The sequence below is a fragment of the Amycolatopsis sp. ATCC 39116 genome (assembly GCF_000231075.2).
GTDB classification, from domain to species: Bacteria; Actinomycetota; Actinomycetes; order Mycobacteriales; family Pseudonocardiaceae; genus Amycolatopsis_E; species Amycolatopsis_E tucumanensis.
On sequence record NZ_AFWY03000010.1, the window covers coordinates 1 to 109,660 of the forward strand.

The 109,660-nt window shown below is 70.3% G+C and carries 115 protein-coding genes, 5 tRNA genes, 1 other RNA gene and 2 pseudogenes (1 of these 123 cut by a window edge); 56 read left to right on the forward strand and 67 right to left on the reverse strand.

What is annotated here, in order from left to right; translation table 11 throughout:
- On the reverse strand, positions 1–1,272 hold a 1,272-nt coding region (locus AMY39116_RS0313890), incomplete at its 3' end, for a DNA polymerase III subunit gamma and tau (RefSeq protein ID WP_020418247.1).
- 50 nt (positions 1,273–1,322) lie between these two features.
- On the opposite strand from AMY39116_RS0313890, the gene AMY39116_RS0313895 reads away from it, so the two are divergent.
- Entirely contained in the window at positions 1,323–2,033 is a 711-nt protein-coding gene (locus AMY39116_RS0313895; protein WP_020418248.1) for a class I SAM-dependent methyltransferase, read from the forward strand.
- A gap of 125 nt (positions 2,034–2,158) precedes the next feature.
- Here AMY39116_RS0313895 and ffs read toward each other — a convergent pair.
- From ffs to AMY39116_RS0313915, 5 genes are all read right to left on the reverse strand, one after another.
- Positions 2,159–2,255, reverse strand: an RNA gene (gene ffs / locus AMY39116_RS45000) — signal recognition particle sRNA small type.
- Between the two features lie 8 nt (positions 2,256–2,263).
- Positions 2,264–4,111 carry a glycosyltransferase family 39 protein gene (locus tag AMY39116_RS0313900; RefSeq protein WP_020418249.1) on the reverse strand — a complete coding sequence of 616 codons (1,848 nt, stop codon included), beginning with the start codon at positions 4,109–4,111 and terminating at the stop codon, positions 2,264–2,266.
- Positions 4,112–4,126: 15 nt separating this feature from the next.
- Positions 4,127–5,359: a bifunctional glycosyltransferase family 2/GtrA family protein gene (locus tag AMY39116_RS0313905; protein WP_027935902.1), complete on the reverse strand. Its 1,233-nt coding sequence runs from the start codon at positions 5,357–5,359 to the stop codon at positions 4,127–4,129.
- Positions 5,360–5,437: 78 nt separating this feature from the next.
- On the reverse strand, positions 5,438–6,934 hold the full coding sequence (locus AMY39116_RS0313910) for a HAMP domain-containing sensor histidine kinase (protein ID WP_020418251.1): 1,497 nt from the start codon (positions 6,932–6,934) through the stop codon (positions 5,438–5,440).
- On the reverse strand, positions 6,912–7,661 hold the full coding sequence (locus AMY39116_RS0313915) for a response regulator transcription factor (RefSeq protein WP_020418252.1): 750 nt from the start codon (positions 7,659–7,661) through the stop codon (positions 6,912–6,914). The genes AMY39116_RS0313910 and AMY39116_RS0313915 overlap by 23 nt, the downstream gene beginning before the upstream one ends.
- Before the next feature lie 177 nt (positions 7,662–7,838).
- On the opposite strand from AMY39116_RS0313915, the gene AMY39116_RS0313920 reads away from it, so the two are divergent.
- Complete coding sequence (locus AMY39116_RS0313920; protein ID WP_020418253.1) at positions 7,839–8,426, forward strand: hypothetical protein; 588 nt, start codon at positions 7,839–7,841, stop codon at positions 8,424–8,426.
- Positions 8,427–8,515: 89 nt separating this feature from the next.
- Here AMY39116_RS0313920 and AMY39116_RS0313925 read toward each other — a convergent pair whose 3' ends face one another.
- Positions 8,516–8,767, reverse strand: coding sequence for a DUF397 domain-containing protein (locus AMY39116_RS0313925; RefSeq protein WP_020418254.1), 252 nt, complete (start codon positions 8,765–8,767; stop codon positions 8,516–8,518).
- A 203-nt stretch (positions 8,768–8,970) separates the two neighbouring features.
- Between AMY39116_RS0313925 and AMY39116_RS44700 the strand changes: the two genes are divergently transcribed.
- Both AMY39116_RS44700 and AMY39116_RS46815 read left to right on the forward strand, forming a co-directional pair.
- Positions 8,971–9,414 carry a hypothetical protein gene (locus AMY39116_RS44700; RefSeq protein WP_027935904.1) on the forward strand — a complete coding sequence of 148 codons (444 nt, stop codon included), beginning with the start codon at positions 8,971–8,973 and terminating at the stop codon, positions 9,412–9,414.
- Positions 9,411–9,575, forward strand: a complete 165-nt coding sequence (locus AMY39116_RS46815) for a hypothetical protein (RefSeq protein WP_020418256.1) — start codon at positions 9,411–9,413, stop codon at positions 9,573–9,575. Before AMY39116_RS44700 ends, AMY39116_RS46815 begins: the two co-directional genes overlap by 4 nt.
- Positions 9,576–9,676: 101 nt before the next feature.
- Here the strand turns inward: AMY39116_RS46815 and AMY39116_RS0313940 are convergent, their stop codons facing one another.
- Both AMY39116_RS0313940 and AMY39116_RS0313945 read right to left on the reverse strand, forming a co-directional pair.
- Positions 9,677–10,522, reverse strand: coding sequence for an SAM-dependent methyltransferase (locus tag AMY39116_RS0313940; protein WP_027935905.1), 846 nt, complete (start codon positions 10,520–10,522; stop codon positions 9,677–9,679).
- A 34-nt stretch (positions 10,523–10,556) separates the two neighbouring features.
- Positions 10,557–11,414 (reverse strand): helix-turn-helix transcriptional regulator, encoded by an 858-nt coding sequence (locus tag AMY39116_RS0313945; RefSeq protein WP_027935906.1) that lies wholly within the window; start codon positions 11,412–11,414, stop codon positions 10,557–10,559.
- 219 nt (positions 11,415–11,633) lie between these two features.
- Here AMY39116_RS0313945 and gndA point away from each other — a divergent pair, with 219 nt between their 5' ends.
- Entirely contained in the window at positions 11,634–13,073 is a 1,440-nt protein-coding gene (gene gndA / locus AMY39116_RS0313950) for an NADP-dependent phosphogluconate dehydrogenase (protein ID WP_020418259.1), read from the forward strand.
- 81 nt (positions 13,074–13,154) lie between these two features.
- Here gndA and AMY39116_RS0313955 read toward each other — a convergent pair whose 3' ends face one another.
- The 3 genes from AMY39116_RS0313955 to AMY39116_RS0313965 all read right to left on the reverse strand — a co-directional run bounded on the left by AMY39116_RS0313955 (position 13,155) and on the right by AMY39116_RS0313965 (position 16,081).
- The gene (locus AMY39116_RS0313955) at positions 13,155–13,871 is read right to left on the reverse strand and encodes a Clp protease N-terminal domain-containing protein (protein WP_020418260.1); all 717 of its coding nucleotides are present in this window, start codon (positions 13,869–13,871) and stop codon (positions 13,155–13,157) included.
- Between the two features lie 198 nt (positions 13,872–14,069).
- Positions 14,070–15,251: a 4-hydroxybenzoate 3-monooxygenase gene (pobA, locus tag AMY39116_RS0313960; RefSeq protein WP_020418261.1), complete on the reverse strand. Its 1,182-nt coding sequence runs from the start codon at positions 15,249–15,251 to the stop codon at positions 14,070–14,072.
- Positions 15,252–15,337: 86 nt separating this feature from the next.
- On the reverse strand, positions 15,338–16,081 hold the full coding sequence (locus tag AMY39116_RS0313965; RefSeq protein WP_020418262.1) for an SDR family oxidoreductase: 744 nt from the start codon (positions 16,079–16,081) through the stop codon (positions 15,338–15,340).
- A 56-nt stretch (positions 16,082–16,137) separates the two neighbouring features.
- Here AMY39116_RS0313965 and AMY39116_RS0313970 point away from each other — a divergent pair, with 56 nt between their 5' ends.
- Positions 16,138–16,629 (forward strand): Rrf2 family transcriptional regulator, encoded by a 492-nt coding sequence (locus AMY39116_RS0313970; protein ID WP_020418263.1) that lies wholly within the window; start codon positions 16,138–16,140, stop codon positions 16,627–16,629.
- 133 nt (positions 16,630–16,762) lie between these two features.
- On the opposite strand, the gene AMY39116_RS0313975 is transcribed toward AMY39116_RS0313970, so the two are convergent.
- From AMY39116_RS0313975 to AMY39116_RS0313985, 3 genes are all read right to left on the reverse strand, one after another.
- Positions 16,763–17,539, reverse strand: a complete 777-nt coding sequence (locus tag AMY39116_RS0313975; protein ID WP_020418264.1) for an IclR family transcriptional regulator — start codon at positions 17,537–17,539, stop codon at positions 16,763–16,765.
- A 9-nt stretch (positions 17,540–17,548) separates the two neighbouring features.
- On the reverse strand, positions 17,549–18,673 hold the full coding sequence (locus tag AMY39116_RS0313980) for a 5-methyltetrahydropteroyltriglutamate--homocysteine S-methyltransferase (protein ID WP_020418265.1): 1,125 nt from the start codon (positions 18,671–18,673) through the stop codon (positions 17,549–17,551).
- A 90-nt stretch (positions 18,674–18,763) separates the two neighbouring features.
- Positions 18,764–19,924, reverse strand: coding sequence for a beta-ketoacyl synthase N-terminal-like domain-containing protein (locus AMY39116_RS0313985; protein WP_027935907.1), 1,161 nt, complete (start codon positions 19,922–19,924; stop codon positions 18,764–18,766).
- Between the two features lie 193 nt (positions 19,925–20,117).
- On the opposite strand from AMY39116_RS0313985, the gene AMY39116_RS0313990 reads away from it, so the two are divergent.
- Positions 20,118–22,850: an EAL domain-containing protein gene (locus AMY39116_RS0313990; RefSeq protein ID WP_027935908.1), complete on the forward strand. Its 2,733-nt coding sequence runs from the start codon at positions 20,118–20,120 to the stop codon at positions 22,848–22,850.
- Here the strand turns inward: AMY39116_RS0313990 and AMY39116_RS0313995 are convergent.
- Complete coding sequence (locus AMY39116_RS0313995) at positions 22,808–23,839, reverse strand: helix-turn-helix domain-containing protein (RefSeq protein ID WP_020418268.1); 1,032 nt, start codon at positions 23,837–23,839, stop codon at positions 22,808–22,810. The two genes, AMY39116_RS0313990 and AMY39116_RS0313995, sit on opposite strands and share 43 nt — an antisense overlap.
- Before the next feature lie 70 nt (positions 23,840–23,909).
- On the opposite strand from AMY39116_RS0313995, the gene AMY39116_RS0314000 reads away from it, so the two are divergent.
- Complete coding sequence (locus tag AMY39116_RS0314000) at positions 23,910–24,677, forward strand: NAD(P)H-dependent oxidoreductase (RefSeq protein WP_027935909.1); 768 nt, start codon at positions 23,910–23,912, stop codon at positions 24,675–24,677.
- Here AMY39116_RS0314000 and AMY39116_RS0314005 read toward each other — a convergent pair.
- The 4 genes from AMY39116_RS0314005 to AMY39116_RS0314020 form a co-directional block, all read right to left on the reverse strand.
- On the reverse strand, positions 24,621–25,763 hold the full coding sequence (locus AMY39116_RS0314005; RefSeq protein ID WP_020418270.1) for a Cmx/CmrA family chloramphenicol efflux MFS transporter: 1,143 nt from the start codon (positions 25,761–25,763) through the stop codon (positions 24,621–24,623). The two genes, AMY39116_RS0314000 and AMY39116_RS0314005, sit on opposite strands and share 57 nt — an antisense overlap.
- A 113-nt stretch (positions 25,764–25,876) precedes the next feature.
- Positions 25,877–26,815 carry a winged helix DNA-binding domain-containing protein gene (locus AMY39116_RS42815; protein ID WP_020418271.1) on the reverse strand — a complete coding sequence of 313 codons (939 nt, stop codon included), beginning with the start codon at positions 26,813–26,815 and terminating at the stop codon, positions 25,877–25,879.
- Between the two features lie 9 nt (positions 26,816–26,824).
- Positions 26,825–27,247, reverse strand: coding sequence for a DUF6194 family protein (locus AMY39116_RS0314015; RefSeq protein ID WP_020418272.1), 423 nt, complete (start codon positions 27,245–27,247; stop codon positions 26,825–26,827).
- A gap of 359 nt (positions 27,248–27,606) precedes the next feature.
- Entirely contained in the window at positions 27,607–28,605 is a 999-nt protein-coding gene (locus tag AMY39116_RS0314020; protein WP_020418273.1) for a cation diffusion facilitator family transporter, read from the reverse strand.
- Between the two features lie 14 nt (positions 28,606–28,619).
- On the opposite strand from AMY39116_RS0314020, the gene AMY39116_RS42820 reads away from it, so the two are divergent.
- Both AMY39116_RS42820 and AMY39116_RS0314030 read left to right on the forward strand, forming a co-directional pair.
- A complete protein-coding gene (locus tag AMY39116_RS42820) occupies positions 28,620–28,985 on the forward strand; it encodes a helix-turn-helix transcriptional regulator (RefSeq protein ID WP_051123531.1) in 366 nt (121 codons plus the stop codon).
- 5 nt (positions 28,986–28,990) lie between these two features.
- Positions 28,991–29,785: a bifunctional 2-polyprenyl-6-hydroxyphenol methylase/3-demethylubiquinol 3-O-methyltransferase UbiG gene (locus AMY39116_RS0314030; protein ID WP_020418275.1), complete on the forward strand. Its 795-nt coding sequence runs from the start codon at positions 28,991–28,993 to the stop codon at positions 29,783–29,785.
- On the opposite strand, the gene AMY39116_RS0314035 is transcribed toward AMY39116_RS0314030, so the two are convergent.
- Entirely contained in the window at positions 29,761–30,399 is a 639-nt protein-coding gene (locus tag AMY39116_RS0314035; RefSeq protein WP_039791518.1) for a DUF2306 domain-containing protein, read from the reverse strand. The genes AMY39116_RS0314030 and AMY39116_RS0314035 overlap by 25 nt on opposite strands.
- 148 nt (positions 30,400–30,547) lie before the next feature.
- Between AMY39116_RS0314035 and AMY39116_RS0314040 the strand changes: the two genes are divergently transcribed.
- Positions 30,548–31,300 carry a TetR/AcrR family transcriptional regulator gene (locus AMY39116_RS0314040; protein ID WP_020418277.1) on the forward strand — a complete coding sequence of 251 codons (753 nt, stop codon included), beginning with the start codon at positions 30,548–30,550 and terminating at the stop codon, positions 31,298–31,300.
- 4 nt (positions 31,301–31,304) lie between these two features.
- Here the strand turns inward: AMY39116_RS0314040 and AMY39116_RS42825 are convergent, their stop codons facing one another.
- The 7 genes from AMY39116_RS42825 to AMY39116_RS0314075 form a co-directional block, all read right to left on the reverse strand.
- Positions 31,305–32,213, reverse strand: a complete 909-nt coding sequence (locus tag AMY39116_RS42825; RefSeq protein ID WP_020418278.1) for a hypothetical protein — start codon at positions 32,211–32,213, stop codon at positions 31,305–31,307.
- A gap of 89 nt (positions 32,214–32,302) precedes the next feature.
- Positions 32,303–32,629, reverse strand: coding sequence for a DUF5959 family protein (locus tag AMY39116_RS47815; protein ID WP_255346847.1), 327 nt, complete (start codon positions 32,627–32,629; stop codon positions 32,303–32,305).
- A 101-nt stretch (positions 32,630–32,730) separates the two neighbouring features.
- Positions 32,731–32,804, reverse strand: a tRNA-Phe gene (locus AMY39116_RS0314055).
- A gap of 30 nt (positions 32,805–32,834) precedes the next feature.
- Positions 32,835–32,908: transfer RNA gene (locus AMY39116_RS0314060), tRNA-Asp, on the reverse strand.
- Between the two features lie 18 nt (positions 32,909–32,926).
- Positions 32,927–32,999 (reverse strand) — tRNA-Glu (locus AMY39116_RS0314065).
- A 194-nt stretch (positions 33,000–33,193) separates the two neighbouring features.
- Positions 33,194–33,934 (reverse strand): hypothetical protein, encoded by a 741-nt coding sequence (locus AMY39116_RS0314070; protein ID WP_020418280.1) that lies wholly within the window; start codon positions 33,932–33,934, stop codon positions 33,194–33,196.
- A gap of 194 nt (positions 33,935–34,128) precedes the next feature.
- A complete protein-coding gene (locus AMY39116_RS0314075) occupies positions 34,129–34,365 on the reverse strand; it encodes a hypothetical protein (protein ID WP_020418281.1) in 237 nt (78 codons plus the stop codon).
- 473 nt (positions 34,366–34,838) lie between these two features.
- Between AMY39116_RS0314075 and AMY39116_RS0314080 the strand changes: the two genes are divergently transcribed.
- The gene (locus tag AMY39116_RS0314080; protein WP_020418282.1) at positions 34,839–35,273 is read left to right on the forward strand and encodes a hypothetical protein; all 435 of its coding nucleotides are present in this window, start codon (positions 34,839–34,841) and stop codon (positions 35,271–35,273) included.
- Positions 35,274–35,339: 66 nt separating this feature from the next.
- Here AMY39116_RS0314080 and AMY39116_RS0314085 read toward each other — a convergent pair whose 3' ends face one another.
- A complete protein-coding gene (locus AMY39116_RS0314085) occupies positions 35,340–35,543 on the reverse strand; it encodes a cold-shock protein (protein WP_017985566.1) in 204 nt (67 codons plus the stop codon).
- A 370-nt stretch (positions 35,544–35,913) separates the two neighbouring features.
- Here AMY39116_RS0314085 and AMY39116_RS0314090 point away from each other — a divergent pair, with 370 nt between their 5' ends.
- Complete coding sequence (locus AMY39116_RS0314090; RefSeq protein ID WP_020418283.1) at positions 35,914–37,116, forward strand: Ig-like domain-containing protein; 1,203 nt, start codon at positions 35,914–35,916, stop codon at positions 37,114–37,116.
- 52 nt (positions 37,117–37,168) lie between these two features.
- Here the strand turns inward: AMY39116_RS0314090 and AMY39116_RS46080 are convergent, their stop codons facing one another.
- A complete protein-coding gene (locus tag AMY39116_RS46080; protein ID WP_157358550.1) occupies positions 37,169–37,330 on the reverse strand; it encodes a hypothetical protein in 162 nt (53 codons plus the stop codon).
- 197 nt (positions 37,331–37,527) lie between these two features.
- On the opposite strand from AMY39116_RS46080, the gene AMY39116_RS47820 reads away from it, so the two are divergent.
- Positions 37,528–37,650 carry a hypothetical protein gene (locus tag AMY39116_RS47820; RefSeq protein ID WP_020418285.1) on the forward strand — a complete coding sequence of 41 codons (123 nt, stop codon included), beginning with the start codon at positions 37,528–37,530 and terminating at the stop codon, positions 37,648–37,650.
- A 52-nt stretch (positions 37,651–37,702) separates the two neighbouring features.
- Here the strand turns inward: AMY39116_RS47820 and AMY39116_RS0314105 are convergent, their stop codons facing one another.
- A complete protein-coding gene (locus tag AMY39116_RS0314105; protein WP_020418286.1) occupies positions 37,703–39,064 on the reverse strand; it encodes an MFS transporter in 1,362 nt (453 codons plus the stop codon).
- A 256-nt stretch (positions 39,065–39,320) separates the two neighbouring features.
- Between AMY39116_RS0314105 and AMY39116_RS0314110 the strand changes: the two genes are divergently transcribed.
- Positions 39,321–39,806, forward strand: coding sequence for a PaaI family thioesterase (locus tag AMY39116_RS0314110; protein ID WP_020418287.1), 486 nt, complete (start codon positions 39,321–39,323; stop codon positions 39,804–39,806).
- Positions 39,807–40,223: 417 nt separating this feature from the next.
- On the opposite strand, the gene AMY39116_RS0314115 is transcribed toward AMY39116_RS0314110, so the two are convergent.
- The 5 genes from AMY39116_RS0314115 to AMY39116_RS0314135 form a co-directional block, all read right to left on the reverse strand.
- Positions 40,224–42,734 (reverse strand): serine/threonine-protein kinase, encoded by a 2,511-nt coding sequence (locus tag AMY39116_RS0314115; protein ID WP_020418288.1) that lies wholly within the window; start codon positions 42,732–42,734, stop codon positions 40,224–40,226.
- Positions 42,735–42,747: 13 nt separating this feature from the next.
- Positions 42,748–43,704 carry a glutamate ABC transporter substrate-binding protein gene (locus AMY39116_RS0314120; RefSeq protein WP_020418289.1) on the reverse strand — a complete coding sequence of 319 codons (957 nt, stop codon included), beginning with the start codon at positions 43,702–43,704 and terminating at the stop codon, positions 42,748–42,750.
- Entirely contained in the window at positions 43,704–45,095 is a 1,392-nt protein-coding gene (locus AMY39116_RS0314125) for a hypothetical protein (RefSeq protein ID WP_027935911.1), read from the reverse strand. Before AMY39116_RS0314125 ends, AMY39116_RS0314120 begins: the two co-directional genes overlap by 1 nt.
- Before the next feature lie 161 nt (positions 45,096–45,256).
- Entirely contained in the window at positions 45,257–45,460 is a 204-nt protein-coding gene (locus AMY39116_RS0314130) for a cold-shock protein (RefSeq protein ID WP_017985575.1), read from the reverse strand.
- A gap of 183 nt (positions 45,461–45,643) precedes the next feature.
- Positions 45,644–47,275, reverse strand: a complete 1,632-nt coding sequence (locus tag AMY39116_RS0314135) for a thiamine pyrophosphate-dependent enzyme (protein ID WP_039791521.1) — start codon at positions 47,273–47,275, stop codon at positions 45,644–45,646.
- A gap of 132 nt (positions 47,276–47,407) precedes the next feature.
- Here AMY39116_RS0314135 and AMY39116_RS0314140 point away from each other — a divergent pair, with 132 nt between their 5' ends.
- From AMY39116_RS0314140 to AMY39116_RS0314150, 3 genes are all read left to right on the forward strand, one after another.
- Positions 47,408–47,815: a thioesterase family protein gene (locus tag AMY39116_RS0314140; RefSeq protein ID WP_020418292.1), complete on the forward strand. Its 408-nt coding sequence runs from the start codon at positions 47,408–47,410 to the stop codon at positions 47,813–47,815.
- Between the two features lie 463 nt (positions 47,816–48,278).
- The gene (locus tag AMY39116_RS0314145) at positions 48,279–48,644 is read left to right on the forward strand and encodes a hypothetical protein (protein ID WP_017985578.1); all 366 of its coding nucleotides are present in this window, start codon (positions 48,279–48,281) and stop codon (positions 48,642–48,644) included.
- Positions 48,637–49,053 (forward strand): hypothetical protein, encoded by a 417-nt coding sequence (locus tag AMY39116_RS0314150; RefSeq protein WP_039791501.1) that lies wholly within the window; start codon positions 48,637–48,639, stop codon positions 49,051–49,053. The genes AMY39116_RS0314145 and AMY39116_RS0314150 overlap by 8 nt, the downstream gene beginning before the upstream one ends.
- Here the strand turns inward: AMY39116_RS0314150 and AMY39116_RS0314155 are convergent.
- The gene (locus tag AMY39116_RS0314155; protein ID WP_020418294.1) at positions 49,050–49,388 is read right to left on the reverse strand and encodes a P-II family nitrogen regulator; all 339 of its coding nucleotides are present in this window, start codon (positions 49,386–49,388) and stop codon (positions 49,050–49,052) included. The genes AMY39116_RS0314150 and AMY39116_RS0314155 overlap by 4 nt on opposite strands.
- Positions 49,389–49,500: 112 nt before the next feature.
- On the opposite strand from AMY39116_RS0314155, the gene AMY39116_RS0314160 reads away from it, so the two are divergent.
- A tRNA-Lys gene (locus AMY39116_RS0314160) sits at positions 49,501–49,573 on the forward strand.
- 44 nt (positions 49,574–49,617) lie between these two features.
- Here AMY39116_RS0314160 and AMY39116_RS0314165 read toward each other — a convergent pair.
- From AMY39116_RS0314165 to AMY39116_RS46090, 3 genes are all read right to left on the reverse strand, one after another.
- Positions 49,618–50,439, reverse strand: coding sequence for a site-specific integrase (locus AMY39116_RS0314165; protein ID WP_235716131.1), 822 nt, complete (start codon positions 50,437–50,439; stop codon positions 49,618–49,620).
- Between the two features lie 219 nt (positions 50,440–50,658).
- Positions 50,659–51,885 (reverse strand): hypothetical protein, encoded by a 1,227-nt coding sequence (locus tag AMY39116_RS46085; protein ID WP_157358552.1) that lies wholly within the window; start codon positions 51,883–51,885, stop codon positions 50,659–50,661.
- A 216-nt stretch (positions 51,886–52,101) separates the two neighbouring features.
- Positions 52,102–52,581, reverse strand: a complete 480-nt coding sequence (locus tag AMY39116_RS46090; protein WP_157358553.1) for a hypothetical protein — start codon at positions 52,579–52,581, stop codon at positions 52,102–52,104.
- Positions 52,582–52,914: 333 nt separating this feature from the next.
- Between AMY39116_RS46090 and AMY39116_RS0314170 the strand changes: the two genes are divergently transcribed.
- From AMY39116_RS0314170 to AMY39116_RS0314180, 3 genes are all read left to right on the forward strand, one after another.
- Positions 52,915–53,109, forward strand: coding sequence for a hypothetical protein (locus AMY39116_RS0314170; RefSeq protein ID WP_020418296.1), 195 nt, complete (start codon positions 52,915–52,917; stop codon positions 53,107–53,109).
- A 374-nt stretch (positions 53,110–53,483) separates the two neighbouring features.
- Positions 53,484–53,789, forward strand: coding sequence for a hypothetical protein (locus AMY39116_RS0314175; RefSeq protein ID WP_020418297.1), 306 nt, complete (start codon positions 53,484–53,486; stop codon positions 53,787–53,789).
- Positions 53,790–53,985: 196 nt separating this feature from the next.
- Complete coding sequence (locus AMY39116_RS0314180; RefSeq protein ID WP_020418298.1) at positions 53,986–54,372, forward strand: hypothetical protein; 387 nt, start codon at positions 53,986–53,988, stop codon at positions 54,370–54,372.
- Positions 54,373–54,401: 29 nt separating this feature from the next.
- On the opposite strand, the gene AMY39116_RS0314185 is transcribed toward AMY39116_RS0314180, so the two are convergent.
- Together AMY39116_RS0314185 and AMY39116_RS0314190 are read right to left on the reverse strand one after the other, a co-directional pair.
- Positions 54,402–55,049: an enoyl-CoA hydratase-related protein gene (locus tag AMY39116_RS0314185; protein ID WP_020418299.1), complete on the reverse strand. Its 648-nt coding sequence runs from the start codon at positions 55,047–55,049 to the stop codon at positions 54,402–54,404.
- Positions 55,046–55,636 (reverse strand): TetR/AcrR family transcriptional regulator, encoded by a 591-nt coding sequence (locus tag AMY39116_RS0314190; RefSeq protein ID WP_027935913.1) that lies wholly within the window; start codon positions 55,634–55,636, stop codon positions 55,046–55,048. The genes AMY39116_RS0314185 and AMY39116_RS0314190 overlap by 4 nt, the downstream gene beginning before the upstream one ends.
- Positions 55,637–56,035: 399 nt before the next feature.
- Between AMY39116_RS0314190 and AMY39116_RS0314195 the strand changes: the two genes are divergently transcribed.
- The 4 genes from AMY39116_RS0314195 to AMY39116_RS0314210 all read left to right on the forward strand — a co-directional run bounded on the left by AMY39116_RS0314195 (position 56,036) and on the right by AMY39116_RS0314210 (position 58,879).
- A complete protein-coding gene (locus AMY39116_RS0314195; protein WP_272882124.1) occupies positions 56,036–56,248 on the forward strand; it encodes a type IV toxin-antitoxin system AbiEi family antitoxin domain-containing protein in 213 nt (70 codons plus the stop codon).
- A gap of 105 nt (positions 56,249–56,353) precedes the next feature.
- Positions 56,354–57,106, forward strand: coding sequence for a ZIP family metal transporter (locus tag AMY39116_RS0314200; RefSeq protein WP_020418302.1), 753 nt, complete (start codon positions 56,354–56,356; stop codon positions 57,104–57,106).
- 18 nt (positions 57,107–57,124) lie between these two features.
- Positions 57,125–57,427, forward strand: coding sequence for a hypothetical protein (locus tag AMY39116_RS0314205; protein WP_020418303.1), 303 nt, complete (start codon positions 57,125–57,127; stop codon positions 57,425–57,427).
- 210 nt (positions 57,428–57,637) lie between these two features.
- Positions 57,638–58,879, forward strand: coding sequence for an MFS transporter (locus AMY39116_RS0314210; RefSeq protein WP_027935914.1), 1,242 nt, complete (start codon positions 57,638–57,640; stop codon positions 58,877–58,879).
- Here the strand turns inward: AMY39116_RS0314210 and AMY39116_RS0314215 are convergent.
- Entirely contained in the window at positions 58,868–60,223 is a 1,356-nt protein-coding gene (locus AMY39116_RS0314215) for an MFS transporter (RefSeq protein WP_027935915.1), read from the reverse strand. The two genes, AMY39116_RS0314210 and AMY39116_RS0314215, sit on opposite strands and share 12 nt — an antisense overlap.
- 197 nt (positions 60,224–60,420) lie before the next feature.
- Here AMY39116_RS0314215 and AMY39116_RS0314220 point away from each other — a divergent pair, with 197 nt between their 5' ends.
- Positions 60,421–60,684, forward strand: coding sequence for a DUF3040 domain-containing protein (locus AMY39116_RS0314220; protein ID WP_020418306.1), 264 nt, complete (start codon positions 60,421–60,423; stop codon positions 60,682–60,684).
- 34 nt (positions 60,685–60,718) lie between these two features.
- Here the strand turns inward: AMY39116_RS0314220 and AMY39116_RS0314225 are convergent, their stop codons facing one another.
- Positions 60,719–61,270, reverse strand: a complete 552-nt coding sequence (locus AMY39116_RS0314225) for a DUF305 domain-containing protein (RefSeq protein WP_020418307.1) — start codon at positions 61,268–61,270, stop codon at positions 60,719–60,721.
- A 55-nt stretch (positions 61,271–61,325) separates the two neighbouring features.
- A complete protein-coding gene (locus tag AMY39116_RS0314230; RefSeq protein WP_235716125.1) occupies positions 61,326–61,673 on the reverse strand; it encodes a hypothetical protein in 348 nt (115 codons plus the stop codon).
- A 270-nt stretch (positions 61,674–61,943) separates the two neighbouring features.
- Here AMY39116_RS0314230 and AMY39116_RS42835 point away from each other — a divergent pair, with 270 nt between their 5' ends.
- From AMY39116_RS42835 to AMY39116_RS0314260, 6 genes are all read left to right on the forward strand, one after another.
- Positions 61,944–62,195, forward strand: coding sequence for a PASTA domain-containing protein (locus tag AMY39116_RS42835; protein WP_020418309.1), 252 nt, complete (start codon positions 61,944–61,946; stop codon positions 62,193–62,195).
- A gap of 141 nt (positions 62,196–62,336) precedes the next feature.
- The gene (locus AMY39116_RS0314240) at positions 62,337–63,485 is read left to right on the forward strand and encodes a beta-1,3-glucanase family protein (RefSeq protein WP_020418310.1); all 1,149 of its coding nucleotides are present in this window, start codon (positions 62,337–62,339) and stop codon (positions 63,483–63,485) included.
- A 13-nt stretch (positions 63,486–63,498) separates the two neighbouring features.
- Positions 63,499–64,461, forward strand: a complete 963-nt coding sequence (locus AMY39116_RS0314245; protein WP_020418311.1) for a chitinase — start codon at positions 63,499–63,501, stop codon at positions 64,459–64,461.
- Positions 64,462–64,634: 173 nt separating this feature from the next.
- Complete coding sequence (locus tag AMY39116_RS0314250; RefSeq protein WP_020418312.1) at positions 64,635–66,473, forward strand: hypothetical protein; 1,839 nt, start codon at positions 64,635–64,637, stop codon at positions 66,471–66,473.
- Positions 66,474–66,533: 60 nt separating this feature from the next.
- Positions 66,534–68,195, forward strand: a complete 1,662-nt coding sequence (locus tag AMY39116_RS0314255; RefSeq protein ID WP_020418313.1) for a hypothetical protein — start codon at positions 66,534–66,536, stop codon at positions 68,193–68,195.
- 28 nt (positions 68,196–68,223) lie between these two features.
- Entirely contained in the window at positions 68,224–68,430 is a 207-nt protein-coding gene (locus tag AMY39116_RS0314260; protein ID WP_039791504.1) for a hypothetical protein, read from the forward strand.
- Between the two features lie 321 nt (positions 68,431–68,751).
- Here AMY39116_RS0314260 and AMY39116_RS0314265 read toward each other — a convergent pair whose 3' ends face one another.
- The 6 genes from AMY39116_RS0314265 to crcB (AMY39116_RS0314290) form a co-directional block, all read right to left on the reverse strand.
- Entirely contained in the window at positions 68,752–68,988 is a 237-nt protein-coding gene (locus tag AMY39116_RS0314265) for a hypothetical protein (RefSeq protein ID WP_020418315.1), read from the reverse strand.
- Between the two features lie 95 nt (positions 68,989–69,083).
- On the reverse strand, positions 69,084–70,355 hold the full coding sequence (locus tag AMY39116_RS0314270; RefSeq protein WP_020418316.1) for a YeeE/YedE family protein: 1,272 nt from the start codon (positions 70,353–70,355) through the stop codon (positions 69,084–69,086).
- A 235-nt stretch (positions 70,356–70,590) separates the two neighbouring features.
- Positions 70,591–70,869 carry a DUF6295 family protein gene (locus AMY39116_RS0314275; RefSeq protein WP_020418317.1) on the reverse strand — a complete coding sequence of 93 codons (279 nt, stop codon included), beginning with the start codon at positions 70,867–70,869 and terminating at the stop codon, positions 70,591–70,593.
- Positions 70,870–70,880: 11 nt separating this feature from the next.
- On the reverse strand, positions 70,881–71,618 hold the full coding sequence (locus tag AMY39116_RS0314280) for a dienelactone hydrolase family protein (protein ID WP_020418318.1): 738 nt from the start codon (positions 71,616–71,618) through the stop codon (positions 70,881–70,883).
- A gap of 31 nt (positions 71,619–71,649) precedes the next feature.
- On the reverse strand, positions 71,650–72,021 hold the full coding sequence (gene crcB, locus AMY39116_RS0314285) for a fluoride efflux transporter CrcB (protein WP_020418319.1): 372 nt from the start codon (positions 72,019–72,021) through the stop codon (positions 71,650–71,652).
- Positions 72,018–72,389, reverse strand: a complete 372-nt coding sequence (gene crcB / locus AMY39116_RS0314290) for a fluoride efflux transporter CrcB (RefSeq protein WP_020418320.1) — start codon at positions 72,387–72,389, stop codon at positions 72,018–72,020. The genes crcB (AMY39116_RS0314285) and crcB (AMY39116_RS0314290) overlap by 4 nt, the downstream gene beginning before the upstream one ends.
- Positions 72,390–72,806: 417 nt before the next feature.
- Here crcB (AMY39116_RS0314290) and AMY39116_RS0314300 point away from each other — a divergent pair, with 417 nt between their 5' ends.
- Positions 72,807–73,091: a DUF3040 domain-containing protein gene (locus AMY39116_RS0314300; RefSeq protein ID WP_037324126.1), complete on the forward strand. Its 285-nt coding sequence runs from the start codon at positions 72,807–72,809 to the stop codon at positions 73,089–73,091.
- Positions 73,092–73,094: 3 nt separating this feature from the next.
- Here the strand turns inward: AMY39116_RS0314300 and AMY39116_RS0314305 are convergent, their stop codons facing one another.
- Positions 73,095–73,610 (reverse strand): DUF6328 family protein, encoded by a 516-nt coding sequence (locus tag AMY39116_RS0314305; protein ID WP_020418322.1) that lies wholly within the window; start codon positions 73,608–73,610, stop codon positions 73,095–73,097.
- A gap of 58 nt (positions 73,611–73,668) precedes the next feature.
- Here AMY39116_RS0314305 and AMY39116_RS0314310 point away from each other — a divergent pair, with 58 nt between their 5' ends.
- Together AMY39116_RS0314310 and AMY39116_RS0314315 are read left to right on the forward strand one after the other, a co-directional pair.
- Complete coding sequence (locus AMY39116_RS0314310; RefSeq protein WP_027935917.1) at positions 73,669–74,202, forward strand: superoxide dismutase family protein; 534 nt, start codon at positions 73,669–73,671, stop codon at positions 74,200–74,202.
- Between the two features lie 80 nt (positions 74,203–74,282).
- On the forward strand, positions 74,283–74,534 hold the full coding sequence (locus tag AMY39116_RS0314315; protein WP_020418324.1) for a hypothetical protein: 252 nt from the start codon (positions 74,283–74,285) through the stop codon (positions 74,532–74,534).
- Between the two features lie 62 nt (positions 74,535–74,596).
- Here the strand turns inward: AMY39116_RS0314315 and AMY39116_RS0314320 are convergent, their stop codons facing one another.
- Positions 74,597–75,598 carry a LacI family DNA-binding transcriptional regulator gene (locus AMY39116_RS0314320; RefSeq protein ID WP_020418325.1) on the reverse strand — a complete coding sequence of 334 codons (1,002 nt, stop codon included), beginning with the start codon at positions 75,596–75,598 and terminating at the stop codon, positions 74,597–74,599.
- A 153-nt stretch (positions 75,599–75,751) separates the two neighbouring features.
- Between AMY39116_RS0314320 and AMY39116_RS0314325 the strand changes: the two genes are divergently transcribed.
- From AMY39116_RS0314325 to dusB, 5 genes are all read left to right on the forward strand, one after another.
- A complete protein-coding gene (locus AMY39116_RS0314325; RefSeq protein ID WP_020418326.1) occupies positions 75,752–77,041 on the forward strand; it encodes an MFS transporter in 1,290 nt (429 codons plus the stop codon).
- Positions 77,038–80,589 carry a hypothetical protein gene (locus tag AMY39116_RS0314330; RefSeq protein ID WP_020418327.1) on the forward strand — a complete coding sequence of 1,184 codons (3,552 nt, stop codon included), beginning with the start codon at positions 77,038–77,040 and terminating at the stop codon, positions 80,587–80,589. Before AMY39116_RS0314325 ends, AMY39116_RS0314330 begins: the two co-directional genes overlap by 4 nt.
- A complete protein-coding gene (locus AMY39116_RS0314335) occupies positions 80,586–83,291 on the forward strand; it encodes a family 78 glycoside hydrolase catalytic domain (protein ID WP_020418328.1) in 2,706 nt (901 codons plus the stop codon). Before AMY39116_RS0314330 ends, AMY39116_RS0314335 begins: the two co-directional genes overlap by 4 nt.
- 66 nt (positions 83,292–83,357) lie before the next feature.
- Complete coding sequence (locus tag AMY39116_RS0314340; RefSeq protein WP_017985613.1) at positions 83,358–83,753, forward strand: hypothetical protein; 396 nt, start codon at positions 83,358–83,360, stop codon at positions 83,751–83,753.
- A 28-nt stretch (positions 83,754–83,781) separates the two neighbouring features.
- Positions 83,782–84,927 carry a tRNA dihydrouridine synthase DusB gene (gene dusB / locus AMY39116_RS0314345; RefSeq protein ID WP_020418329.1) on the forward strand — a complete coding sequence of 382 codons (1,146 nt, stop codon included), beginning with the start codon at positions 83,782–83,784 and terminating at the stop codon, positions 84,925–84,927.
- Here dusB and AMY39116_RS42840 read toward each other — a convergent pair.
- Together AMY39116_RS42840 and AMY39116_RS0314355 are read right to left on the reverse strand one after the other, a co-directional pair.
- Complete coding sequence (locus tag AMY39116_RS42840) at positions 84,924–85,253, reverse strand: contact-dependent growth inhibition system immunity protein (RefSeq protein WP_020418330.1); 330 nt, start codon at positions 85,251–85,253, stop codon at positions 84,924–84,926. The two genes, dusB and AMY39116_RS42840, sit on opposite strands and share 4 nt — an antisense overlap.
- A complete protein-coding gene (locus AMY39116_RS0314355; protein ID WP_020418331.1) occupies positions 85,250–86,020 on the reverse strand; it encodes a potassium channel family protein in 771 nt (256 codons plus the stop codon). The genes AMY39116_RS42840 and AMY39116_RS0314355 overlap by 4 nt, the downstream gene beginning before the upstream one ends.
- 43 nt (positions 86,021–86,063) lie before the next feature.
- Here AMY39116_RS0314355 and AMY39116_RS0314360 point away from each other — a divergent pair, with 43 nt between their 5' ends.
- Both AMY39116_RS0314360 and AMY39116_RS0314365 read left to right on the forward strand, forming a co-directional pair.
- Positions 86,064–87,296: a hypothetical protein gene (locus AMY39116_RS0314360; protein ID WP_020418332.1), complete on the forward strand. Its 1,233-nt coding sequence runs from the start codon at positions 86,064–86,066 to the stop codon at positions 87,294–87,296.
- Positions 87,283–88,005: a hypothetical protein gene (locus AMY39116_RS0314365; RefSeq protein WP_020418333.1), complete on the forward strand. Its 723-nt coding sequence runs from the start codon at positions 87,283–87,285 to the stop codon at positions 88,003–88,005. Before AMY39116_RS0314360 ends, AMY39116_RS0314365 begins: the two co-directional genes overlap by 14 nt.
- Here AMY39116_RS0314365 and AMY39116_RS0314370 read toward each other — a convergent pair.
- The 4 genes from AMY39116_RS0314370 to AMY39116_RS47430 all read right to left on the reverse strand — a co-directional run bounded on the left by AMY39116_RS0314370 (position 87,998) and on the right by AMY39116_RS47430 (position 89,619).
- Positions 87,998–88,414 (reverse strand): hypothetical protein, encoded by a 417-nt coding sequence (locus tag AMY39116_RS0314370; protein WP_157358554.1) that lies wholly within the window; start codon positions 88,412–88,414, stop codon positions 87,998–88,000. The genes AMY39116_RS0314365 and AMY39116_RS0314370 overlap by 8 nt on opposite strands.
- Before the next feature lie 63 nt (positions 88,415–88,477).
- Positions 88,478–88,756, reverse strand: coding sequence for a hypothetical protein (locus AMY39116_RS42845; protein WP_020418335.1), 279 nt, complete (start codon positions 88,754–88,756; stop codon positions 88,478–88,480).
- Between the two features lie 65 nt (positions 88,757–88,821).
- Positions 88,822–89,079, reverse strand: a complete 258-nt coding sequence (locus AMY39116_RS47425; protein ID WP_020418336.1) for a hypothetical protein — start codon at positions 89,077–89,079, stop codon at positions 88,822–88,824.
- A 54-nt stretch (positions 89,080–89,133) separates the two neighbouring features.
- Entirely contained in the window at positions 89,134–89,619 is a 486-nt protein-coding gene (locus AMY39116_RS47430; RefSeq protein ID WP_020418337.1) for a nucleotidyltransferase domain-containing protein, read from the reverse strand.
- A 2,076-nt stretch (positions 89,620–91,695) separates the two neighbouring features.
- Between AMY39116_RS47430 and AMY39116_RS48110 the strand changes: the two are divergent.
- Positions 91,696–91,840: pseudogene (locus tag AMY39116_RS48110) on the forward strand (sigma factor-like helix-turn-helix DNA-binding protein); the annotation flags it as partial.
- Positions 91,841–92,383: 543 nt separating this feature from the next.
- Positions 92,384–92,743, forward strand: coding sequence for a hypothetical protein (locus AMY39116_RS0314395; RefSeq protein ID WP_157358555.1), 360 nt, complete (start codon positions 92,384–92,386; stop codon positions 92,741–92,743).
- A gap of 106 nt (positions 92,744–92,849) precedes the next feature.
- On the opposite strand, the gene AMY39116_RS45435 is transcribed toward AMY39116_RS0314395, so the two are convergent.
- The 4 genes from AMY39116_RS45435 to AMY39116_RS0314410 all read right to left on the reverse strand — a co-directional run bounded on the left by AMY39116_RS45435 (position 92,850) and on the right by AMY39116_RS0314410 (position 95,997).
- On the reverse strand, positions 92,850–93,632 hold the full coding sequence (locus tag AMY39116_RS45435; RefSeq protein WP_084506099.1) for a DUF1883 domain-containing protein: 783 nt from the start codon (positions 93,630–93,632) through the stop codon (positions 92,850–92,852).
- Positions 93,633–93,719: 87 nt separating this feature from the next.
- The gene (locus AMY39116_RS0314400; RefSeq protein WP_063710153.1) at positions 93,720–94,529 is read right to left on the reverse strand and encodes an aminoglycoside phosphotransferase family protein; all 810 of its coding nucleotides are present in this window, start codon (positions 94,527–94,529) and stop codon (positions 93,720–93,722) included.
- Positions 94,526–95,194, reverse strand: coding sequence for an HAD family hydrolase (locus AMY39116_RS0314405; RefSeq protein WP_020418341.1), 669 nt, complete (start codon positions 95,192–95,194; stop codon positions 94,526–94,528). Before AMY39116_RS0314405 ends, AMY39116_RS0314400 begins: the two co-directional genes overlap by 4 nt.
- Positions 95,191–95,997, reverse strand: a complete 807-nt coding sequence (locus tag AMY39116_RS0314410; RefSeq protein ID WP_020418342.1) for a GntR family transcriptional regulator — start codon at positions 95,995–95,997, stop codon at positions 95,191–95,193. Before AMY39116_RS0314410 ends, AMY39116_RS0314405 begins: the two co-directional genes overlap by 4 nt.
- Positions 95,998–96,277: 280 nt before the next feature.
- On the opposite strand from AMY39116_RS0314410, the gene AMY39116_RS0314415 reads away from it, so the two are divergent.
- The 7 genes from AMY39116_RS0314415 (at position 96,278) to AMY39116_RS0314445 (ending at position 102,706) form a co-directional block, all read left to right on the forward strand.
- The gene (locus tag AMY39116_RS0314415) at positions 96,278–96,745 is read left to right on the forward strand and encodes a hypothetical protein (RefSeq protein ID WP_020418343.1); all 468 of its coding nucleotides are present in this window, start codon (positions 96,278–96,280) and stop codon (positions 96,743–96,745) included.
- 296 nt (positions 96,746–97,041) lie between these two features.
- Positions 97,042–97,290 carry a winged helix-turn-helix domain-containing protein gene (locus AMY39116_RS0314420; protein ID WP_027935919.1) on the forward strand — a complete coding sequence of 83 codons (249 nt, stop codon included), beginning with the start codon at positions 97,042–97,044 and terminating at the stop codon, positions 97,288–97,290.
- A gap of 484 nt (positions 97,291–97,774) precedes the next feature.
- A complete protein-coding gene (locus AMY39116_RS0314425) occupies positions 97,775–99,322 on the forward strand; it encodes an FtsK/SpoIIIE domain-containing protein (RefSeq protein ID WP_020418345.1) in 1,548 nt (515 codons plus the stop codon).
- The gene (locus AMY39116_RS0314430) at positions 99,319–99,723 is read left to right on the forward strand and encodes a hypothetical protein (protein WP_235716127.1); all 405 of its coding nucleotides are present in this window, start codon (positions 99,319–99,321) and stop codon (positions 99,721–99,723) included. The genes AMY39116_RS0314425 and AMY39116_RS0314430 overlap by 4 nt, the downstream gene beginning before the upstream one ends.
- A gap of 17 nt (positions 99,724–99,740) precedes the next feature.
- Positions 99,741–101,321: a replication initiator gene (locus tag AMY39116_RS0314435; protein WP_020418347.1), complete on the forward strand. Its 1,581-nt coding sequence runs from the start codon at positions 99,741–99,743 to the stop codon at positions 101,319–101,321.
- 22 nt (positions 101,322–101,343) lie between these two features.
- Positions 101,344–101,562 carry a helix-turn-helix domain-containing protein gene (locus AMY39116_RS0314440; protein WP_020418348.1) on the forward strand — a complete coding sequence of 73 codons (219 nt, stop codon included), beginning with the start codon at positions 101,344–101,346 and terminating at the stop codon, positions 101,560–101,562.
- A gap of 145 nt (positions 101,563–101,707) precedes the next feature.
- Positions 101,708–102,706: a site-specific integrase gene (locus tag AMY39116_RS0314445; RefSeq protein ID WP_020418349.1), complete on the forward strand. Its 999-nt coding sequence runs from the start codon at positions 101,708–101,710 to the stop codon at positions 102,704–102,706.
- A gap of 94 nt (positions 102,707–102,800) precedes the next feature.
- Here AMY39116_RS0314445 and AMY39116_RS0314450 read toward each other — a convergent pair.
- Positions 102,801–102,871: transfer RNA gene (locus AMY39116_RS0314450), tRNA-Gly, on the reverse strand.
- 102 nt (positions 102,872–102,973) lie between these two features.
- On the opposite strand from AMY39116_RS0314450, the gene AMY39116_RS0314455 reads away from it, so the two are divergent.
- The 4 genes and pseudogenes from AMY39116_RS0314455 to AMY39116_RS0314465 all read left to right on the forward strand — a co-directional run bounded on the left by AMY39116_RS0314455 (position 102,974) and on the right by AMY39116_RS0314465 (position 106,652).
- Positions 102,974–104,191 (forward strand): oxygenase MpaB family protein, encoded by a 1,218-nt coding sequence (locus AMY39116_RS0314455; protein ID WP_020418350.1) that lies wholly within the window; start codon positions 102,974–102,976, stop codon positions 104,189–104,191.
- Positions 104,192–104,204: 13 nt separating this feature from the next.
- Entirely contained in the window at positions 104,205–104,786 is a 582-nt protein-coding gene (gene dcd / locus AMY39116_RS0314460; RefSeq protein WP_020418351.1) for a dCTP deaminase, read from the forward strand.
- Positions 104,787–104,838: 52 nt separating this feature from the next.
- A pseudogene (locus tag AMY39116_RS47435) lies at positions 104,839–105,024 on the forward strand (nucleotidyltransferase domain-containing protein); the annotation flags it as partial.
- A 206-nt stretch (positions 105,025–105,230) separates the two neighbouring features.
- Positions 105,231–106,652 carry a sugar porter family MFS transporter gene (locus tag AMY39116_RS0314465; RefSeq protein WP_202961425.1) on the forward strand — a complete coding sequence of 474 codons (1,422 nt, stop codon included), beginning with the start codon at positions 105,231–105,233 and terminating at the stop codon, positions 106,650–106,652.
- Here AMY39116_RS0314465 and AMY39116_RS0314470 read toward each other — a convergent pair.
- The 3 genes in view from AMY39116_RS0314470 to AMY39116_RS0314480 are tightly spaced (at most 29 nt apart) and all read right to left on the reverse strand, a layout consistent with a single transcriptional unit that may run on beyond the window.
- The gene (locus AMY39116_RS0314470) at positions 106,645–108,258 is read right to left on the reverse strand and encodes an acyl-CoA dehydrogenase family protein (protein ID WP_020418353.1); all 1,614 of its coding nucleotides are present in this window, start codon (positions 108,256–108,258) and stop codon (positions 106,645–106,647) included. The two genes, AMY39116_RS0314465 and AMY39116_RS0314470, sit on opposite strands and share 8 nt — an antisense overlap.
- Complete coding sequence (locus tag AMY39116_RS0314475) at positions 108,251–108,847, reverse strand: TetR/AcrR family transcriptional regulator (protein ID WP_020418354.1); 597 nt, start codon at positions 108,845–108,847, stop codon at positions 108,251–108,253. The genes AMY39116_RS0314470 and AMY39116_RS0314475 overlap by 8 nt, the downstream gene beginning before the upstream one ends.
- A gap of 29 nt (positions 108,848–108,876) precedes the next feature.
- Positions 108,877–109,660, reverse strand: partial view of a hypothetical protein gene (locus AMY39116_RS0314480; protein WP_235716128.1) — the 3' portion only. It continues 86 nt past the right edge of the window; only the last 784 of its 870 coding nucleotides appear in the window; its start codon lies off the right edge, out of view; the stop codon is at positions 108,877–108,879.

The following is a 109,660-nucleotide window of genomic DNA, read 5'->3' on the forward strand; positions in this document are numbered from 1 at the left end:
AGCCTCGGCGGCGGCCGCCGGAGCCGCCGCGCGTTGCGACGGCCGCTGGAACCGCTCGGGTGCGGCAGCGGCGACCTGCCCATCAGCGGCGGGCAGGCTTCCGCCGCCGCTCACGGTGACCCGCCGTTCCAGGCGCTCCAACCGCTGCAGCACCGCCGCTTCGCTTTCCGACGCCGACGGCAGCAGCATCCGGGCGCACAACAGCTCCAGCAGCAGCCGCGGCGCGGTGGCGCCCCGCATCTCCAGCAGGCCGTTGTGCACGATCTCCGCGTACCGGGTCAGCGTCGCCAGGCCGGCGCGCTCGGCCTGCGCCGTCATGCGGTCCAGCTCGTCCGCGGGCGCCGACACCAGGTTGCGCGCTGCCGCGTCCGGGACCGACCGCAGCAGCACCAGGTCGCGCAGCCGGTCGAGCAGGTCGCTGGCGAAGCGGCGCGGCTCGTGCCCGGCCTCGACCAGGCGCTCGACCGTGCCGAACACCGCAGCCGAGTCGTCCGCGGCGAGGCCGTCGATCATGTCGTCGATCAGCGCCGAGTCGGTGACGCCGAGCAGCGAGATGGCCCTGTCGTACGTCACGCCGTCCGGGCCCGCGCCGGCAAGCAGCTGGTCCAGCACCGACTGGGTGTCACGCGCCGAGCCGCCGCCCGCGCGGATCACCAGCGGGTACACGGCCGGGTCGACGTGGATGCCCTCGGCCGCGACGTTGCGCTCCAGCAGGTCACGCATCGCGCTCGGCGGGATCAGCCGGAAGGGGTAGTGGTGCGTCCGCGACCGGATGGTGGGCAGCACCTTGTCCGGTTCGGTGGTCGCGAAGATGAAGATCAGGTGCTCCGGCGGCTCCTCGACGATCTTCAGCAGGGCGTTGAAACCCTGCGTCGTGACCATGTGGGCCTCGTCGATGATGAACACCCGGTACCGCGACTCGGCGGGCGCGTAGAAGGCGCGGTCGCGCAGCTCGCGGGCGTCGTCGACACCACCGTGGCTGGCCGCGTCGAGCTCGGTGACGTCGATGCTGCCCGGCCCCTCGGGCGCCAGCGCGCGGCACGAATCGCACTTGCCGCACGGGTCCGGGGTGGGGCCTTCGACGCAGTTCAGCGAGCGGGCCATGATGCGCGCGCTGGACGTCTTGCCGCAGCCGCGCGGCCCGCTGAACAGGTACGCGTGGTTGATGCGGCCCGCGGTGAGGGCGGCGCGCAGCGGTTCGGTGACGTGCTCCTGCCCGACGACCTCGGCGAAGGTCGCCGGACGGTACTTGCGGTAGAGAGCCAGGGCCACGAGGCGAGAGTACCGGCCGCCACCGACAAGCTCGGACTAGCCTGCTGGGCGTGACCCGCCGCTTCTACGACCGGCTGGCCGCGGACTACCACCGCATCTACGCGGACTGGCCGTCGAGCGTCCGCCGTCAGGGCGAAGCGCTGCACCGGCTGCTGGGCGGCTCCCCGCGGCGGGTGCTGGACTGCGCGTGCGGCATCGGCACCCAGGCCGTCGGCCTGGCCGCGCAGGGCCACGAGGTGGTGGGCACCGATCTCAGCCCCGCCGCGCTCGCGCGGGTCACCGGCATCCCGGTCGCCGCCGCCGACATGCGCGCCCTGCCGTTCCCAGCCGCGACCTTCGACGCGGTGGTGTGCGCCGACAACTCACTCCCACACCTGCTGACGCCCGAGGACGTGCGACGGGCGCTCACCGAAATGCACCGCGTCCTGCGCGAACCCGGCCGGCTGATCCTGAGCACCCGCGACTACGACGAGGCAAGACGCACCCACCCCGCCGCCACACCCCCATCAGTGCACGAGGCCCCGGACGGCCGCACGATCACTTTCCAACTCTGGCACTGGCACCCAGACGGCGAGCGCTACGACGTCGAACTGTTCCAGGTACTCCCGAACTTGACGACGAAGGTCCACACGACGACGTACTGGGCGATCACCCGCGCCGAGCTGCAGGGTTTCGCCGAAGCGACAGGCTTCTCCACCCCAACATGGCACGAACCTGAGGAGAGCGGCTTCTTCCAGCCGATCCTGACGGCCGAAACCTGAGCTGGTCCAAACCCAACGCGCCCAGCGCCCGCCAGACCGAGGAGCTCGCACCGTGGGGGTCCGGGGGGTCGCCCCCCGAAAAAACACAGTGGACGAAGTCCCCTTTCAAGAAGGGCGAGGCCTTCATGAAAGGGGACCCCCGCACCCGTCAGAGCCTGCTTATCCTTGCTGCCTTCCGGCCCTGGGGAGGTTCACAGGATGGACGCCGCGGGGGTCCGCCTTCAGTGTACTCAACCGGTCGTCGCACCTGTCGTCAGGTCGTAGACCATGCTGCCGCCCACCGTCTGAGCTGTGAAGTTCTCCGCCACCCACTGCGCGATCTCGCCGGAGCCGCCGCGGCCCATGCCGCCGGAGACGTAGTACGTGATCTCGCCCCGGGCGACGTACTGCTGGAACTCCGCCAGCGTCGGTGCGGGGTCGCCGCCGTTGAAGCCACCGATGGCGATCACCGCGGTGTCGGAGTTCAGCGCGAGGCCGGCCGCGGACTGGGAGCCGTTGGTCGCCGCGGACCACTTGGTGGTGGTCTGCCGGAGCAGCGCGATCAGTTCGGCCGACTCGGCTCCTGCCCGGTCGCCGAAGCCCATCGAGTTGCCGGACGGCCCGGACGTCGGGATGGACCCGGTGTGCCCCTGGCTCGCGGTGACCACGGCGTACGCCCCTGGCGCGAGCAGCCCGGTGATCACCCCGGCGATGGCGAGCACGATCCCCGCGCGCCGGATCCGGTCGAGCCCGAACAGCAGCCCGGCCACCACCAGCGCGGTCAGCACCAGCAGCACCCACCTCAGCCACGGCTGCCAGTCCGGCGTGCGGGCCAGCAGGATGAAGTCCCACACACCGGTCGCCGCGAGCATCAGCGCCAGCACGATCCGCGCGGCGAAGTTGTGCCGTCCGCGCCACAGTTCCACCGCACCGATGCCGACCAGCCCGGCGATGCCCGGGGCGAGCGCCACCGTGTAGTACGGGTGGATCGTGCCGCTCATGAAGCTGAACACCAGCGCGGTGACGACCGTCCAGCCGCCCCACAGCAGCAGCGCGGCACGCGTCCGGTCCAGGCGCGGCGCGAACCGGGTGAACCACAGCCCGGCGGCCAGCGCGATCAGCGCGGCGGGCAGCAGCCACGAGATCTCCACCCCGAACGCGGCGCCGAACATGCGGAACAGGCCGGTCTCGCCGCCGAACATGGTATTGCCGCCCATGCCGCCACCACCGCCACCGTTGCCGTCGCCGCCGAAGATGCGGCCGAGGCCGTTGTAGCCGAAGGCCAGCTCCAAGGGCGTGTTGTCGGTGGACCCGCCGATGTAGGGCCGGGACTCGGTGGGCCACAGCGCGACGGCGACGATCCACCACCCGGTCGCGACGACGAGCGCGACCGCGGCGTAAACCAGCTGAAGCAGCCGCCTGCCCAGCCCGGTCGGCGCGGCGACCAGGTACACCAGCGCGAACGCGGGCAGCACAAGGAACGCCTGCAGCATCTTGGTGAGGAACCCGAACCCGAGCGCGGCGCCGGCGAGCATCAGCCAGACGGTGCTCGCCCGGTCCAGCGCCCGGACGGTGCAGTACGCGCCGGCCACCATCAGCAGCACCAGCAGCGCGTCCGGGTTGTTGAACTTGAACATCAGCGCCGCGACCGGCGTCAGCGCGAGCGCCGCCCCGGCGATCAGCCCGGCCAGCGGACCCGACGTGCGCCGCACCGCGGCGTACAGCAGCGCCACCGAACCCACGCCGCACAACGCGTTGGGCAGCAGCATGCTGAAGCTGGAGAAGCCGAGCAGCCGCCCGGACAGCGCCATCAGCCACAGCGACGCGGGTGGTTTGTCGACGGTGATGACGTTGCCCGGGTCCAGCGACCCGAAGAACAGCGCCTCCCAGTTCTTCGTGCCCGCCTGCACGGCCATGGCGTAGAAGTCGTTGGCGTACCCGGACGCGCTCAGGTTCCACAGGTACAGCGCGGCGGTCGCGACCAGCAGGACGGCGACCGACGGCCGGACCCACGGCGGACGGCCCGCGGTCCGCGTTCGCGCCGCGGCGGGGACCGGCCCGAGGCGGGCCGGATCGGAGGAAACAGCCGCAGTCGACATGTCGAGTCGGTTCTCCTATCGGTTCTTTCGGAAGACCCAGTTGCGGAACAGCAGGAACCGCAGGACGGTCGCGGCCAGGTTGGCCAGCACGAGCACCACCAGCTCGGCGAACCGGCCCGGTTCGGCGCCGGCGTGCAGGAGCGCGAGTGATCCGCTGGTCAGCGCCAGCCCGAGCCCGAAGACGATCAGGCCTTCGAACTGGTGCCGCCCCGCGCCCTTCGACCCGCGCACGCCGAAGGTGAACCGCCGGTTGGCCGCGGTGTTGGCGACCGCGGTGACCAGCAACGCGATCAGGTTCGCGGCCTGCGCGCCGACGCCGGTGCGGAGCAGGACGTAGAGCACCAGGTAGGCCAGGGTGCTGCCGACGCCGATCGCGGCGAACCGGACGAGCTGCCTGGCCAGTTTCGGCGGGACGCCGGGTTCGGTGACGGCGATCGGGTGCCTCCCCAGCTGGGCGCGGATCTGGCTGATGGGCAGGGTGCCGCGGGCGAAGCCGCGGATCATCCTGGCGACGCCCTTGAGGTCCGCGGTGGCGGTGGCGACGATGTCGACCGACGAGTTCGGGTCGTCCACCCAGTCCACCGGCACCTCGTGGATGCGCAGGCCGGAGCGCTGCGCGAGGACGAGCAGCTCGGTGTCGAAGAACCAGCCGGTGTCCTCGACCAGCGGCAACAGCTCGCGGGCGACCTCGGCGCGGATCGCCTTGAAGCCGCACTGCGCGTCGGTGAACCGGGCGGCCAGCGCGCCGCGCAGGATCAGGTTGTAGCAGCGCGAGATGAACTCGCGCTTGGGCCCGCGCACGACCCGGGCGCCGCGGGCCAGCCGGGAGCCGATCGCCAGGTCGGAGTGCCCCGAGATGAGCGGCGCGACCAGTGGGAACAGCGCGGCGAGGTCGGTGGACAGGTCGACGTCCATGTAGGCCAGCACTTGGGCGTCGGAGGCGGACCAGACGGCGTTGAGCGCGCGGCCGCGGCCCTTCTGATCCAGGTGGCGCACCTCGACCTCGGGCAGCTCGGCGGCGAGCGCCCGCGCGATCGACAGCGTCGAGTCGGTGCTCGCGTTGTCGGCGACGGTGATGCGGAACGGGTAGGGCAGCGCGTCGGAGAGGTAGGTGTGCAGGCGGCGCACGCAGGGCGCGAGGTCGGTCTCCTCGTTGTACACGGGGACGACGACGTCGAGGACCGGGGACGTGCTCCGTTGCGGGTCGGCCGGCCGAGGTGCGGGAGAGGCGTCGGCGGAGGTCGTCATGAGCTCGACGGTGGCCCGCCGCGTTGTGGCGATCATGTGCCCGAGCTGTGCGGAGCCTGTGAGCGGCTCCCGAACGGGCTACCTGGGGAAACGCACCGTGAATTTGGTGTGACCCGGCTTGCTTTCGACGCCGACGCGGCCGCGGTGGGCGGCGACGACGGCGGCCACGATCGCCAGCCCGAGCCCGGTGCTGCCGGCCGCGCGGGACCGGGACGTGTCGCCTCGGGCAAACCGCTCGAACACGGTCGGCAGGACCTCCGGCGCGATGCCGGGTCCGTTGTCGGTCACCCGCAGCACGACCTCGTCGCCCTCGACGGCCAGCTTGGTGGTGACCACCGTGTCCGGCGGGGTGTGGGTGCGGGCGTTGTTGAGCAGGTTGAGCACGACCTGGTGCAGCTGGTCGGCGTCGCCGACGACGGTGATCGGGTCGGCAGGCACGTCCAACTGCCACCGGTGGTCCGGCCCGGCGACGTGCGCGTCGGACACCGCGTCGGCGACGATGCGGGACAAGTCGACCGGCTCGTAGACGCGGTGCCGCCCGGAGTCCAGGCGCGCGAGCAGCAGCAGGTCCTCGACCAGGGTGGTCATCCGGGCCGATTCGGACTCGACCCGGCCCATCGCGAACGCGATGTCCGGCGGTACCTGATCACCGCTGCGCCGGGCCAGCTCGGCGTACCCGCGGATGGCCGCGAGCGGCGTGCGCAGCTCGTGGCTCGCGTCGGCGACGAACTGGCGCACCCGGCTTTCGCTGGCCTGCCGCGCGTTCAGCGCCGCGCCGACATGCCCGAGCATCTGGTTGAACGCCGCGCCGACCTTGCCGACCTCGGTGCGGGTGTCGGTGTCCACCGGCGGCACCCGGATCGACAACGCCACCTCACCGCGGTCGAGCTGCAGCTGGGACACCTTCGACGCGGTGTCCGCGAGCCGGTCCAGCGGGCGCATGGTGCGGCGGATGGTGATCGCGCCGAGCCCGCCCGCGATGAGCAGGCCGCCGAGCGCGACCCCGCCGAAGATGAAGCCGAGCCGCCACAGCGTCTCGTTCACCTCCGCCAGCGGCAGACCGGTGATCAGCAGCGCGCCGTCGTGCGCGCGCACCGACACGACCCGGTAGTCGCCCAGGTCGCCGAGGTCGACACTGCGCCGCTTGCCGTCGGCGGGCAGCGCGAGCAGGGTGCGCAGCTCCGCGGACGGCACCGGGTCGCTGGGGAACGGGTTGTCCGAGGAAGTCGAACCCCCGCGCAGCACCCCGGCCCGCACGGCGCCGTCCGGGAACACGACGACGGCCAGCGTGCCGATGCCCTGCCCGGGGACCCGGAGCGAGTCCGGCGGCGGCTGGTTGGGCGAGCCGTTCCAGGAGCCCGGCGGCGGCTGGCGGGTGCCGCGCTCGCTCGCGGCGGCCAGGCGGTCGTCGAGCTGGTGGTAGAGGAAGCTGCGCAGCGCGATTTCGGTGACCAGGCCGACGACCAGGCACACGAGCGCGAGCAGCGCGATGACCTGCGCGATCAGCTTGCCGCGCAGGGAGGAGGGCAGGAGCCGCCGCGGGCGGGCGTGCTCAGCCTGCCGGTTTGAGGACATACCCCGCGCCGCGCATGGTGTGGATCATCGGCTCCCTGCCCGCGTCGATCTTCTTCCGCAGGTAGGAAATGTAGAGCTCCACGATGTTGGCCTGGCCGCCGAAGTCGTAACTCCACACCCGGTCCAGGATCTGGGCCTTGGACAGCACCCGCTTCGGGTTGCGCATCAGGAAGCGGAGCAGCTCGAACTCGGTCGCGGTCAGCGAGACCGGGTCGCCGCCGCGGAACACCTCGCGGCTGTCCTCGTCCAGGGTCAGGTCGCCGACCGTCAGCGTCGAGCCCTCGTTGGCGGACACCACCCGCGAGCGGCGCAGCAGCGCACGCAGCCGCAGCACGACCTCTTCCAGGCTGAACGGCTTGGTCACGTAGTCGTCGCCGCCCGCGGTCAGGCCGGCGATGCGGTCCTCGACCGCGTCCCGCGCGGTGAGGAACAGCACGGGCAGGTGCGGCGCCTCGGCACGCAGCTTGCTCAGCACTTCCAGGCCGCTGAAGTCGGGCAGCATCACGTCGAGGACGACGGCGTCCGGGCGGAAGTCGCGGGCCACGCGGACCGCCTCGGTGCCGGTGCCCGCGCTGCGGGTCTCCCAGCCCTCCATGCGCAGGGCCATCGACACCAGCTCGGCCAGGGTCTCCTCGTCGTCGACCACGAGGACGCGCACCGCCGAGCCGTCTGGGTGCTTGAGATCGGCCTTGCCCACACCGGACGTCGCGGCGTTCATGCTGGTCATGGTCCCATCTTCGACCGCTCCGGTGGGTCTTCCCTGTGACCCGTCTGTGTGTTCCCTGTGAGCGGTGGACGCGCACAGGGTCCGCCCACCTCGCACACAGCCTCCGCACAGCCGGGCCGCCGAACCTGTGGGGTGGCAGGGGCGGACCCTGCCGCGACCGAACGCGAAAGGGACACGATGAGCACGGAGCCGACGACCACCGAGGCACCTGCCGCCGCGTGGGGCGACCCGCAACCGCCCGCGCCGAAGTGGTCCGGCAGGAAGACCGCGATCGCCGCGGCCGTCGCGGTCGTCATCGCCGCCGTCGGCGGAGTCGCGATCTACGCGGGCACCTCGTCCGAGGCGAACCAGCAGGGCGGGATGGGTGGCTTCCCCGGCGGCGGACGCATGATGGGTGGCGCCGGCGGCACCGCGTCGATCCTGCGCGAGGCGCTGCACGGCGACTTCACGGTGTCGGCCGACGGCGGCTACGCCATCGAGCGGTTCCAGACCGGAGAGGTCAGCGCGCTGAGCGCCACCTCGATCACGGTCAAGAGCAAGGACGGCTACACCCAGACCTACGTGATCGACTCGTCGACGGAGAAGGCGGGCAACCTGGCGACCGGCTCGACGGTCACGGTGCTGGCGAAGGTCTCCGGCGACACCGCCACCGCCACGTCGATCACGGACGGCTCGGCCCAGCAGGGCTTCCCCGGTGGACAGCAGGGCGGCTTTCCTGGTGGTCAGGGCGGGTTTCCGGGCGGCGGCAGCAGGCCGTCCAACTGATCCGGCAGGCGCTTCCGGGTCGTCCGGCGACCCGGAAGCGCCACTCGCCCGGATGTGGTCAATAACACACGAGTTTCGATAATCCCGGATCAGCGCAGGTCGAACTGGCCCGCCTTGACCCCTTCGAGGAAGGCCGCCCACTCGCCGGCGTCGAACACGAACACCGGGCTGCTCGCCAGCTTGGTGTCGCGGACCCCGACCAGCCCCGGCGCGGCCATGTTGACCTCCACGCAGTTCCCGCCGTTGGGCTCGCTGGCGAAGGACTTCTGCCACTTCGACTCGTCGAACAGGTGCGCCGCCGTCTGCGGGTCGTAATCCACCGGTCGCGGGTATTCCGGCATCAGTCCCTACCTCCGTGCCTGAGGTCCCGTCCCGCCGCGTGGCGAAGCGGGGCGATCCCTGGTCCTTTCGTTGGAACCACGTGGGTCCAGTCGGGTGATGCAAACTTTGACCACTCGACACTGGGATTATTCCAGGAGTAGGATTATTCCCGCCGGTCGGGTCGATCACAGACCCGAGTCGCGTGTTCTGGGGGAGGTCGACGGTGCTCGGAGTGGATGTCGCGGAGCGGCCCGCGGCCCCGTGCCGGCCGGACCCGTTCGTGGTCGTCGGCAAGGTCAACGGCCGGGACGAGGCCGCTCGCGTGGGCAGCCCGGCGGAAGCGCTTTCCCGGATGCTCGGCTGGCTCGCGGCGGACGCCGACGCCTCGGCGGTCTGGTACCTGCGCGAGGACTGGCCGGGCCCGGTCACCGTGATCGGCAGGCCGGCCCCCGGCACCGTGCGCGAGACCCGGCGCTGCGCGCACCTGTTCCCGCTCGAACCCGGCACGGTCCTGCGCGGCGCGCTGACCGCCGGCTGCGGCGCGCGCCTCCGGCTGCCGGAGATCGAATGGCTGCCCATCGGCGCCGGCATGCCGTGCGAGCACTGCCTCGCCGCGGCGGGCGTCTGCCGGAATCCCCGGCCGCTACTGGAAGGGGGACGGAGATGACCGTCCGGATCCTGACCGACTCGACGGCTCCGCACCGGAGCGAGCCCGCGGTGCACACGCCCGGCCGCCGCCGGTGGACGCTGCTGCCGCGCTCGTTCCGGCGGCACTGGCACGCGTGGCGGCACAACGCGGAACTGGCGCTGCCCCGGCCCCGCGGCTGACGGCTACTGCCCCGCCGCGCAACCGCAGCACCGCGTCGCCGAACCGGTACTCGTAGCGGCACTCCTCGCCGACCGCGGGCGGTTTCGGCAGATCCTGGCGGTCATCCCCGCTTCCGGCCCACTCCGCACCACCCGATCGACATCGACGGGTTCGCCACGAAGTTCTGCGTCACCGGGGACGGCGCCTCGTCCAGCCGCCACTGCGGCAGCCACACCACGCCCGGCTCCACCATCTCGAAGTCGCCGAAGAACGACACGATCTCGTCGTGCCGCCGGGAGAACGCGGGCGTGCCGGACTTCTCGTACAGCTCGAACGCCGCCCGGATGCTCGCCGCGTACTCCGCTGGCACGTCCAGGTCGTCGAACGTCGCGTGGGAGATCACCAGGTACGAGCCGGCGGGCAGGCGCGCGCGGTAACGGGCCAGCATTTCGCCTGCCGGCTCGGCGTTCGGGATGAAGTGCAGCGCCGCGCAGAAGATCAACGCGATCGGCCGGGTCCGGTCGAGCACTCCGGCGCCCATCGCGGCCTGCCACACGGCGTCCGGGTCGCGCTGGTCCGCGCGGACGATCGCGTGCCGCTCGGGGTCGCCCTCGCGCTCCAGCAGCAGCTGCCCGTGTGCGACGGCGACCTGTTCGCGATCCACGTACACGCACCGGCTGCGCGGGTCGAGCGCGTCGGCGATCCGGTGCACGGTGCCGACCGTCGGCCCGCCGGAGCCGACGTCGAGGAACTGGTCGATCCCGTTGCGCACGCAGTACCGCAGGACCCGTTCCAGGAACTCCAGGTTGGCGCGCGCGATCAGGGGCGCGAACGGGACCTCGGCCAGGACCTTGTCCCCGAGGACGCGGTCCATCGCCCAGTTCCCCGTGCCGCCCAGGTAGTAGTCGTACATCCGGACGGCGTTGGGACGGTCCAGGTCCACGTTGTCCTGATCCGGTTCAGCCACGCCCAACCCCCGACAAGTTGATCTTGGTCGAAGCCTAGGCTCCCATGGCCACGCGGTACTGATCGGCCATGTTCTTCAGGAACTCGCGCGTCTCCTGCCGTTCCAGCGCCGCGCCGCGCAGGCGGTCCCACGCGTCGACGAACAGCTGGAAGTCCTTCTGGTCGTCCAGGTAGATCCCGCCCGCCGAGTGTTCGATGTAGACGAAGTCACGGGTGCGGTCGGGGAAGCGCATGATCGTGAAGTCGTTGGGCACCGCGGCCAGCCTGGCCCCGAACGGCAGCACGTGGATGTACACCCGCTGGCGCCGGTCCAGCTCCAGCAGGTGCTCGATCTGGTCCAGCATCACGGCGGGCGCACGACCGCCGGGCGCGCGGTGCAGCGCGGCCTCGCTGATGATGAACCGGTAGTACGGCGGCTGCGGCTGGTCGAAGACGGCCTTGCGGTCCAGCCGGTTGCGCACCAGCGACGTCACGTCGGTGGCGCCGAACTCGGTGAACTGCTTGAGCATGTAGTGCTCGGACTGCAGCGGGCCGGGGATGCGCTCGCCGTGCCACGTCATGATCTCGACGGCGGCCGGCTCGAGGTCGGTGAACGTCCGGAACCAGTGCGGCACGACGGACCGGTAGCCGGACCAGGCGCCCCGCTGCCCGGCCGCGGCGCGCGCCAGGCTCATGAGCGCCTCCGACTCGTCGCCGTTGATGCCGAACGCCTCCAGCATGGTGCGCACGTCGCCGAGCTTGACGCCCACCGCGCCGGACTCGATCTTGTTGACCTTGCCCTGCGTGCACCCGAGCACTTCGGCGACCTGCTGCTGGGTCATCTTCGCGGCCAGTCGCGCGTGCCGGAGCTCGTTGCCGAGTTGCTTGCGACGGGAAGTAACGGTGCTAGCCATTGCCTATTTCCGCGCCCTCACCCGCTCCACGGCACCTCGTCCCGCCTCGTCCCCTCGTAGTGGAACCCATGACCGTACTCCATGCCGCACCGTAGCGCGGCGATGACTGGATGGAGTTTGGCAGGAAAAGTGGTTGAACGCTAGTTACTCACGCGTTCACCTGCGGGAACAGGGCTTCGCGCTAGGGTGCGGAGAGAGCTTCGAGAGGGAAGGCTGCGCATGAGCAAGAAGGCGAGCATCGGCGTCACGGGCCTGGCCGTCATGGGCCGGAACCTGGCGCGCAACCTGGCGCGGCACGGGCACACCGTCGCCCTGCACAACCGCTCGGAACAGCGCACACGCGACCTGGTGGAGCAGTTCGGCGACGAAGGCGAATTCATCCCCACCTACTCCGCGCAGGAGTTCGTGAACGCGCTCGAGCGGCCGCGCAAGCTGGTGATCATGGTCAAGGCCGGCGCCCCGACGGACGCGGTCATCGAGGAGTTCGCGCCGCTGCTGGAAGAGGGCGACGTGATCGTCGACGCGGGCAACGCGCACTTCGCCGACACCCGGCGGCGCGAGGCCGCCCTGCGCGAGCGCGGGCTGCACTTCGTCGGCACCGGCGTCTCCGGCGGCGAGGAGGGCGCGCTGCACGGGCCGAGCATCATGCCCGGCGGTTCGAAGGAGTCCTACGAGTCGCTCGGCCCGCTGTTCGAGAGCATCTCGGCCAAGGTCGACGGCGACCCGTGCTGCACCCACATCGGCCCGGACGGCGCCGGGCACTTCGTGAAGATGGTGCACAACGGCATCGAGTACTCCGACATGCAGCTGATCGCGGAGTCGTTCGACCTGCTGCGCGGCGCGCTCGGGTACGAGCCAGCGCAGATCGCGGAGGTGTTCCGCACCTGGAACACCGGCAGGCTGGACTCGTACCTGATCGAGATCACCGCCGAGGTGCTGGCGCACACCGACGCCGCGACCGGCAAGCCGTTCGTCGACGTGGTCACCGACCAGGCCGAGCAGAAGGGCACCGGCCGCTGGACCGTGCAGATCGGCCTGGACCTCGGTGTGCCGATCAGCGGCATCGCGGAGGCGGTGTTCGCGCGGTCGCTGTCCGGCAGCGCGGACCTGCGCGCGGCCAGCCGTGGCCTGCCCGGCCCGTCGCGCGCCCCGCTGACCGGCGCGGCGGCGGAGACCTTCGCCGACGACGTCGAGCGCGCGCTGTACGCGTCGAAGATCGTCGCCTACGCGCAGGGCTTCAACCAGATCCAGGCGGGCGGCGCGGAGTACGGCTGGGACATCGACCTCGGCGCGCTGGCCGCGATCTGGCGCGGCGGCTGCATCATCCGGGCGAAGTTCCTGGACGACATCCGCTCCGCCTACGCGGCCGAGCCGGGCCTGCCGACGTTGCTCACGGCGGGCGACTTCCGCAAGGCCGTGGAGGACGCGCAGGACTCGTGGCGGTCGGTGATCTCCACCGCGGTCCGGCTGGGCATCCCGACGCCGGGCTTCTCGACCGCGCTGGCCTACTACGACGGCCTGCGCGCCGAGCGTCTCCCGGCCGCCCTGGTGCAGGGGCAGCGCGACTTCTTCGGCGCGCACACCTACCGCCGGGTCGACCGGGAGGGCTCGTTCCACACCCGCTGGGCCGAGGACGGCCGCCCCGAGGTCGGGGCATAGCTGGACGCGAAGCGTCGCCGTCGAGGGTGGTGACGGGGAGCCGGCCTGATCGGCGCGTGACGGGCGTCCGCGCGGCGCCCGTCACGCGTCCGGGAACATGCCCCGCAGCATCTCGCGGATCTGCCCCTCGACGGCGTCCTTCGTGATGCCGAGTTCGGTGAGCACCTCGTAGGCGGGCCCCTCGGCCTGGTCGAGCAGGGCGAGCAGCATGTGCTCGGTGCCGACGTAGTTGTGCCCCAGCCGCAGGGCTTCGCGCACGGTGAGCTGGATGACCTTGCGGCCGTCCTGGCTGAACGGGATGTGCGCGGGCAGCTCGCCGTCCACCGGCGGCGGGAGGGTCGCGTTGACCCGTTCGCCGACCGATTCCGGTGTGACGCCGAGGTTTTCCACCGCCTTCGCGGCGAGGCCGTCCCGCTCGCCGATCACGCCGATCAGGATGTGCGTGGTCTCGATCTGCTCGTTGCCCGCGCCGCGGGCCACCTTCTCGGCGTTCACGACCGCCCGGCGGGCGCGCTCGGTGAAGCGGCTGAAGGCCTCCATGCCGGCGCCGGGGGAATCCTTCGGCACGAACCGCTTCTGCGCCGCCTGCTTGGAAACGCCCATGCTGGCGCCGATCTCCGTCCACGACGCGCCGCTCCGCCGTGCCTGGTCGACGAAGTGGCCGATCAGGTGGTCGGCGACGTCGCCGAGGTGCTCACCGAGGAGCACCGCGTCGGAGAGCTGCTGGAGGGGATCGGAGTCCGGGTGCTGCCGCTTGATGGCCTCGATCAAGTCGTCGAGGCGAACTGAACTGGTCATGCGTCAACCCTAGGTTGACGGTGTTGGAGTCGTCAACCCGGGGTTGACGTTTTCGCCTGAGGCGAACTGAGATCAACCGCCTCGTCGGCGCTTCCCGTCCGTTTCTCTGGCGTGACCGGGAGGGCACCTCTGTTTCCCGGCCCACGCCGTGCCAATCGGCCCGATTTCGACGCACGCGCGGAAAACACGTGGCGCCGCCTAGGCGAACGGCAGCCCCACGTAGTTCTCCGCCACGCTGGTCGCCGCGGCGCGGGAGGACGCCGTGTACCGCAGTTGCGACAGCTGGAGCCGCCGGGTGAAGTCGTCCGCCGAGGGGTCAACGTGCAGCATCGAGGTCATGTACCAGGAGAAGTGCTCGGCCCGCCACACGCGCCGCAGACAGGTGTCCGAGTAGGACTCCGCCAGCTCGCTCCGCTTGTGCTGCAACAGTTCCACCAGCGCACGGGACAGCACGCGCACGTCGGCGACGGCCAGGTTCATGCCCTTCGCCCCGGTCGGCGGCACGATGTGCGCCGCGTCGCCGGCGAGGAAGAGCCGTCCGTACTGCATGGGCTCGGTGACGAAGCTGCGCATCGGCGTGATGCCCTTGTCCAGGATCGGCCCCTCACGCAGCACGAAGTCGTGCGCGTTCGTGGTGAGCCGGACGTCCAGCTCGGACCAGATGCGATCGTCGGACCAGTTCTCGATCTTCTCGTCGCTGGGCACCTGCAGGTAGAGCCGCGTGATCTCCGGCGAGCGCATGCTGTGCAGGGCGAACCCGCGCTCGTGGTGGGTGTAGATCAGCTCCTCGTGCGACGGCGGGGTCTGCGCCAGCACCCCCAGCCACGCGAACGGGTACTCGCGGTCGAAGGTCTTGACCTTGTCCGCGGGGATCGTCGGGCGGCTGACGCCGTGGAAGCCGTCGCACCCGGCGATCACGTCGCACGCCAGGGTCTGCGCCGCGCCGTCGGAGTCCCGGTAGGTGATGCGCGGGTTGTCGGTGTCCACGTCGTGCAGTTCGACGTCGCTGACCTCGAACCGGATCGGGTAGCCCTTGGCCTCGTGCGCGGCGATCAGGTCCTTGACGATCTCCTGCTGCCCGTACACCGTGATCGACTTGCCGGTCAGCTCGGTGAGCGCGATTCGGTGGTCCTGCCCGTCGAACCGCAGCGAAAACCCGTGGTGCGGCAGGCCTTCGGCGTCCAACCGCGTGCCGACGCCGATCTCCCGCAGCAGCTCGACCGTCGGGTGCTCGCAGACCCCGGCGCGCACCCGCTTCTCCACGTAGGCGCGGCTGCGCGTCTCGAGGACCACGGCGTCGACACCCTCGGCGTGCAGCAGGTACGACAAGAGCAGACCAGCCGGCCCGGCGCCGATGATCCCGACCTGTGTGCGCGTCACTGCGTCCTCCAAACTCCGCTGTTCCGGCACCCAGCATGCGGGTCGGCCCGGGCCGTGGGCCAGCAGGGCTTCCACTCAGTGGGAGCTCAGTGCTGCTCGGCGAGCCAGTCGTCGAACGTCGTCGGCGCGAGCCGGGCGCCCTCGCCGGGCAGCATCACCTCACCGGCCATCTCCGGCCCGAACAGGCCGGACCAGGTCGGCACGAACTTCGCCGACCGGCCGCGCGCCGCATACGTGCGGCGCGCCATGTCGACGAGGTCCTGCGGCTCCGGACCGGCGAGATCGAGGCGGTCGCGGAGCGGTTCGCCGGTGGCGACCTCGGCGAGCACGGCGGCCACGTCCCCTGGGGCGATCGGCTGCACCAGCAGCGGCGCGATGGTCACGACCCCGTCCTGCTCACCCCAGCCCGCGGCCATCTCGGCGAAGTCGTGGAACTGGGCGGCGCGGACGATCGACCACGGCACCCCGCCGGCGGCGACCAGGCCCTCCTGCTCGCGCTTGCCCGCGTAGTGCGCGTTGCCCTCGACGCGGTCGACGCCGAGGATCGACAGCAGGACGTGGTGCCGCACGCCGGCGCGTTCCTCGGCGGCGAGCAGGTTGCGCGTGGCGTTCCCGAAGTAGGCCACCGTTTCGTCTCTGCTCATCGGTGGCGCGCTGAGGGCGTCGACGACCGCGTCGACGCCGGTCAGGGCGTCGTCCAGGCCCGCGCCGGTGGCGAGGTCGACCCCAAGTGAGCGGCTGATCCGCACGACCTCGTGCCCGTCCCGCTCGAGCGCGGCCACGGTGCGACTGCCGATGTTGCCAGTGGCTCCGGCGACTGCGATTCGCATTGCTTCCTCCTATTGTGGATTTCTCGGGTCCATAATATCGGAGATACACTGTGGTTGTGAAGCTGCCATCGAGCACCGAGTGGGTTCTGCACTGCGCCACCTCGCTGGCGCAGCTCGAGCCGGGGTCCACCGCGTCGACGGCGCAGCTCGCGGAGTACTTCGACCTGCCGGCGCCCTACCTCGCCAAGCAGCTGAAAGCGCTGGTCCGGGCCGGTGTGCTGACGGCGACGACCGGCCCCCGCGGCGGCTTCCGGTTGGCCAGGCCCGCGTCGGAGATCACACTGCTGGAGATCGTCGAGGCGGTCGATGGGGCGTCCGCGCCGTACGAGTGCCGGGAGATCCGGCAGCGGGGCAGGGGCGCGCTGCCGCCCGAGGACTGCCGGGACACGTGCGTGCTGGCCGCGAAGATGGCGGAGGCCCACGAGGCCTGGCGGGCCAGCCTGGCGGCGCAGTCCCTCGGCGACATCGTGGCCGGGCTGCCGGAGTGGGCGCCCGAACGCACGCGCCGCCTGCTGACCGGCATCACCCCGGCGCGGCGGATCAGCTGAGGCCTGGCTCAGCTGGGCCGAGGTGCCCCGGACGCGCCCAGCCCCCGAGATCCCCTCGGCTCAACTGGGGGCGTCGCAGCGTCCACCGCTCGCTGGCGCCGGCATCACACCAGCCCGCAAAACCCAACCCCCCTCAGCTGGGCTGCCGCAAGGCGCGGGGTGCCCCCAAGGTCCGCGAAATCCCCCGCGCCGCCGCCCGCACGGCCGGCACCATCGACCTCGGATCCGGCCCAGCGGCCGGGATGACGATCGAGATCGCCGCCACCACCGCGTCGTCGGCCCCGTACACCGGCGCCGCCACGGACAGGGACACCATCTCCACCTGCCGGTCGCTGATCACGTACCCGTCGCGCCGCACGTCGGCCAGTACCCGGCGCAGCTCGTCGGCCCCGGTGATCGTCTTGGGCGTGTACCGGCGCAGCGGCGCGGCCAGCACCTGTTCCTGCACGTCGGACGGCGCGTGCGCGAGCAGCACCAGCCCGACGCCGGTCGCGTGCGCCGCCAGCCGCCCGCCGGGGCGGGACACGATGCTCACCGCGTTGCGCCCGGAGATCCGCTCCACGTACACGACGTCCGGCACGTCGAGCACCGCGAGCTGCACGTTCTCGTGCGTGGCCTCGTACAGGTCCTCCAGGAACGGCATCGCCGCGTCACGCAGCACCGGCCCGCGCGGGGACAGCGACGCGACCTCCCACAGCCACAGCCCGACCCGGTACTGCCCGTCGTCCTGCCGCTCCAGCGCCCCGCGCCGCGCCAGCTCGCCGACCAGCCGGTGGGTGGTCGACAACGGCAGCCCGGTCCGGCGGCTCAGCTCGGACAGCGTCATCGCCGGACGTTCGGGGGTGAACGCGGCCAGCACGTCCAGCACGCGGTCGACGACCGAGGGCGCCTGCGCCGATGTGTGCCGCATCAGCCCAGGTTAACGGCCCCACACGAGCTCGGCGGTTTCGACGATCCGCTCCAGCTTCGCCTTCTGCTCGTCCTGGGTGAGGTCGTTGCCCTCCTCCGTCGAGGAGAACCCGCACTGCCCGGACAGGCACAGCTGGTCCAGGTCGACGTAGCGCGCCGCCTCGTCGATGCGCCGCCGCAGCGAGTCGACCGACTCCAGCTCGCCGCGTTTGGTGGTGACCAGGCCGAGCACGACGTACTTGCCCTTCGGCACGAACCGCAGCGGCTCGAACCCGCCGGAGCGCTCGTCGTCGAACTCCAGGAAGTAGCCGTCCACCTCCAGCTCGTTGAACAGCGCGTCGGCGACGAAGTCGTACCCGCCGGAGGCCACCCACGAGGAGCGGAAGTTGCCGCGGCACAGGTGGGTGGTGACGGTCAGCCCCTCCGGGCGGCCGGCCAGCGCGGCGTTCATCGTCTTGATGTTGCGCACGTGCTGCTTGTCCGGGTCGCCGCCCATCTCCGCGACGAGCTGCCGCTGCGCCGGGTCGTTGAGGTAGGCGAGGCTGGTGTCGTCGAGCTGCAGGTAGGTGCAGCCCAGCTCGGCCATCCCGGCGATCTCCTTGGCGTACGCGTCGGCCAGATCGCGGTAGAACTCCTCCAGGTCGGGGTAGACCTGCTCGGAGACGGCGCGGCGACCGCCCCGGTAGTAGATCATGCTGGGCGACGGGATGGTCTGCTTCGGCGTCTGGGTGTCGTCCACAATGGACTTGAGGAACGCGAAGTGGTCACCGAAGATCGTGCCGGACAGCCCGACCTTGCCGTCCACCTTCAGCCCGGCCGGGCTGAACTCGATGTCCCCGGCCGCGTTGTGGAACTTGACGTGCAGCTTCTCGTCGCTGCGGGAGATCCCGTCGAGGGCGTAGATGAAGTCCATGTGCCAGGAGGCGCGGCGGAATTCGCCGTCGGTGGCCGAGCGCAGCCCGACCTCGCGCTGCATCGCGACGACGTCGCGGATGGCGCTGTCCTCCACGGCCTTCAGGTCGCCGGCGCCGATGGCGCCCTTGGCGAAGTCCTCGCGGGCCCGGTGGAGTTCGGCGGGCCGCAGCAGGCTGCCCACGTGATCGGCGCGGAACGGCGGTGTCGTGCGCACAGTCATGCCCCGATCTTCGGGCAGCGCACCACCGCGCACAAGCCCGCCTTCCGCCCCGCGGCAACCCCCTTGCGAGCCGCGGGGCGGAGGCCGCGATCAGGCCGGCGGGCCGAGCACGACGACCGAGTTGTGGCCGCCCATGCCGAGCGACGACTTCACGGTCAGGCCATCACCGATCGGCACCCGGCCGGTGAGCAGCTGCGGGTGCCCCTTGGCCACCGCGGGCGGCGCCGGGACGTACCCGCGGTCGTACCCGAGCGCGGCGACCGACACCTCCACCGCCGAGGCCGCGCCCTGGCAGTGCCCGACGAGCGGCTTGACCGAGTACACCCCGGTCGACGACCCGAACTCCTCTTCGAGGATGGTCGCCTCGGCGGTGTCGCACTGCTTGGTCCCCGGCCCGTGCGCGTTGAGGTAGCGCACCGCCGCGGCGGGCACCCCGGCGTTGGCCAGCGCGTCCCGGAAGCAGCCGCGGACCTGGCCGAGGTCCGGGTCGACCGAGGTCACGTGGTACCCGTCGTGCGTCATCGCGCCGCCGAGGGCGACCGCGTACGGCCGGGTCGCGTTCCGCGACAGCACGAACGCGACGGACGCCTCGCCCATCAGGAAGCCGCGGCTGCCCTCCTGGAACGGACGGCACGCCTCGAGCGGCTCGGTGTCGGTCACCGCCACCCCGAGCCGCACGAAGTGCAGGACGTTCTCCGGCGTCGCGGAGATGTCGGTGGCGACGAACACCACGTCGTCCACGATGCCGGCGTCCAGCCAGGCCTTGGCGGTGAGCAGCCCGGCGTTGCCGGAGGCGCACATGGCCGAGACGTTCATCGCCGGGCCGTGGAACCCGTACTCCTGCATGAAGGTGGACATCGGCGTGGACGGCATCAGCCCGAGGTACTCGCGGGGCCGCAGGTCACGGCCCCGGTCGAGGTAGAACTCCCGCCAGAGGTCCACCTCGCCGAGCACCACCGCGTGCAGGAGTCCGACGCGCTTCCCGGGCTGCCAGCCGCGCTCCCCCGCGTCGGCGATCGCCTCCCTGGCGGCGGCCCGCATCGCCCGCGCGAACCGGCTCGGTCCGTCCATCGGGTTACCGCCGTCGGTCACCTTCGCCACCCAGCCGGGTTCGTCCGGGTGGGCGCCGTACCCGGCTTCCAGCCCGGCCGCGGGCTTGCCGGACGTCAGGCCGTCCCACAGCTGCTCGCGGCCCCAGCCGTAGCCGGTGACCGCTCCGATTCCGCAGATTGCCATTTGCCGCGAGTCCATCGCACTCGCCCCTCCTTCGTCATTGCCTCTACGATCCGTCCCGAGGAACGGACTCGTTCCAAGCCAACGTCGAGCAGCCGGAAGGGCATAACCGAGCGCAGTCCGCTGCCGGAGATTGGTGCACAAGGACCACGGTGAAGCGGCCGAATGGTGTAATCGGACAGCAGAAGATGCTCGGCGGATCGGACGGAAGATGGAGCCAAACGCCAACCCCGGGGAAGGCGTGGCCGGCCTGTCCGTCGATCATGAACAGGTGATCGACCTGGCCCTGTCCGCCGATCGCGCCGTGATCTGGTCCTTCGGCTTCGCCGACGACGTCCTCACCTGGCGGCCCGGCCTCGACCGCCTGCTCGCGCTGCCCGGCGCGCCCGACGCGGAGATCCGCGCGCGGCTCGCCGAGTTGGTCGAGCCGCTGATGCTGGCCGCCCGCACCGCGCCGGTGTGGCACGACCTGGAGCTGGAGCAGCCCTACGAGACGCCGGCGGGCGACTCGCGGTGGATCCGGTTCCGCGCCCGCACGTTCGACGGCGGGCTGTTCGGCATCGCCACGGACGTCACCGACCGGCACGAGGACCGCCGTGAGCTCGCCGACCTCGCCGACCGCTACCGCCTGCTGGTCGAGCTGAGCCCGGACGGCATCGTCGTGCACCAGTACGGCGTGCTGACCTACGCCAACCCCGCCGCGGTCCGGTTCGTCGGGGCCATCACCGCGTCCGAGCTGATCGGGCGCCCGATCACCGACTTCGTGGATCCGCCGTCGGTGCCGTCGATGCTGCGCCGGATCGCCGGGCTGAGCGAGCCGGGCGCCACGTCCGAGCCGGCGGAGGCGGTGCTGACCAGGCTCGACGGCGAGCGGATCGCCGTGGAGTCGGTGTCGGTGCGCACGACCTGGGAGGGCAAGCCGGCCTTCCAGGTGATCATGCGCGACGTCAGCGCGCAGAAGGCCGCCGAGGCCGCGTTGCGCTACCAGGCCGCGCTCGTCCAGCACGTCAGCGACGCGCTGATCGCGACCGACGCGCGGGGCCGCGTGACCAGCTGGAACCCGGCGGCCGAGAACATCTACGGCTGGCGCGCGGCCGACGCGCTGGGCCAGGAGGTCGGCCGGCTGGTCGGCGCGCCGCTCGACCCGGCCGACGTGCTCGCCCACGGCGGCGTCGCGCAGACGACCCACCGCGCCGCGGACGGCTCCGCGCTGGCGGTGCGGGTGTCGGCGGCCGAGATGGACGACGGCTACGTGCTGGTGTGCGCGGACGAGACCGCCCGCCGCCGCGCGGAACGCCAGTTCAGCACGGTTGTCGCGGCCCTGGACGAGGGTGTGCTGGTGATCGGCCCGAACGGCCGGGTGATGTCGGCGAACCCGGCGGCCGAGCACATCCTCGGCGCCACCGAGGCGGAGCTGATGGCCACGCCGCCGGACAACTGGCCGCTCTACGACGAGGACGGGCGGCGGCTCGACCCGTCGGAGTACCCGTCCGCGCAGCTGCGCCGCGGCGGCGAGCCGCAGCAGGGCCGGGTGATGCGGGCCAAGCGCGCGGACGGCCGGATCGTGTGGCTGTCGGTGTCCTGCCGGGCGATGAACCCGGAGGACATGGCCTCCTCGGCGTTCGTGCTGTCGTTCAGCGACATCACCGAGCGCAAGGCGATCGGCGAGCGGCTCGCGCACGACGCCACGCACGACCCGCTGACCGGGCTGGCCAACCGCACGCTCGTGCTGCAGCGGCTCAACGCGGCCCTGCACGAGGAGGGTTACGGCGCCACCGCGGTGCTGTTCATCGACCTGGACAAGTTCAAGGTCATCAATGACTCGCTCGGTCACACGATCGGCGACCGGGTGCTGCAGATCGCCGGCGAGCGGCTGCGGCACGCGGTGCGCGCCGGGGACGTGGTGGGGCGGCTCGGCGGGGACGAGTTCGTGGTGATCGCGTTCGGCGTGCACGACGAGTCCGGGGTGCGCGCGCTGACCAACCACATCCGGGACGCGGTGACCACGCCGATCTCGGTCGACGGGCGCCGCCTGCACGTCGACGCGAGCATCGGGATCGTGCTGACCGGCCCCGGCGACCAGCGTGAGGCTGACGAGCTGCTGCGCGACGCGGACGTCGCGATGTACCACGCGAAGACGCTGGGCCGCGGCCGCTACGAGTTCTTCGACGTCGAGCTGCGGATGCGGATGCAGCGGCGCCTGCGGCTCGAGCAGGACCTGCGCGACGCGGTCCGGCACGGCCGCCTGTGGGCCGCCTACCAGCCGGTCGTCGACCTGCGCACCGACGAGATGGTCGCGGTCGAGGGCCTGCTGCGCTGGACGCACCCGGTGCACGGGCCGATCTCGCCCGCGGAGTTCATCCCGCTGGCCGAGGAGAGCGACCTGATCAACCTGCTCGGCTCGCACATGCTGCGGGAGACCACCCGGGAGGTGGCGTCGCGCCGGGCGCGGGGCGCGAAGGTCGGGCTGAAGATCAACCTGTCCACCCGGCAGCTCGACGACCCGGCGCTGGTGCTGGCCGTGGAGGAGGCGCTGGCGGTGACCGGGCTGCCCGCGGACGCGCTGTGCCTGGAGATCACCGAGAGCGCGCTGATGCGGGATTCCACGGTCACCAGCAAGACGCTGGCCGCGCTGCGCGAGCTCGGGGTGTGCCTGGCGATCGACGACTTCGGCACCGGTTACTCGTCGCTGGCGCAGCTGCAGCGGCTGACGCTGGACACGTTGAAGATCGACCGGTCCTTCATCACCGGGCTGGGCGAGTCCGGGGACGCCGAGGTGATCGTCACGAGCATCATCGCGATGGCCCACGCCGTGCACCTGACCGTCGTCGCGGAGGGCGTGGAGAACGCCAAGCAGCTGGAGATCCTCAAGCGGCTCGGCTGCGACCAGGCCCAGGGCTACTACCTGGGCCGGCCGCTCCCGGCCGCCGAGCTGTGGTCCTGATCGTCGGCGCGGCTGCCGCGGAAGGTGTAGCGGTAGCCGCTCGGTGAGACGCCCAGCGCGGCCTGCAGGTGCTGGCGCAGCGAACCGGCGCTGCCGAACCCGGCGTCCTCGGCGACCCGGTCGATCGGCAGGTCGGTCTCCTCCAGCAGCTGGCGGGCGCGTTCGACGCGCTGCTGCGTGAGCCACTGCCCCGGCGAGAGGCCGACCTCCTCCCGGAAGCGGCGGGTGAAGGTGCGCACGCTCATCGACTCGCGGGCGGCGAGCTGCCGCAGCGTCAGCGGACGGTGCAGGTTCTCCAGCGCCCACGCCCGCGCCGCGCCGGTCGAGGACACCGTCGGCTGCGGCACCGGCCGGGGGATGTACTGGGCCTGGCCGCCCTCGCGGTGCGGCGCGACGATCGTGCCGCGCGCGACCTCGTTGGCCACCGCGGCGCCGTGGTCGCGGCGGATCATGTGCAGGCACAGGTCGATGCCGGACGCGACGCCGGCCGAGGTCAGCACGTTGCCGGACTCGGTGTAGAGGACGTTCGGGTCGACCTGCACGCGCGGGTACAGGGTGCGCAGGTCGTCGGCGGACTGCCAGTGCGTGGTGGCGGGGCGGCCGTCGAGCAGCCCGGCCGCGGCGAGGACGAACGCGCCACTGCAGATGGACGCGATGCGGGTGCCCGGCGCGATGGCCCCGAACGCGTCGGCGAGCGGGCCCTGCAGCGGACCGCCGGGCTGCGGGCCGTAGTCCTCGTCGGAGGAGGACACGACGACCGTGTCGGCCTCGGCCAGTGCGTCCAGGCCGTGCTCGACGTTGACCGTGAAGTCGGCGTCGGTGCGCACCACGCCGGGGTGGAGGGTGCAGGTGAGCACCTCGTACAGCGGTTCGTCGCCCGCCCTGGCCTGCCCGAACAGCCGGTGCACGATCCCGACCTCGATCGGCAGCAGACCGTCGCGGACCAGCACGGCCACCCGGTGCCTGCCGTCGTTCGCGAAAACCGTCATGGCCCGATCCTGACACATGCTGACCATCGGGCCACTCGTCGCAGGCGCGGTGACGGCGGAGCCTGGTGGCATGAACGTGTTGTGGATCTTCGCCCACCCGGAGGGACGCTCGCTCAACGCCGCGCTGCGTGACGAGGGGCTGAAGGCGCTGGACGAGTTCGGCCACTCCTACCGGGTGTCGGACCTGTACGCGATGAAGTGGAACCCGGTGGTCGACTACGGCGACTTCGAGCACGACCCGGCCGAGCGGATGCTGGTCGCCTCGGCCTCGCAGGAGGCGTACGAGTCCGGCCGCCTGCCCGCGGACATCCGCGCGGAGCAGGAGAAGCTCGACTGGGCGGACGCGATCGTGGTGCAGTTCCCGATGTGGTGGTACGGGTTGCCGGCGATCCTCAAGGGCTGGTTCGACCGGGTCTTCGTGAAGGGCCTCGGCTACGGGATCGCCGCCGAGGACGGCACGGTGCTGCGTTACGGCGACGGCAAGCTCACCGGCAAGCGTGCGATGGTGGTGACGACGATCGGCGCGCGGCCGTCCAGCATCGGACCGCGGGGTGTCCACGGTGAACTGAACGACCTGCTGTTCCCCTTGCACCACGGCACATTCTGGTACACCGGCATCGCGCCGCTGCCGCCGTTCGCCGTGCTGAGCGCCGACCGCCTCGACGAGGCCGGGTTCGACGCGGCGGTAGCCGGACTGCGGGACCGGCTCCGCACCCTGGAGAGCGCGGAGCCGATCCCGTTCCGCCACCAGAACCGCGGCGACTACGACGAGGACCTGGTGCTACGCGCCGACCTCGCGCCTGGCCGGTCGGACCTGGCCGTACACCTGCGCGACTGACACGACCATGAGCAGCGCGCTGACCACGACCGGCGAACGGAACCCGAGACCCGCGTCGAGCGCGAGCCCGCCCAGTGCCGGGCCGAGCGTGTTGCCGACGTTGAACGCGGCCGTGGTGAAGCCGCCGGCCAGCGCGTTGCCCGGGGCCTGGTAGAACACGCGCGCGGTCAGCGCCGGTGCGAGCCCGAACGCCAGCATCCCCTGCAGGAACACGAGAACGAGCGTGACGACCGGGCTGGACGCGCTCACCGCGAGCGCGGCCCAGCCGACGGTCAGCGCTGCCGTGCCGGTCAGCAGGACCGTGCGCGGCCGGGCGTCGGCGACGCGGCCGCCGAACACGATGCCGACGCACGCGCCGACGCCGAACAACACGAGCGTCGCGGGCACCCACGCCTCGGACAGCCCGGCCACCTCGGTGATCAGGGGCGCGAGGTAGGTGAACGTGCAGAAGGTCGCGCCCTGGACGAGGGCGTTCGTCGCGTAGGTGAGCAGCAGCGGACGGCGCAGCAGCGGCCGGACGGCGGTCGCCGCTGTGTCCGGTTTGGACACCGGGATGGTGCGCACCACCGCGACGGTCGCGGCGACGGCGAGCGCGGCCACGGCCCAGAACGCGGACCGCCAGCCCCACGCCTGACCGAGCACGGCGCCACCGGGCACGCCCGCGACGCAGGCGAGCGTGACCCCGCCCATCACCACGGACATCGCCCGGCCCTTGGCGTCCGGCGCGACCAGCGCGACGGCGACCGTGGTGGCCAGCGCCCAGAACCCGGCGTTGGCCAGCGCCGCCACGATCCGCGTGACGAGCAGGACGGCGTAGCTGGAGGTGAGCGCGCCGAGCACGTGCGCGGCGGCGAACACGACGAGGAACGCGGTGACCGCCCGGCGTTGCGGCCAGCGGCGGGCGAGGATGGCGAGCAGCGGCGCGCCGACGATCATCCCGACCGCGAACGCCGAGGTCAGGTAGCCCGCGGCGGCGATCGAGACGTCCAGGTCCGCGGCGATGTCCGGGACCAGCCCGGACAGCATGAATTCCGAGGTGCTCTGGGCGAAGACGGCGAGCCCGAGCAGGTAGACGGCAAAGGGCATGACAAAGCTCCCGAGTCGGAGAAAACAGGGTCAGCGGGTGATCCGCCGGCCTCTGTCCGACTCGGGGCTGTTCACGCCCGGCAGCATAGCCGGCGCCGGTCGCGGTGATCGACTCATTTTCCGTCGAACCGGCGCAGGTCCTCGATTTCCGCGGTCAGGTCCGGCAGGTCTTCGAAGGGCTGGACGTCGACGCGGCCGCCCGCGCGGGTCCAGGTGCCCGCGACGCGGCCGTCGACGAGGACGGCTGCCTTGACGATGCCGCCGCCGGGGTGCACGAGCCTGCGGTGTTCCGGGGCGACGGCGTGGTCCCGGGTGCGCCAGCCGAGGAGGTACTCGTCGAAGGCCGGAATGAGGCGGACTGTGGTGCCCGCTTCTTCGACGTCTACTGTGGACTCGCGCCAGTGGGGTTTCAGCCTGGTGACGGGGATTCCGGACCAGGCGGCGAGGTCGGCGGGCTCGGCTGGTTCGTGCGCGGCCAGGTAGCGGGCGACGAGCTGGCCGAGGGCGGTGTCGTCGGGTTCGGTCGGCAGGGGTGCGCCCAGCCAGTCGGCGGCGTGGACGTAGGTGGGCTTGCCGGCGCGTTCCGGCCCGAGCACGACGAGCCCGCGCGCGGCGGCGAGCATCGCCAAGTGCACCGTCGCCTGCCCCTCGGTCCCGGTCCGCTCACCGAGTTCGGCCTTGGTGAGCGGGCCGCGGCCGTCGAGAGCCTTGGCAGCGCGTGAGGCGTCGGGGTTGTCGACGCCGAGTTCCTTGAGCCGCCGGAGCGAGTTGACCGGATTCGGTTTCACCAGCGGGTACAGCCAGGGCAGGTCGTCGCGGGCGATCAGGTGCAGGGTGCCGCGCGGGCCCCAGCAGCGGACGAGCGTGGCGTCCCGGCGGGCTTCGTCGAGTTCGGCGGCGGTCAGGCCGGGCACCCGGGCCCGCAGCGCCAGCGGGAAGGCGGTCGGTTCCTGGGCCTGCACGGCGAGGAGGTGGCGCACGGCGCCGACGAGCGTCGGTGTTTTCGACCGGTCCAAGAGCTGGGCCGCCACCCGCCGGCGCCGTACGTCCATGCGGGCAGGCTACCGACGCCTGCGTTCCGCGTTCTCGAACTTGCGGACCGCGAACTCGTAGGCCTCGTCGAGGAGTTTCCGGGCCTGCGGCCAGGTTTCGTCCGGGTTGATCACGCAGACCCAGTGCTGGCCGCCGTACAGCGGGTGCGGGAACAGGACGTCCAGGGCGGTGACGTCGTAGTCCCCGTCCGGCACGACTTCCTTGAAGCGGTCGCGGGTGAGCCCGATGTTGAGGCGGAAGACCCCGGGCCGATCCAGGTTCGAGGTGTCGTCGTACGGGTTGTCCGAGGTCACGATGGTCGCCCAGGGCATCTGACGCTGCGGCGGCAGGTCCCCGCGGGGGTCGTAGATGGCGAAGACGTCCCCGTTCGCCTCGACGATCCGGGAGCCTTGGAAAGTGGCCAGTTCCTGTCGAATGTGCTCGATATCCACTGCGCCAAGGAAGCACAATACAGACGATCAATGCGCGGGGCAAGTGATGAGCATCACAGAAATTGAAGGTCCTGCGCCGCAGAAAGCCACCGCGCCCACTGACGCAGCCCTTCAGGCGCGCCCGTCCCGCAGTGCCAACACCCGCCCGCGAACCAGCCTGCCTAAAGGAAAACCACCTCGCCCCCACTACCGCGACGCCACCGACAGACCGGCCCGCCGCAAACCACCGCCCCCACTGCCGCGGCCCATGCTTCCCGCCCCGCAATGCCAACACCCGCCCGCAAGCCGGCCCGCCTGAAGAAGAACCACCTCGCCCCCCGCTACGGCGAATCCCTGAGGCGCCCGCAACACCCCCTCCACTACCCAGGCCCCACCAGCTCGTGCGCCGGCTCCGCGCCCAGCGCCGGCTCCGTGTGCACCACTGCCGCCGTCAGTCGCGGCACTCGTTGCGTCAGCCGGTGCTCCACCTGGTGCGCGAGGTGGTGCGCCGCGGTCACGGTCAGCGCCGGGTCGACCGCCACCGCCAGCTCGGCGCGCAGGCTGTGCCCGATCCACCGCACCCGCACGTCCCGCGCCGCGCGCACCCCGTCGACGGACCGGGCGGCCTGCTCGACCAGGTCGACGGTCGCCGGATCGACCGCGTCCATCAGCCGCCGGAACACCTCCTTCGCGGCGTCGCGCAGCACCAGCAGGATCGCGGCGGTGATCACGAGCCCGATGATCGGGTCGGCCATCGGGAACCCGAGCGCGACGCCGAGCGCGCCGAGCACCACCGCGAGCGAGGTGAACCCGTCCGTGCGCGCGTGCAACCCGTCCGCGACCAGCGCCGCGGAGCCGATCTGCCTGCCGACCGTGATGCGCCACCGCGCGACCAGCTCGTTGCCGAGGAACCCGATCACGCCCGCCGCGGCCACCACCCACAGCCCGGTGACCGGCCGCGGCTCGATCAGCCGCCGGACCGCCTCGTACCCGGCGAGCGCCGCCGACCCCGCGATGATCAGCACGACGACCACCCCGGCGAGGTCCTCGGCCCGGCCGAGCCCATAGGTGAACCGGCGGCTCGCGGCGCGGCGGCCGAGCGCGAAGGCGATGCCGACCGGGACCGCGGTGAGCGCGTCGGCGAAGTTGTGGATGGTGTCGCCCAGCAGCGCGACCGAGCCGGTGAACAACACGACGACCAGCTGCGCGGCCGCGGTGACGAACAGCGCCAGGAACGACCAGACGAGCGTGCGCATCCCGCGCCTGCTGGTCTCCAGCGCGCTGTCCAACCGGTCGGCGCTGTCGTGGCTGTGCGGCGTGACGAGGTGCCGCAGCCGCCGCGCTCGGTGGCCGTGTCCGTGTCCGTGCGAGGTCCCCATGGCAATATGCAAGCATGCGCGCGCATGACGACACAACTGATGCCGCCCGGCTGCGGGTGGCGGCGGAGGTGCTGGGCCACCTGGCCGACCCGACGCGGCTGCACCTGTTGCGGCTGTTGTCGGTCGAGCAGGACGTGTCCAGCCTGGTCGCGCAAGTCCCGGCGTCCCGGTCGTCGGTGTCGCAGCACCTCGGCAGGCTGCGGCTGGCCGGCCTGGTGCGGGCGCGCCGGGAGGGCCGCCGGATGCTCTACCGCATCACGAGCGACCACCTTGCCGATCTGGTCGCCGAGGCGCTCGGGTACGCCGACCACGCCGTGCTCGGAATCCCGCACCACATTGCCGAAGGGACTCCTCCCAAACGGGTGAATCCGGCAGGATGACCGATATGTCCGAAAGAAGACGCCGCGCGGTCTCGCTCGCGCTGGCCGCGTGGCACCGCGGGCTCGCCACCATCGGCCTGACGCAGTCCGAACGCCGCATCGCCGCCGACGCGCAGTCCTTCTGGTCCGACCGGTCCGGCGTGGACTGGAAGGACAACTCGCACTGGGCGGACGCTCCGGTGTTCGGCGAGAAGGTGCCGTGGGAGGAGATCGGCAGGCGGCACCTGGACATGTTCCGCCGCGGCGCGCGGATGGCCGGTTTCGACCGCCCGTGGGGCCGGGTCGTCGAGTGGGGCTGCGGCGGCGGCGCGAACGCGGTGCACTTCGCGCCGCACGCGAAGGAGTTCGTCGGCGTCGACATCTCGACGGACAGCCTGCTGGAGTGCGAAAAGCAGGTGAAGGCGGTGTGCGACACCCCGTTCCGCGGGGTCGCCGTCGACGTCCCAAGGCCGGAAGCGGCGCTGCGGGAGATCCCCGGGCCGTGCGACGTGTTCCTGTGCCTCTACGTCTTCGAGGTGCTGCCGACCCCCGAGTACGGCGAACGCATCCTGCGGCTCGCGCACCGCGTGCTCGCCCCCGGCGGCCTCGCCCTGATCCAGATCAAGTACGACGAGGGCCGCTGGCTGACCAGGCCGCGCCGCCGCTCGTACCGGACGGGCCCGTCGCAGATGACGACCTACGCGATCCCGGAGTTCTGGAAGCTGGCCGCGCGCGTGGGCTTCCGCCCGGAGGCGATCGAACTGGTGCCGGAGAACGAACTGGACGAGCGCTACGCCTACTTCTTCCTGACCAGGCCCTGACCGCGGCGTTCCAGCAGCAGGTCCGCGACCACCCACAGGACGAAGGGGCTGAGCCACACCCCGATGCTCGCGGCGCTGTAGGTCATCAGCTCCGCGCTGCCGAGGAAGGTCGTGTCCACCTGGGGCGTCAGGACGATCGTGGCGACGACGTTGACGACCCGGCTGAGCACGATCGACATCGCCAGCGCGAAGCTGCGCGCCATCCACCTGCGGTGATCGCCGAAACGGCGCCGACGGGCCATCCGCCACCCGACGGCCGTGACGACCAGCCACAGCGCCGAACCGACGAGGTTCGCCACGCGGACGGAGGGCCCGGCCGCGGTGTGCCACCCGATGTACAGCCCGAGCAGCCCGGCCGGCAGCACCCCCGCGAAGACGTAGACCCGCCCGGTGATGCGGTGCCCGCGCGGGTGTTTCGCGCGGAACGCGGGCCAGATCTGGAAGCACGCCGTGGCCATGGCGACGGCGCCGAACAGGACGTGCCCGACGAGCAGCGGGTAGTAGAGGTCGTTGCCCGGCGGCGGCTCCAGACGGGACCGGGCGGGGTCGAAGGTCAGGTAGGGCGGCACCGAGAAGGCCAGGAACGCCACCGCCACGAGAGCCAGCGGGACCATCCAGGGGCTGCGCCGCCAGGCCGATTGCCGGCTGGGCGGCTTGGTGCGGGGTGCGTTCGTCGTCGAGGTCATGGTCTGCGCCTCCGATTCCAAAACTATGTACACCATACATATAAACGTATGAGGTACATAGTTTTAGAATGACGCGGTGGCGGACGACAGCAAGGCGACCAACCTCCAGCGCAGTCTCACGCTGCTGTGGTCCGGGCGATCGCGTGGCCGGCGCGGGCCGCGAGCGCGGCTGACCGTGGAGCGGATTGCGCAGGCCGCGGTCCGGATAGCGGACGCGGACGGCCTGGAGGCGCTGTCGATGCAGCGCATCGCGGCCGAGCTGGGCTACTCGACGATGTCGATCTACAACCACATCCCGGGCAAGGACCTGCTGCTCGAGGTGGTCGCCGATGTGGCGGCCGGGAAGCCGCCGGAGCTCGACGACACGGACGACTTCCGGCAGGCGGTGCGGCAGTGGGTGGCCGCGCTGTGGGCGGGGTTCCAGGCGCGGCCGTGGCTCCTGCTCGTGCCGCTCGACCACGCGCCGATGGGCCCGCACCAGCTCGCGTGGCTGGACCGTCTGCTGCGGCCCCTGTTGAAGGCGGGGCTGGTCGGCGGCCAGGCCCGCGCGGCGGCGCTGCACCTGACCGCGGTGGTGCGCGGCGTCGCCCAGATCAGCCTCGGTATGAGCGGCGCCGGCAAGACCGAGGACGGTTTTCCGCGCAGTGAAGCCGAACTCACGCAGGTGCTCGGCGAGCTGATCAACCCGGCGGACTACCCGGCGCTGGCCGCCGTGCAGGCTGCCGAGTCCGCTGAGGACCTCGGGGACGGCGAGGCGCTGCCGGCCGCGCTCGAGTTCGGGGTGGACCGGTTCCTGGACGGGATCGAAGCCTGGGTGGCGGCCCGCTGACCGGTCAGACTGTCGCGTCGGCGGGCACTCGCCCGGTCGGGCGCTCGGCGATGATCTCCATGTTTCCGGAGCCGTCGATCAGGAGGACGGTCGGCACCAGGTCGCCGCTCGTGTCGGGCGAGGTCCGCACCCAGTCCGTGATCTCCTCCACCCAGCCGGAACTCGCGCCGGCGACGTAGATGTGGTCCGGACTGACCAGCCCGACGATCAGCCTGTCTTCACCGACGTGGTGGGCGACGTTGTCGTGGAACTGGCCGAGCACGATCGCCGAGGCCGCGCACAGGTTGTCGTCGCCGCGCTCCACGCTGACCAGGCGCCCCTTCGCCTCGTCGTCGTGCACGCCGAAGCGGAGCCCGCGCGCGAGGTTGCCGCACGCTTCGTCGAGCAGTTCCTGGAGCTCGTCCCCGGTCATCGCCTCGAAGCGGTTCTTGAGCAGGTGGGACATGCCGATCCGGCCGGCGGGGGTGATCGTCGTCTTGGCGAAGCCGAGGTACAGGCGGCCGTCGACGAGCGGGAGGGAGGCGTAGAGCTTCAGCGGGCCGTCGTAGGTGTGGAGGATGGGCAGCCACTCGCCGTCCCGTTCGGCCTGGACGAAGCTGTCCCGACCGGCACGGGCCGCGGCTGCGGCTTCGAGGGCGGTGTCCCAGTCGTCGCCGTCGGGCCGGTCGAAGTCATGGGTGCGCTCGGCGCGGGGGAACGTGCCGGCCAGGAAGACGCGATCCACGCGGGAGGGTTGCCAGGTGCTGTGGATGCGGGTGACCTCGCTCGCCTGGACGTCGCGCTGTTCCTGCGCCTGGCGCCAAGCCTGACGGACGGCGTCCTCGGCCCGCGCCGGGGCGGCCCCGTGGAGCAGGTCGTCATCCCTGCCGTTGACCTGGAAGACGACGAGGTTGACATCCACGGGCGAGTCCATAGCGCCCCCACCCTAGGCGGCGCCGCTGACGCTCCGTAGCCACGCGAAGGGCCCCGAACGCAGCGCCGCGGGCTTGCGGTACGGGAGAACTACGGGCAGCGCCATTCGTACACACCGGGCGAGGCCTCCACGACCTCACTCGGCCACGCCTCCCGCACCGCCCGCAGCCGCGCCCGGTGGTCGTCGATCCACCCTTCGGCAACGGGCAGTTCGAGCATCACGGAGACGCCGGAGGCGGGCTCATCGACCACGGTCACCCGGACAAGGCTCCCGGACTCCCGCCCGGACAGGTGGATTTCGGGCGAGCGGCCGCCGTCCTTTGAAGGGTCCCCGCCACGAAGCGACCAAGTACTCGCACCAGGACACCGTTGAGTTCGTCCCCAAGGCGAACCAGCTCCACAGCACCCTCCGGTCAAGACGCGGCCATCGGCGGTGAACCAAGATCACCACCGGCCGGTGGCGCGACCGCAGACATGAAAAAACCGCCCCGACCTGCATCGGAGCGGTTCATCGACCGTGGCCAGGGCCGGGGTCGAACCGGCGACCTTCCGCTTTTCAGGCGGACGCTCGTACCAACTGAGCTACCTGGCCGGAAACGCCGGCTGAAGCCAGACGCTACTGCGACCCTGACGGGACTCGAACCCGCGACCTTCGCCGTGACAGGGCGACGCGCTAACCAACTGCGCCACAGGGCCATATGCATTTGTCATGCGTACTCCCAACGGGATTCGAACCCGCGTTGCCGCCTTGAAAGGGCGGAGTCCTAGGCCGCTAGACGATGGGAGCCCGGCCGGTTCGGGTGACCGACCGACCGCGCTCTCAGGTCTCCCTGGGAGCGATTACAAGCATAGGGCACTCCACGAGCCCCCTTCCACCGGGTATCCCTTAACGGTAAAAACCGGGCCTGAGCTGCGGAAACACGCGAGCCGAACCCCCGGCGACCCAGCCCGGGCAGCCGCCAGCCGCCAACGTGTCCCCGGTCACTCTTCGCGACCGAGGTCCGCCAGGGAGCACACCAAGGCATCCCGCTCACCCTCGGACAGCACCTCCAGCAGCTCGCCCATCCGCTCATCCGTCAGCGACTCCGCGCGCCGCCAGCGGGTTTCCAGGTCCGGGCGCCGCCGGGCGCGGGCGATCAGCTCGTCGGCCGCCTCCGGGGACCACGCCGTCCGCAACAGGCGCGCCCGGCCGCCCTCCGGGTCCGCCACCACCGCCTCCGGCACCGTCAGCCCCACCGCCCGCAGCGCCGCGAAGTGCAACCCACCGCGGTACTCGCGCAGCAGCATCAACCCGTGGCCGATCCGAGCGACCGGATCATCCGGCCACGGAACCTCCTGCCAGCCCGCGAACAACGCCAGTCCGCTCGCGTCCGCGGCCGCCGCCAAGCTGGGCAGCAACTCGCCGAGCGCCGACTCCCGCAGGTGCGCCTTCGACCACCGGTACAGCGCCTCGGTGTACGCCGAGACCGCCGCGGTCGAACCCAATACCTCGGTTGCCGCGGGCAAAACAAGATCCACCACCCAGCGCGGGAAGATCCCGAACAGCTCGGCGACCACGGACGGCGACGGGTCGCCGAGCACGGCGGACCGGCCGCGGAAGTACAACGCCCGCCGCCCGAGCCCCACCTCGCGCTCGACCTCGGCCAGCTCCGGCGACGTCATGAACGCGCCCCCGTACTTCTGCACCGCAGGACGGATCTCCCGCGCGATCTCCACCGCCACGACCGGCTCCTCTCGACTCGTAACAGTGTTATGTTACCTGCAGCGAAGAACCATGGCGGCAATTTCACCGACAGCGAAGCAACTGGGTGGAAATTGTTTGCCCCGAGCGGAGCAACGCCGGTATCTTTCCGGACCTGGGGCCGGTCAGGGGTGCGACCAGGGGGTGCACCCCTGACCGGGAAGCACCGGGAACATCACCGCTGGACCGGGTTCACGCCTTCCTCGTCCGGCACCAGGCCGAGCATGTCCAGCAACTGGGCGCAGTCCTGCGCGTCGATCGCGCCGGCGGCCACCGCCAACCTCGCACGTCGCACCTGGTCGTCCGACACACGTGGCGCGTCGGCCTGCCCGGAACGCTGCGTGGGGACCCCGGCCGGATCGCCGCCTTCGTATCGAAGGAGGAACTGCCGAACTTCCACAGACCCGCTCATAGCTCCTCCCGAAAGGACTGTCACACCAACAACTTCGCCGCGAGGCTAGCGAGCGGGACGTCGGCCACGCAGCCCCCCGCAGAGTGAACCTGTGAACACGCAACGTTCCCGTTCCGCGTCCGCGCAGATGAACCGCAGGCGACGGTGCGATGACGGGTTGGGGCAATTTTTCCCGTCCAGCACTCGCGTCATCGGGCCGCATCATGTAACAATCGACTTGCTGACACACCCCCGGTCAGCGCCTGTGGAGATCCCCTCCGGCCCCCGCGTTCCTCCCCCTGGCGCGGGGGCCCCTCCATTTCCAGGGCACATTCCGGCCCGCATTTCCGGCCTGCGTGAATGGCTCGCGGTCAGCCCGGGATTGCGACATGTGGGCGTACGTCCCACCCGAACAGCCCAGGAGATCGGGAAGAACCCGTGTGTCGTGCACCACAATGAGGGTCGTCCCGAGACCTAACCGTTATCGTGGCCGGGTGCCTCTTCCCTCTCTCGGACGCCGGAACAACACCCGGACCAACCTGAAGCCGGTCAACCCGGGCAAGCACCGGAACTCGGCGGACAAGGAATCGCAGGGCGCCGTCGAGGACCACGAGCTCACCAGCTACCTCGCCGCGCTCGCGCCGGAAACCGGCCCGGAAAGCACCGGGACCGGCAAGCGCTTCGGCGAGGCGCAGGTCTACCAGCTGCGCATGAACCTGGTCGCGAGCTCCCAGCTCAAGGACATCGCCGCCGAGCGCGGCACCTCGCCGCAGGCGCTGGCCCGCGAATGGGTGCTCGAGCGCCTCGCCTGGGAGGCGCAGGCGGCCTCGCAGGAGCGCCGCCAGTTCGCCGACCACACCGGTGTCGCCGACACCGACCAGCACCACTTCGACCAGAACTGGGACCGGCCGCGCGCCGGCCGCGTCTGACCGCAGACAAAAAACCGTCCCCGGCGGAGGACCGCCGGGGACGGGACGTTCGTGGACAGGTGAGCGTCAGATGACGCGCACCTTCTGGGCCTGCGGCCCCTTCTGCCCCTGGCCGATCTCGAACTCCACGCGCTGGTTCTCTTCGAGGGTGCGGAACCCGCGGCCCTCGATCTCCGAGTAGTGCACGAAGACATCGCCCTCGCCGCCGTCCTGGGCGATGAAGCCGAAGCCCTTCTCGGCGTTGAACCACTTCACAGTGCCTTGCGCCACCGCTGTTGCTCCTCGTCAATAACTCGGGCCGCCCGGACGGTTCCGACGGGGTGAGCGACGAGCGCGTGCGGCTCCCGGCTCGCGTCGAAAGTTCCGCGAGTGTGTAGCCACGACCACGCAAAACAACGGCCTGCGCGGAAGCCTACCCGGATGTGAGCGATTTCGGACCCCATTGATTCCGTCACTGAGATGGCGTAATGCGGTCACCCGGTCACTGTCGGACCCACTCGATAGGCTGATCAACTAGCGGCCGACCGTGGCGTTCCGGCATCGAGGGTCCCTCGATAGTGAGGCGAGTCACACTCCTCAGCGTCAACGATCACCTACGGACGCGCGTCTGTCTGGCGACAGGGGAGAAGGGGCTTCAGAGGTGACAGGACTTCACAAGCGGCGCAAGCCGCTGGCGCTGATCGGGCTCGGTCTGGCCGCGCTGCTGGCGCTGAGTGCATGCAGCGGCGGCGATTCGCCCGGCACGACCGGGACCGGGCAGACCACGTCCGCCGACGCGCAGCAGACCTCGGCGGGGCCGGCCAAGCTCGCCGTGCAGCCCGCGGACGGCGCCAAGGACGTGGCGCCCGCGGACTCCGCGCAGGTGACGGTCACGGACGGTGAGCTGCAGTCGGTCACGCTCACCAACCCGGAGGGCAAGCAGGTCGCGGGCCAGCTCAGCGCCGACAAGCGCAGCTGGACCATCACCGAACCGCTCGGCTACGGCAAGAAGTACACGTGGTCGGGCACCGCGCTGGGCAGCGACGGCAAGCAGGTCGCCATCGGCGGCTCGTTCACCACCGTCAGCCCGCGCAAGCAGCTGTCCGCCAGCCTGAACGTCGGCGACAACCAGACCTACGGCATCGCGATGCCGATCGCGCTGACCTTCAGCTCCAAGGTCACCGACAAGGCCGCCGTCGAGCGCTCCCTGACCGTCGAGACCACGCCGAAGACCGAGGGCTCGTGGGCCTGGGTCTCCGACACCAGCGTGCACTGGCGGCCGAAGGAGTACTGGCAGCCGAACACGCAGGTCAGGGTCGCCGCGAACATCTACGGCGTGAAGATCGGCGACGGGACCTACGGCAAGCAGGACGTCACGGCCGCGTTCTCGATCGGCCGCTCGCAGATCGTCAAGGGTGACACCAGGACCCACCGGATGCAGGTCATCCGCGACGGCGTGCAGATCGCCGACTACCCGGTGAGCTACGGCCTGGACTCCGACCCCGGCCGCGTCACGCACAGCGGCATCCACGTGGTGATGTCGAAGCACGCGACCTACTCGATGAGCAACCCGCGGTACGACTACTACGACGTGAACGTGCCGTGGGCGGTGCGGATCTCCAACAACGGCGAGTTCATCCACGGCCTGGCGTCGTCGATGTGGGCGCAGGGCAAGCAGAACGTCTCGCACGGCTGCCTGAACCTGTCGCCGGCGCGGGCGAAGGAGTACTACGACGGCGCGCTGGTCGGCGATCCGGTCGAGATCACCGGCAGCACCCAGACGCTGTCCGCGAAGGACGGCGACTACTCGGACTGGACCTACTCCTGGGCGGACTGGACGAAGCTGTCCGCCCTCGCGGGCTGATCTGTCAAGGCGTGAAGGCCACTCCCGCCACGGGGGTGGCCTTCACTGTTTTCTAGAGCGCGTGGCCGTCCAGGGCGGGCGGCGGCGCGGGCACCGACGGGACCTCGCCCGGTTCCGGGACATCGAGCAGCGGCGGCACCACGACCATCTGCTGCGTCATGTCGTCCAGCAGCCGCGCCGCTTCGCCCACTCCGGGCCGACGTTGCTCGCCCATCCCGCAGCCGCCTCCTCTGGGATTCCGGTTTTGCCACGGTTCATTCTGCCGTGGGCGAGATCACCCCTCAATGGGGGTCTGTCGGAGAAATACTCACCAACTTCGCGGCGATGAGTAACACGGGGAACATCCCCCGACCACACCCCTGTAACACGGCGCGGTGACAGCCGCGCCCGAACACTCACGAGGAGGAAGCAATGGTGTTCGCTGCTCTGCTGGTGGAAGCCGGCTTGGCGGTTGCGGTGGCATCGGCTCTCACCACCTACGCACGGCGGCACTTCGCTCCTCGTGCCGAAGCCCCCGCCGAGGTCACCGAGTGAGCGAGGGCCGGGCCCCATCGGGGACCCGGCCCTCTTCCGTTCCGGTGTGGCGTCAGTTCGCGGCGGTCTTGGCCGCCGGCGGCGCGGTCACACCCTCTTCGTTGATGTGGTCCATCGGGACCCGCGCCGTCTCCGGGATCTTGAAGATCGGGAACAACGCGATCGCCGCGGCGATCATCAGGTAGTAAGCCGGCCAGTCCTGGTTGCCGGTGCCGTGGATCAGCGCGGTCACGACCACACCGCAGGTGCCACCGAAGATGGACGTCGAGACGTTGTAGCCGATCGCGAAGGCGCCGTAGCGCACGCGGGTCGGGAACATCGCCGGGAAGGTCGACCCGATCACCGCCAGCATCAGCACCAGCAGCAGCGCCACGATCAGGAATCCGAGGAACAGCAGCACCGTGCTGCCGCTCTGCATGAGCTTGATCGACGGGTAACTCAGCACGAGGAAACCGATCGCCGCGGTGATCAGCATGGGTTTTCGCCCGACCCGGTCGGACAGCGCGCCGATCGGCGCGATCAACGCGATCTGGATCAGCTCCACGATGATGATGATCACCGTCGCCGTGTTGTCGCTGATCTTCAGCGTGTCCGTGAAGTACGTGGGCATCGTCGTCAGCAACATGTAGTCGGCGATGTTGAGCAGCAGCACGATCCCGATCAGGTTCATGATCATGCGCCAGTTGCGCGTCAGGGTCTCCTTCAGCGGCGCCTTCTCCGCCTTCTCGCCCGCGGCCTCCAGCCGCCGGAACTCCGGCGTGTCCTCGAGCTTGTTCCGCAGGTACAGACCGATGATGCCGAGCGGGAGCGCCACCCAGAACGGGATCCGCCACGCCCAGCTGTCCACCTGGTCCGCGGTGAACGACAACGTCACCGTCAGCACGACCAGGTTGCCCAGCACGTAACCGGCCAGCGTGCCCATCTCCAGGAAGCTGCCCCAGAACCCGCGCTTGCGCGTCGGGGCGTACTCGGCGATGAACGTCGCCGCGCCGCCGTACTCGCCGCCGGTCGAGAAGCCCTGGATCAACCGGAGCAGCAGGACCAGGATGGGGGCGCCGATCCCGATCGCGTACTCGCCCGAGTACGTCGGCAGACAGCCGACGAGGAACGTGCAGCCGGACATCAACAGGATCGTGATCGCCAGCACGCGCTGCCGCCCGATCTTGTCCCCCAGAGGGCCGAAGAACGCTCCGCCGAACGGCCTAACCACGAACCCGATCGCCACCAGCGCCAGCGATTTCAGAATCGCGTTCCCCTCGCCGGGAAAGAACACGGTGCCGATGCTGGCGGCAATCGCACCCGAGGTGAACACCCCGTAGTCGTACCACTCTGTTGCGTTACCCATGGCCGACGCGATGACGGCTCGTCTGACCGTCTTCTCGTCGACCTCGGGTGCCTGCGCTGTGTTCGTCATGTTCGCCCCGACCTCCTCAAGCTGTTTCGTGCCAGCGCGGTCAAGGTTGCGACCTTAGTGCCATCGGGTAGTGATTTTCTCTCCTGTCGTGGTTTTTGTCTCTTCGAAGCCGGGGTAGCCCGTCGTTTTCGGGGTAGAACCGGTTACCGTGTCCGATGTGAGCGACAAGCGCCGACCTGCGAATCCGTGGCCTCCGGTCCAGACCGAACAGCCGGAGATCCACCCCAAGGCGCCCGGGCCGGGCACGAAACTCGAGATGCACTACGCCGAGTGCTTCGGGTGCGGTGAGGTCGACAACGGTCTGCACATGCACTCCACCGTCGGTGACGCCGGAGTCGTGTACTCGCAGTTCCCGGTGACGAGCGCGCACCAGGGCGCGCCGGGGCTCGCCCATGGCGGCCTGCTGGCGTGCGCGTTCGACGAAGCGCTCGGCTCGACGGTCGGCAATCTGCTGCGCCGCCCCGCGGTGACCGGCAAGCTGGAAACCGACTTCCTGCGGCCGGTTCCGGTCGGTACGACGCTGTTCATCGCCGCGCGCGTGGACGGCGTGGCCGGCCGCAAGATCTACGCCAGCGCCGACGGGCACCTCGACTCCGCCGACGGCCCGGTGGCCGTGCGCGCGCGGGGACTGTTCGTCCAGGTGGGACTGGAACACTTCACGACGCACGGGGATCCCGAGGCGCTGCAGAAGTTCTCCCAGGCGCGGACCGAACGCCGCGAGGACTGGGACATCAACCCCTGACGCTCAACCCGTGACCCCCTCGACCAGCACGGCGCGGCGAACCGCAAACACGCGGACCCACCAAGGTGTTTGCCGCCGCGGGCGGCGAGTTGGACGCCCTGGGTAGCAGGTTAGCCGCCCCCGGCGGCAAGTTAGCCGCCCCGGCGGCAAGTTCCCCGCCCCGGCGGTGAGTTGCCGTTCCCGGCGGCAAGTTCCCCGCCCCGGCGGCGAGTTGCCGTTCTCAGCGGCAAGTTTGCCCTTGCGGGCGGCGTATTGGCCACCCGGGCGGCTGGTTGACCGTTTTCGGGTGGCAGTGGCCGCCCCGGGCAGCGAGTTGGCCGCTCCCGGTGGCGTGTTCGCGCTTGCCGGTGGCCAGTCGGCCACCCCGGGGTGGCGAGCTGGCTGGGTGGGCGCGTCAGCTGGTGGGCGGCGGCCGGGTCAGGTGAGCGTGCGCGGGCGCACCGAGTTGGCCCGGTCGACCAGCTCGATCCGCTCGCCCGCCGTGTGGGCCAGTCGCGCCAGTGTGCGGTAGCAGCGTTCCAGTCCGAAGCGGATGTCCCGTTCGGACAGTTCGCAGCCCAGCACCTTCGCGCTGGTGCGGTATCCCGGCGGTGCGCCCTGCACGTACGTGAACGCTGCTTCCAGCACCTCCGCCGAGATGCGCGTCCGCCGCTCGGCGTCCAGGCGCAACTGCTCCAGCTTCACGCCCGCGTCGACCAGATCCGCCTCGCTGACCGAGGTGTTCGGCCCGCTCGCCCGAGTCTTGATCTTGATGGCCGCCACCTGCGCCGCCACGTAGTGCGTCGACGTCGAGGGCACCGACTCCAGCACCTCGATCGCGCCCGCCCGCGCGCCCTGCGCCAGGTACACCCGCGCCAGCCCGAACGCCGCGCTCACGTACGCGCGGTCGGTGCGCCACACCTGCTCGTACAACCGCGCCGCGGTGAAGTAGTCGCCGATGCCCTCCGCGCTGACCGCCAGCGCGAGCTTCGGCGCGATCTCGCCGGGCAGGTCGTCGTACACGGTCTCGAACGCGACGTTCGCCACCCGCGGCCGCCCGCCGGCGAGCTCGATCAGCCCGCGGTGCCAGTCGATGCGCCAGTCGTGCGGGTACCCGGCCCGGATGGCCAGGTACTGCGCCGCCTGCAGCTGGCGGTTCGCCTCGGCCAGCTCGCCCAGCTCGATGCGCGCGCGGACGATCCGCAGCCGCACCTCGATCGAGTCCGGCGGCGCCCCGGCGAGCGCGTCGATCGCGGCGCGGGGGTCGAGCGCCGTCGTCGTCGCCAGCACACCGGCCGCCGGGTCGTCGGTGTCGACCTGCGGGATCGGCAAGCCGGACACGACCTCGACGGCGTCCGGCAGCGGCACCGTCCAGCCCGCCTCCGGCACCACCAGGTCCACGCCGAACGTGTTGGTCTCCGGACCGAACACAGTGGACACCGCGGGCCGCGGTTTCCCGGTGCCCATCGAGATGATCTCGCGCAGCACACCGGCGAGCTGGTCGGCCATCTCCTCCGCGGAGAGGAACCGGCGGTCCGGGTCCGGGTGCGTGGCGCGCTTGAGGAACCGGTAGTACGAGCCGAACAGCTTGAACAGCGGGATCTCGTCCGGCGTCGGCAGCCCGGCCTTGTACTTCGTGGTGTAGCCGTTGAACTCGAAGCTCAGCACGGCCAGCGTGCGGCCGACGGTGTAGAGGTCCGACGCGATCGACGCGCCGTGCGTGGTCAGCTCCGGCGCGCTGTAGCCGGTGGTGAAGAACAGCGGACTGGTGTAGTCGTCGATCCGCCGCACCGCGCCCATATCGATCAGCTTCAGCTGCTCGTGCGTCTGGATCACGTTGTCCGGCTTGAGGTCGCAGTACAGCAGCCCCTGGCTGTGCAGGTACCCCAGCGCGGGCAGGATCTCCAGCCCGTACGCGATGACCTGCGCGATCGGCAGCGGCTCCGGCCGCCCGGCGGCGCGCTGGTGCGCGAGCGCGAGCTGCCGCAGCGACTGGCCGCCGATGTACTCCATCACGATGTAGCCGATGGCGTGCCCGGTGCGCGCGTCCGGGTGCTGCACGAAGTTGTAGATCTTGACGATGTTCGGGTGCTCGACCTCGGCCAGGAACCGGGTCTCGTTCACCGCCGCCGCGACGGCCGTCGGGTCGCCGGTGTCGATCAGTCCTTTGAGGACGACCCAGCGGTCGTTGACGTTGCGGTCCTTGGCGAGGTAGATCCAGCCGAGCCCGCCGTAGGCGATCGCGCCGAGCACCTCGTACTGCCCGCCGACCAGGTCGCCCGGCTGCAGCGTGGGCAGGAACGAGTAGGCGGTGCCGCACTTCTCGCACACGCCCTCCGGCCCGGCCGAGCCCCGGCCGACCTTCGCCGAGCAGTTGCCGCAGTACCGCTTCTCCTCCGACACCACCGGGTTCGTGAGGACGGCCGACGCCGGGTCGCGGTAGGGCACCGGCGGCACCTCGACCAGGCCCGCCCCGAGACGACCGCGCCGGGTCCGCCGCCCGGTGCGCCGCGAGGTGCCCGGGAACGCGCCCGTGCCGGTGCCCGCTCCGGTGCCCGGCCCGGTGCCGGGCTGGCTGCCCGACCCGGTGTGACCGCTGGACCGCTCGGGCAGCACGCTGTCGGTGCCCGGGTCCGGCAGCACGGCCGGGCCGCTCGGCTCCGGCGGCGGCGCGGGCGGCCGGATCATCTCGGTCATCGGCGCAGGCGAGGCGAGCACGCTGGTGAGCTGCACGTCGTCAGGCTGCACGGGTTCCGCGGGCGGGCGGACCGGCTCGATGATCTGCGTCTCGGCTGCCGAGGGCACCGGTTCGCCGATCGGCGTCGGCCGGGCGCCGCTCAGCTCGTCGGCAGGCCTGTGCCACCCGGTGCCGGGCTCGTCGGCGAGCGAACCCGTGATCGGCCGGTCGTCCGGGCGCGCGTGGCGCGGTCGACGCTCCTCTTCGGACACTGTGGACGCCCCCTCAGCGGTAGGACACGGACGGCGGCGAACCCGGTCCGAGCGCCGGCTCGATCCAGTACTTGTACGTGTTCTGCCACGCGCTGCCGTTGCGGACGTTCTCCAGCACGGCGTTGACGAACCGGACCATGTCGTCCTGGCCCAGCGGGATGCCGACGCCGTAGAACTCGCGCGTGAACGGCTCGCCGACGACCTCCAGGTTGGGGTCCTGCCGCGCCATGCCCGCGAGGATCACGTCGTCGGTGGAGATGGCGTCGACCTGGCCCTGCTGGATCAGCACCAGGCAGTCCGACCAGTTGTTCACCGAGACCGGCACCGGGCGCGACGGCGCCGTGCTGATCGTCGACAGCGAGGTCGAGTTCTTCGCCGCGCACACCCGCTTGCCGCCGAGGTCCTGCAGGCCGCGGATGCCGGAGTTCTTCGCCGCCAGCACCGCCTGCCCGGCCTGGTAGTAGGGCGCGGAGAACGCGACGTCCTTCATCCGGGTGCAGGTGATGCTGTAGGTCCGGACGACGATGTCGACCTGGTGGTCCTTCAGCACGTCCTCGCGCGCCGACGACGGGATGGCCACCCACTGGATGTGCCCCTCCCAGCGGCCGAAGATCGACGCCGCGATCTGCTTGACGATCTCGATGTCGAAGCCCTCCAGGTTGCCGCTGGAGGGGTTGAGGAAGCCGAACAGGAAGTTGGTCTGGTCGACACCGGCGATCAGGCGGCCGCGGTCGCGGATCTTGTCCATCGTGGACCCGGACGGGATCGAGCCGTTCGGCGAGAGGCTGCGCGTGTCGCAGTTGTTGTCCGCGCCGCTGCCGCTGCCCGTGTCCCCGCCGCCGACCCCTGCCGGCAGCGGCGCCTGCACGTCACCGACCGGCGCCGGGTCGGCCGGCGTCCCGGCGCTGCCGCAACCCGCGGCCAGCAGCGCGACGGCCGCCACGAGTGCGGCCACCTTCCCCCGAGCCATCAGCGGTACTCCCTCAGCCTGTCCCTGATCCCCATCGTGGCGCCGGCGGCGGCGACCACCGCGAGCACCGCGAAGCCGGGCGCGAGCAGCGTCAGCGCACGGTCACCGCCGCGCGTGTCGTCGAGGAACGCCTGCCTGCCGTGCCCGATCGCGGCGACCAGCGCGTCGTCGAGGTTGGCGAACGTCGTGGCCGCGCCGCCCTGCACCGACGAGTCGACCGCGAGCTTCACGGCGTCGGAGTAGGCGCCGTCGACGTCCTTGGCGCGGATCTCCTGGTGCGTGTTCAGCCACCGCTCCGCGCTGTCTGCCGCGCCCTGCACCTCGCGGGCCATGTCGCCGGTGGCGAACCCGCGCGCCTCGTTCAGCAGGCCGGTGACCTGCGGCGCGAGCCTGTTGAAGTCCTGTTCGTACGTTCCGCCGTCCCCGCGCGCGACCAGGGTCAGCATCTCGTTCGCCCTGGCCTGCAGCGCCGCGATGCGGGCGCGGACCAGCACGTCGACCTGGTGGCTGCCGTCCTCGTCACCACTGCTGACCAGGACGCTCTGCACGGTCACCGCGACGCCGCCCCAGAGCAGCGCGAGCACCGTCGCGGCGGTGGCGATCACGAGCCCCACGTTCAGCACCCGGTTGGTCTTGCGGGTCAGGTGGACCTGGGTCGTGATCAGCGCCGCGAGCAGGGCGAGCACGAGGAACGTGGTGATCCACGGGAAGCTGCTGGCGTCGTCCTGCTCCTCGGCCAGCCGGCCGGTGTCGATGTGGTACAGGTCCTGCGCGGCGGGCAGGATCGTGGTGCGCATCAGGCTGGAGGCCTCGAGCAGGTAGGACGAGCCGACCGGGAAGCCCTGCCGCTTGTTCGCGCGGGCGGTCTCCACCAGGCCGGTGTAGACGGGCAGCTGGCGGGTCAGGATCTCGACCTGCGCCGCGGCCTCGGGCACGCCTGCCGAGTCGGACGCGGCCTTCGCCAGCGCGACGCCGGCGCGCGCGATCGCGGTGTCGTACCGCTGGCGCAGCGACGGCGGTTCGACGCCGATCGCCAGGAACGCGCTCGCCGCGGTCGCGTCAGCGTCCGACAGCGAGCGGTACACCTCCTGCGAGGCCGCGGCCAGCGGCTCGCGGTGGTCGATGAGGTCGTTGATCGTGTTCTTGCGCTCCTGCAGCGTGATCGTCGCGACCACGCCGGTGACCAGCGCCAGCACGACGAGCCCGACCGCGATCACCGTCAGGCGGCCCGGCGTGGTGCGGGCCGAGCGCGCGATCCCGCGGACCGCGGCGCCGGGCAGCTCGAACAGGCCGGCCAGGCCTCCGCGCGGGGCGTTCGGGGGCGCGGCGGGTTCCGGCACTCCACCGCCGGGGCCACCGGGCACGGCAGGCCGCGTCGCGGTAGCAGTCATCGGTTCCACCCCTCGCCCTCGAACCACACCCGCATGAAGGTACCGGACGGCGCGATCTTCCGGACCGAGGTCGCCGGGATTGCGCACACCGGTTCGAAGGGCTGGAAAACGAAGGCAGCCCCCGCCTCACGAAGAGGTGGGGGCTGCCGTTCGAAGTCGAATCAGAGGACGTTGACGCCGGTCGCCTGCGGGCCCTTCTGGCCCTGGCCGATCTCGAACTCAACCCGCTGGTTCTCCTCCAGGGTGCGGAAGCCGCGGCCCTGGATCTCCGAGTAGTGGACGAAGACGTCGCCGCCGCCATCGTCGGGAGTGATGAAGCCGAACCCCTTCTCGGAGTTGAACCACTTCACGGTGCCCTGAGCCATGAAAAAATCTCCATATACTGCAAACAAAACGGCACACCGCTCCGGTGCGCCGGGTCAATGACGGATCGGTTTGCCTCCCCGATCGGGGAACCACTACGCCCGCCAAATCTTGCGAGCGTGCCTGAACACGAACACAAAATCTTCGAAGACCGACACCAGTAGATCACAGATCCGTCGCGAACGCTAGGTCTTGCGTGACCGCTGGAACAGCGCGGACAGCCGGGTGTCCGGATCGATCACGTCCGGATCGGTCCGCACGTCGATCACGCTCGGCCGCTGGTGCTGCAGCGCCCGCCGCATAGTCGGCTCCAGCTGCTCGGGCGATTCGATCGTGTAACCGGCCGCGCCGAACGAGCGCGCCCAGGCCGCGAAGTCCACCGCTGTGAGCGACACCCCGTCCAGCCGGCCGTGCTTGGCCGCCTGGTGCATGGCGACGTCGGCGTACAGGCCGTTCTGGAACACCACGACGAGGATGGGCGCGCGGTACCGCACCGCCGTCTCCAGCTCCTGCCCGGTCATCATGGCCGCGGCGTCCGAAATCACCGCGACGACCGTGCGCTTCGGGGCGGCCAGCTTCGCGCCGAGCGCCGCGGGCACGGCGTAGCCCCGCACGCCGTCCGGCGGCTCGATCTGGGTGTGCGGCTCGGTGAAGCACCAGTACCGGTGCACGAACCGGGCGGTCTTGTCCGAGTCCGCGGCCACCACGGTGTCCTCGGGCGCCACCTTGCGCAGCACCCGCACCACGTCCGCCGGGTGCACCAGCGGGTGGTCCGGGCTGGTGCGCGGCGGGGTCATGTGCGTGTGCGTGGCCGCGTTGGCCGCCGAGCTGCGGCGCGACCTGGCGACGCCGACCGCGACCAGCTGCCGCAGGAACGGGCCGACCTCGCAGTCGATCCGGAACGTCAGGCCGCGCCGGTGCGTGGCGGGCAGGCCGGGGCCGATCACCACGAGGGTCTGCGCGGGCAGCGGGTACCGGTTGTTCTGCGTGGTCACGTCGTCCAGCCGGGTGCCGATGGCCAGCACCACGTCGGCCCGTTCCAGCGCGTCGAGCTGACCCGGCGGGATGCCCACACCGAGGTGGCCCGCGTAGCGCGCGTGGTTCTCCGGGAAGCTGTCCTGGCGGCGGAACGCGGTGTAGACGGCCAGGCCGAGCTGCTCGGCGGCGGCGATCAGGTCCTTGCGCGCGCTGCGCCCGATACCGCCGGCGATCACCACCGGGTAGCGCGAGTCGGCCAGCAGAGCGGCGACCTCGTGCGCGGACCGCAGCACCGCGCCGGTGTCGTCCGGGCGCTGCTCCGGCTCCGGGATCGTGCCGTCGAACGGTGCGACCCAGAAGTCCGCGGGCACCGCCAGGATCGCCGGCCCCTTGCGCCCCTCGCGCGCGGCGCGGGCCGCCTGCGCGGCGAGCACCGGCACCTGCGCGGCCGTCTCGGCGCGGCCGGTCCACTTCGCGAACGGGCCGAACAACGTCAGCGGATCCAGCTCGGCGAGGCCGTCCTGGATGCCGGGACCGGCCAGCCGGACGCTCGCGCGGTCCTCGACCAGCACGACCATCGGCGAACCGTCCTGGTAGGCCGAGCGCACGGCGACCAGGAAGTCCGCGATACCCGGGCCAGGGCCGCCGAGCAGCAGCGCCGGGACCTCCCGCAGCTTGCCCTCGGCCTCCGCCATGAACGCGGCGCCGGTGTCCTGGCGCGCTGTGACCAACGCCATCAGCGGCTCGAACCGGAGGGCGTCGAGCAGTTCCAGGAACGCGTCACCGGCCACGGTGTAGGCACGCCGGATCCCGGCGTCGACCAGCACGCGGACCGTGATCTCGGCGACGGTCCATCCCTCTTGGTACCCGATGGGAAGAGGTTCCCAGCGCGGCGCTACTCCGGTCAAGTGATCTTGAGATTCCCTACGAGTGAACGATCACCCCAGAGTAGAGGCCCTAAGCTTCCGGCCGTGACCTCGTACCCGCACTGGCAGCAGGTTCCCACCCGCTGGAAGGACAACGACGTGTACGGGCACGTCAACAACGTCGTCCACTACGCGCTGATGGACACGGTCATCAACACCTACCTCATCGAGCGCGGCGGGCTCGACATCCACGACGGCGGCGTGATCGGCCTGTGCGTGGAGTCGCACTGCAACTACCACGCCTCGGTCGCGTTCCCCGAGGTGCTGTCGATCGGCCTGCGGGTCGCGCACCTCGGCCGCAGCAGCGTGCGCTACGAGATCGGGATCTTCCGGTCGGACCGGGGCGAGCCGGTCGCCGAGGGTCATTTCGTGCACGTGTTCGTGGACCGCGAGACCAGGCGCCCGGTGCCCGTCGAGGGAAAGCTGCGGGAGTCGCTGGAGGCGCTCGCCTGACACGGGCAGGCGCGCTGCGGGCAGCGGCCCGGCGGCCCCAGGCCCGGTGTCCGGTCCGTGGCCATGGCGAAGATCGTCGTGAATATCCGTTCCGGGTTTCCGCGCCAGTTCAACTGGAAGATCACCCGATCCCCCTCGATCGCTACCACTGCCCTGCCCAGGTGCCATGGTCCCTCGCGGACGGCGGCCTGCCGCACCGCCGAACCGGCGGCGTGGAAAGGGTTTCGGGTTCACGGACGGTGAGCCCCGTGGACTTTCCACCACCCGTTTGCCGCGTATTTCCCGGGGTCCGGCCCCTCTGCACAGGTCACGGCGGTATCGGCGGAGCGGCCTCGGTACGGCCATCCGGGTGGACGGGAAACCGGTGAATGATTTTCCGCTGGCCCAGCTCCTCTCAGCTGGTGGCGCGCGCCACGCGGCTAAGCTGCGACCGGTAATGGCGTTCGACGGTGGGTGAGGACCGGTGATCACTGGGTTCGGCGTGGCCGTCGCGGTGAGCGCGGCGCTGGTCGCCGTGTGGGCCTTCGTCGCCGCCGCGCGGGGCCGGGAGCCGGGGCGCGCGCTGCTGGTGGCGCTCGGGGTGGTCGAGGTCCTGCTCGTCGCGCAGCTGGTCGTCGGGGTCGTGCTGCTGATCGGCGGCGACCGGCCCGGGAGCATGGTCACGTACCTGGCCTACCTCGTGGGGTCGCTGGTGATCCTGCCGGTCGGGGCGGCGTGGGCGCTGGCCGAGCGGAGCCGGTCGAGCACGGTCATCCTGGGCGTCGCGTGCCTGGCGATTCCGGTGATGGTCGAGCGGATCCACCAGATTTGGAGTGCCGGGCATGGCTGAGCCTTCGGAGCAGGGGACGCGGCGCACCACCGCGACGGGGCCGGGCCGGATCCTGGTCGCGGTGTACGGGATCTTCGCGCTGGCCGCGACGTCCCGCGCGGCGGTGCAGATCTCGACGAAGTGGCACGAGGCGCCGCTGGCCTACACGCTGTCCGCGCTGGCCGCGGTGATCTACATCGTGGCGACGGTGGCGCTGGCCCGCCGCGGCGAGGGTTCGTTCCGCCTGGCCGTGGCGGCGATCGGGATCGAGCTGCTCGGCGTGCTGGTGGTCGGGACGCTGAGCGTGTTCGACCAGGAGGCCTTCCCGGACGCCACGGTGTGGTCCGGTTACGGCGAGGGTTACCTCTTCATCCCGCTGGTGCTGCCGGTGATCGGCCTGCTCTGGCTGCGGCGCACGGCTCGCCGCTAGAGGGCGTCGGGACCGCGCTCGCCGGTCCGGACGCGGACGACGGTGTCCACGGGGGTCACCCAAACCTTGCCGTCGCCGATCCGCCCGGTCCGGCAAGCCTCGACGACCGCTTCGATCGCGCGTTCCACGAGTTCGTCGTCGAGCAGCACTTCGACGCGGAGCTTCTGCACGAAGTCGACCTGGTACTCGGCGCCGCGGTAGACCTCGCGGTGCCCCTTCTGCCTGCCGTAGCCCTGCACCTCGGTCACGGTCATGCCGAGAACCGCGAGCCGCTCGAGCGCCTGCCGAACGTCGTCGAGAACGAACGGCCGCACGACGGCGGTCAGCAGCTTCACGCGGTGTGCTCCTTCTTCCCGGGCGTGCGGCCACACTAGAAGCTCTCCCGGCGACGGTGAGGGCACCACCCCGGGCCAAAGTGGTGGGCGATGGTCGCTAAGCTGAGCTCACGGGGCGTTAGCTCAATTGGTAGAGCTGCGGACTTTTAATCCGTAGGTTCTGGGTTCGAGCCCCAGGCGCCCCACTCTTTCGCCTGGTCAGCGCGGTCGCGGCGCGCCCGGGACAAGATCATCTCCCCGCTTTATCCCCACTTTTGCCCGTGGACGGGTTATCCAGGAGCCCTTCGAGGGCGGCCGCCGTAGCGGGGTTGACCGACTTCCGGCCGAGGTAGACGTCCTGGGTCATGGACACCCGCGCGTGCCCGAGGTGATCGGCGATGAGTCGGGTCGGCACATCCGCATCGTCCAGCACGGTCGCTGTCGTCTTGCGGAAGGTGTGCGAGGTGACCCACAGGAACTCCTCACGGCCCCGCGTCTGCCGGATCACCCGCAGCACGTTGCTCGGGTCCCGGAGGCCGCCGGTGGTGCTGGCGAAGACCGGGCTCGCCATCGGCCGGGCTTCCGCGCTCCACCGCTCCTTCAACATCTCCAGCGCCCACGACGGCAGCGGCAGCACGCGCTCACTCTTCTTCGTCTTGGGCCGAGGCTTGCGGTAGAGCCCCTTGCCCTTGACCCGGACGACCGTGTGAGCGACGTCGACCGTGCCTGCCTCGAAGTCGATGTCCTCCCAGAACACGCCCAGCGCCTCCCCGATCCGGACACCGGTGGCCATCATGAACTTGGACAGGTCGGGCAGGTCCCAGCGAACAGCCTTTTCGTTCTTCTCCAGTTGAGCCAGCCACTCGGCCCGCTCGTCCGCGTCCAGCGCCCGCGGCTGCTTCGTCTGGCCAGGCCACGGCTTCGACGACGAACACCGAGCACTGCTGCGCGAGCTCCAGACCCAACAGGCCGAGTATCGCAACGTGCCTGGCGGGTATTGGATCGCGGAAACCGATCCGGCCGCTTCTCGACATGCCACATCCGAAATTCGGACAAATATCCCGTGGAGCATTTTGTCCACAGACGGGGCATACGACATTCTCGAACATCGCAATATAGACTGGGATCCGGTCGCCAAAGCTGACACTGAGCAACTGACGGCGCTGCTACAGGGTTGTTATCAAGGAGAGAGCGGAGGCGATGCGAATGCAATTCACCTTCCACGCGCAAAGCAACACGATGACAAGGCTATCGCAGTGGTGAGGCCAACCCACTAACCACACTACGTAAGTCACTCAGCAAATTGACCAACCAGCACGCGTTTGCTGGCGTCGCGCATCGACCAGAGAGTATTAAAGCGGAAGTCCATACTTGGAGGTCGCCCAGCGAACATAGTGAAAGGAATCCTAACCGACCCCATGTGCGTCTCATTGCCGTGGAGGATACCAGCGTGAGCCGTTTGAGACCTTAGTTCGTAAGCGGTCACCAAATCCTTCATCTGCTTGTTGCTGTACACGGTCTTTAATGCCTTTCGGAACCTCCTGCCGGCACCCGTGTGCGAGTTGCAATATTCACACTTCTGAAGATCTTCAAACTTAGCACCAATACCTTCGATCGCACTAATGAAGCAGATCAGCGAAAGCGATGGGTGTTCGTCCACCAGCGCCAATCCCTCTCGGTGGGAGTGGATAGCCGCGTAGAGGATCTCATCCTCCCCAACGAGCGCAAACGCGCGCTCAAACCACGAAGGGATACGCACCTCTCGCATGCTTCCTAAAACCGGAATATGATGCTCTGAGTCCGATAATCCGTAACCCCAAGAAGGCAGTTCGATCGCCCGCCCTTCATCAATGTGAGGCTGGCTGCGAATTCTCCAGTGGCAATCTAGCTCAACAGACAAAAGGGCACAGATGGTGTTAAGGTCTCGCGTCGCACGATCTAGTGCCGCATCCCAGTTATAGCCACGACTTCGACCACGCACCACCAACGGGAACGATGAAACGATGTTCGCCCCAGACATGTGCGGGTTTTCAAGCCCGTCGAGCCCTTCCGTATAAGGATTCTTCGCCGATTCGATGGTTATATTACCGAGAGTCGCCGACTCGACCACTTTGGGAACGTCCGAGATCATTGCCTCACGAGAACCGATTGCGGCCCACCAGTTGAACTCCGGCTCATCTTCGGCTAGTCGTTTCACCGCCGTATCGAGAGCGGTCAGCCAAGGCTCTAAATCATGTTCCGAATTCGGCAACTCTGACGCCTCGATATAAATCTTCATTCCACCCTCAGAGAGGGTGAAAACAAGGCGCATTGGTAGCTCATCGTGATACAGACAGTATCCATGCGAGATCGAAAGATCTGCATCTCCTTCGAATCCTGGCAACACCCAGTTGGACATAGTGATATGCCGCGGTAACATCTCCTGCCGGAGGTAGGCTATCAGCGGATCACCCTGAGTTGCCCAATCGATCGGCTGCTCTCCGAGATTGACTTCGTAGTACCACTTGTTCGCAGACACTCAGAATCCTCACGTCCGCCGACGCCAACATTGATGCTCCCAGCAAGCGCCTGCGACAAAAGCTAGGGTCACTGTAAACTTGCCGAATTGGGCTCTACGAGATCAAGGCGGCGCGCAAGCGCGCCGCAGGCCGCTCGGCCTGCCGCTCCGCTTCGGCCGGCGGCCACGCCCAACGCCTATCGATCCCACGTGCTATCCGCCACCACTCCTACTCCTTCACGCAAGGCGACTCCTGCTTACAAGAGCCGCCAGGGCAGATGAACCGTCGCTCGGCCCGCCCGCACGATGCTGGCGCTCCGCTTCGATCCACCGGAGCTTCCCGTACAGGATTCGCGTGAGAGGTGGAAGAGCCGCCCAACGCTCGAGGATGCCGGCATCGGTCAAGCTCGAGTTGCTCCCGACCCAAGCAGCAAGGTCTGCAGGCGGTGAGAACCTCTGTTCTGAGAAGTCAATCCCGGTGAGCAGGCCCTTCACGGCCTCCACACAGGCCGAAATCGGCCAGGATTCAAACCTGATCCGGTCCTTGAGGTCGTGACAATCGAGACAAGCCGCCACTGTTTCGGTACCCCGGGCTACCTTCGGCACCGGGAAGTGGTCATGCTCATGACGGTCGTCCAGGGCTTCGTCACAGTAGAAGCACATCGAACACGAGCACTTGCGCACCTTGACCAGGCGACGTACTTCCCTGGGATCCATGTCCCCCTCATCCACCGCACCGGGCAGGCACTTGAACCCCGCTGACGACGTAATCTGCGGACGACTGGTTGAGCGTTACATCGCGCGCCCGCCAGCCTCCGGCGGCCAGGGCTCCGCCCTGGACCCGGCACCGCTTCAGAGATCAGGGGAAGGCCCCGGTGACCTCCTCGCAGCGCGCCCGAGGGCAGCCAGACCGGCCGGCACCGGTCAAGAGCGCTCCGCGGCCTCCGGCAGACCCTTGACCTGCACCCCCCGCCCGGCAGGGATGAACCCGCGCCGCGAGGAGATCACCTCAGTAGGACCGGTCACGCTAGAGTTGACGATGTTGGTGGGTTGAGCCCGGCGGCAAGCTGGGTCTCGGCGCTGCTCGCTGTTCTGTTGGTCCTGAACATCGCTTCCAACCTCGACCTCCGCAAGCTCGCGAGGAAGGCGGTCAAGCGTATGAAGAAGATCATCAAGAAGTGCGCGGCCGGGTTGCCCGCTGCGGTGATTGGTGTCCTGCACCTCCTCACGGCAGCGTCGAGCTGAGTCCACCAGCGCACTCCCGGGCCAAGATCATCTCCCCGCTTTTTCCCCACGAAACGACGGCAGACGCCGACAAGCGGCCCGAGATGGCGAGCGTTTGCACTCGCTATCCGGGCAGCTCATCGGAGCTGTCGGCAACCAACGGCAGCCGACCCGCCAAGTGGTCATCTACTCCGTAGGTTCTGGGTTCGAGCCCCAGGCGCCCCACTCTTTCGCCTGGTCAGCCGGGCTGTGGCGGGTTTCTGTTGATCGGGACGGAGCCATGCGCCGCGGCGTGCGGACCATGAAGTCGAACGCGTCTGCCGGGCCGTCCTCGGCGGTACGGGTGAAGACAACGACTACCCCCTGGCCCCGGCACCGTTCGGAGAAGAGGACCGATGCCGAGCTACAAGAAGGTGCTCTGGCACCACGACCACCCTGACGAACCGGTTCTCCTCTACAGCGAGACCGGCGACGACGGCTACGAGACCCGCAAGGTCGACCTGTACCGAGACGGCCGCCAGGACTACGCGGATGAGTCGACTTCCATCGGCACGACGTTTCTGGGCCAGGAGCCGGAACCGCCGCTCGAAGAGATCGCGGCCGATGCGGACTTCACGTTGTTCGTCATCGACGCCGAGGAGTTCGAAGCTGTCTGGCGCAGTGCCCGCCGTTCGCACCGGCCTCAGATGGGCAGCGACTAAGTTCACGGGTGGGTCTTCGAGACCAACGTTCACAAGTCGCTGGAGCACCTGTCGTCGTGCAGGCGATCGAAGAGGCGCTTCCGGCAACGGACGCCGAGCGAGCAGACGGGTGGTACGACTACCCACTGGCCGGGCAACCTCAATTGTCCGTGTCCCTCGCCGCTGATCCTGGTGCCAGCCCGTCTTAGTCCGAGTCGTGGGCGAGATCGAAGAGAACCCCGCAGATGCCGGCTTCGCGCTGTTCGTGGGCGGGGGTCCGCGCGCCAGCCGCTTGCCGTCACCAGACCCGCGGCGTCAGAATCCCTCGATGAGCCCGGTCCAGTCGCTGATCGACGATCTGCTCCTGATCCTGCGCAGCGGCGAGCACGACACCTCCTGGACCCGCTACGAATCCGTCGGCCAACTGATCGCCGAGTTGGAGCGGCTTCGTGCGCGGGGCGATGACGCGGCGGCGGAGGTTCGGCGCTTGTGCCTGCCCACCGGCGTCATCGACGAGATCGCCGTCTCCAGCGGCTGGTCCGAGGCCTGGCTGCGGCTCACCACCGGCAAGCACCGGGACGTCCTCTCCCCCCAGCACGGGTAACGGCCGTCCTCAAGGGACGGTCGCGAACCTCAGGCGCGCAGCGCGGACACTGCCCCCGCGAACATCGTCGCCTTGATCGTGCCCAGCGTGCCCGGGTCCTTGCCGGCCAGGGGGCGCACCCTCGCCACCGCCCGGTCGCGCAGCTCGGCCTCGCTCGCGGTGTCGTCCACCAGCCCGAGCTCGCGCGCGTCCGGGCCGCCGAAGCGGGTTCCCGTGGTCATCGACGCGACCGCGGCCGCCGGGGTCAGCTTGGCCTGGATCAACGCCGCCATGCCGGGGGTGAACGGGATGTTGATGTCGGCCTCCGGGAAGCAGAAGAAGCCCCGGTCGGCGCGCATGATCCGGAAATCGTGCGCCATCGCGAGCATCGCGCCCGCCCCGAACGCGTGGCCGTTCACCGCCGCGATCGTGGGCACCGGCAGCGTCAGCACACGCGCGAGGAGGTCCTGCACGTCGGCGACGTAGCTCTGCGCCTGGTCGCCGTGCGCCGAGAGCCAGTCCAGGTCGAGGCCGTTCGAGTAGAACTTGCCGGTCCCGATCGTCACCAGCGCGGACGCACTCCCGGTGACCGTGTCGAGCGCGGTGTGCACGCCCTTCAGCCAGTCCGGCGCGAACCGGTTCTCGTCGGCGCCCAGGTCGAGCACGTACACCGGGTCTTCGAAATGCAGCACGATCATCCCTTCGGTCGAAGTGGCACAGCGAGAACGGCCCGCACGGCGGCGGCGAGCCGGTCCCGGTGGTCGGCGCTGGTGTCCAGCTCGCGCCGGAAGAACGCGGTCGGCAAGTCGACCACGCACGTCGTCATCACCCCGACCGCCGCCGCGTCCCGCCGGTCCCACATCGCCCGCGACAGCCGGACCAGCAACGCCACCACGCGCTTGTCCAGTGCGAACAGGGCATCGGCGAGTTCGGTCGGCAGACCGGGGCCGAGCAGCTGATCCTTGTCGACGGTCAGCAGCATCCGCGCCGCGTGCGGGCGCCGCTCGGCGAACACGGCCGGGGCGTCGGCGGCCGCGACCACCGCGTCCTCGGGCGACACGGCGGCGTCGGCGAGTTCCGACTGCAGGTCCAGGAAGTCCGTCGCCGCCCGCAGCCACACCCGGCCGAGCAACGCCGCGATCGAGCCGAACGCGTGGTAGATCGCCCCGTTCGACACGCCGGCGGCGCTCGCCAGGCTGCGCACCGACACCGCGCCGTCCTCCGCGACCAGTCGCTCGGCAGTGTCGAGCATCCGGTCGAGGTCGTGCACACGTGGCCGGGGCATGACCGGACAGTAACAGAGCACCTGCTCTAAAACTAGCGGCAGCGGTCGCAGCGCGGCTCGGGGTGCCATGCGCCGGCCTGCGCATCGAGTTCGCGGCGGACCTGCCACCGCGGCTTGAGGTTCCCGGACGCGTCATGCCGCGGCGTGCCGAACACGCGCATTTCCCGCCGCCGCCGTCCGCACCGGGGGCACCGCACGCGCCGGAACACGCGGCGGCTCACCGTGTCGCTCCGGCGCCATCTCGACATGTCGCCCCTTCCCGACCCGGAAGTCGGACGGCTCGGCGAGCCCGTTACCCCACCCGGTAAAAGGTTTGGCCGACAAGGACATGGAGGCTATGCGGGCCAACCGGGCCATGGGCCGCGCGGCCCCGGCGGGTCACCCAATACGGTGACGATCATGACTGCACGCCGACGTACGGTGGGCTCGGGTGAACTCGCGGCCGAGCTGGGCCTGTCCCGGCGGTCGATCAGCCGTTACGCCGAGCGCGGCTGGATCCGGCCGGTGCTCGTCACCCCCGGCGGCCAGTACCGCTGGGACGTCGAGGACGTGCGCAAACAGCTCGACGCGCTACGTGAACGCAGGCCGGGCCGGGAGAGCTCGTCCGGTTAGGACGGTCCGCCCACCGCCGCTGTAAGCGCTTTCCTAACCGCCGAACCGAGCAGAACCACGCCAGCCGCGCGACGATGATCCCCGGACGCGACGCGGGAGGTGCGGATGCCGGAGTGGCTCGAAGCCGGGGTGTGGGGCCTGGTCGGTGGGGCGGCGCTCGTGATCGGCGCCGCCGTGGCGTGGTTCGCGCGCGTACCGTCGCGGGTGGTCGCCTGGATCATGGCCTTCGGGGCCGGGGTGCTGATCTCGGCGCTCGCCTTCGACCTGGTGGACGAGGCCGAACGCACCGGCGGCCTGCTCCCGACGGCGTTCGGGTTCCTCGGCGGAGCCGTGGCGTACGTGCTGGCGAACGTCGCGCTGGCCCGGCGCGGGGCGCGGCACCGGAAGCGGTCGCACGGCCGGCAGCCCTCGGAGGACGAGGTGCGGGGCAGCGGCAGCGCGATCGCCATCGGGGCGCTGCTGGACGGGGTGCCGGAGTCGGTCGTGCTGGGGCTGTCGTTGCTCGGCGGTGGCGGGATCGGCGTGTCCGTGCTGGCCGCGGTGTTCATCTCGAACGTGCCGGAGGGGTTGTCGAGCGCGGCCGGCATGAAGCAGGCGGGCCGGAGCGCGCGGTACGTGTTCGGGGTGTGGGGCGGCATCGCGCTGGCCAGTGGCGCCGCCGCGCTGCTGGGGAACCTGCTCCTCGGCGGCGCGGCGCCGGAAACCATCGCGGTGATCACGGCGGTGGCGGCAGGCGCGATCCTGGCGATGATCGCGGACACGATGGTGCCGGAGGCGTTCGAGGAGGCGCAGCTGGTGACGGGCCTGATCACGGCGGCCGGGTTCCTGACGGCCTTCGCGCTGGAACGGGCGGCCTGATCGCGCCAGGATCGGATCATGACCGAGGCCTGGACCCGCGGCGGCTATTACGTTCAGACCAGCGCGGACGTGGAAACCGCGACCCGCATCGCGCGAGCCGTGCTCGGTCACGAGCCCGAAGTGCGCCGGACGAACCTGCGCGTCGGTTTCCTGCAGGCCGATGCCGACCAGAACCTGCTCGCGCCGGTCTGGTTCACCTGCCGCGCGGAGGTGGACCTCGGCTACCGGCGCCGGGAAGCCAGGAAGATCACCTGGGCACTGCGACGGCGCCTGCACCACGCCCGCCGGCGCTACTCCGCCCCGCTCCGGTTCCGGGTGTGACTGCGGCCCTCGCCACACCGGAGAAGTGTTAGCAGCGGCCGCTGTAGCCATCGACACAAGGACAGCTCGCTGACCCGCCGGTAGCGTGGTGACGCGCCTGGGCGAGTGCCCAGAAAAGCAGGTCTTGGCCCCGACCGGCCCAGGCCTCAAGCACGTCCCACCGCCGGGACCCGTTCGGGACTACCCCGGCTCCTTCGGAAGGAAACACCCTTGCGGCGAGAAATGCCGCCGATGATCCGCGCGCTCGGAAACCACAACTACCGCCTGTGGGCGACCGCCGACTTCGTCTCGGTGACCGGTACGTGGATGCAGGTACTCGGCCTCAACTGGGTCGTCATGGCCCGCACCGGCTCGGCCACCTCGGTCGGCCTGTCGGTCCTCCTCTCGACCCTCCCGGCGCTGCTCATCGGCCCCTGGGCGGGGGCGATCGCCGACCGGTTCCCGCCCCGGCGGATCATCCTCGCCGGCCAGACCACCCACCTGGTCATCGCGTTGCTGCTGGCGTTCATGGTGTGGCAGGACATGCCGCTGGCCACCATCTACGGCCTCACCGCCATCGCCGGCATGGTCGGCGCCTTCGAATCCCCCGCGCTGGGCCGGTTCGCGGGCCAGGTCGTCCCCCGCCACGACCTCGGCAACGCGCTCGCCCTCGGCAGCATCATCAACTCCGCCGGGCGCGTGCTCGGCATGAGCCTGGCCGGCGTGCTCGCCGCCGCGGTCGGGGACGCGCTCCTGTTCGTGCTCAACGCGGCCAGCTTCGTCGCCGTCATCGTCACCGTCCTGGTGATCCGCACGGCCGAACTGCACCCGCTCGCCGTCGCCAAGGCCGAACGCGCCGGGGTCCGCGCCGGCGTGGCCTACGTGCGCCGCAGCCACGTGCTGATCGTCCTGTTCACGCTCGGCTTCGTGCTGTCCGGCCTCGGCCGCAACTACCAGGTCACCATGGCCGCCATGGCCCAAGGGCCGCTGAACTCGGGCGCCGCGGGCTACGGGCTGCTGTCGTCCGTGTTCGCCGTCGGCACGGTGATCGGCGGGATCATCGCGGCCCGCGTGCGGGAGCTCACCGTCCCGCTCCTGCTCGGCGCCGCCGCGGTCACGAGCTTCCTGCAGACCGTCAGCGGTTTCCTGCCCGGCATGCTCGGCTTCGGCGCGGTGATCCTGCCGATCGCGGCAGGCGCGGTCCTCATCGACACCGCGAAGAGCACCCGGCTGCAGCTCGACTCGGCCGAGGACATGCGCGGCCGCGTGCTCTCGATCGACGGCGCGATCGCCGCGGCCGCGGGCGCGACCGGCGCCCCGCTGCTCGGCTGGATGTGCGAGCGGCTCGGCGCGAGCGAGGCCCTGCTGGTCGCGGGTGTGGTCACCCTCGCCGCCACCGGTGTGGCGACGCTCGCGCTGCAGCGGGCGCGCCGCCGGGTCGTCGAACCCGTGCTCGCCGCCTCAGCGGCGTGACCCGGTCAGCTCGTCGGGGCTGACGATCGCCGGGGAGCCCTGCAACGGCCGGCCCGCCGACTCCCGCGTCAGGTGGATGCAGATCGCGCCGACGACACCGGCCGCGATCAGGTAGTACGCGGGCCAGTTCAGGTCGCCGGTGCCGGCCACCAGGGCTCCCATCACGGTCGACGTGGTGCCGCCGAACAGCGACACCGAGATGTTGAACGCGATCGACAGCGCCCCGGCGCGGATGTGTGTCGGGAACATCGCGGGCAGCGTCGCGGGCAGCGTGCTGGAGAAGCACACCAGTGTCAGGCCCATCACGGCCAGCCCGGCGAACGTCGCGACGTCCCCGCCGACGCGGAGCAGCAGCACGGCGGGCAACGACAACACGACCAGCCCGAGACAGCCCGCCATCACGATCCGGCGGCGCCCGAACCGGTCCGACAGCCTGCCGAGGAACGTGACCACCACCATCAGCAGCACGAGCACCACGATCTGCAGCACCTGTGCCGCGGTCTCCCCGACCCCGTCCTCGCCGAGGCCGGGCAGCGTGTCGGTCAGGTAGGTCGGCATGTAGCTGGTGAGCATGTAGTTCGTCACGTTCCAGGCGAGCACCAGCCCGGCGCACAGCAGCATCGCGGGCCAGTAGCGGCTGAAGATCGTGCGGAACTCCTGCCCGGCCGACCCGCGCTGCTTCCCCTCGCCGGAGACGTAGTTCGCGAACGCCGGGGTCTCCTCCAGCCGCAGCCGCAGGTAGAGGCCGACCAGGCCGATCGGCAGCGCGATCAGGAACGGGATCCGCCAGCCCCAGCTCAGCAGCTGGTCCTCGGTGAGCACCGCGGTCAGCACGGTCGCGATCGTCGCGCCGAACGCGTACCCGGTCAGGGTGCCGAATTCGAGCCAGCTGCCCAGGAACCCGCGGCGGCGGTCCGGCGCGTACTCGGCGATGAACGTCATGGCGCTGCCGTACTCGCCGCCCGTCGAGACGCCCTGGAGCAGTCGCGCGAACAGCACCAGCAGCGGCGCGGCGATGCCGATCGCCTCGTACCCGGGCACCACGCCGATCGCGAACGTGCCCAGCGCCATCAGCACGACGGTCAGCGACAGCACGCGCTTGCGGCCGATGCGGTCGGACAGCGGCCCGAAGAACAACCCGCCGAACGGCCGGATCAGGAACGACACCGCGAACAAGCCGAAGGTGGCGATCGTCGCGACCGGACCGGACAGGTCGGTGAAGAAGACCTTGCTGATCGTCGTGGTGAGGTAGCCGTAGACGCCGAAGTCGTACCACTCGGTGATGTTGCCGATCGCCGCCGCGCCGACCGCCCGCTTGACCACCGCCGGATCAGCGACGCTCACGTTTTGGTCTGGCACCGTCACCGCGTACCCGTGGTCTGGACCGGGAAAACCACCCGGTCCAGGGGATCCGCGATGAGCCGCGCCACACGCGAAGCGGCCGTACCCCGAGCGGTCGAACCCATCGCCACCCGGATTGACCTGCGCTGATCCGGGTATCCGCCGGTGCAGACCAGTCGACGGCGACCCAGGGGCGGCCCATGTTGAGCCGGAACGAGCAACAGCAGCTCAGGGCGATCGAGCAGTGGTTCGAGATCAGCGATCCCGAGCTGACCAGAGCGCTGCGCGAGGGCCGGTTCCACCACCTCGGCCGGTTCCGCAGGCTGGGGTGCCTGGCGTTGATGACGTTCGGCGCGCTCCTGATCGGGCTGGGCGCGGTGACCGCGAACGTGTTCCTGTTGTTCGTCGGCATCCTCGCCCTGACCACGGGCGTGTGCCTGCGGATCGGCGCGCTGCGGCCGTGACGGCGGGGCGGACGCCCGCCCCGCCGCCCGCTGGTCAGGCGAGCATCGCCTGCATTTCGGCGATCTCGGCCTGCTGGCTGTCGATGATCCGCTGGGCCAGTGCCTTCGCGTCGGCGTTCGAGCCCGCCGCCAGCTCGGTCCGGGCCATCTCGATCGCGCCCTGGTGGTGCTCGATCATCATCCGCAGGAACTGCCGGTCGAACTCGGCGCCGGTGGCGTGCTCGAGCGCGGCCATGTCGTCGTGGCCCATCTCGCCCGGCATCGAGTGGTCCATCGGCGTGGCCGGCGCGCCCCACTGGGTGAGCCAGCCGCGCATCTGCTGGATCTCCGGGTCCTGCGCCCGCTGGATGCGGGCGGCGAGGTCGAGCACGCGCTGGTCGGTGCTGCGGCCGGGCGCCAGCTCCGCCATCGCGAGCGCACCTTCGTGGTGCGGGATCATCATCCGGGCGAAGTCGACGTCGGCCTGGTTGTGACCGGCCTGCTGCTCGGCCGCGGTCGTGGTGGTGCCGTGGGACTCGTGCGGCTGGGTCCCGCAACCGGCCAGGAGGATGGCGGCCAGCAGCAGGCCGCCCATGGTCTTGCGCATGGGAAAGGAAACCTCTCATGTGTTTGCTACTGCGAATTCGGCGGACGAGCGCCGATCACAGCCGCAGCACGCAGAGGCCGGCGAGCACCGCGCGACCGGACGGCCGGTCCGGCGCCCGCGAGCGGGGACGGCCGGCGGGGCGACGGGCGAGCGGCGGGTTCCGCACCGCGCGCAGCAAGGTCCACAGGCCGAGCAGCACCCCGGCCAGCAGCACGGCGAGGCACAGGTGCAGCACGTCGTGCGTCATGCCATGGCCGTGGTCGCCGTCGGGTTGCCCGGCGTGGGCGACCACGGTCACGACCGCGCTGTCCGGGTGGTCCGCTCCGGCGATGTGGTGCATGCCGACCAGGCCGAACGCGAGCAGGCACAGGAGCACCGCTCGTCGCCAGCCGGTCACCGTCACGCGATCAGGATATGCCGAGCGGTGGATCGGGCGGCGGCATCGGGGGCTCCGGCGGGGTCGGCGGCACCGGCGGTTCGGGCGGTGGCGGCGGCACCGGATCGGGACCCGGCCCGGGCGGAATGGGCTCGGGACCGGGAGGCACGGGGTGCACCATGGCGTCCTCCCTGGGTCGTTGTCGACATGCCCGGTATACCCGGTTCCGGATCGCGGCGCACGTCGTCGATCTGCGCCTAGACTGGTCACATGCGGCGGCACCGTCCGGTAGTCGAAGTGCCCGACGTCGTTGGCCTCGGCGCGGACGACGCGTGCTCGATCGTGCGCCGCGCCGGGCTGGTCCCCGCCGGGCCCGAGGGCATGCCCGCGCCCGAGGAGGGCGTAGTCGTCGCGCAGGCGCCCATCGGCACGGCAGGCGCCGAGCAGGGCGCCACGGTCGTCCTGATCACCCAGCACGGCCGCCGCCCGTCGGACGACCCGATCACGCCGCCGCCGACCGAAGAGGCCGACACCCTCCAGCCTGCCTGATCGGGCAGCCGCCCCTTCCCGGCCGTCCCGCGACCGGACAACGCCTGTCAGCACTTCACCTGATGAGCCTATTGTCCGTTACCGCGCGCGCCACTCACATTGGTATAGACCATCCACTCGATCGGATGAAAGGGTCTGCCGATGCTGAGTCGCCGGAGCTTCCTCCTCGCCGCGAGCGCCGGAGCGGTGGCGCTCTCCGTCAGACCGGCGAGCGCGGCCACCGCGCTGCCCCTGACGATCGTCAACGACAGCGGCGAGTTCGCGAACACCTCGATCTGGTGCTACCTGGTCGGCACCGACAGCGCGGGCAACCAGTTCCGGGTCCGCGCGGACGGGTCCATCGCGCCGGTTTCGTTGTCCGACAACGCTTCCGACGGGTTCACCGACTACGCGATCCCGCTGAACGCCAGCGGTGCCACCACGATCAACGTGCCACCGATGTCCGGGCGCCTGTACTTCGCGCTGGGGCAGAAGCTCAAGTTCAAGGCCGTCACCGACGGCGCCGGCCGCCCGGCGCTGCAGTACCCGGCGGGGTGGGTGGCGAGCGACCCGAACTACCGGATCCTGCACGACTTCGTCGAGTTCACGCTCGACGACCTGGGCATGCACTGCAACACCACGATGGTCGACCAGTTCAGCGTGCCGCTGTCGATCCAGCTCACCGGCGCCGCGTCGCAGAGCACCGGCACGCTCAAGGCGGGCGGCCGGGCGCAGATCTTCGACCAGATCCGGGCGCAGCCGGACTTCGCGAACCTGGTGGTGGACGACCTGCGGGTGATCGCGCCCGGTCACGGCCTGGACGCCGGCCGGTTCTCCGCCACGTACTTCGACAGCTACACCGACGCGGTGTGGGCCAAGTACGCGGGCACGGACCTGCGGCTGGACACCGGATCCGCGGTCTTCACCGGGCGCGTCGGGTCCGACGGCAACCTCGTCGTCCGGGACGGCTCCGGCCGCACCGCGTCCCCCATCCGGCGACCGTCCACACGAGACATCCTGTTCTGCGACGGCGCGCTGGCCGCGCCGAACGACGGGCTCACCGGCCCGGTCGCGGCGCTGCTCGGCGCCGCGCTGAACCGCTCGACGCTGCTGGACAACCCGAACCAGCCGGTCTCCGACCCCGGCGCGTTCTACCGCACGGCGGTGACCAACCACTACGCCCGGATCATGCACACCGCCACCGCGGACGGGCGGGCGTACGGCTTCGCGTTCGACGACGTCGGCGGGTTCGCCTCCTACATCGAAGACCCCGCCCCGCGGTCCTGCACCGTCACCCTCACCCCGTTCTAGGAAGGGCTCGCACATGAAACGACTGATCGTGCTCGTGCTCGCCGGGCTCCTCGTCGCGCTCGGCTGGACGCCCGCGCAGGCCGCGTTGCCGTCCAAGCAGCTCACCGGCTACTGGCAGAACTTCGTGAACTCGGCGCAGCCGCTGAAGCTGTCGCAGGTGCCGGACGCCTACGACGTCATCGTGCTCGCCTTCGCCAACGCCGACCCCGCCACGCCCGGCGCGGTGACCTTCGGCGTGGACCCGGACCTGTCGAACGCGCTCGGCGGCTACACCGACGCCGACCTGAAGGCCGACATCGCGGCCAAGAAGGCGGCGGGCAAGTCGATCGTGCTGTCGATCGGCGGCGAGCGGGGCAACATCGACCTGAGCAGCGCGGACCGGGTGAGCGCTTTCGTCGACTCGTTCACCCGCGTCGCGACCGAGTTCGGCGTCCAGGGCATCGACATCGACCTGGAGGGCAGCTTCGACGCGGCGAACACCGCGAGCGCGGTGACCCAGGTGCACGACCGCATGGGCGACGGCTTCCTGGTCACGATGGCGCCGCAGACGCTCGACGTGCAGCCCGGCGGCCGGTACCTGACGCTGATCGAGAGCGTGAAACCGCTGATCACCGTCGTGCACACGCAGTACTACAACTCCGGCTCGATGCTCGGGTGCGACGGACGGGTGGTGTCGCAGGGCAGTGTCGACTTCATCACCGCGCAGGCCTGCCACCTGCTGCAGGTGCTGCGGCCGGACCAGGTCGCGATCGGGTTGCCGGCGACCGCGCAGGCGGCGGGCAGCGGGTACGTGGCGCCCTCGGTGGTGAACGCGGCGCTCGACTGCCTGGCGACGCGGACCGGCTGCGGGTCCTACGTGCCGTCGACCGCGTGGCCCGGTATCAGCGGCGTGATGACGTGGTCGGTCAACTGGGACGCCTCGTCGGGCTGGGCGTTCTCCACTCCGGTGCGGGCGCACCTGGACGCGCTCGGCTGACTGTCCGTACTGGACACTGTCCCCGTGTCACTCGTCAGGGTGACACGGGGAACTTTTTGCGTGGGTTATTCCCAACCTTTGACACTGCTTTGACACCCCTCGGCGCCGCGCGGAACCATTCCGTTCCGCCCAATTCCCGGGCACAGATTCAGGGAACGGAACATGGAGAAGGCATGCGCCTGAAATCGCCGTCATGGCGAAAAATACTGACGGGCACGGCGGCCGTCGCACTCGCCGCCGGCGCCGTGACCTACACGGGCACGAGCAGCGCCTACGCCGACGTGCAGGTGGTCACCGATTCGAAAACCGGGGCCGACGGAAAGCAGTACTGGGTGGAGAACCACCTGGTCGGCGGCGACGTCAATAAAATTCGCAGTGAAAACAATGGGCAGCGCAAGGAATGGCTGCTCGTGTGGGCGGGCGACGAGAACATCGCGGACACCGTCGTCAAGGACGTCAAGAACCTGCCCGGCACCATCAGCGGCGGGCTCAACAAGGCGAAGAACGCGCTGCCCGGGCCGGACTTCCTCGCCGTCATCGACGCGACCGAGGGCTCCCCGACGTACGGCAAGGTCGTCAACACCGCCACCGTCGGCCCGCTGGTCGAGAACGAGCCGCACCACATGCAGTACGTGTGGCACAAGGGCGACACGATCTACGCCGGCGCGTTGTTCGCGGCCGCGACCTACGCGTTCGACGTGAGCGCGTTGCCGCAGCTCAAGCTCAAGGGCGTCAGCCTGCCGACGCAGACCCTCGGCGGGTCGGTCCCGGACGCCTACTGGGTGCTCAAGGACGGGACGGCCTACGGCACCTACATGGGTGGCCCGGTCGCGCCCGGCCCGTACACCTACGCCAACGGCCAGACCGTGATCAGCAACGGCTTCGCGGGCAGCCCCGGCGAGGTCGTGCGGTTCGACCAGAACGCGCAGGTCCTGTCGCAGACCTCGGCCGCCACGCCGCAGGGCGACAACGCGAAGCTGTGCGAGAACCTGCCGACGCTGGGCCAGCCGACCTGCGCCAACCCGCACGGCATCCAGGCCCGCGAGGACCTGAACACGCTGGTGACCAGCGACTACGCCGAGCCGCGGAACATCATCCTCGACCCGGTCAAGCAGCCGTCCCCGTACCTGCGCCGCCCGACGGTCCGGACCTGGGACATCTCCGACCGCAACAACCCGAAGCTCAAGGCCGTGTCCTACCTGCCGGACGGCCCACGCGCCGGGGACTACGACCCGCTCTACGCGGAGAGCCGCGCGGTCATGGAGACCACGGTGACCAACCTGCCCGGCCACAGGGGCGCCTTCGCCCAGACCATGCAGGGCGGCGCGGTGTTCTACACGCCGGACATCACCAAGGCCGAGCCCCACTGGTACCAGGTGTGGGACGACGGCGCGGCGAACCGGGCGCTGGGCAACAACGACAGCATCGGCGCCAGCTCCAACGGCGGCTGGATCCAGACCAGCCCGGACGACCGGTTCCTCTACCGCGCCATCCAGGGGCGGCAGAAGGGCACCCTCGGGCCGGACGACCCCGGCACCACCGGTGGCGTCTACATCTTGAACATCGAGAATTTGCTCGCGCAGGGTCCGGACTGGGCGGGTCCCGGCATCCAGACCAAGGAGCAGGCGCGCAGCGGCGCGGACAACGGGGTGCTGCCCACGCTCGCCGGCGCGGCGCCGATCAACCCGGGCACGCCGGGGGCGGGCCCGCACTGGGGCGCGTACGACAACTTCGAGCTGGGCGAGGACGGCTTCTACCACGAGGTCACCTCGCCGGACCGGCTCGCGGTGTCGAACTACTTCGTCGCCCGGTCCGGGTTGGACGGTGACCACAAGGTCAACATCGTGAAGCTGTCGCCGGACGGCAAGGCCACGGTGGACCAGGACTTCCGCGACGAGTTCACCGGCCAGGTGGGCATCAACTTCAACCGGAAGTCGTGGCCGCACGGCGATTTCGGCAACGCGAAGCCCCACTCGGAACTGTTCGTCGTCGCTGACGCGGACGTGAAGTAAGCGCTCTCCGTGCGGGGCCGTCCCCGGCCCCGCACGGACGGTGCGCGGAAGAGGTAACTCATGGACCACGGGTCCCATCCGGTCACCGGCTCGGCCGGGCTGGATCTGGCCGCGCTGATCGTGCGGCTGGTGCTGCTGCCCGCCACGGCATTCGTCGCGGGGATCGGGCTGCTGCGGCCGCAGGTGGAAACGCTGCCCCGCCGGTTGTGGCAGGTCACCGCCGTGCTGAGCGGTCTGTCGGCAGTGCTGGCCGTGGTGTCGGCGGTGGCCTTCGACGTCAACGTCGTCGGCGCGGTCGTGCACGCGCTGCTGGTGCTGGCCGTGCCGGTGCTGACCACGCGACGGCCGCCGGTGGGCCGCTGGGTGGCCACGGCGTTGCTGGTGTTGCTGGTGCTGGAGACCGCCCTGGGCCGGTCCGGGGTGGAGTTCGCGATCGACACGGTCTACGTCGGGGCGACGGCCGCCTGGTTCGGGCTGGCGTCGCTGGCGCTGGCGCGTGCGGAGACGCCCCGGCTCGGTCCGCTGTCCTGGACGCTCGGCGGTGTGCTGGCGCTGGCGGGCGCGGTGCAGCTGGTCCTGTCCGGGGTGGCGTTCGACCGGCGGCTGTACGAGACCGGGTTCGGGATCGCGTTGCTGGCCGCGTTCGTGCTGCCGATCGTGGCGGCCGTGTTGTGGCGGCGGGTCGCGGTCGTCGGCGTCGCGGCCGCGTTCGTGGCGTGGAGCGCGTTCGTCGCCCTGCCCCAGCCTGCCGAGCTGCCGGTGCCCGGGGTGCCGTTGCTCGCCGACGCGGGTGGCACGCCGGTGCTGGTGAGCCCACAGCGGCCCGGGCGGAACCTCGTCCACCTGCCCACGGCCGGGTCGGTCGCGGTCGGGGACGGGCCGGCCGTCCAGGCGGTCGCGCGGCCGGGGGCCTCCGGGTTCTGGGCCGAGGTCGACCTGCCCGCGGGGCGCAGCTCGGTTGTGGTGTCCGGCCGGACCATCGAGGTGGACACCGGTTCGGCGAGCGGGGTCGCGACGGCGTCCGGCCCGGACGGACCGGAGTGCGCGACGACCGCGCTGGGCGGTCTGGTCGCCGGGCGGAAGGACGTGCTGACGAGCTGCCCGGCGGACGCACTGTCCGAAGCGGACGCGGACGCGCTGCGCAAGCTCGTCGGTTTCCTGGCCGCCCGCGGGACCGGCTCGATCACGGTCGTCGGCGATTCGTCGGCGCGGGGCACGGAGGCGGCCCGGGTGGTCCAGGACGCGGCTGCGGCTGGTGGTGTCGCCGTGCGGCCGGACGGTGCGGCGCTGGTGGTGGTGTCCGGGTGGGCGCAGGCGGCGTCGGCGCTGGACGGTGCGGCCGCGGCGCAGCGGGAGCGGCCGGCGTACCCGTACGGGCTGTACGTCGCGCCGTGGTTGCTGACCGGGCCGCTGGTGAACACGGTCGCCAGCTCGACGGTGCCACTGCGGTTCGACCCGCGCGAGCAGGCGGCGGTCAGTTACGCCGTGGCGCTGGACAACGCGTTCCCCGGCGAGGCGGCGACGGTGACCGGGTTCCGGCAGTGGCTCGGCCCGGAGCAGCCCGAACCGCCGCGGGTGCAGCTGTTCGCGGCGGCGCAGGTCAACGCGATGCCGATGGCGCCGGGGCAGCCGCACGCGCCGGGCATGGACGTGCCGGGTGAGGGTGCCGGGTTCTTCGTTCCACAGGGGACGGTCGTGCCGATCAGTTTTCCGCTCGGTTGAGACGGGCGGAGCAGAAAGGAGAGTGCAAGTGCGCAGGAGTGTGGCGAGGGTGCTGGCGGGCGGCGTGATCGCGGCCGCGGCGCTGGGGCTCGGCGGCGGCGTCGCGAGCGCCGACGAGGTGCCGATCTGGCTCGTCCCGGGAGCCGACGCGGGCCCCCTGCTCGACCCGACGATCGGGGCGCCGACCACGGTGCTGGCCCCGGTCTACGGCCTGCTGACCGAACTGGCGGGCTGAGCGGGACCAGGAGGAGCCCCGCGCCAGGTGGGTGGCGCGGGGCTCTTTCGTGTTCCAGGCCCGGCGCCTCCCGAGCCCGCGCCATGCAGGTGCCGACGCCGAAACTCACGCAGCCCGACCCACCCACCAACCGTCCCCGGCGGCCCGAACAGAAAAGCCCCGCGCCAGGTGGGTGGCGCGGGGCTCTTTCGTGTGCGGGCCCGGCGCCGCCGCAGCCCGGCGGCAGGCGGCGGTCCATGACCCCGCGCCAGGCAGTGCCAGCGGACCAAACAGAAGAACCCCGCGCCAGGTGGGTGGCGCGGGGCTCCTCCGTGTTCAACCTCAGCCGAAGCTCGGCAGCAGCTTGCCCGGCGCCGCGTTGATCGAGCGGACCAGTCCGATCACCGGCACGCCCAGCGGCGCGAAGGTGTAGGCGTTGTCGAGGTTGGTCGTGTCCGGCTCGTCCACCACGGCCACGTCGCCCGGCGCGGGAGCGGCCAGCGCGGGTGCCGCGGCGCCGAGCACGGCCGCCCCGGCGAGGGCGCTCGCGACGAGGCCCCGGATCACGGTCTTCTTCATGTTCCCACCTTTCTCTGTCGGGGATTTTCCTTCCCCGCAACGAAGAATGGCAGGACAACCCGGCGGTTGTCCTGCCATTCCAGGGCTTGGGAACGTCAGCAGATCGAGTCGGCCGGCTTCGGGTTGGCGAGCCCGAACAGCGGCCGCAGCTTCAGGCCGATCCACGTGCCGCCCAGCGCGAAGATGCCCCACAGCCAGCCGTGCAGGCTGCCGGTGGAGATGCCGGCCAGGTAAGCGCCGATGTTGCAGCCGCCGGCGAGCCGGGCGCCGATGCCCATCAGGATTCCACCGAGGACGGACGCGATCGCCGTGCGCCACGGGATCTCTGAGTGGATCTTCCAGGTTCCCGCGGCCGCGGCGGCGACGGCAGCGCCCAGGATGATGCCGATGTCGGTGAGACTGGTCTTGTCCGTCCAGATCGGACTCGCCAGCGACTTGGCGTTGCTCGTGGTCTGCCAGAACTCCCAGGTTTCCGGGTGCAGGCCGATCAGCTGCAGGAACTTCGCGCCCCACAGGGCGAAGGCGAACGTGACGCCCCAGGTGCCACCCGAGACGAGCACGACCGCGGCGGCGAGCACGGCCAGCACGACCGCGCCGACGAGCAGCGGCCACGACCCGCGGAACACGCGGGCGAAGCCCTTCGCGGTGGGCGGAACGCCGACCGGCGGCGGGTTGCGGCGCGCCTGGACCACCCGCGTCGCGACGACGACCAGCCCGAGCACCGCGATGGTGATGGCCCACGAGCCGAACCAGCCGACGTGGTCGGCGAGCAGCACGCCGGACACCTGCGGCCAGCCGTCGAAGAGCGGGAACGCCCAGGTGTAGAGGACCGATCCGGCGATGAACCCGCCCAGCGTGAGCACGATCGACGACTGCCCGGACCCGACCGCGAACAGCGTGCCGGACGCGCACGCGCCGCCGAGCTGCATGCCGACGGCGAACAACGCGGCGCCGACGAACAACGCGAGCCCGATCGGTCCCGCGGTGGCCTTCGGCGTGGTGCCGAACAGGCCGGTGCCGGTGCCGATGAGCAGGGCGATCAGGGTCGCGGCGGTGCCGAGCAGCAGGGCGTGGGCACGCAGGCCCTCACCGTTGCCGACCGCGATGAGCTGCCGCCACGCGGAGGTGAAGCCGAAGCGCGAGTGGTACAGCGCGAGGCCGAGGAACAGCCCGATGACCAGCAGCGCGCCGAACTTGCCGCCGTAGGTGGCCCAGACGTACCAGCTCAGCGCGACGGACCCGGCGGCCGAGATCGCGAGCGGCACCCAGCGGACGGGCGCCTCCGGCTCCGGAATCGGCGCGGCGCACGAGGTGGGCGAGCGCAGCAGGAAGTTGCCGGCCGGGGGCCGGTCGGTGACAGCGGACACAGAGCACTCCAAAACGGGCCATGGGGGTCAACCACGGACAACGTTAAGACTCCGTGAACCATTCGCCCAGGTCATCCCAGAGTGCGGTACGCCATGGGCTTATCCGGTCACATCTGCGGTTGGCCGCACAACTCCAGAGGAGTTCTCGCCCACTGCGGTCCCCGAGTTCGACCGGTCAAACCGCCCTGGGGGCTGCCGAGAGCGTGGCGCACCGTCGGCAGCCCGTCCTCGACGGTCACATCAGCTGCTTCGCCGAGGCGAGCCCCTTCGGCGCGGAGGCGATCGCCCGGTGGATCGCGTCCGCCAGTGCCAGCGCGGCCTCCTCGGTCAGCTCCACCGGCACCCGCGCCGACGGCCCTTCCGCCGGGTTGAGGAAGTCGATGTTCACGGTGTGCGCGTACTGCGCGTGTGTCGGGTGGTCGACGTACACCGAGGCGTGCGTCAGCGGGATCCACCCCCGCGCCGACTTGCCGCTGCCGTCGATCTCGATCTGCTCGGTCAGGTAGGTGCACATGTCGTCTCTCCTCAAACCAGGTGCTCGCCGAAGAAGTCGAAGACCCGCCGCCACCCGTCGACCGCGGCCTCCGGGCGGTAGCTGGGCCGGTCGACCGAGAAGAACCCGTGTCCGGCGCCTTCGTAGGTGTGGAACTCGTGTGGTTTGCCCAGCCGGTCGAGCTCGGCGGACAGCGTCGCGACCTCCTCGGGCGAGGGGAACTTGTCCTCGGCGCCGAACAGCCCCAGCAGCGGGCACGACAGCTGCGGCGCGAGCCCCAGCAGCGGCTTCATCCCGGCCATCTGCGGCGGCGGGTCGTTGACGACGAACGCACCGTAGCAGTCGACCGCGGCGTCGATCCGGATGCTGCACGCGGTCAGGAACGTCTGCCGCCCGCCGGAGCAGTAGCCGATCACGCCGATCTTGCCGTTGGCGCCGTCCAGCCCCTTCAGGTGGTTCGCCGCGCCCTCGACGTCCCCGACGAGCCGCTCGTCCGGGACGCCGCCCTGGGCGCGGGCGGTCGCGGCGGCGTCGTCGGGGTCCGCGCCCGGCGCCTCGCGCCAGTAGAGGTTGGGGCAGATCGCGTGGTAGCCGTGGACGGCGAAGCGCCGCACGATCTCCTTGGTCGCCTCGTCGTAGCCGGGCATGTGGTGGATCACCACCACCCCGCCGCGTGGCGCCGGGTCCAGTGGCGTGGCCAGGTAGGCCTCGATCTCGTCGCCACCGTGCCCGGTGATCCTGACGGTCTCGGCCCGCATCGCATCGGTCATGGCGTCAGCCTGGCACGGCGCGAGGTCCTCGTCACACCGCCGAAAACGCCTGCACAGCGGCAAATCCGGCATACGCGCCACCGATCCCGGCCGCGACGCTGACCACGATGTTCATCGCCGCGTAGAAGTACGCCTTCTGCTCGACCAGCCGCAACGTCTCGTAGCTGAACGTGCTGTAGGTGGTCAGCGCGCCGCAGAAACCGGTGCCGAGCAGCGCGAGCAGCGGGGCGGGCAACGCGGTGCCGGCGCCGGTGAGGCCGCCGAGCACCAGGCAGCCGGCCAGGTTGACCAGCAGCGTGCCCCACGGGAACGGGCCGTCGTGCCGGGACCGCACGGCGCGGTCGGTGAGGTAGCGCAGGGGCGCGCCGACCAGCGCGCCGGCGACGACGAGGACGGCCGTCATCGGCCTGCCAGCCGGCGCGTGACGGCGACCCCGGTGAGGACCGCGAGCCCAGCCGCGAGGAGCGTGCCACCGAAGTAGGCGAGCGCGACGCCCGCCGAGCCGGGCTTCAGCAGCCCGTGGATCTCCACGGCGTAGGTGGAAAACGTGGTGAACCCACCGAGGACGCCGACCCCGAGGAAGGGCCGGACCAGGGGATGCGCCACGCGGACCTCGGTGACCAGCACCATCAGGACGCCGATCAGCAGGCAGCCGCTGACGTTGATGGCGAACGTGGTCCAGGGGAAGTGGCCCGGGGCCGTGGGCCAGGTGGTGGCCAGTTCGTATCTGGCCAGCGCACCGATCCCACCGCCGACCGCCACGGCCGCCAAGACGGGGGCCTGCGATCGGCGAGTGGTGGTGGCCGGGCCGGGATCACCGCTCACAGCCACCACCGTAACGTCTCACTCGGCCTGCTTCGGCTCCTCGACCAGGTCCTCGAGCAGGCGGTCGAAGTCGAACTCCTCGCGCAGCGCCTCGAAGATCGGCGTGTCACCGATGACGCGCTCGTCGGTCTTGCTCATCAACAGCACCTTCTCCCTCGCCCGCGCGTGCACTCCCACACGGTTCGTTCTCGCAGGATCGGACGCTCTCCCCTCGCCCTTTGGTTCCCGCGATCGGGTTAACGGGAGGTAATATTACCTACTCACCGTGAGGGCGCACGGAACGACAGCCAAAGCACAGCGCAGATCACATCGTGACAAGGACCCGTCGGCGAGCGATACTGGTCGGTAGAGGCGGTGCAGGCGATGGCACTCCACGGTGAAGAACAGCGACGGCTCTCGGAGATCGAGCGGCAACTGGCCGCCGAAAACCCACGGCTGGCGCAGCGGCTTGCCGAACTACGGCCGATGCGCGTGTCCGGCATCCTGCTGTCCGTGCTCGGGATCCTCTGCTCGCCCGTGCTGGGGCTTTTCCTGCTCGTAGCGGCGGCCCAGTCACAGGCAGTGATCCTGTTCGTGATCGGAACCGTGTTCACTTCCGTGGTGCCGACGGCGCTGATCTGGCGCGCCTGGCTGCACCGGTTGTACTGACGGTCATTCGGCCGTCGCGGAGTCGCTCGGCGGCACCGGGGACGGGCGCGTGTCGTTGCCCGAGTGGTTGGACAGGAAGTTCGGGACCACGAACCACAGCACCGCGAACGTGACGCCGACCAGCCCACCGACCACGGCCATCGCGATCGGGCCGTAGACCACCTTCGCGATCAGCGACACCGTCGCGGTGATCGCGGCCGCCAGGCACACCAGGCCGGCCAGTACGGCGCGGTTGCCCGCGCGCAGGATGTCGTCGCGGCGGCCCGCGCGGAACAGGATCCGGTGCCACGCCGCGGGCGAGGACAGCAGCGCCGTGGAGACGACCGCGAGGAGGACCGCGACCAGGTGCACGGCCTTCTCGAATCCGCTGGCCGCGCGGAACTCGCCGGTGAACACCACCGTCAGGAGGAAGCCGAACAGGATCTGCACCCCGGCCTGCGCGACCCGCAGCTCGCCGAGGAGTTCGTTCACGTTGCGCGCGAGGCGCTGGTTCGGGGTCTCTTCGTCACGGCCGTTCACGGAGATCAGCCTATGGGAGGATTTGCGCGGTCACAGAATGACCGATAAATGGAACATCATGCGAATCGTCCCCTTGCTCCTCGCCGCGGCCGCGCTGCCGGCCCTCTGGCCGGCCGAAGCCGCCGCCGCGCCCGCCGCGCAGGTGGGCGTCGGCGCCTCCGTCGTGCGCTACAACACGGCCCTCGTGCCGGAGGGGGCGAGCGCGCGGGCGTTCACGGCGTCGGTGACGGGCACGCTGACCACGCTTTCCGTGCGCGGCCTGCTGCCCGGCCGCGAGTACGGCGCCCACGTCCACACCAAGCCCTGCGGCGCGTCCCCGAACGATTCGGGGCCGCACTACCAGCACGTTCCCGACCCGGTGCAGCCGTCGACCGACCCCGCGTACGCCAACCCGCGCAACGAGATCTGGCTGGACTTCACCACCTCCGCGAACGGCAGCGGGTTCGCCGTGTCGCGGGTGGACTGGACCTACGGCGACCGGCTGCCCGGCTCCGTCGTGATCCACGAGACGCACACGCACACGGACCCGGGTCACGCCGGGACGGCGGGCGGGCGGCTGGCCTGCCTGAACCTCGAGTTCGGGCCGAGGTGACCGCCACGGCCAGGTGAATCCGGCATGAGCCGGACGGCCGCGGGTAGGCCCGGACGGAGCAGCGGCGGAGGGGAGAAGCGGTGGAAGCGACCCCGGACGACCACCCGGTCTGGGTGACCAGCGCGGACGGCACGGCCGAGCACGCGGTCCCCGACACGGCCATGGCACCCGGCCTGGAACTGGAAGCGGTGTGCGGCGCGCGGTTCCTCCCCGCCGCCATGACCGCCCCGCCAGGCCGGACCTGCGAGGAGTGCCTGACGCACCTGCTGGTGCCCGCCCCGCGCGAGCCGGAACCGCGCCGGCTCTGGCGCCGCTACGTGGCCAAACACTGAGCGCCCTCGCCCCAGCCTGGGGCATCCCGGCCACCCCAGTCGGCGCCGCGGATGCGAACCGCTCAGCGGCGGTACTGCGTCGAGGCCCGGACGACCAGCTCCGGCTTGAACACCACCGACCGGTGCGGCGGCCGGTTCTCCGGATCGGCCGTCTCCGCGATCAGCAGCTCCGCCGCCGTATGCCCCAGCCGCCGCGCGGGCTGGCGCACCGACGTCAACGGGACCGCAGCCGCACCGGCGAACTCGATGTCGTCGTAGCCCACGATCGCCATCTCGTCCGGCACCCGCACGCCTGCGCCGACCATCGCCTGCAGCACACCCAGCGCCAGCAGGTCGTTGGCGCAGAACACCGCCGTCGGCCGGGGGCTCATCCCGAGCAGCCGCGCGCCGGCGTCCCGCCCGGACACCACGTCCAGCTCGCTCGTCTCGATCACCGACAGCTCCGCGCCGGAATCCTCCAACGCGGTCCGCAGCCCCTGCTCCCGGTCGCGGCACTGCGTGAGTATCCGCGGCCCGTTCACGAACGCGACGTGCCGGTGCCCGGTCTCCAGCAGGTGCCGCCCGGCGAGCTCGCCACCCGCGAGGTCGTCCACCGACACCGAGCTCGCCTCGTCCGCAGACACCTTCCGGTCCACGAACACGTACGGGATCCCGCTGCGGCGGAAGGTCTCCAACGCCGCACCCGACGTGTCGACCGGGCTCAGCAGCAGCCCCCGCACCCGCTGCTCGGCCAGCAGCGACAGGTACGACTCCTCGCGGTCGACGCGCTGCCCGCTGTTGCACGTGATGACGCTCAGGCCCGCGTCGTGCGCGGCCTGCTCGGCGCCGCGGGCGACGTCAACGAAGAACGGGTTCGCCAGGTCGAGGACGAGCAGCGCCATGATGCGGCTGCGGCCGGCCCGGAGCTGCCGGGCGGACTCGTCGCGGACGTAACCCAGCTCCTCGATCACGGACAGCACACGTGACCGGGTGGCCGGGGAAACGATGTGCGGCCGGTTGACCACATTGGACACCGTGCCGATGGAGACCCCGGCGCGCCGGGCCACATCCTTGATGCCAACCATGCGTCCCCTCGATCTCCCAGGGACCACAGCGTAGCACGCATGAAACGTTCAATGGGCCGAACGGAAGCTTGTTATTCCCCCACTCAAACGCTAACCTGCGTCCTTAATACGTTTCAAAATGTGTCCTGCGTCAACGAAGACGAGGAGAACCACATGACCTCACGCGAAACCGTCGGCACGAGCTCGGTCGAGGACGGCGGCACGATCACCCGCCAGCAGTGGCGGTGGTCCGTGCTCGCGGGCATGGCCTCCTACCTGGATGCCGGTTCCATCGTCGCGCTCGGCGCGGGTCTCGCCCTCTTCCAAAGCTACCTCGGCCTCTCCGACGGCGCGGTGGGCGCGCTCGCCGCGATCGGCCCGAACGCCATCGGCTGCGCGATCGGCGCGTTCATCGGCGGCAGGCTGGGCGACAAGCTGGGCCGGAAGCGGATCTACAAGTACGACCTGCTGGTCTACGCGGCAGGCATCCTGTGCATCGCGCTCGCGGTGAACACGCCGATGCTGTTCATCGGCACCTTCGTCGTCGGCGTCGCGGTCGGCGCGGACGTGCCGACGTCGCTGGCGCTGGTGGGCGAGTTCTCCCCGTCGAAGGCGCGCGGGAAGCTGCTCGGGTTCACGCAGGTCGCGTGGAACCTCGGCCCGGTGATCGTGCTGTTGCTGTCGCTCGCGCTCACCCCGCTGGACCTGCTCGGCACGCGGATCGTGTTCCTGCACCTGTTCGTGATCGCGCTGGTGACGTGGGCGATGCGCCGCGGCCTGTCCGAGTCCGCGCGCTGGACATCGGCGTCGTCCACCAAGGACGTCAAGTACCAGCTGAAAGCGCTTTTCCAGGGCGCGCACCTCAAGGCGCTGCTGTTCACCGGCCTCGTCTACGTGTTCTGGAACATCGCGGCAGGCACCGGCGGCATCTTCACCCCGTACGTCATCAAAACGCTCAACGCGGGCAGCCAGGCGGCCAGCGTCGCGTTGTCCTGCGCCGGGTTCCTGATCGGCATCCTGGTCACCACGCTGGTGTTCATGCGCTTCGCCGACCGCAGCCACCACACGCGCAAGTGGATGTGGGGCATCGGCGCGGTCATGCAGATCGTCGCCTACGGCATCTACGTGGTGCTGCCGTTCAACATCCCGGTGATCATCGCGAACATCGTGTTGTTCGGCGTCGGCTGCTCGCTCGCCGGTGAGGCGTTCTACAAGGTGTGGAGCCAGGAACTGTTCCCGACGATGCTGCGCGGCACCGCGCAGGGCTTCACCTTCGGCGTCGCCCGGACGCTGCTCGGCGTGTGGAGCTTCTTCCTGCCGACGCTGGCCAGCGGCGGGTTCACCGTCGCAGGCGGCCTGCTCACGCTGTTCCTGGTGATCAGCGGCGGCGTCGGGTTCTTCTTCATGCCCAACACGTCCGGCAAGTCGCTGGAGCAGATCGAGGCGGAGCGCACCACCGCATGAGTTCCGACGAGCTGCTGACCCGGTTCACCGATCCCGGCCCCGAGTTCTCCCCGCTGCCGATCTGGTGGTGGAGCGGCGGCCGGGTCACCGGGGACCGGGTCCGGTGGCAGATGGAACAGCTGGTTTCGCAGGGCGTCCGGCAGGCGGTGGTGATGTGCCTGGCGCCCACCGGCCCGATGTTCGGCTCGCTTGCGGACGACCCGTCGTTCCTGAGTCCGAAGTGGATCGAGCTGCTGGACGGCGCGTGCGCGGACGCCGCCGATCTGGGGTTCCAGCTGTGGATGTACGACCAGATCGGGTTCTCCGGCGCGAACTTCCAGGGCCGTCTCACCGCGGCCAGCCCGGAGTTCGCCGGGCTCGCCCTGCACCGGAACCCCGACGGCACGGTCGGCCACCACGTCAGCGGCTTCGACTACTTCAACCCGGACGCCTGCGCGGCCCTGCTCGACCAGGTGCACGGCGAGCTGGAACGACACGTCGGGCGCTGGTTCGGCACGGTGATCCCCGGGTTCTTCCAGGACGAGCTGCCGCCGCTGCCTACGTGGGCGCACGACTTCGCGGAGATCTTCTCCGCCGAGTACGGCTACGACCTGCTGCCCCGGCTGTCCGCGCTGTACGAGGGCGCGGACGCCGAGTCGGCCCGGGTACGCCGGGACTACCAGGAACACCGTGCCCGCCTGGCGCGCCGGGCGTTCTTCGACCCACTGGCTCAGTGGTTCAGCCACCGCGGGCTGATCTGCGGTTTCGACCAGGCGAGCCCGGCCCGCGAAGGCGACCCGGTCGGCGGCGTGCGGATCTACGGCGACTACCTCGGTACCCACTCCGGGTTCGGCGCGACGGGCAGCGACCACTGGGGCGACGCGAAGGTGCACAGCTCGCTCGCCCACGCGCACGGGCACCCGCGCACCTGGATCGAGGCGTTCCACTCGTCGGGCTGGGGCGGCACGCTGGAGGAGACCTACGACTGGCTCGCGCCGTTCCTGCGCCGCGGCGCCACGCTCTACGACCCGCACGCGGTGTACTACTCGACCGCGGGCGGCTGGTGGGAGTGGGCGCCGCCGTCGACGTGCTGGCGGCAGCCGTACTGGCCCGCCTACGGCCAGTTCGCCGGCGCGGTGAGCCGGTTGTGCTCGGTGCTGACGGCGGGCACCCACTCCTGCGACGTTGTGCTGCTGTCGCCGACCAGCACCGCCCAGGCCTACCTGACGCTCGACGGACCACTGCCGCCAGCCGAACGGGCCGCGGCCTCGTTCCACGCGCTGAACGGTGTCGGCACGTGGTTCGCCGAGGAACGCGGTGTGCTGGAGCGGGCCGGGATCGACCACGACACGTTCGACGAAGCCACGATCGCCGCCGGGGAGGTGTCGGGCGGCGCGCTCCGGATCGGCGCGGAGACCTACCGGGCGGTGGTCCTGCCCGACGTCGAGCTGCTGCTCCCGGCCGCGGCCGCCCGGCTCGCGGAGTTCGCCGCGGCCGGCGGGACGGTCGTCTGCGTCGGCAGCTGCCCGGTCGAGGGCGCGGTCACGGTCGGCTCGCCGGAGGACGTGCCCGCGGTCCTTCCGAAATCCCGGATCCGGTCCGACGTGCCGTTCCTGCTCCGGCGGCACGGCGACCGGCACGTGCTGCTGCTCACCGCGCACGACGAGCGCAGCGGCACCCGGGCGCCGATCGTCGACCTCGACCGCGAAGGCTGGACGGACCAGGGATTTCCCTGGGAGGAGTATTGGCGGCAGCTGCGCGAGGACGGGTACGAGTTCGTCTCCCCGTCGGACCGGGTGGCGCACGTGGCCGGAGTGACCGGCCGTGCCCAGCAGTGGAACCCGCGCACCGGGGAGCGCACGGATGTCCCAGTCGTGGACGGCGAGGTCGAGGTCGTCTTCACCGACGGCCCGATCACCTTGCTCGTGTTCGGCGACGACCTGCCGGAGGCGACGCACACCCCGCCCGGTCCCGTGGTCCGGTCGGTGCACCTCGACGGCTGGCGCGCCCGTGCGGAGTCCACTCTGGACAACCGGCACGGCGACCTGGCCGCCCCCGCCCGCACCGGCGTGCTGCCGCTGGAGGTCTGGCGGCTGGGTGACGAGCTGGCCGGGTACGGCGTCTTCGCGCAAGCCCGGGACGGCGACGGGTGGCGGCCCGCGGTCTGGTCGCTGTCCCGCGGCATCCGGGACGACCCCGGTCACGCGGAAGCGCTGGGGCCCAAGGGTTACGTGCCCGAGGAATTCCTCGACTGGCGTCACGTCGAGGCCGGGGAGACGGTCGGCGTACGAACGTATTTGCCACTGCCCGAGCGCGACGGCCTGTTCCTCGCCGTCGGGGCGAGCGCGGCGCGACGGGTGTTCGTGGACGGCGCGGAGGTTCCGGTCGACGGGCCGGGCTACCAGTCGTTCAGCCCGCTGCCGTCCGGCCGGACGGTGTGCGTGGAGATCGAGTTCACCGCGGACCAGGACGGGCCGTTGCGGGCGTCGTTCGCGGTGATCACCGATCCCGAGCGCTACCGCAGGCCGGAATGGCTGGCGGGCGGGGAGATCAACCGCACCTTCCACCTCGACGAGGTGCCCACCGACGCGACCGTGCAGGTCGCGAGCGAGGAGGCCTGCCGGGTGCTCGTCAACGGCGCCGAGGTGGGCAGGCAGGGCGACTTCAACCCCTACCCCGGTTTTCGCGAGATCCGCATCCACCCCTACGACCTGCGCGAGCACCTCCGCCGCGGCGAGAACACGCTCACCTTGGTCACGACTGGACCGGTCGCGGTGGATTCGCGTGACCCGCGACTGGTCAGCGGCCCGGACTGGGGCGAGGTGCGCCGCCTGCACCGGCGCGATCCGCGGTTCCTGTGCCTGCACCCGCGGCCGCACCCGCTGCCCGGCGCGCACTGGCTCGAACCCGCCGCCGCGCCCGGCGACGTCGTCGTGCCGGTGGTCCCCGACGTCGCGCCGGCCGGGGAACGCACCGAGACGCTGACCTTCCCGGCCCCGCTCGGGGCGGTGGCGCTGCGGATCCCGACCGACCTCGACGTCGTGGTGCGCGTCGGCGAGGCCGAGTACAAGCCGGTCGACCAGCGCGTGCGCTTCCCCACGCCGCTAGCCGCGGGCAGCACGGTGGAGCTGCGGTTCCGCGCGGTCGACGGCCGCCGGGGCGGGGCGCTGCTCGACTCCGGGATCGAGGTCGAGACCGCCGAGGCGCCGGTCGAACTGCGCAGCTGGGAGGACCTCGGGCTGCGCGCGCTGGGCGGCCTGGTCCGGTACCGGACCACGTTCGAAGCGCTGCCCGGCCGGGTCGTGCTCGACCTCGGCGAGGTGCGCGGCACGGCCGACGTGGTGGTCAACGGCCGGCTGGTCGACCGCCTGGTCTGGGGCCCGTGGCGGTCCGAAATCTCGGATGCGATCCGGGACGGCGTCAACGAACTGGAAATCGTCGTCCGCGGCACGCTCGCCGGCTACCTCGACGACGCGTCACCCACGATGGCCGTGGCCGCCGGGCAGGTCCGCACGGGCCTGTTCGGGCCGGTGCGGCTGGTACAGCACGAGAAGGAGAGCGACCGTTGACCGTCACCGCCGTCCGCTTCGAGCACCACGACGTCGCGCTGGGCATCGGCACCGGCACGCCACGCCTGTCCTGGCAGGTGCGCACCGACGACCCGGACTGGTCGCAGACCGCGTACGAGGTCGAGCTGAACGGGTCGGCGACGGCGCGGGTCGAATCGGCCGAGCAGGTGCTGGTGCCGTGGCCGTTCGAGCCGCTGCCGTCGCGGACCAGGGCGACCGTGCGGGTGCGCGTCGGCGACGAGTGGTCCGAGCCGGCCACCGTGGAAACCGGGCTGCTCCACCCGGAGGACTGGTCGGCGCGGTTCATCAGCCCACGCACGATCGGCGGCATCGGGCAGCGCGCGCCGATCCTCACCCGCAGCGTCGAGCTGCGGCCGGGGATCGTGTCCGCGCGGCTGTACGCGACGGCGCACGGCGTCTACACGGCGTCGATCAACGGGTCCCGGGTCGGTGACGAGGTGCTGGCGCCCGGCTGGACCAGCTACGAGCACCGGCTGCGCTACCAGACCCACGACGTCACCTCGCTGCTCCGCGAGGGGACCAACGACCTGGAGTTCCTGCTCGGGAACGGCTGGTTCCGCGGACGGCTCACCTGGTCCGGCCGCCGCGCGCTCTACGGCGATCGCCTCGCGTTGCTCGCCCAGCTGGAGGTGACCTACGCCGACGGCACCACCGAGGTCATCGGCACCGACGAGCGGTGGTCGGCGACGGAGAGCCGGATCACCGCCGACGACCTGTACGACGGGCAGCGCACCGACCTGACGCTGTCCGAGTCCGAAGTGGACGAGGTCGAGGTGGTCGAGGCCGACCTGAGCAGGCTAGTCGCGCCCGAGGGGCCGCCGGTGCGTGTGACGGAGGTGGTGCCCGCGGTGCGGGTGTGGTCGTCGCCGTCCGGGAAGACGCTGGTCGACTTCGGCCAGAACGTGGTCGGCTGGGTGCGGCTGCGCGTGCGGGACGCGCGCGAGGTCACCGTGCGGCACGCCGAGGTGCTGGAGGACGGCGAGCTCGGCGTGCGGCCGCTGCGGTCGGCGAAGGCGACGGACACCTACGTCCTCCCCGGCGGTACCGAAACCGTGCTGGAGCCGAGCCTGACGTTCCACGGGTTCCGGTACGCGGAAGTGTCCGGAGTGGACGATCTGCGGGCCGAGGACCTGGAGGCCGTCGTCGTGCACAGCGACCTGCGGCGCACCGGCTGGTTCAGCTGCTCGGACCCGGACCTGGAGAAGTTCCACGAGAACGTCGTGTGGGGCATGCGCGGCAACTTCCTGGACGTGCCGACCGACTGCCCGCAGCGCGACGAGCGGCTCGGCTGGACCGGCGACATCCAGGTCTTCTCACCCACCGCGTCCTTCCTCTACGACTGCGCCGGGTTCCTCCGCTCGTGGCTCGCCGACCTGGCCGCCGACCAGCACCCGGACGGCGCGGTGCCGTTCGTGATCCCGGACGTGCTGCCCGGCGACAGCCCCACCGCGACGGCCTGGGGCGACGCCGCGGTGATCGTGCCGTGGGTGCTCTACCAGCGGTTCGGCGACGCGGAGGTGCTCGCGCGGCAGTTCGACAGCATGCGCGGGTGGGTCGACAAGATCGCGTCGCTGACCACGGACGGCGTGTGGGCGGGCGGGTTCCAGTTCGGCGACTGGCTGGACCCGGCCGCGCCGCCGGACGACCCGTTCGCCGCGAAGGCCGACTCGGACGTGGTCGCGACGGCGTACCTCGCGCGGTCCGCGGAGATCGTGGCGGCGGCGGCCGAGGTGCTCGGCCGGGACGGTTCGAAATACCGGACGCTGTCCGAACAGACGCGCGCCGCGTTCGCCCGGGAGTACGTCACCGGATCGGGCCGGGTGCTCTCGGACGCGCCGACCGTGTACGCGCAGGCGATCGAGTGGGCACTGCTGCCGACGGCGGAGCAGCGGGCGGTCGCGGGTCGACGACTGGCTGATCTCGTGCGGACCAACGGCTTCCGCATCGCGACCGGATTCGTGGGCACGCCGCTCATCACGGACGCGCTCACCACGGCCGGCCATCCCGAGCTGGCCTACCGGCTGCTGCTCGAACGGGGCTGCCCGTCCTGGCTGTACCCGGTGACGATGGGCGCGACGACGATCTGGGAGCGCTGGGACAGCATGCTGCCGGACGGCTCGATCAACCCGGGCGAGATGACCTCGTTCAACCACTACGCGCTGGGCGCGGTGGCCGACTGGATGCACCGCACGGTCGCCGGGCTGGCGCCCGCGGCGCCCGGCTACCGGTCGATCGTCGTGCGCCCGGTGCCGGACGCCGCGCTCACCCACGCCTCGGCCCGCCACGAGACGCCCTACGGTGCGGCTTCGGTGGCCTGGCGCCGGGCGGACGGGAAGCTGACGCTCGACGTCGTGGTGCCGCCTGGCGTGCGGGCCGAGGTGCACGTCCCGGGCGGGCCGGTGGCGGAGGTGCGGCACGGCACGCACAGCTGGACGGTCGACGACCCGTGCCTGTCGCAGCCGCGCGTGCGGACCATTCGTGACCTGGTCGGCTCGCCGAAGTGGCCGGACGCGGTGTCGCTGCTGGTCTCGCACGGGCTTGCCGAGGACGCGGTGGACGCCGCGCACCGGGCCGGGCGCTACCTGGACCGCCCGGCGGCCGAGCTGGCCGATTTTCTGGCGATGAAGACGCTGTCCGACGGCTCGGACGCGAAGCGGGCGCTGGAGAAGCTGCTGGCGTGAGCCGGTGTCAACTGGTCCGGTGACGGCTGGGCCGCGGCGCGGCTGATCAGGACCCATACTGGGGCCATGAACCAGCCGGAGCCGTTGTTCAGCTCGTCCCGGGCCTTCCGCGTCTGGCGCTACGGCGTCGAGCACTCGGAGCTGGTCCTGCGCACCGACGACAACCCCGACGAGCCGGTCGAGCTGCTGTTCGAGGGCGTCCTGTCGATGCGCTTCGACCAGCTGTGGTTCACCGGCCTCGTGGTCGGCCGGGCGGAGGACCAGGTGCTGCAGAGCCCCACCGTGGACATCCCGCACCTGAAGATCGAGCTCGGGTCGACCGGTCACGCCGCCCAGGTGGTGTGCCGTCGCCTGACCTGCGTGGGCGGCACCTCGCCGGACGGCAAGATCCTGTGGACGGTCACCGCGCCGCGTCCGAAATCCCGGATCGCCGCCGACATCCCGGCGGTCGAACAGGCCTGACTGCGGGTGGCGCGAGTCACCAGCGACAATGGAGGACGTGACCGCCACCCTGAGCAAGCCCGCACTGAAGATCGGCCCGTACGAGGTCGATCCCCCGGTGGTGCTCGCGCCGATGGCCGGCATCACGAACGTCGCGTTCCGGCGGCTGTGCCGCGAGTACGGCGCCGGGCTGTACGTGTGCGAGATGATCACCGCCCGCGCCGTCGTCGAGCGGCACCCCGGGACCATGCACATGATGGCCTTCGACCAGGGCGAGTACCCGCGGTCGATGCAGCTGTACGGCGTGGACCCGAAGACGATGCGGGAAGCCGTCAAGATCATCGTCGGCGAGGGCCTCGCGGACCACATCGACAGCAACTTCGGCTGCCCGGTCGCCAAGGTCACCCGCAAGGGCGGCGGCGCGGCGCTGCCGTACAAGCGCAAGCTGTTCGCGCAGATCGTGCGCGCGTCGGTGGAGGCGGCCGAGGCCGCGGGCGTGCCGTTCACGGTGAAGTTCCGGATCGGCATCGACGACGACCACCACACCTTCCTCGACGCAGGCCGCATCGCCGAGGCCGAGGGCGCGGCGGCGGTGTCGCTGCACGCGCGCACGGCCGCGCAGCGCTACTCGGGCAAGGCCGACTGGAGCGCGATCGCCCGGCTGAAGGAGGCCGTGCAGACCATCCCGGTGCTGGGCAACGGCGACATCTTCACGGCCGACGACGCGCTGCGGATGGTGGCCGAGACCGGGTGCAACGGCGTGGTGGTCGGCCGCGGGTGCCTCGGCAGGCCGTGGCTGTTCGGCGAGCTGGAGGCCGCGTTCGCCGGCCGCCCGATCCCGGAGGGGCCGCGCCTGGGTGAGGTCGCCCAGGTGCTGCGGCGGCACGCGGAGCTGCTGGTCCAGCACGACGGCCACGACAAGGCGATGCGCGACCTGCGCAAGCACATGGCCTGGTACTTCATGGGCTTCCCGGTCGGCTCCGAGCTGCGCCGGCGGTTCGCGATGGTGTCGTCGATGGACGAGCTGGACGAGCTGATCGGCCAGCTGGACCACGAGGCGCCCTTCCCGGCGGACGCCCTCGGCCCGCGCGGCCGCCAGGGCTCGCCCGGCAAGGTCACGCTGCCGCACGGCTGGCTCGACAACCCGGACGACGACCTGGTGCCCGAAGCGGAGGACATGCACTCGGGCGGCTAACGCCCTGCACGCCGCCGCGCGCGCTCGAAGTCCGCGTGCTGCAAGGGGTTGGCCGCCCAGTACTCCTCCGGGATCCGGCGGAGGGCGTCTACCAGGTAGCCGAAGTGGGTTTCCGCGAACGGGTCCCGGTTGAGGATCTCCAGCGCGCGCGGCACCAGGTGCGGCACCCCGATCTGCTGCCCGAGCAGGATGCGCACGCCTTCGGCGTCCAGCTCGTCCAGCGAGACCTGGCGCATCCGGTGGCAGGTGCTGATCAGGTAGGTCGTGTCCGGCGGCGGGTCGCCCCAGTAGTCGTCCTCGAGCTGCTCCAGTGACAGGTGCGTCATGTTTCCTTCCGCTCACTCGCGGCGAGGGCGGCGCGCAGTTCGGCGATCTCGCGGCTCAGCTCGGCGATCTCCGCGCGGGTCACGGTCTGCGACGCGGCCTCGACCTCCTCCACCCGGCGCACCAACCACGACGCGAAGGTCGCCGTCACGACGCCGAGCAGCGCGATGCCCGCGACCATCAGCCCCACCGCGATCAGCCGCCCGGTGCCGGACACCGGGTAGCGGTCGCCGTAGCCGACGGTCGTGATCGTCGTGATCGCCCACCACAACGCGTCCGGGAAGTTCCGGATGCCGGCCTCCTCGATCGGCCGTTCCGCTTCGAGCACGGCGAGCGCCGCGCAGAAGACGATCAGCACCGTGGCGCCGACGAAGTACACGACGACCCGCCCGCGCAGGGCGAGCGCGGCCGTGCGGTTGAGGACGTTCAGCATCGCGACGAGGCGCAGCAGCCGCAGCGGGCGGAGCAGCGGGAGCACGATGACCAGGAGGTCCAGCACGTGACGGCGGAGAAATCGCGGTTTGTCCGGTGACTGGACCAGTCGCACGACGTAGTCCAGCGCGAACAGCCCCCACGCCAGCCATGTGACGACCTCGCACCACACCCGGCCGGTGCTGCCGAGCGACGGCTGGAGGATCGGCCAGGCATAGGCGCCGAGGAACAACACCGCGACGCCCGTCAGCGGCCACTCCATGCGCTTTTCCCACATCTGCGTCTCCCGTCGGTCCGGCGCGATCGTCGCACGTGCCGGGGCGGTGATCCCGATCATTTCGTCCGGATCGTTACCCTGTCTCTGGTAGACACCAGAACCGATGGGCAAGCTGACCAACCGCGCCAGGGCGAAAGCCGACTACCTCTGGTTCATCGGTTCCCGCGAGTGGCCGGTGTTCGTCTCCGCGCTCGGCGTGCTGCTCGGCCTGGTCACGCTCGTGCCCAGCGCCGTCGGCATCGTGCTGTCGGTGATCGCGCTCGTGCTCGGCGTCCTGACGCTCACCCGCGACGTCCGGATGCTCCGCGGCCGCTGGGCCGCCTGGGAGTTCGCCACGATCGCCGCGCCGTTCCCGCACGCCGACGTGCCACCCCCGGCGAGCTACCCCGAAGCCCGCTACCTCGAGCTGCCCGGACGTGGAACCGCCCTGGTCAGCGACGCCATCGACCGGGCACTGTGGACACAGCGGTTCCCGGTCGAGGTCGCGCCGGACCCCTACCGCCTGCCCGCCGAGCTGAAGGCCACCGCGCCGTACGTGCTGCCGCTGCGCGCGCACGGCCGGCTGCTGTTCAACGGCAAGGTCGTCGGGATGCGGGGCGAGCCGCTGCCGTCGGTCGGGCACGGCGCGCCGATCCGGCTGCAGCGCACCCGGTTCTTCGACGCCCAGTGCTCGAACGAGCTGGCCACGCTGCGGATCGCCCGCCGGGACAGCGACGAGGTCTTCGACCTGCGGCGGCAGATGATGGTCGACACCGCGGGCCGCCTGCACACGCTCGCCGAGAGCAGGCTGGCGGACATCGTCGGCGTGTCGACGGTGGCCGTCACGACCGACGGCTGGGTACTGGTGGTGCTCCAGTCCAACCGGAACTCGGCCAGCCAGTCGCTGCTCGCCCCGTCGGGCAGTGGGTCGCTGGAGCCGCGTGACCTCGATGGGGACGACCTGCACGACGTCGTCCGCGCCGGGATGGAGCGCGAGCTGTGCGAGGAGACCGGGCTGCGCCGCGACGAGATCCTGCGCACGACGATCACGGGGTTCGCGCGTTGGATGGACCGCGGCGCGAAGCCGGAGTTCTTCGGGCTGACGGAGTTGTCCGCGACGCGGCAGGACCTGCTGGCCCGCAGGCCGAACCGGTCGGAGCGCGAGTTCACCGCCGCGACGCGGTTCGTGGAGGTCGACCTCGCCGCGTACGGCCGGGAACTGGCCGGCGGCGCGGACCTGCCGTCGCTGCCCGCGTTGCTCACCGACAGCGGTTCGGTGCCGCTGCTGCTGGCGTTGCGGGCGGCCGCGCGATGGACGGTCGGCGCCCCGCGGGAGGAGGACCGTGTTCACCCCTGACAGCCGGTCGCGGCTGCGCGACTCGCTGATCGCGTCGGCTCGCTCGGACGACCGGATCAGCGGCGCCGCGCTGACCGGTTCCGCTTCGGTTGGACGAGAGGACCAGTGGTCGGACATCGACCTGGCGCTCGCGGTGGCGGCCGACCGCGATCAGGTTCTCGCGGACTGGACCGACCGGATGTACCGCGACCACGGCGCCGTCCACCACCTGGACCTCGGCGTGTTCCGGGTGTTCCTGCTGCCGGACACGCTGCAGGTCGACATCGCGTTCTGGCCGGAGTCCGAGTTCGGGCCAATCGGTCCGACATCTCGGACGCTGTTCGGGAAGCCGAACGACCTGCCGCGGATCTCGCCGCCGTCAGCGGAGCACGTGGTCGGGATGGCGTGGCTGTACGCGTTGCACGCCCGGTCGTCGATCGCGCGGGGCCGGGTGTGGCAGGCGGAGTACATGATCAGCGGCGCGCGGGACGAGGTGCTCGCGCTGGCCTGCCTCCGGCACGGGGTGCGCGCCGTGCAGGGGCGCGGGATGGACGACCTGCCGGCGGAGGTGGTGGCGCCGTTCGCGGACGCCCTGGTCCGGTCCGTGGAGCCCGCCGAGCTGCGGCGCGTGTTCGGGGTCGTCGTGGAGCTGCTGATCGCCGAGGCCGGCCGGGTCGATGCGTCGCTCGCCGCCCGGCTGTCGGGGCCGCTACGGGGCCTGGTCAGCTGACCTCGACGGTGACAAGCGTGGCGTTGGCGCCGGCGAGGCGGATGGTGAACGTGCCGGTGCGGTTCGGGGTGACGTCGAGGTCCTCCGGCTCGGTAGGGTCGACGTCGGCGTTCGCGTCGGGGTAGCCGTCGACCACGATGTCGTCCGGGCGGTCCGAGGAGACGTTCACCTGGAGCGGCTGGCCGACCTTCCCCGCGATCACGAGGTTCGCCGGCTCGACCTGCCCGTTCCGGTAGGCCACGTCGACGATCGAGGCACCGGCGCTGGTGGGCGCCGCGGACACCGGCGGCGCGGAAGTGGGCTGCGCTGGGTTGGGCGGCGCCGGGTCGGGCGCCTGGTCGTCGCCACCGGACGAGCAGCCGGCAGCAGCGAGCGCGATCAAGGTCGTGACAAGGACACGGCGCACCATGCGGCCCAAGCTAAGCCGGGGGCGGGCGGCACGCAGGGCAACGCTCACGTCGGGGTGACGCCGCTAAGCCCGCACTTCCTCGACGTGGAAGTAGCCGACCGGCTTGGGCCCCTCGCTGACCACGACCACCGTCCCAGGCTCGATGCGGTACGGGCCCGAGTTCTCCACGGCCAGCCAGCGCGCCTCGGCCGGCGTGACCAGCGCCCCGGCGACGAGGTTCCGGAGCACGAAGGACGCGAGACCCGAGTGGGCGGTGCGCGGGGGCACGAAGGCGTTGACCGCGTAGAAGTCGGGGCGCAGTGGGCCGGTTTGACGACCGCCCTGCTCCGGCGTGAGCCACACGACCCGTCCGCGGAACGGGAAGGGCTCGTCGGCGGCTGGTTCGCCACGGGCGTCAGTATGCCGCGTCAGGGGCGGGGCGCCCGTTCGCCGTGGATGGCGGTGTACTCGGCGGCGAGCCAAGGGCCGAGGTCGTCGATCAGCATGTCGAGGATCGCCGGGGTGGCGGTGGGCTCGCGAGCGGTCACCGCGGCGGTGCGCATCTGGCCGAGTCGTTCCGGGTAGTAGCGGCCGAAGAGCTCGGCGGACCTGGCGAGGTCGCTCGTCCAACCGCCCCACCGGGGCATGACCAGGGTGAACCCGGTGCGCACGAGGCGCCGCGCCACCGAGCGGCTCAGGGTGCGGCGTTCGTGGTCCCTCGCCGTCTGGGCGCGCTCGCGCTAACCCGGGAGCAGCGTTCCAAGGTCATCGTTCGTCTCACGCGCGAGCAGCGAGGTGGGGCGATAGCGGGGCAGGTGCTCGGCGAGGTCGTCGCCCAGGAGCGGCGTGCACAGGCAGGCGACGAAGAAGCCGCCGTCGTGGCGCTCGGCGTCGCTGAGGAGCGTGCGGGCACTGGCGAGTTGAATGCCGACGCCGTTGATCTGGGGAAACTCGCGGTCGAGGGCGCCCTCGATCCGCCTGGCATCGGCGCGATCGGCGTCGGTGGGCTCGTCGTGGAGGGCGAGCAGGACGTCGAGGTCGGAAACCCCGGGGACGGCGGTGCCACGCGGGATGCTGCCGTAGAGGTAAGCGCTGTGCAGGCGAGCGAAAGTCCCAGCGACGTGCACCCGCAGAGCCTCGACAACGGGGGCGAACTCGGCGGAGATTCTCTCCAAAGAGCCTTCGCGCGCGATCGTCCCGTCCGCCGCCAGCCCACGATCGTCCACGCGCCTACTGTGCCCGGTTCCGCACAGCCGCGGTGCGTGGCGCAAGTACACCAGGCTGGCCTACCGGCAACACCAAACAGAGGCCTTCGGCAAGTACGTCGAAGAGCTGATTGCCGCGTTCGAGGACGAGCGTGACGATCACGGCTTACGCCGCTGGCTACTCGAACTCATCGGTGAAGCTCGGTCGCCGCTGGCCTTGCCCACCCTCGCCGAGCAGCTTTACAGCGAGGATGAGTCGTTGTGACCCCTGGCTGTCAGGGGCTTGGAGCAGCTCGACCCAGCCCGCCCGGCAGGAGCTGTGGAAAGCTCGAGCGAATGGCAGTGTTCCCTGACTAAGGGCTCCCTACCGACCGGATGGCGCCGGCCGCTCTGGCTGCCCTCGGCGCGCCCGCGAAGAGATCACCTCCCCTGATCTCCGACGGAGTGCCGGGGTCTGGGGCGGAGCCTTGCCTCCGGGAGGCGCCCTGTCGCTCTGGCGGCGCAGGTCCGAGGAGTGCCAAGATGGCGGCATGACGATCTTCCGAAAGGACGATGCCGCGTAGGTCCGCAGGCGCGGTACGTGCCGCGCTCCCCAGCCGCCCAGGCCGTTACCGGCCGTCGCAGATTCGGGGTCTGTCTCCGGCGGTCCGTGATTACATCGCACGGGTTGAGCCTTCGCCCGGCTGGACAGCTCGGATGCTCGAGGAGTGGCGCGAGGCCGCTCGACACGGCTGGCCGGGTACCGACCACTCCGATTGCTGTGAGATGCCGTACTGCCGATCGGAGCTGGACGAGATCATGTGGGACCTACCTGCGTTCGCAGCCGACCGCTTGAGACGCCTCGTCGACCCGCTGGACCGTGAATACGCGAGGCGCACCCTGCCGTATCCGCTCGCGCCCCTCGATCTGGCTTGGTGGCACCGGCGATGCCCGACATCGACCTTCGCTGGCCGACTCGGATGTCGTAGGAGGAAGCGGGCCAGGCAAAGACCGGAACCTCGACCAAGGATCTGATGGCCCGGACGGCGACGAGCCCGGCGCGCCGGCCCCTAATGGCCCGCTGATGGCACGCGACCCGAGTTGATCAAGAGACGACGAAGGCCCAGGTCCGGAGTAGACACCCGCTGACCTGGGCCTTCGTCGCGAGAGCGGATGACGGGAATCGAACCCGCGTTCTCAGCTTGGGAATCGGTCTGATCTTGCTCGACGGTGGCCCTGACCTGCGGGACGGGTTCGCCCGGGTGTGCCTCCGTTGACCGTGGTTGACCGCCCCTAATGGCACGCTAATGGCACGACCGGCGGTGCTCCCACCTGCGTAGTTCCCCCGGCTGAGGTGATCTCCTCGCGGCGCGGGTTCACCCCTGCCAGGCCGGGTGGTGCCGGTCAAGGGTCTGCCGGAGGCCGCGAAGCGCCCTTGACCGGTGCCGGCCGGCCTGGCTGCCCTCGGGCGCGCCGTGAGGAGGTCGCCGGACTGGTCCTCCCCTGATCTCCGAAGCGGTGTCGGGGTGCGGGGCGGAGCCCCGTGCGGAGGAGTGTTACGAAACCCCCGACAATTTACCGACCGGGGTGCCGCCAGGTTGTACATGCCTCTGACCTGCACAGACCCTCGGTTCTCTCCAAAAAGTGGCGGCTGCACGAAGCGGTGATCGAAGTGCTACTATGGTGGCCGTCGGGCATTCGTATGCCCTCAAGCCCCTAGCGATTCCGCTGGGGGCTTTTTCGTGTCCCCTACTGGAACCCGCCGCACGCTACGGCGGGTTTTTTTATGCCCGGAGGCTGGTGCGTGTCTGGCTCAACTCTGTTCCTACTGGTGTGTCCGTTCCTTGTCTTGATGCTGGTCTACGGCGTCGTGGCTGTTGTAGCCCTGTGCCAGGCGAAGCCCGAGGACATCCCGTCTGTCGTTCGGGAGCTGGCAATGACGTTTCGACGCCTGGGCGCGATGCTGCCAGGCCTTCCGCCGCGGCAACGCCTGGACCGCGTAACCCAGGACGAGGAGAATGGCAATGACACGTTGAGACAGGAGGAGGCGTAATGACACGTCGGCGCGGCTCCTTCTTCGACCCGACAAGCCATCGAGGTACTCCGCCTGAGGCACTCGACCAACTGCTGACGGCCTTAAGCACCCTGAGCCCGCGGGACGCGGGCCTAATCAAGCTCCGTTGGGGACTTGAGGACGGTGAGCCAAAGACCCTCGACGAGATTGGGCTCACATATGGCGTCACGCGCGCACGGGTGCGTCAGCTTATCGATGCGGCGATCAGGAAGTTGCAAGACCCGACACTCTTGGAGGCGTTGCGGCCTTTCACGTCGGATGACTTTGCGCGGGTACCTGCCGCAACACGTGAGCAGAAACTGGGGATACACACCACAGAGGAACAGCTTGTCTACTGCTCGAAGCATCGGGGCTGGTTTGCCCCAGAAGAAGCCAGGCGGAACTCTCGGCGCACCTGCGACAACTGTCAGTGCCTGGTACCCGCGCAGTCGAACGGCCGGAGGCGCAGGTATTGCTCATCCGCATGCCGTCAGGAGGCATACCGCAAGAGGCGAGCAACTGAGGCCGAAAACCGGGCTCGCTGATTCGGGGCAGGAAACGCTACCGCTGGGTGCCGGCCGCCGAAGCGGAGCGGCAGGCGGACCGGCCCCGCGGCGCGCGTGCGCGCCGCCTTGATCTCATAGAGGCAAATTCGGCAAGGACTCGGATGGCGACTGTGGACAACGCACCTACCGCCACAGCACCACCGTCCGCAGTTGGAAGCTCAACAACCCCGACAGCCTTCGGCATCATGTGAACGACTGCGTCTGCATCGGCGGGAAAGGCACCACAATGACCGTTCATACAACCTACGGCACCAGCCACACCGCCGAAGAGCTTGCATACGAACTCACCAACCTCCTCAACCTGGTCTTCGTCAAGCACGACAGCTACTTCCGCGGCTTCTATCTCAGCGCCGACATCCCCAACGGGCGTATCGAGATCCAACCCAACTCGATTCCAGGCGACGACGGCCACGACGAACCTTTCGACCAGGACTACCCCACCACCCCCACGTTGCTCCTGGTCACCGCCGAGGAGCCAGACGCCACCATCAAGACCTGCCTCAACTCCATCCACGACCTGCGCCAACTCACCCAGGAGACCGTATAAGCGGTAACCCCTTACACTCGAGGCCCAACGTTTTCCTAGCCCCACGTCAATCTCCACCTGAGACACCACACTCGGGAGCACCGTTCCGGCTCGCTGACGTAAAGCTCTAATGGTGGTTCTCCTTTACCACCGCAGCGATTTCGACTGCTATCTCGGCGATCGTGCTGGTTGAGGTACTCCTTGCAACCTTGTCAGCGAGGCTTGGCGAGTACGACATGATCTCGTCTTTAGAGACGTTGTGCCAGATAGGCAGAAGGTTTTGTTCACCTACGACCGTCTTGGTAACAATTCCATCCAGCTCGTATTGTGTCCACCCCTTCGACATGAACTCTGATGAAAAGATCACAGTCGCAAACTTGCTCGCCCGAATTCCTTGATCGATCTTGCGTCGCAAACTGTCACCAATCCTTAACTGGATTTCGTCAAGCCAGACAGTCACCCCCAACTCCCTCAGCGCTTCAGCCAGTGGCCGAGCAACCGCATCCTTATCTTCGCTCGCGTGGGAAATGAACACATCCCAAGTCTGACCACCTAGAGGACTCGCCGCAGGTGCGATATCCGGCGCATTATGCTGGATTGCACTAAGGGAGCCACTTTCCCGCATCGGCGGAAGATTCCCGCGCGGCGGCGGCTGCACAGAGACACTGGACGCAATTCTTCCCGCCGCTCCGCCCAAGTCCAACGCCACAAACCAATGCCCGTCATGAGGCACAGGGATTCGCGCTGGAGAGCGCCGCATGAGCCCGCCGTAATACCGGGCCCGCTGACCCCGAGTGTAAGAACGATAGTTTGAGGCGTCCATTAAAAGGACGTTAGCTTGATTTTTGAGGGTCACGATGACAACTGACCCCTTTCTCAGTTGCCCAAGATCGTACTTCACATGCTCCATCCGAAACTCCCCGCAGGCGACGATGGTTTGACGCGCTTTTGATCGTCAACGACCTGCGGCCTGTTACGGAGGTGGTCGGCTATCTGCCTAAACCCGGGCTGCTCGCGCGACCGTAGCCCACGCGGCGGTCCGAGCATCGTCCAGCTCGGCCACCCTGACAATCTTGGCGTCCGTGTTGGTCGCCAAGAGCGATTCAAGCTTGTATGCCATCACGGCGGCGTCGTACTCAGGTTCGCCTTGCATGCCGCGAGGGTCGATGAGCTTCCAGCGGTTGTTGGGAGCTGCGAGGACATTCCACGGTGAGGCGTCGCCGTGGCAGAGGCCGGGGCGCATGTCTGCGGCGAGGTCGTCGAGGAGTTCAAGGGCGTGGGCTCGCTCGGCCTTGGGGGCTACCTGCTCGCCCTCCGGTAGCTCGGTGAGGTTGTCGTCGGTGAGGCGATCGCGCAGCCAGTCGGTGATGAGTGGCAGATCTGGCGAGGGGGCGGGTTGGCCGGCCATTGCCCGGAGGGGTCGGGCCAGGGCCTCGATGTCGAGGGTTGCTGGGTTGGCGTCGGCGAGTGGGGTTCCGGGGATGACCTGCTCCATCACCGTCCATGAGCCGGTGTTGGTGCTGGACGTGACGTGGATCTTGGGGCCCACGTCGAGGCGGCCCAGCGCTTCGGCAACCGTGGCTTGGTGGAGGGCTGCCGGATCGGGTGAGGCTCGGAAGATGAGCCGGCCGCGCGGGCTGGTCGCGCTGACCACGAAGGCATATCGCGCTGGTAGGACGCGCTGCGGGGTCGCCGAGTGCTGGCGAGTCAGTTCGTCGAGTTCGGGGCCGATGCTGGTCAGCCAGGTGTCCGCGCGGTTGGACCATTGTGCTCGTACGGAGTTGGCGAGCTTGTCTGGGACCTTCACGGCACGGTAGCCAGCTCGGTCAGTATGTCGGTGATCGCGTCGGCTCCGGCGCTCGTGAACCGGTCGCGCTTGCCTGGCTTGTTGGCGTAGCCGATCGACCGGACACCAGCGGCCTTGGCGGCTTCGATGTCGGTCAGGGAGTCGCCGACGAAGACGCATCGCTCCGCGGGGATGCCCAGTGCCCGGACTGCCTGGTTCAGGAGGTGCGGGCGTGGCTTGAGGAGCTGGACGTCTGCGCCTTCGCGAGCGGACACCACGTTGACCAGCGGGCGGAGGCCGTAGAAGTCGAGGTAAGCGCTGATCGCGGCGGCGCTGTTGTTGCTGACGATCGCCAGTGGCCGGCCGGAACCGTGCCATGCCTGGATGAGTTCGTGAGCGCCCTCGGTCGGCGCTGCGGTGGTCATCGCCTCGACCTCGTGGGCGGTGAACGCGGCCTCGACGTATCGGGCGTCGTTCTCGCTGAGGGAGGCGGCGTATTCGAGCACATCGAACGGGTCGCTGCTGCTCGCGACGGGCTCTGGTGGGGCATGTCCGGCGTGAACCAAGATGGTTCGGAGCTGGTCGGCGACGACGGGCGCGGGGATTCCGGCGAAGACCGAGCACACCGGGCCGTCGAAGTCGAGCAGGAGCGCTCCGGCGTGGTCCAGCAGCTCCGCGGCCGTCATCGCTGGAAGTCCTTGCCGACGCTGGACCACATGCTCTCGAACCACGTCTTGGCCTGCTCGACGTACTGCGATCCGGTCGAGGTGTCGTCGTCGTTCGCCGAGTGGTGGAACAGGATCGCGTCCTTGCCCATCAGGTCGTACATGGCCTCGGTTTGGCCGTCGTAGCTGATGACGTGCTCGCGCACCGGGTAGAAGCCGAAGAAGGCTTCCTCGTCGTTGATCAGGTAGAGCTTGAACGTCGGCGGCACGTTGTGCACCCGGATCTCGGCCGATGCCTCGTTGATCAAACCCAGGTCGGCGAGTTCGGTCACGGAGTCGACGATCGCGAGCGTGTTCCGGCGCATGATCTCTTCGGCTCGCTTGCGGAAGACCGGGCTGTCCGTGCGCTCGTCCACGGTCACCGGCAGCGTCCAGGGCTGCCTCGGATCGGGCACGAGCAGGCGGACCCGGATCGACTCGGGGCGGAGCCGGCCGATACGGATCTTGTCCAGGGGTTCGGCGATGACGCCGTGCAGGGTCTCGCCGGAGAAGCCTGCGAAGTCCACGGTTACGTGTTGGGCCTCGAACGCGCGCTCGATGTGCGGGCGGAGGCCGATAGGGCGTTCGGTGCGCTCTCGGACGAACACACCGCTGCCCTGGCGGGACACGATCAGGCCCTCTTCGCGCAGCTCGCGCAGGGCGTTCTGCACGGTCATCGGGGCGACGTTGTAGGTCTTCGCCAGCTCGTTCCGCGAGGGCAGCTTGTCGCCCGGGCTGAACTTCTTGGTCAGGATCGCAGCGCGAAGGGCGTTCGCCACCTGCACATACGGCGGCCTCGGGTCATCGGGATCGAGTGGCACGGCCGTCCTCGCTCTCCTGCTCCAGCTAGTGCACTTCGTAGACGTCTAGGGACGCACACGGACGCCTAGGCATGTAGCTAGTCGTCTAGATGGAGTTTCCCGCAGGGCCGGACGTCCTGTCTAGGCCAGCTAGTCGCCTAGCCCGATTGCAGCTTGCTTGACTTGTCTAGCCAGGCTGGCTAACCTATCCCTGTCAGCCACGATAGGCAGCGCCGACTGAGGCGCCGACCAGGAGGAACAGGCAATGGCGGTACCGCGCGGAACGCGCTTCGAGATCGAGCACGACGTGGTTTTCCCGGAAGGAGCGGCGATCGTTGGTCCGGTCACACCGGACATGGAGTACGTCTCGAACGAGGACAAGGCCCGGGGCAAGCAGCCGAAGCAGAAGATCGACGAGCAGACTGGTCTGCCGCAGTGGAAGGTCACGGTGACCGACCCCTCAGCGGAGAAGGACCGGGACAAGTCGGTCACGGTGACCCTGCTCGACAGGGTTCAGCCGGTGCCGCCTCCGGCGGTGATGCAGGGCTTCGACTTCCGGCCGGTCCTGTTCGAGGGACTGACCGTGGAGCCGCGGGTCATGGGCGAGAAGTTCAAGTACCAGGGGTGGGCGCTGCGGGCGACCGGGATGCGGGAGCCCAAGGGCGCGACCAACTCCCGGCCCACCCAGAGTAAGGGTGCCGGCCAGGGCTCGAGTGAGCAGAAGGCCGCCTGATGGTGGGGCGACCGTCGCGTGAGGCGGTCGCTCGGTGGAACACCGCGTATGCCGAGCAGACAGCCGCACTGTTCGCCGCGATGCGAGCAGCCGCCGATGACGTGGCGGCAGTGCGGCGTCTCGCTCAGGCATACCACTCCGTCGCCGAGGCGTGGCGAGTCCTGGCGGAGGACCTGGGGGCACCGTTGTGGGCTCGCCACGCAGCATCCGTAGCCGCCGAGGAGTTCGAGCGCAGAGCGCGTCTCGAAGCACGGCGCGCAGATTCCATCCAGTCCTGACACCAAGAGGGGGCAGTTGTGCCCACAGTTCCGAATGACCTGGTCGGCTACGTGTACGAGTGGCTGGCCGACGACATCGCAGCGCGGATCGCCTCGGGCGAGCTGCCTCCGCGAAGTGCGCTGCCCAACGAACGTCGTCTCGCCGAGGAGTACCGCGTCTCCCTGGGCACAGCGAGGCATGCCGTCGAAATCCTCCGCGAACGCGGCCTCGTGACCACGATTCGCTCCAAGGGCACGTTCGTGGTCGAGCGCGAGACCAACCGCTGAACCTTGATGACGTAGCAGAAGGGAGGTGATCGCGGTGGCACACAAGGTGCGGCGCAAGTGGCTCGTTCGGCGACGCTGCTGGGTCTGCGGGCATTCGCAGCGGGTCCTGCGCAACAGGGTGCACGTGTGCCGGAGGTGTTCCCGACAAGCAACCGAAGGACTCTAAGGGGTCCACAAGCGACCGAAAAACGCGCGCTATGTCGTGCGGCGATGAAGCACGCCCTCATTCGGGGCTCTTGAACCGTACGGCGCAGAAGCGGAAACCGGCTGCCAACCTCTTGCCGCTCCTGCGCTGTCCACACCTCACGGAGTAGACAGTGGAAACGCTAGCCAATGCTGGCGGGCACGTGTCAAGCGGGGTCACCCGGACGCGCTGCGCCGCATGCAAGAAGTTCGCCCGCCTCGCTCCCGGCGACACCCAGTGCGCCACCTGTGCGGGACGGCTGGATCTGCCGATCACGGCTCGGAAGGCCGGTGGTCGGCGATGAACGCACACACCTTCGGAGTCCTGTTGCTCGGCAGTGCCGGCCTCGCCGTTGTTGTCTGGGTGCTCCAGAAGCTCGGCAAGGCGCTCGCCTCGATCGCGGAAGCGCTCGCCGCGGCTGCCGTCGTTTTCCTAGCCCTGTGGTGGGTTCTCAAGGGCGCGGTCTGGGTCGTCAAGGAGATCCTGACGCATCCGCGGACCACGCTCGCTGTGCTCGCGGTCGCGGCGTGGTGCATGTGGTTGGGCTGGATGTCGCTGGCGGTAACCGGTCTCGTCATCGCGACGGGACTGCTGACCTGGCGGCGCTTCCACCTGGTTTCGTTCGACCAGTGGGCCGGGCGCGCGCTGCGCTCGTGGTGGTTCCGCTGGGCGCTCTACATGCCCAAGCTGCCGGAGTGGCTGCACGCCTGCGGCCTGAGCGTGAAGGACGACACCGTGCCGGTCGATTTGACCGTGACGCTCGTCGGCCGGAAGAAGATCACGCGTGACCAGCGGCGGCCCGGTGTCCGGTTGCCCAAGGTCCGGCGGGTGCGGTCGGGTGCCTCGTGGGATGAGGTGCGGGTCGAGCTGGTGCCGGGGCAGAAGCCCGAGGACTTCGACGAAGCTGCGCGGGAACTCGCCGTGGCGCGCAAGGTCGCCCGGTGCCAGGTGCGGGAGCTGGCTCCCAACGTGGTGTCCATCGACTTCCAGCGCCGGGACCTGCTCGCCACTCCGGTGCCCTGCCCACAGTTCACCGAACTGGACGCAGTGGATCTGCGGCGTGCCTGGGCCGGGCGGACCGAGTACGGGCAGGACTGGCACCTGCCGTTGTACGGCTCGGGGAGCCACACGCTCACGGCCGGCGCTTCGGGTGCGGGCAAGAACTCGGTGATGTGGTGCCCGCTCGCGTCGATCGCCCCAGCGATCCGGGACGGGCTTGTCCGCGTGACTGGCATCGACCCGAAGGGGATGGAACTCGCTTACGGGCGCGGCATCTTCCACCGGTACGCGGTGACGCCGAAAGACGCGCTCGAAGTCCTGGACGAGCTGGTGGCCGCAATGGATGCCCGTAAGCGCGAGTTTGCCGGGCGGGTCCGGACGGTGCCGGTGAGCATCGAGAATCCGCTTGAGCTGCTGGAGTTCGACGAGATCGGCGCTCTGACCAAGTACACCGATCGGAAGACGCGTGAGCAGATCATCGAGAAGGTGGCTCTGCTGACCACGCAGGGCCGAGCGCTCGGGTTCACGGTGCGCGGGTATGTGCAGGAGCCGACGAAGGACACGGTTCCGGTGCGGGAGCTGTTCCCCCGCCGTATCTGCCTGCGGGTCACCTCGAAGTCGCATGTCGGGATGGTGCTGGGTGACCAGGCGTACGAGCGGGGTGCGTGGGCCAACCGCATCGGCGAGTCCGAAGCGGGCACCGGCTACGTCTGGGGTGAGGGCATCCGTGAGCCGCTGCGTGTGCGGGCCGGTTGGGTGCCGGATGAGGCGGTCAAGGCGCTCGAAGCCTTCGTGACCGGCGGAGCTGTCGTGCCGTTCCGCGGCCCTGAGGGCGGTGTTGCGGCATGAGGACTGCCTTGGAGACGTTGACTCGGGCGTTCTGGGGGCACCTGCGGGACTTTCCGCTTCCGGAGCCGTGCCGGGTGACGCTGCACCCGGGCGTGCCGGAGATCCAAGTGCAGGTGGCTCCCGGTGAGGCCGGCACGCATCTCGCCGAGCTGCTGTTGTGGGCCTACACGCTCGACCAGGTCACCGCGACGTGGTGGCGCACCGAGCATAACAACCTGCACATCACCATTCGCGGTCGGTCGCAAGGCGGGGCGCACTTCCTCGTGTACGGCGGGGTTGCGTGGCGGCACTGCGGCGGCCTGGTGCAGCTCGCGAACGGCGCGCGCGAGGGCGTCTCGATCGACGAGCTGTACACGCTGCGGATGCTGCTCGACGAGCAGGCGGTGGAGGTGGCCGCGTGAGCACTCGTGCTGAGCGGATGCGGCTGCCACTGTCCACCGAGGTCATGAAGGCCACCGCCGAGAAGCACGGGGTGTGCGTGCGGCCGTTCACGATGGAGGTCGGCGACCCGGACACCGGCGAGCTCCGCTACGTGGCCGTGCCCTGCGGGTCGACGGTGGAGAGCGTGTGTGGGCCGTGCGCGAAGAAGGCGAAGGCGTTGCGGATGGCGCAGTGCCGGGAGGGCTGGCACCTCACGGAGGAACCGGACTTCACCCCGGCCCCGCCCACGGTCGAGCAGAAGGAGTTGATGGAGTTCCGCGCCGATTTGGTGGCGCGGTACCGGGAGGCGGTCGAGCACGGGGAGGAAGGCCAGGCCGACGAGTTGCGGGAGGAGATCCGCGGGGTTGATGAGGAACTTCGGCAACTCGGCATGCGCGGCCGCCTGCCCTCCCCGGACCTGCCCAGCAAGCGGCCGGTGAAGCGGTCGACGAAACGGCGGCAGGATGCACCGAACCTGCCTCGGAAGAAGGTCGCCAAGACCACTGTGGGGCGGGAGTACGCGGGGAAGTTCCGGCCGTCGATGTTCGTGACGCTGACCTGCGACACCTACGGGCGGGTGCGGGAGGACGGCACCCCGGTCAATCCCGCTGAGTACGACTATCGGCGGGCGGCGCGGGATGCGGTGCACTTCTCGTCGCTGGTGGATCGGTGGTGGCAGAACCTCCGCCGCGTCGTCGGCTGGGACGTGCAGTACTTCGCGACCGTGGAGCCGCAGAAGCGGACGGCTCCGCATCTGCACGCGGCGTTGCGTGGGTCGATTCCGCACGAGGTCATCCGGCAGGTCACCGAGGCCACCTACCACCAGGTCTGGTGGCCCCGGCACGACGAGCCCATCTACGGCGGGGACCGGCTGCCGGTCTGGGACGCGCGGGCGAAGGGGTTTGTCGATCCGGAGAAGCACGAGCCGTTGACGCCGTGGGAGGAGGCGGTGGAAGAGGTCGAAGAACCCGCCCACGTGGTGACCTTCGGGCGGCAGGTGCACTCCAAGGGCATCCTCGGCGGCACCGAAGAAGCCGGACGCCACATCGGCTACCTGACCAAATACCTCACCAAGAGCACCGGCGAGGTGGTCGAAGCGACCAGCGCGAGGCAGCGGGAACACCACGACCGGCTTCACGCCGAACTCGCGATCACCCCGTGTTCGCCTCGCTGCGCTGTCTGGCTGCTCTACGGCATCCAGCCGCTCGGGGCCACCAGCCGGATGACTCCGGGGCACTGCAAGGGACGGGCGCACCGCCGGACCACGCTCGGGCTCCCCGGCCGGCGGGTCCTGGTCTCGCGGAAGTGGTCGGGCAAATCCCTGGCTGACCATAAGGCGGACCGGAAGGCGTTCGTCCGGGACATGCTCGCCGGGGTCGGCATCGTCAAACCCGAGGAAGACACCTCGCGACTGATCTGGCGCAAGGTCCAACCCGGCGACCGCGACGCACCACCACGCGCGCACCTGCTCATGCGCGCCATCTCCGAGCGGATCACCTGGAAAGCCGAGTACGACCGCGCACTACTCGCGGCCCATGCACCGGGTCCAGAAACTTCAGCAATTCCGCAAGCAGCCTGATCACCTGGGGGAGGAAGACACCTTGAACACGCACTACCTGAACGTCGAGCAGGCGGCCGAGTACCTGAACACCTCGGTGCGCTTCGTCCGTCGGCTGATCGCCGAACGCCGGATCGCCTTCCACAAGGTCGGCGCTCACGTCCGGCTGGCCGTCGAGGACCTGGAGGCGTTCGTGCAGGCCGGCCGGGTCGAGCCGATCAATGCGGCGTCCGTGCTCCGCGACCTGGGACGGGCGGCCTGACGTGGCGAACAAGAAGGGGCATCGAGGTTTCGGCAACATCCGCCAGCTTCCGTCGGGTCGCTGGCAAGCTCGCTATCCCGGGCCGGACGGGCAATTCCGAAAGGCACCCGACACCTTCGAGACCAAGCGGGCGGCCGAGCGCTGGTTGTCGGTCGTCGAAAGCCAGATCATCCAGGGCGAGTGGACCGACCCGGAGCGGGCGAAGGTCAAGCTCGGGGACTACGCGAGTCAGTGGGTCACCCAGCGGCCTGGGCTGCGTCCGCGCACGACCGAGCTGTACCGGTGGCTCCTGCGGAAGCACATCGAACCGCGGCTCGGTGGGGTCGAGCTGGGCAAGTTGTCGACGGCCACCATCCGGCAGTGGCGGGCGGACCTGCTGGCAGCCGGGGTGTCCGAGTCGATGACCGCCAAGGCGTACCGGCTGCTTCGGGCGGTCCTGAACACCGCCGTGGAGGAGGACCGCATCCTCCAGCGCAATCCGTGCCGTGTTCGTGGGGCGGATCGGGAGAACCCGGCGGAGCGGCCGGTCCTGTCGGTGGCGCAGGTCTTCGACTTGGCCGGCCGGATGCCGGCGCGGTTCCGGGCGCTCGTCCTGCTCGCGGCGTTCGGCTCGCTTCGGTGGGGTGAGGTGACCGCCCTGCGGCGCTGCGACGTGGCCGAGGACGGGAGCTGGGTCCGGATCTCGCGGGCGTTCGTCGAGGTCAACGGGAAGGGGCTGACAGTCGGGCCGCCGAAGTCCCGGGCTGGTGTGCGGACGGTGATCATCCCGGCGGCCGTCCGACCGGAGGTGGTGAAGCACCTGGACACGTACGTGAAGCCGGATCAGCTCGCACTGCTGTTCACGGGTGAGCGGGACGGCAACGCACTGCGTCGGCCGAACTTCAACCAGCGGTCCCGCTGGACGCAGGTCGTCGCGAAGATGGGGCTCAAGGGGCTGCACTTCCACGATCTGCGGCACGCGGGCAACATCTGGGCCTCCAAGGCCGGGACCTCCACCAAGGACCTGATGGCCCGGATGGGGCACGACGACATGCGGGCGGCCCTCATCTATCAGCGGGCGACCAGTGACGCTGACGAGCGGATCGCGGACCGGCTCTCGCAGCTCGTCGAGAAGCACCGGCAGGGAGCCGCGGATGAGGGCTAATGGCACGTTAATGGCACGCGAGCCCAGTTGATCAAGACACGACGAAGGCCCAGGTCCGGAGTAGACACCCGCTGACCTGGGCCTTTGCCACAAGAGCGGATGACGGGAATCGAACCCGCGTTCTCAGCTTGGGAAGCTGATGTTCTACCATTGAACTACATCCGCAGCGACGCACAGCATACACAAACGTCGCCCCCTGGTGAGAGCACCCCCTTGACTCTGTGGGTCGCAAGTGACAACACTCGTTGTCGAGAGGGTGGTGGGTGCATGGACGAGCGACTGCCGGATCCCGAGTTGTTCCGCCGTGGGGGTTTCAGCCTCGCGGCCAAGCTCTTCGTCAAGCACGACATCCGCGCCACCGAGCGCCAGGTGCGCCGCTTCCGGGAGTTCGCCCAGGTGCAGGACCCGAGGGCCGACGCGGTCGTCGCGCTGTTCCGTCTTCTTCCGAAGAACCGCGGGCGGCAGCTGTTCGAACAGGCGCTCGCCGACGGCATCCACAGCCTGGACAACCCGCCGCCGGAACTCGTCGACTTCTTCGAGCACGTCGAGGCCACCCCGTACTGGGTCGACCCCGCCCGGCTCGACCGGGGCGCGCGGGCCATCATCCGGACCGGCGTCCTCGGCCTCTTCCCGCTCGGCGACATGTCCCTCATGGGCGGCTACCTCGCCTCACGCGCGACGAAGGCCCTCGTCGCCACCGGGGAGATCGAACGGATGGCCAGCCAGCGCCTCGTGGAGACCGCGGCCTGGTGGATGGACGTCACCACCCCCGGCGCGCTGGCCATGCACGGCACCGGCTACGCCTCCGCCCTGCGCGTCCGCCTCGTGCACGCCCACGTCCGCGCCGCCCTGAACCGTCGCCCCGACTGGGACTACGACGAGTGGGACAAGCCGGTCAACCAGGTCCAGACGGCCGGCACGCTGCTCCTGTTCTCCCTCGTCTTCGTCTACGGCACCCAGCTGCTCGGCACCCGCTACAGCGACCGCGAGCGCGCCGACATCCTGCACCTCTGGCGCTACGTCGGCTGGCTGCTCGGCGTCGACGAGGAGCTCCTGCCCGCCACCGAAGACGACGCCTGGCGCCTGTTCTGGCTGCTCGCGTCCACCGAGTTCATCCCCGACGAGGACAGCAAACGCCTCGCCCGCGCCCTGCTCGAAACGCACGCGGCGATCGGCGAGGGGCGTGGCGCCGTCGGCAAGGTCCTCTCCCACGTCTCGGTCGCCGTGCACTCCTCCATCAGCCGCCTGGTGCTGGGCAAGTCCAACGCCGACTTCCTGGAGATCCCCAACGACCCGATCGCACAGGGCGCCATCCTCGCGGTGGCCGCGGGCAACTTCGCCGCCGAGACCGCGCGCCGCTTCATCCCGGGCGCGACGGCGCTGCAGGAGTACCTCGGCACCCTCGAACGCCGCCGCTACGTCGACCGCCTCGGCAAGATCTTCAAACTCGATCCCACCTACGCCCGCCACATGAAAGCGGCCTAGCTAGGGTTGGGCCGTGCTGCTCAGTGACCGCGACCTCCGCAAAGAGCTCGAAGCCGGCCGTCTCGGCATCGACCCCTTCGACCCGGCGATGCTCCAGCCGTCCAGCATCGACGTGCGGCTGGACCGGTTCTTCCGCGTGTTCAACAACAGCCAGTACACCCACATCGACCCCAAGCTCCAGCAGGACGAGCTGACGTCGCTGGTCGAGAAGGACGGCGAGGACGCCTTCGTCCTCCACCCGGGTGAGTTCGTGCTCGCCTCGACGTTCGAGCTGGTCACGCTGCCCGACGACCTCGCGGGCCGCCTCGAGGGCAAGTCCTCCCTCGGCCGGCTCGGGCTGCTCACGCACTCCACCGCCGGCTTCATCGACCCCGGCTTCACTGGCCACATCACGCTGGAGCTGTCGAACGTCGCGAACCTGCCGATCACCCTGTGGCCGGGCATGAAGATCGGCCAGCTGTGCCTGTTCCGGCTCACCAGCCCGGCCGAGAACCCGTACGGCTCGGCCGCCGTCGGCTCCCGCTACCAGGGCCAGCGCGGCCCGACGCCGTCGCGCGCCCACCTGAACTTCCACATCGCCGACACCAACCGCTAAAGCCAGCGACGCCCGCTCGCGCCACACGGCGGGCGCCGACTTCTGCAACGCGGACAGCGACTGGGACTCCGCGATCTACTACGGCGGGCGTCTCGACCCCGCCGACCTGCGGGCGCTGGGCTGGCCAGGTGAGGTGTCGGAGATCGGCGGCTGGGGCCGCGGCGTGTTCAGCGGGGGCGCGTGGCTGACGATCGACGGGCGCAGCGCCGACGTCGACTACCGCCACTTGGACGTGGTGCGGTGCCCGTCGCCCGTGAGCCGCCCAGCGTCACGGCCGGGACGCTGGGCAGGCCGGCCAGTCGCTCGGCCACCTCGTCTTCGAAGGTCATGCGTCCAAACTCCCATGATCGGGTGGTCCATGTCACCCGGTGGTACGGCATGGACTGGACCATTTTGTAGGTTGCTCCGAATGGAGGAAACACCTCAGGCAAAGGAGCACGGGTCGTGAGTTCGACGACGACCGGGGAGCGAGCCGGTCAGCAACATCTCGCCCATGTCGTGTTCATCGCCGGCGCGGCCGCGGTCGGCGGGTTCCTGTTCGGGTACGACAGCTCGAACATCAACGGTGCCGTCCTCGGCATCCAGCGGCACTTCGAGGTCGGTGACGGGGTGACCGGGCTGACCGTGTCGAGCGCGCTGATCGGTTCGGCCGTCGGCGCCTGGTTCGGCGGGCTGCTGTCCGACCGGATCGGCCGCATCCGGACCATGCAGCTCGCGGCGGTCCTGTTCCTGGTCAGCGCCCTCGGAGCGATGTTCCCGTTCAGCGTGTGGGACCTGGCGATCTGGCGCGTGGTCGGCGGCATCGCGATCGGTGTCGCGTCCGTGATCGGCCCGGCCTACATCGCCGAGGTCGCGCCGCCCGCCTACCGCGGCAGGCTCGCCTCGCTGCAACAGCTGGCGATCGTCCTCGGCATCGGGGTGTCCGCGCTGGTCAACTGGGTCATCAAGGCCCTCGCGCCGATCGGGGCGGACGGCGCGCACGACCTCAACGGCAACCTCGGCGGCATCGAGCCGTGGCAGTGGATGCTGGGCGCCGCGGCGGTGCCCGCGGTGATCTACTTCGTGCTCGCCTCGATCATCCCCGAGTCCCCGCACTTCCTGCTGGCCAACGGCAAGATCGAGCGGGCCCGCAAGGTGCTGCGCGAGGTCGAGGGCGGTGACGTCGACGCCAAGCTCGAAGACATCCGCCGCAGCCTGAAGACCGAGAAGCGGTCCCGGGTCCGCGACCTCGTCGGCGGCCGGTTCGGGTTGCTGCCGATCGTGTGGGTGGGCATCGCGCTCGCGGTGTTCCAACAGTTCGTCGGCATCAACGTGATCTTCTACTACAGCGACACGTTGTGGCACTCGGTCGGCCAGAACACCGACTCGCTGCTGATCTCGATGGTCAGCCCGGTCATCAACATCATCGGCACGTTCATCGCGATCGCCTTCATCGACAAGGTCGGCCGCAAGCCGCTGCTGCTGATCGGCTCGGTCGGCATGCTGGTCGGCCTCGGCGTGGCGGCGATCGCGTTCGGCAACGCGCAGACCGTCGGCGGCGAGCTGAGCCTGCCGGGCGCGTGGGGCCCGATCGCGCTGGTGTTCGCGAACCTGTTCGTGATCTCCTTCGCGATGTCGTGGGGCGTGATCCTGTGGGTCATGCTCGGCGAGATGTTCCCGCTGCGCATCCGCGGCGCCGCGCTGGCCGTGGGCACCGCGGCGAACTGGGTCGCCAACTGGGCGGTCACGGTCAGCTTCCCGAGCATGGCCGACTGGAACCTGTCGATCACCTACTGGATCTACGCGGCGTTCGCGCTGCTGTCGATCCCGTTCGCGCTGCGCTTCGTCCGCGAGACCAAGGGCACCGCGATCGAGGACGTCAGCTGACGAACGCCCGCTCGATGATGGCCCTGGTGTCGGCGCCCGCGGGCAGCGTGCCGAACGCGATGCCCCAGTCGCCGCCGAGGCGGGACGCGCAGAACGCGTCCGCGATCGCCTTGGGCGCGAAGCGCACCAGCAGCGAGCCCTGCAGCACCAGGGCCATCATCTCGGCCAGCCGCCGCGCCCGGTACTGGAGGTCCTCCAGGTCGGACAGCTCCTTGCGCACCCGCGCGATCGCGTCGTCCAGCCGGGCGTCGGCGCCCGCGGCGAGGTCGAGTTCGGCGAAGAACGCCTCCACCGACTCCGGCTGCTTGCCCATGGCGCGCAGGGAGTCCAGCGCCGCGACGTTGCCGGAACCCTCCCAGATGGACAGCAGCGGCGCCTCGCGGTAGAGCCGCGGCATGCCGGAGTCCTCGACGTAACCGTTGCCGCCCAGGCATTCCAGCGCCTCGGCGGTGTGCGCGGGGCCGCGCTTGCACACCCAGTACTTCGTGACCGCGAGCGCCAGCCGCCGGAACGCCTGCTGGTCCGGGTTCGCGGTCGCGCCGGCCAGCCGCAGCGCGACGGTGGTGGCCGCCTCGGACTCGACGACCAGGTCCGCCAGCACGTTCGCCATCGCGGGCTGGTCCACCAGGTTCGCGCCGAACGCCTTGCGGTGCCGCGCGTGGTGCACGGCCTGCACGACGCCTTGGCGCATCAGCGAAGTGCTGCCGAGGACGCAGTCGAGGCGGGTGTTGTTGACCATTTCGATGATGGTCGGCACGCCGCGGCCCTCCTCGCCGACGAGCCAGCCGACCGCGCCGTCGTACTCGATCTCGGACGAGGCGTTGGACTTGTTGCCCAGCTTGTCCTTGAGGCGCTGGAAGAAGATGCGGTTGCGGGAGCCGTCGGGCAGCACGCGCGGGAGCAGGAAGCAGGACAGGCCGCCGGGCGCCTGGGCGAGGGTGAGGAACATGTCGGACATCGGCGCCGACGTGAACCACTTGTGGCCGGTCAGCACATACGTGCCGTCGCCCGCGGGCCGCGCGGTGGTGGTGTTGGCGCGCACGTCGGAGCCGCCCTGCTTCTCGGTCATCGACATGCCGGCGATCAGGCCGCGCTTGGTGGCCGGGACGCGCAGGCCGTAGTCGTACTCGGTGGCGGCGAGCAGCGGCTCGTAGGCGGCCGCCAGCTCGGGGTTGTGGCGCAGCGTCGGGACCGCGGCGTAGGTCATCGAGATCGGGCAGATGTGGCCGCCCTCGGCCTGGTTCCAGACCAGCACCTTGGCGGCGCGCGCGACGTGCGCGCCTTCGCGGTCGTCACGCCAGGGGGTGGCGTGCAGGCCGTGGCCGACGGCGACGGTCATCAGCTCGTGCCAGTAGGGGTGGAACTCGACCTCGTCGACGCGGTTGCCGTAGCGGTCGTGGGTGTGCAGCTTCGGCGGGTTCTCGTTGGCGACGCGGCCCCACTCCTGGCCCTGGGCGCTGCCGGCGAGGCGGCCCAGCTCGCGGACCTCGTCCTCGGCCCAGGCCGCACCTTCGCGGCGGAGGCCGTCGAGGAGGGCCGCGTCGTCGGCGACGTCGTAGTCGACCAGCGGCGGGACCTGGTTCAACACCTCGTGCGTGTCAGGCATCCTTGCCTCCCAGTGCGCGGAAGATGAACGTGCGGAGCGCGCCGACCGCGTCGGCGCTGTCGGTGGTCAGGGGGCCGATGAGCACCTCGGCGGCGCCACCGACCAGTGCGGCCGCGGTGAGGTCGGCGTCCTGCGGCGGCAGCTCGCCGGTGCGGACGCCCTCGCGGACGTGGCGGGCGAGCTCGTCCCGGAAGACGCGCCGGAAGACGATGCGCTCGGCCTCGATCGGGGCGTCGACCGGCTCGGCCAGCAGGGCGTACGCCTGGCGGGGCACCTTGAGCGCGCGCTCGGCGAAGGTCTCGACGATGGCGGCGACGCGCTCAGCGGGGCTGCCGGGCCGCTCCGCGGCCTGCCGGACGGCCTCCACCTCGTGGTTGACGACGTTGCGGAACAGCTCGACGACCAGCTCGGCCTTGCCGGGGAAGTGGCGGTAGACCGTGCCGGTGGCGACGCCGGCCTGCTCCGCGACGGCACTCACGGAGCAGCCCGCGTAGCCACGCTCGGCGAGGATCTCACCGGCGGCGGTCAGGATCGCCTCGCGCTGCGCGTCGAGGCGAGCCTGGACCTGAGGGGTGCGTCGGTAGGGCACGGGAAGAAGTGAAGCACTGATTCAGCGCTTCACGCAAGGGCCTCCCGGTAGACGGCGCGAGTCAGACCGGTGATCCGGTCCGCGGAGTCCGCCCAGCTCAGCGTGGTCGGTTCGGAGGTGAGGACGACGACGATGCGCCGGTCGCCGTCGGCAGTGCCGCTGGTGTGCATGACCCGGCTGGTCAGGTCCACGTCACCGCTGGAGGCGACGGCGAGTGCCGACCGGGCCTCGGGCGAGGCGAGCACGCGCTTGGTGTTCTCGGAAACGCACTCCTCGCCCGGGGCCGGTGCCGCGCCGAAGCCGGACCAGCCCTGCTTCACCGCGCCCGGCCGCCGGAGCGCGCTCGGGATGCCGAACGACTGGTCGAACCCGTCGTCGCCACACTTCGTGAACTGCTCCAGGTTGTCCATGATGAAGTCGCGGAACTTCGGGTGCGCCTCCTCCAGGACGTAGGAGTAGGTCTTCGCGATGTCCGCGGCGCTGACCGCGGTGTAGCCCCACGTGCCGCGCTTCTCGGCGGGCGGCGGCGCGGTGTCGGTGAGACCGATCTTCGCGACCATCCGGTTGACGATCTCCTCCCAGCCGTCGCGCACCCACAGCACACTGGCCGCGTCGTCGTTGCTGGAGCGCAGCATCGGTTCCAGCAGCGCGAGGTCGTCCGCCGGGATCTCGTAGTCCGGCCCGTGCGATTCGAGGTAGTCCAGCGCGATGAACAGCTTCACCAGCGAGGCCGACCGGTACTGCCGGTGTTCGTTCGCGGCATGGACCGCACCGGTTTCACGGTCGAGCACCGTGTACCCGGCGGTCATGCCG

Excerpts from the sequence above, each read along its gene's own strand:
- AMY39116_RS0313900 (WP_020418249.1), bottom strand. The coding sequence starts at position 4,111 with ATGTCGACTGCGGCTGTTTCCTCCGATCCGGCCCGCCTCGGGCCGGTC.
- AMY39116_RS0313905 (WP_027935902.1), bottom strand. The coding sequence starts at position 5,359 with ATGACGACCTCCGCCGACGCCTCTCCCGCACCTCGGCCGGCCGACCCG.
- AMY39116_RS0313910 (WP_020418251.1), bottom strand. The coding sequence starts at position 6,934 with ATGTCCTCAAACCGGCAGGCTGAGCACGCCCGCCCGCGGCGGCTCCTG.
- AMY39116_RS0313915 (WP_020418252.1), bottom strand. The coding sequence starts at position 7,661 with ATGACCAGCATGAACGCCGCGACGTCCGGTGTGGGCAAGGCCGATCTC.
- AMY39116_RS0313920 (WP_020418253.1), top strand. The coding sequence starts at position 7,839 with ATGAGCACGGAGCCGACGACCACCGAGGCACCTGCCGCCGCGTGGGGC.
- AMY39116_RS0313925 (WP_020418254.1), bottom strand. The coding sequence starts at position 8,767 with ATGCCGGAATACCCGCGACCGGTGGATTACGACCCGCAGACGGCGGCG.
- AMY39116_RS46815 (WP_020418256.1), top strand. The coding sequence starts at position 9,411 with ATGACCGTCCGGATCCTGACCGACTCGACGGCTCCGCACCGGAGCGAG.
- AMY39116_RS0313945 (WP_027935906.1), bottom strand. The coding sequence starts at position 11,414 with ATGGCTAGCACCGTTACTTCCCGTCGCAAGCAACTCGGCAACGAGCTC.
- gndA (WP_020418259.1), top strand. The coding sequence starts at position 11,634 with ATGAGCAAGAAGGCGAGCATCGGCGTCACGGGCCTGGCCGTCATGGGC.
- AMY39116_RS0313955 (WP_020418260.1), bottom strand. The coding sequence starts at position 13,871 with ATGACCAGTTCAGTTCGCCTCGACGACTTGATCGAGGCCATCAAGCGG.
- AMY39116_RS0313965 (WP_020418262.1), bottom strand. The coding sequence starts at position 16,081 with ATGCGAATCGCAGTCGCCGGAGCCACTGGCAACATCGGCAGTCGCACC.
- AMY39116_RS0313975 (WP_020418264.1), bottom strand. The coding sequence starts at position 17,539 with ATGCGGCACACATCGGCGCAGGCGCCCTCGGTCGTCGACCGCGTGCTG.
- AMY39116_RS0313980 (WP_020418265.1), bottom strand. The coding sequence starts at position 18,673 with ATGACTGTGCGCACGACACCGCCGTTCCGCGCCGATCACGTGGGCAGC.
- AMY39116_RS0313985 (WP_027935907.1), bottom strand. The coding sequence starts at position 19,924 with ATGGACTCGCGGCAAATGGCAATCTGCGGAATCGGAGCGGTCACCGGC.
- AMY39116_RS0313990 (WP_027935908.1), top strand. The coding sequence starts at position 20,118 with ATGGAGCCAAACGCCAACCCCGGGGAAGGCGTGGCCGGCCTGTCCGTC.
- AMY39116_RS0313995 (WP_020418268.1), bottom strand. The coding sequence starts at position 23,839 with ATGACGGTTTTCGCGAACGACGGCAGGCACCGGGTGGCCGTGCTGGTC.
- AMY39116_RS0314000 (WP_027935909.1), top strand. The coding sequence starts at position 23,910 with ATGAACGTGTTGTGGATCTTCGCCCACCCGGAGGGACGCTCGCTCAAC.
- AMY39116_RS0314005 (WP_020418270.1), bottom strand. The coding sequence starts at position 25,763 with ATGCCCTTTGCCGTCTACCTGCTCGGGCTCGCCGTCTTCGCCCAGAGC.
- AMY39116_RS42815 (WP_020418271.1), bottom strand. The coding sequence starts at position 26,815 with ATGGACGTACGGCGCCGGCGGGTGGCGGCCCAGCTCTTGGACCGGTCG.
- AMY39116_RS0314020 (WP_020418273.1), bottom strand. The coding sequence starts at position 28,605 with ATGGGGACCTCGCACGGACACGGACACGGCCACCGAGCGCGGCGGCTG.
- AMY39116_RS42820 (WP_051123531.1), top strand. The coding sequence starts at position 28,620 with ATGCGCGCGCATGACGACACAACTGATGCCGCCCGGCTGCGGGTGGCG.
- AMY39116_RS0314030 (WP_020418275.1), top strand. The coding sequence starts at position 28,991 with ATGTCCGAAAGAAGACGCCGCGCGGTCTCGCTCGCGCTGGCCGCGTGG.
- AMY39116_RS0314035 (WP_039791518.1), bottom strand. The coding sequence starts at position 30,399 with ATGGTCCCGCTGGCTCTCGTGGCGGTGGCGTTCCTGGCCTTCTCGGTG.
- AMY39116_RS42825 (WP_020418278.1), bottom strand. The coding sequence starts at position 32,213 with ATGGACTCGCCCGTGGATGTCAACCTCGTCGTCTTCCAGGTCAACGGC.
- AMY39116_RS0314075 (WP_020418281.1), bottom strand. The coding sequence starts at position 34,365 with ATGAGCGGGTCTGTGGAAGTTCGGCAGTTCCTCCTTCGATACGAAGGC.
- AMY39116_RS46080 (WP_157358550.1), bottom strand. The coding sequence starts at position 37,330 with ATGGGCGAGCAACGTCGGCCCGGAGTGGGCGAAGCGGCGCGGCTGCTG.
- AMY39116_RS47820 (WP_020418285.1), top strand. The coding sequence starts at position 37,528 with ATGGTGTTCGCTGCTCTGCTGGTGGAAGCCGGCTTGGCGGTTGCGGTG.
- AMY39116_RS0314105 (WP_020418286.1), bottom strand. The coding sequence starts at position 39,064 with ATGACGAACACAGCGCAGGCACCCGAGGTCGACGAGAAGACGGTCAGA.
- AMY39116_RS0314110 (WP_020418287.1), top strand. The coding sequence starts at position 39,321 with ATGCACTACGCCGAGTGCTTCGGGTGCGGTGAGGTCGACAACGGTCTG.
- AMY39116_RS0314120 (WP_020418289.1), bottom strand. The coding sequence starts at position 43,704 with ATGGCTCGGGGGAAGGTGGCCGCACTCGTGGCGGCCGTCGCGCTGCTG.
- AMY39116_RS0314125 (WP_027935911.1), bottom strand. The coding sequence starts at position 45,095 with ATGACTGCTACCGCGACGCGGCCTGCCGTGCCCGGTGGCCCCGGCGGT.
- AMY39116_RS0314130 (WP_017985575.1), bottom strand. The coding sequence starts at position 45,460 with ATGGCTCAGGGCACCGTGAAGTGGTTCAACTCCGAGAAGGGGTTCGGC.
- AMY39116_RS0314150 (WP_039791501.1), top strand. The coding sequence starts at position 48,637 with ATGGCTGAGCCTTCGGAGCAGGGGACGCGGCGCACCACCGCGACGGGG.
- AMY39116_RS0314165 (WP_235716131.1), bottom strand. The coding sequence starts at position 50,439 with ATGCTCCACGGGATATTTGTCCGAATTTCGGATGTGGCATGTCGAGAA.
- AMY39116_RS46090 (WP_157358553.1), bottom strand. The coding sequence starts at position 52,581 with ATGGATCCCAGGGAAGTACGTCGCCTGGTCAAGGTGCGCAAGTGCTCG.
- AMY39116_RS0314175 (WP_020418297.1), top strand. The coding sequence starts at position 53,484 with ATGCCGAGCTACAAGAAGGTGCTCTGGCACCACGACCACCCTGACGAA.
- AMY39116_RS0314185 (WP_020418299.1), bottom strand. The coding sequence starts at position 55,049 with ATGATCGTGCTGCATTTCGAAGACCCGGTGTACGTGCTCGACCTGGGC.
- AMY39116_RS0314190 (WP_027935913.1), bottom strand. The coding sequence starts at position 55,636 with ATGCCCCGGCCACGTGTGCACGACCTCGACCGGATGCTCGACACTGCC.
- AMY39116_RS0314195 (WP_272882124.1), top strand. The coding sequence starts at position 56,036 with ATGACTGCACGCCGACGTACGGTGGGCTCGGGTGAACTCGCGGCCGAG.
- AMY39116_RS0314200 (WP_020418302.1), top strand. The coding sequence starts at position 56,354 with ATGCCGGAGTGGCTCGAAGCCGGGGTGTGGGGCCTGGTCGGTGGGGCG.
- AMY39116_RS0314205 (WP_020418303.1), top strand. The coding sequence starts at position 57,125 with ATGACCGAGGCCTGGACCCGCGGCGGCTATTACGTTCAGACCAGCGCG.
- AMY39116_RS0314220 (WP_020418306.1), top strand. The coding sequence starts at position 60,421 with ATGTTGAGCCGGAACGAGCAACAGCAGCTCAGGGCGATCGAGCAGTGG.
- AMY39116_RS0314225 (WP_020418307.1), bottom strand. The coding sequence starts at position 61,270 with ATGCGCAAGACCATGGGCGGCCTGCTGCTGGCCGCCATCCTCCTGGCC.
- AMY39116_RS0314240 (WP_020418310.1), top strand. The coding sequence starts at position 62,337 with ATGCTGAGTCGCCGGAGCTTCCTCCTCGCCGCGAGCGCCGGAGCGGTG.
- AMY39116_RS0314245 (WP_020418311.1), top strand. The coding sequence starts at position 63,499 with ATGAAACGACTGATCGTGCTCGTGCTCGCCGGGCTCCTCGTCGCGCTC.
- AMY39116_RS0314250 (WP_020418312.1), top strand. The coding sequence starts at position 64,635 with ATGCGCCTGAAATCGCCGTCATGGCGAAAAATACTGACGGGCACGGCG.
- AMY39116_RS0314255 (WP_020418313.1), top strand. The coding sequence starts at position 66,534 with ATGGACCACGGGTCCCATCCGGTCACCGGCTCGGCCGGGCTGGATCTG.
- AMY39116_RS0314265 (WP_020418315.1), bottom strand. The coding sequence starts at position 68,988 with ATGAAGAAGACCGTGATCCGGGGCCTCGTCGCGAGCGCCCTCGCCGGG.
- AMY39116_RS0314275 (WP_020418317.1), bottom strand. The coding sequence starts at position 70,869 with ATGTGCACCTACCTGACCGAGCAGATCGAGATCGACGGCAGCGGCAAG.
- AMY39116_RS0314280 (WP_020418318.1), bottom strand. The coding sequence starts at position 71,618 with ATGACCGATGCGATGCGGGCCGAGACCGTCAGGATCACCGGGCACGGT.
- crcB (WP_020418319.1), bottom strand. The coding sequence starts at position 72,021 with ATGACGGCCGTCCTCGTCGTCGCCGGCGCGCTGGTCGGCGCGCCCCTG.
- AMY39116_RS0314300 (WP_037324126.1), top strand. The coding sequence starts at position 72,807 with ATGGCACTCCACGGTGAAGAACAGCGACGGCTCTCGGAGATCGAGCGG.
- AMY39116_RS0314310 (WP_027935917.1), top strand. The coding sequence starts at position 73,669 with ATGCGAATCGTCCCCTTGCTCCTCGCCGCGGCCGCGCTGCCGGCCCTC.
- AMY39116_RS0314320 (WP_020418325.1), bottom strand. The coding sequence starts at position 75,598 with ATGGTTGGCATCAAGGATGTGGCCCGGCGCGCCGGGGTCTCCATCGGC.
- AMY39116_RS0314325 (WP_020418326.1), top strand. The coding sequence starts at position 75,752 with ATGACCTCACGCGAAACCGTCGGCACGAGCTCGGTCGAGGACGGCGGC.
- AMY39116_RS0314330 (WP_020418327.1), top strand. The coding sequence starts at position 77,038 with ATGAGTTCCGACGAGCTGCTGACCCGGTTCACCGATCCCGGCCCCGAG.
- AMY39116_RS0314340 (WP_017985613.1), top strand. The coding sequence starts at position 83,358 with ATGAACCAGCCGGAGCCGTTGTTCAGCTCGTCCCGGGCCTTCCGCGTC.
- dusB (WP_020418329.1), top strand. The coding sequence starts at position 83,782 with ATGGAGGACGTGACCGCCACCCTGAGCAAGCCCGCACTGAAGATCGGC.
- AMY39116_RS42840 (WP_020418330.1), bottom strand. The coding sequence starts at position 85,253 with ATGACGCACCTGTCACTGGAGCAGCTCGAGGACGACTACTGGGGCGAC.
- AMY39116_RS0314355 (WP_020418331.1), bottom strand. The coding sequence starts at position 86,020 with ATGATCGGGATCACCGCCCCGGCACGTGCGACGATCGCGCCGGACCGA.
- AMY39116_RS0314360 (WP_020418332.1), top strand. The coding sequence starts at position 86,064 with ATGGGCAAGCTGACCAACCGCGCCAGGGCGAAAGCCGACTACCTCTGG.
- AMY39116_RS0314370 (WP_157358554.1), bottom strand. The coding sequence starts at position 88,414 with ATGGTGCGCCGTGTCCTTGTCACGACCTTGATCGCGCTCGCTGCTGCC.
- AMY39116_RS45435 (WP_084506099.1), bottom strand. The coding sequence starts at position 93,632 with ATGGAGCATGTGAAGTACGATCTTGGGCAACTGAGAAAGGGGTCAGTT.
- AMY39116_RS0314405 (WP_020418341.1), bottom strand. The coding sequence starts at position 95,194 with ATGACGGCCGCGGAGCTGCTGGACCACGCCGGAGCGCTCCTGCTCGAC.
- AMY39116_RS0314415 (WP_020418343.1), top strand. The coding sequence starts at position 96,278 with ATGGCGGTACCGCGCGGAACGCGCTTCGAGATCGAGCACGACGTGGTT.
- AMY39116_RS0314425 (WP_020418345.1), top strand. The coding sequence starts at position 97,775 with ATGAACGCACACACCTTCGGAGTCCTGTTGCTCGGCAGTGCCGGCCTC.
- AMY39116_RS0314430 (WP_235716127.1), top strand. The coding sequence starts at position 99,319 with ATGAGGACTGCCTTGGAGACGTTGACTCGGGCGTTCTGGGGGCACCTG.
- AMY39116_RS0314435 (WP_020418347.1), top strand. The coding sequence starts at position 99,741 with ATGCGGCTGCCACTGTCCACCGAGGTCATGAAGGCCACCGCCGAGAAG.
- AMY39116_RS0314455 (WP_020418350.1), top strand. The coding sequence starts at position 102,974 with ATGGACGAGCGACTGCCGGATCCCGAGTTGTTCCGCCGTGGGGGTTTC.
- AMY39116_RS0314470 (WP_020418353.1), bottom strand. The coding sequence starts at position 108,258 with ATGCCTGACACGCACGAGGTGTTGAACCAGGTCCCGCCGCTGGTCGAC.